At 38.9% G+C, this 82908-nt stretch carries 72 protein-coding genes and 2 tRNA genes (1 of these 74 cut by a window edge); 33 read left to right on the forward strand and 41 right to left on the reverse strand.

The features are described 5' to 3' along the window. A protein-coding gene (locus H5157_RS10400; RefSeq protein WP_149602436.1) for a nucleoside-binding protein crosses the window boundary here: on the forward strand, positions 1–397 show its 3' portion. The gene continues 392 nt to the left of window position 1, outside the view; 397 of the gene's 789 nt are visible here — the last part of the coding sequence; its start codon lies beyond the left edge, outside the window; its stop codon occupies positions 395–397. Positions 398–595: 198 nt separating this feature from the next. Then, positions 596–1612, forward strand: a complete 1017-nt coding sequence (locus tag H5157_RS10405; RefSeq protein ID WP_024597205.1) for an alpha/beta fold hydrolase — start codon at positions 596–598, stop codon at positions 1610–1612. A 111-nt stretch (positions 1613–1723) separates the two neighbouring features. Here the strand turns inward: H5157_RS10405 and H5157_RS10410 are convergent, their stop codons facing one another. Further along, positions 1724–2521 (reverse strand): M48 family metallopeptidase, encoded by a 798-nt coding sequence (locus tag H5157_RS10410; protein WP_004335391.1) that lies wholly within the window; start codon positions 2519–2521, stop codon positions 1724–1726. A 198-nt stretch (positions 2522–2719) separates the two neighbouring features. Here H5157_RS10410 and H5157_RS10415 point away from each other — a divergent pair, with 198 nt between their 5' ends. Next, entirely contained in the window at positions 2720–3922 is a 1203-nt protein-coding gene (locus H5157_RS10415) for a Bcr/CflA family efflux MFS transporter (RefSeq protein ID WP_182724652.1), read from the forward strand. Between the two features lie 26 nt (positions 3923–3948). On the opposite strand, the gene grpE is transcribed toward H5157_RS10415, so the two are convergent. Beyond that, on the reverse strand, positions 3949–4560 hold the full coding sequence (grpE, locus tag H5157_RS10420; protein ID WP_024597391.1) for a nucleotide exchange factor GrpE: 612 nt from the start codon (positions 4558–4560) through the stop codon (positions 3949–3951). Positions 4561–4618: 58 nt separating this feature from the next. Beyond that, entirely contained in the window at positions 4619–5584 is a 966-nt protein-coding gene (locus H5157_RS10425) for an HrcA family transcriptional regulator (RefSeq protein WP_004335385.1), read from the reverse strand. Positions 5585–5738: 154 nt separating this feature from the next. Between H5157_RS10425 and nadK the strand changes: the two genes are divergently transcribed. The 4 genes from nadK to H5157_RS10445 all read left to right on the forward strand — a co-directional run bounded on the left by nadK (position 5739) and on the right by H5157_RS10445 (position 9363). Further along, positions 5739–6623: an NAD(+) kinase gene (gene nadK / locus H5157_RS10430; RefSeq protein WP_004335384.1), complete on the forward strand. Its 885-nt coding sequence runs from the start codon at positions 5739–5741 to the stop codon at positions 6621–6623. A 77-nt stretch (positions 6624–6700) separates the two neighbouring features. Further along, on the forward strand, positions 6701–7258 hold the full coding sequence (locus H5157_RS10435) for a hypothetical protein (protein WP_182724653.1): 558 nt from the start codon (positions 6701–6703) through the stop codon (positions 7256–7258). Positions 7259–7333: 75 nt separating this feature from the next. Continuing rightward, positions 7334–9007: a DNA repair protein RecN gene (recN, locus tag H5157_RS10440; protein WP_039487455.1), complete on the forward strand. Its 1674-nt coding sequence runs from the start codon at positions 7334–7336 to the stop codon at positions 9005–9007. A gap of 32 nt (positions 9008–9039) precedes the next feature. Next, positions 9040–9363: a hypothetical protein gene (locus tag H5157_RS10445; protein WP_182724654.1), complete on the forward strand. Its 324-nt coding sequence runs from the start codon at positions 9040–9042 to the stop codon at positions 9361–9363. A 13-nt stretch (positions 9364–9376) separates the two neighbouring features. Here the strand turns inward: H5157_RS10445 and H5157_RS10450 are convergent, their stop codons facing one another. From H5157_RS10450 to gltB, 3 genes are all read right to left on the reverse strand, one after another. Continuing rightward, the gene (locus tag H5157_RS10450; RefSeq protein ID WP_335676254.1) at positions 9377–10399 is read right to left on the reverse strand and encodes a GGDEF domain-containing protein; all 1023 of its coding nucleotides are present in this window, start codon (positions 10397–10399) and stop codon (positions 9377–9379) included. Between the two features lie 792 nt (positions 10400–11191). Continuing rightward, positions 11192–12607, reverse strand: coding sequence for an FAD-dependent oxidoreductase (locus H5157_RS10455; protein ID WP_004335378.1), 1416 nt, complete (start codon positions 12605–12607; stop codon positions 11192–11194). 9 nt (positions 12608–12616) lie between these two features. After that, the gene (gene gltB, locus H5157_RS10460; protein ID WP_004335377.1) at positions 12617–17074 is read right to left on the reverse strand and encodes a glutamate synthase large subunit; all 4458 of its coding nucleotides are present in this window, start codon (positions 17072–17074) and stop codon (positions 12617–12619) included. A 698-nt stretch (positions 17075–17772) separates the two neighbouring features. Here gltB and H5157_RS10465 point away from each other — a divergent pair. The 6 genes from H5157_RS10465 (at position 17773) to H5157_RS10490 (ending at position 25032) form a co-directional block, all read left to right on the forward strand. Continuing rightward, on the forward strand, positions 17773–19026 hold the full coding sequence (locus tag H5157_RS10465) for an efflux RND transporter periplasmic adaptor subunit (protein WP_182724655.1): 1254 nt from the start codon (positions 17773–17775) through the stop codon (positions 19024–19026). Between the two features lie 42 nt (positions 19027–19068). Further along, positions 19069–19779: an ABC transporter ATP-binding protein gene (locus H5157_RS10470; RefSeq protein WP_182693985.1), complete on the forward strand. Its 711-nt coding sequence runs from the start codon at positions 19069–19071 to the stop codon at positions 19777–19779. 3 nt (positions 19780–19782) lie between these two features. Next, complete coding sequence (locus H5157_RS10475; RefSeq protein ID WP_182695629.1) at positions 19783–21096, forward strand: ABC transporter permease; 1314 nt, start codon at positions 19783–19785, stop codon at positions 21094–21096. Between the two features lie 11 nt (positions 21097–21107). Continuing rightward, positions 21108–22316, forward strand: a complete 1209-nt coding sequence (locus tag H5157_RS10480) for an ABC transporter permease (RefSeq protein ID WP_182724656.1) — start codon at positions 21108–21110, stop codon at positions 22314–22316. Between the two features lie 71 nt (positions 22317–22387). After that, the gene (locus H5157_RS10485) at positions 22388–23719 is read left to right on the forward strand and encodes a sigma-54 dependent transcriptional regulator (protein ID WP_182724657.1); all 1332 of its coding nucleotides are present in this window, start codon (positions 22388–22390) and stop codon (positions 23717–23719) included. Continuing rightward, complete coding sequence (locus H5157_RS10490) at positions 23719–25032, forward strand: PAS domain-containing sensor histidine kinase (RefSeq protein WP_182724658.1); 1314 nt, start codon at positions 23719–23721, stop codon at positions 25030–25032. The genes H5157_RS10485 and H5157_RS10490 overlap by 1 nt, the downstream gene beginning before the upstream one ends. A gap of 89 nt (positions 25033–25121) precedes the next feature. Here H5157_RS10490 and H5157_RS10495 read toward each other — a convergent pair whose 3' ends face one another. Next, positions 25122–25460, reverse strand: a complete 339-nt coding sequence (locus H5157_RS10495; protein WP_004335359.1) for a Grx4 family monothiol glutaredoxin — start codon at positions 25458–25460, stop codon at positions 25122–25124. A gap of 266 nt (positions 25461–25726) precedes the next feature. On the opposite strand from H5157_RS10495, the gene H5157_RS10500 reads away from it, so the two are divergent. From H5157_RS10500 to H5157_RS10515, 4 genes are all read left to right on the forward strand, one after another. Next, positions 25727–26308, forward strand: coding sequence for a superoxide dismutase (locus tag H5157_RS10500; protein ID WP_002960323.1), 582 nt, complete (start codon positions 25727–25729; stop codon positions 26306–26308). A gap of 210 nt (positions 26309–26518) precedes the next feature. Beyond that, complete coding sequence (locus tag H5157_RS10505) at positions 26519–28441, forward strand: PrkA family serine protein kinase (RefSeq protein WP_024598339.1); 1923 nt, start codon at positions 26519–26521, stop codon at positions 28439–28441. Between the two features lie 31 nt (positions 28442–28472). After that, entirely contained in the window at positions 28473–29756 is a 1284-nt protein-coding gene (locus H5157_RS10510) for a YeaH/YhbH family protein (RefSeq protein ID WP_007375849.1), read from the forward strand. A 19-nt stretch (positions 29757–29775) separates the two neighbouring features. Then, complete coding sequence (locus H5157_RS10515) at positions 29776–31290, forward strand: SpoVR family protein (RefSeq protein ID WP_182693978.1); 1515 nt, start codon at positions 29776–29778, stop codon at positions 31288–31290. A 100-nt stretch (positions 31291–31390) separates the two neighbouring features. Here the strand turns inward: H5157_RS10515 and H5157_RS10520 are convergent, their stop codons facing one another. Together H5157_RS10520 and H5157_RS10525 are read right to left on the reverse strand one after the other, a co-directional pair. Beyond that, entirely contained in the window at positions 31391–32362 is a 972-nt protein-coding gene (locus H5157_RS10520; RefSeq protein WP_182715822.1) for a diguanylate cyclase, read from the reverse strand. Positions 32363–32365: 3 nt separating this feature from the next. Then, positions 32366–33370: a response regulator gene (locus tag H5157_RS10525; RefSeq protein ID WP_024590825.1), complete on the reverse strand. Its 1005-nt coding sequence runs from the start codon at positions 33368–33370 to the stop codon at positions 32366–32368. 233 nt (positions 33371–33603) lie between these two features. Here H5157_RS10525 and tpx point away from each other — a divergent pair, with 233 nt between their 5' ends. Further along, positions 33604–34185: a thiol peroxidase gene (gene tpx / locus H5157_RS10530; RefSeq protein ID WP_182695637.1), complete on the forward strand. Its 582-nt coding sequence runs from the start codon at positions 33604–33606 to the stop codon at positions 34183–34185. An 88-nt stretch (positions 34186–34273) separates the two neighbouring features. Here tpx and adk read toward each other — a convergent pair whose 3' ends face one another. The 12 genes from adk to H5157_RS10585 form a co-directional block, all read right to left on the reverse strand. After that, a complete protein-coding gene (gene adk / locus H5157_RS10535) occupies positions 34274–34918 on the reverse strand; it encodes an adenylate kinase (protein WP_076924125.1) in 645 nt (214 codons plus the stop codon). Positions 34919–35109: 191 nt separating this feature from the next. After that, complete coding sequence (gene htpG / locus H5157_RS10540; protein ID WP_024596357.1) at positions 35110–37023, reverse strand: molecular chaperone HtpG; 1914 nt, start codon at positions 37021–37023, stop codon at positions 35110–35112. 118 nt (positions 37024–37141) lie between these two features. Continuing rightward, on the reverse strand, positions 37142–37879 hold the full coding sequence (locus tag H5157_RS10545; RefSeq protein WP_182715823.1) for an RluA family pseudouridine synthase: 738 nt from the start codon (positions 37877–37879) through the stop codon (positions 37142–37144). A 4-nt stretch (positions 37880–37883) separates the two neighbouring features. Next, positions 37884–39785 (reverse strand): MFS transporter, encoded by a 1902-nt coding sequence (locus H5157_RS10550; protein WP_182724659.1) that lies wholly within the window; start codon positions 39783–39785, stop codon positions 37884–37886. Between the two features lie 133 nt (positions 39786–39918). Beyond that, positions 39919–40527, reverse strand: coding sequence for a recombination mediator RecR (gene recR / locus H5157_RS10555; protein WP_002962308.1), 609 nt, complete (start codon positions 40525–40527; stop codon positions 39919–39921). Positions 40528–40534: 7 nt separating this feature from the next. After that, the gene (locus H5157_RS10560; protein WP_002962306.1) at positions 40535–40861 is read right to left on the reverse strand and encodes a YbaB/EbfC family nucleoid-associated protein; all 327 of its coding nucleotides are present in this window, start codon (positions 40859–40861) and stop codon (positions 40535–40537) included. A 60-nt stretch (positions 40862–40921) separates the two neighbouring features. Further along, positions 40922–43447, reverse strand: a complete 2526-nt coding sequence (gene dnaX / locus H5157_RS10565) for a DNA polymerase III subunit gamma/tau (RefSeq protein WP_182724660.1) — start codon at positions 43445–43447, stop codon at positions 40922–40924. Positions 43448–43450: 3 nt separating this feature from the next. Next, positions 43451–43996 (reverse strand): adenine phosphoribosyltransferase, encoded by a 546-nt coding sequence (gene apt, locus H5157_RS10570; protein WP_002962303.1) that lies wholly within the window; start codon positions 43994–43996, stop codon positions 43451–43453. A 171-nt stretch (positions 43997–44167) separates the two neighbouring features. Beyond that, positions 44168–44290, reverse strand: a complete 123-nt coding sequence (locus H5157_RS20925) for a hypothetical protein (RefSeq protein WP_002962301.1) — start codon at positions 44288–44290, stop codon at positions 44168–44170. Positions 44291–44362: 72 nt separating this feature from the next. Next, entirely contained in the window at positions 44363–45115 is a 753-nt protein-coding gene (locus H5157_RS10575; RefSeq protein ID WP_182724661.1) for a DUF2063 domain-containing protein, read from the reverse strand. 36 nt (positions 45116–45151) lie between these two features. Next, positions 45152–46009: a DUF692 domain-containing protein gene (locus H5157_RS10580; protein ID WP_259399356.1), complete on the reverse strand. Its 858-nt coding sequence runs from the start codon at positions 46007–46009 to the stop codon at positions 45152–45154. Between the two features lie 67 nt (positions 46010–46076). After that, positions 46077–46574 carry a hypothetical protein gene (locus H5157_RS10585; protein WP_024596351.1) on the reverse strand — a complete coding sequence of 166 codons (498 nt, stop codon included), beginning with the start codon at positions 46572–46574 and terminating at the stop codon, positions 46077–46079. A gap of 226 nt (positions 46575–46800) precedes the next feature. Between H5157_RS10585 and H5157_RS10590 the strand changes: the two genes are divergently transcribed. Together H5157_RS10590 and H5157_RS10595 are read left to right on the forward strand one after the other, a co-directional pair. Beyond that, positions 46801–47781, forward strand: a complete 981-nt coding sequence (locus H5157_RS10590; protein WP_182694152.1) for a tRNA-dihydrouridine synthase — start codon at positions 46801–46803, stop codon at positions 47779–47781. Positions 47782–47842: 61 nt separating this feature from the next. Next, positions 47843–48169 (forward strand): conjugal transfer protein TraR, encoded by a 327-nt coding sequence (locus tag H5157_RS10595; RefSeq protein ID WP_182694153.1) that lies wholly within the window; start codon positions 47843–47845, stop codon positions 48167–48169. A gap of 16 nt (positions 48170–48185) precedes the next feature. Here the strand turns inward: H5157_RS10595 and H5157_RS10600 are convergent, their stop codons facing one another. The 9 genes from H5157_RS10600 to pyrC all read right to left on the reverse strand — a co-directional run bounded on the left by H5157_RS10600 (position 48186) and on the right by pyrC (position 57027). Then, entirely contained in the window at positions 48186–49229 is a 1044-nt protein-coding gene (locus H5157_RS10600) for a hypothetical protein (protein ID WP_182694154.1), read from the reverse strand. A 61-nt stretch (positions 49230–49290) separates the two neighbouring features. Next, positions 49291–50550, reverse strand: a complete 1260-nt coding sequence (locus tag H5157_RS10605; protein WP_002961712.1) for a lipopolysaccharide assembly protein LapB — start codon at positions 50548–50550, stop codon at positions 49291–49293. 11 nt (positions 50551–50561) lie between these two features. Beyond that, on the reverse strand, positions 50562–51179 hold the full coding sequence (locus tag H5157_RS10610; protein ID WP_024603667.1) for an energy transducer TonB: 618 nt from the start codon (positions 51177–51179) through the stop codon (positions 50562–50564). Next, complete coding sequence (locus tag H5157_RS10615) at positions 51179–51583, reverse strand: biopolymer transporter ExbD (RefSeq protein ID WP_002961710.1); 405 nt, start codon at positions 51581–51583, stop codon at positions 51179–51181. Before H5157_RS10615 ends, H5157_RS10610 begins: the two co-directional genes overlap by 1 nt. A 14-nt stretch (positions 51584–51597) precedes the next feature. Then, the gene (locus H5157_RS10620; RefSeq protein WP_002961709.1) at positions 51598–52122 is read right to left on the reverse strand and encodes a MotA/TolQ/ExbB proton channel family protein; all 525 of its coding nucleotides are present in this window, start codon (positions 52120–52122) and stop codon (positions 51598–51600) included. Continuing rightward, entirely contained in the window at positions 52122–53486 is a 1365-nt protein-coding gene (locus H5157_RS10625; protein ID WP_002961707.1) for a MotA/TolQ/ExbB proton channel family protein, read from the reverse strand. The genes H5157_RS10620 and H5157_RS10625 overlap by 1 nt, the downstream gene beginning before the upstream one ends. 6 nt (positions 53487–53492) lie before the next feature. Beyond that, complete coding sequence (locus H5157_RS10630; protein WP_024590812.1) at positions 53493–54263, reverse strand: DUF3450 domain-containing protein; 771 nt, start codon at positions 54261–54263, stop codon at positions 53493–53495. Positions 54264–55332: 1069 nt separating this feature from the next. After that, positions 55333–55536, reverse strand: coding sequence for a cold-shock protein (locus H5157_RS10635; RefSeq protein ID WP_002961702.1), 204 nt, complete (start codon positions 55534–55536; stop codon positions 55333–55335). A 438-nt stretch (positions 55537–55974) separates the two neighbouring features. Then, complete coding sequence (pyrC, locus tag H5157_RS10640; protein WP_182673530.1) at positions 55975–57027, reverse strand: dihydroorotase; 1053 nt, start codon at positions 57025–57027, stop codon at positions 55975–55977. Between the two features lie 292 nt (positions 57028–57319). Here pyrC and H5157_RS10645 point away from each other — a divergent pair, with 292 nt between their 5' ends. The 3 genes from H5157_RS10645 (at position 57320) to H5157_RS10655 (ending at position 61806) form a co-directional block, all read left to right on the forward strand. Further along, positions 57320–59689: an EAL domain-containing protein gene (locus H5157_RS10645; protein ID WP_182696419.1), complete on the forward strand. Its 2370-nt coding sequence runs from the start codon at positions 57320–57322 to the stop codon at positions 59687–59689. Between the two features lie 410 nt (positions 59690–60099). Continuing rightward, a complete protein-coding gene (locus tag H5157_RS10650) occupies positions 60100–60987 on the forward strand; it encodes a LysR family transcriptional regulator (RefSeq protein WP_002961689.1) in 888 nt (295 codons plus the stop codon). Positions 60988–61041: 54 nt separating this feature from the next. Continuing rightward, positions 61042–61806, forward strand: a complete 765-nt coding sequence (locus H5157_RS10655; RefSeq protein WP_182724662.1) for a YdcF family protein — start codon at positions 61042–61044, stop codon at positions 61804–61806. Positions 61807–61820: 14 nt separating this feature from the next. Here H5157_RS10655 and H5157_RS10660 read toward each other — a convergent pair whose 3' ends face one another. Then, a complete protein-coding gene (locus tag H5157_RS10660) occupies positions 61821–62573 on the reverse strand; it encodes a Nif3-like dinuclear metal center hexameric protein (RefSeq protein ID WP_182724663.1) in 753 nt (250 codons plus the stop codon). Positions 62574–62723: 150 nt separating this feature from the next. On the opposite strand from H5157_RS10660, the gene H5157_RS10665 reads away from it, so the two are divergent. Continuing rightward, on the forward strand, positions 62724–63065 hold the full coding sequence (locus H5157_RS10665) for a hypothetical protein (protein ID WP_002961684.1): 342 nt from the start codon (positions 62724–62726) through the stop codon (positions 63063–63065). Positions 63066–63203: 138 nt separating this feature from the next. Here H5157_RS10665 and H5157_RS10670 read toward each other — a convergent pair whose 3' ends face one another. The 5 genes from H5157_RS10670 to H5157_RS10690 all read right to left on the reverse strand — a co-directional run bounded on the left by H5157_RS10670 (position 63204) and on the right by H5157_RS10690 (position 71439). Further along, positions 63204–66383 (reverse strand): amidohydrolase family protein, encoded by a 3180-nt coding sequence (locus H5157_RS10670; RefSeq protein ID WP_182724664.1) that lies wholly within the window; start codon positions 66381–66383, stop codon positions 63204–63206. A gap of 105 nt (positions 66384–66488) precedes the next feature. Next, complete coding sequence (locus tag H5157_RS10675) at positions 66489–67313, reverse strand: M90 family metallopeptidase (RefSeq protein WP_002961680.1); 825 nt, start codon at positions 67311–67313, stop codon at positions 66489–66491. Between the two features lie 353 nt (positions 67314–67666). After that, complete coding sequence (locus H5157_RS10680; RefSeq protein WP_182724667.1) at positions 67667–68305, reverse strand: CatA-like O-acetyltransferase; 639 nt, start codon at positions 68303–68305, stop codon at positions 67667–67669. Positions 68306–68441: 136 nt separating this feature from the next. Continuing rightward, complete coding sequence (locus tag H5157_RS10685) at positions 68442–69482, reverse strand: Glu/Leu/Phe/Val dehydrogenase (protein ID WP_002961676.1); 1041 nt, start codon at positions 69480–69482, stop codon at positions 68442–68444. Positions 69483–69912: 430 nt separating this feature from the next. Further along, positions 69913–71439, reverse strand: coding sequence for a fumarate hydratase (locus H5157_RS10690; RefSeq protein ID WP_007375888.1), 1527 nt, complete (start codon positions 71437–71439; stop codon positions 69913–69915). 155 nt (positions 71440–71594) lie between these two features. On the opposite strand from H5157_RS10690, the gene pabB reads away from it, so the two are divergent. The 3 genes from pabB to H5157_RS10705 all read left to right on the forward strand — a co-directional run bounded on the left by pabB (position 71595) and on the right by H5157_RS10705 (position 75015). Beyond that, positions 71595–72953 (forward strand): aminodeoxychorismate synthase component I, encoded by a 1359-nt coding sequence (gene pabB / locus H5157_RS10695; RefSeq protein WP_024594771.1) that lies wholly within the window; start codon positions 71595–71597, stop codon positions 72951–72953. 6 nt (positions 72954–72959) lie between these two features. Then, positions 72960–73535, forward strand: a complete 576-nt coding sequence (locus tag H5157_RS10700; RefSeq protein WP_008135585.1) for a CoA pyrophosphatase — start codon at positions 72960–72962, stop codon at positions 73533–73535. Positions 73536–73638: 103 nt separating this feature from the next. Further along, entirely contained in the window at positions 73639–75015 is a 1377-nt protein-coding gene (locus H5157_RS10705; RefSeq protein ID WP_182724668.1) for an L-serine ammonia-lyase, read from the forward strand. A 75-nt stretch (positions 75016–75090) separates the two neighbouring features. On the opposite strand, the gene cysB is transcribed toward H5157_RS10705, so the two are convergent. Continuing rightward, the gene (cysB, locus tag H5157_RS10710; RefSeq protein WP_002961670.1) at positions 75091–76068 is read right to left on the reverse strand and encodes an HTH-type transcriptional regulator CysB; all 978 of its coding nucleotides are present in this window, start codon (positions 76066–76068) and stop codon (positions 75091–75093) included. Between the two features lie 324 nt (positions 76069–76392). Between cysB and H5157_RS10715 the strand changes: the two genes are divergently transcribed. Continuing rightward, entirely contained in the window at positions 76393–77151 is a 759-nt protein-coding gene (locus H5157_RS10715; RefSeq protein WP_024594743.1) for a hypothetical protein, read from the forward strand. Between the two features lie 73 nt (positions 77152–77224). Here H5157_RS10715 and H5157_RS10720 read toward each other — a convergent pair whose 3' ends face one another. Further along, positions 77225–78517, reverse strand: coding sequence for an NCS2 family permease (locus H5157_RS10720; protein ID WP_002961426.1), 1293 nt, complete (start codon positions 78515–78517; stop codon positions 77225–77227). Between the two features lie 118 nt (positions 78518–78635). On the opposite strand from H5157_RS10720, the gene H5157_RS10725 reads away from it, so the two are divergent. The 3 genes from H5157_RS10725 (at position 78636) to H5157_RS10735 (ending at position 80351) form a co-directional block, all read left to right on the forward strand. Continuing rightward, positions 78636–79100, forward strand: a complete 465-nt coding sequence (locus tag H5157_RS10725) for a tetratricopeptide repeat protein (RefSeq protein ID WP_182693823.1) — start codon at positions 78636–78638, stop codon at positions 79098–79100. A 298-nt stretch (positions 79101–79398) separates the two neighbouring features. After that, on the forward strand, positions 79399–79833 hold the full coding sequence (locus H5157_RS10730; RefSeq protein ID WP_002961428.1) for a SulA-like leucine-rich domain-containing protein: 435 nt from the start codon (positions 79399–79401) through the stop codon (positions 79831–79833). Positions 79834–79871: 38 nt separating this feature from the next. After that, positions 79872–80351, forward strand: coding sequence for a YchJ family protein (locus H5157_RS10735; protein ID WP_024595938.1), 480 nt, complete (start codon positions 79872–79874; stop codon positions 80349–80351). 74 nt (positions 80352–80425) lie between these two features. Here the strand turns inward: H5157_RS10735 and H5157_RS10740 are convergent, their stop codons facing one another. The 3 genes from H5157_RS10740 to H5157_RS10750 all read right to left on the reverse strand — a co-directional run bounded on the left by H5157_RS10740 (position 80426) and on the right by H5157_RS10750 (position 82546). Then, positions 80426–81343, reverse strand: coding sequence for a diguanylate cyclase (locus tag H5157_RS10740; protein ID WP_138489334.1), 918 nt, complete (start codon positions 81341–81343; stop codon positions 80426–80428). Positions 81344–81536: 193 nt separating this feature from the next. Next, positions 81537–81839 carry a DUF6172 family protein gene (locus H5157_RS10745; protein WP_002961433.1) on the reverse strand — a complete coding sequence of 101 codons (303 nt, stop codon included), beginning with the start codon at positions 81837–81839 and terminating at the stop codon, positions 81537–81539. A gap of 179 nt (positions 81840–82018) precedes the next feature. Continuing rightward, positions 82019–82546, reverse strand: coding sequence for a VC2046/SO_2500 family protein (locus tag H5157_RS10750; RefSeq protein WP_033021584.1), 528 nt, complete (start codon positions 82544–82546; stop codon positions 82019–82021). Between the two features lie 112 nt (positions 82547–82658). On the opposite strand from H5157_RS10750, the gene H5157_RS10755 reads away from it, so the two are divergent. Both H5157_RS10755 and H5157_RS10760 read left to right on the forward strand, forming a co-directional pair. Further along, a tRNA-Tyr gene (locus tag H5157_RS10755) sits at positions 82659–82743 on the forward strand. A 49-nt stretch (positions 82744–82792) separates the two neighbouring features. After that, a tRNA-Tyr gene (locus tag H5157_RS10760) sits at positions 82793–82877 on the forward strand. Positions 82878–82908: the final 31 nt, after the last annotated feature.

The following is an 82908-nucleotide window of genomic DNA, read 5'->3' on the forward strand; positions in this document are numbered from 1 at the left end:
TGTTAAATTAAGCTGGGATGTACCTGGGTTTAACTTTTTTCAAACGCTATTCACAGCTTACATTGACGATAGTGAAGGTGTAGCAAAAGGCGGGGCTCCTATTGAAACAAATAGCTGGATGCTTGATGTTGCCTTTGAATACCCTTTTAATATTGGCTCACAAAAATTTAGCTTTAAAGGCCACGCTGAATACATTGCAGAACGTGAAGATGAATTTGGTAACGATGTAGAGGCGTGGATACTCGCACAGCCTATTTTAGTATGGGATATGGGCCACGCTCTTCAAATGAAAGAAAACACACTACTGTTGGGTATGGAATTACAATACTGGCACAATAAACTAGGTACTGAAGTCACTGAGTCAGTGCCACAAATCCATATTGAGTGGACGTTTTAAGCTTTAACGATACTCGTTTTACCCTACATTAATAAGCGAAGCTCTATTTTAGCTTCGCTTTTTTCATCTCCAAATTAAACAACGTTGAGCATGACAAAGCCTCAATTGAATAGTACTTAATGTTTGGTTACTATAATGAATTATTCTGAGTTTTATATATTAGAGCTCATATTATTTGTCCTTAATTGGAGTAACCAAATGTCGTCGATTAAAGTTATTTGCTTTTCTACTTTATTGTTATTAACAAACAATGCATTAGCGAGCACAACGCAAGATACCTCTTCACTTTCTTATGATGCACTTTTAAGCAGTTATCAGTACGACTTTAAAGTAAATTACTTTAACATTGAATCACAAAAACAGTCCCTTAAAATGGCGTATATTTACTTAAAGCCTACCAAATCCGACATGCCTACAGTGACGCTTATGCACGGCAAAAATTTTAATGCAGATTACTGGACTACCACTGCGCAATACCTGCAATCTTTAGGCTACGGCGTATTAATTCCTGATCAAATTGGTTTTGGAAAATCATCTAAACCAACTAATTACCAGTATTCATTTGCGGCTCTTGCTCATCATACTCATGCGTTAATGGACTCACTTAATATAAAAGAGTCAATTGTATTAGGGCACTCTATGGGTGGGATGCTAGCGAGTCGTTTTGCACTAATGTACCCAAACACAACTAGTAAATTAATTTTACTTAACCCTATTGGGCTTGAAAACTACCTGCAGTATGTTGATTACAAAGATACAAATTTTTTCTATAAAAACGAATTTTCAAAAACGCCAGAAGGCGTAAGAAAATACCAACAAAAAAATTACTACGATGGTAAGTGGAATACCACATATTCAGCCCTAACCGACTTTATAACAGGGCAAATACAAGGCCCAGATAAAGAACAAATGGCATGGGTAAATGCAAAAACATACGATATGATTTTCACTCAACCTGTAATAACCGAATTTAAAGATTTAGCAGTACCGGTTAAATTAATTATTGGTACACGCGATAGAACCGGCCCTGGCCGTAACTGGAAAAAAGACGGTGTTGATTACGAGCTTGGTCGATATGATAAATTAGGCAAACACGCTGCAACACTTATCCCTGACGCACAATTATTTGAACTGGATAATTTAGGGCACCTGCCGCACATTGAAGATTTCGAACGCTTTAAAAATGTATTTAAACAAGCACTTGCTGCTGAATAACCACGCTTAAAAACTAAAATAAAACCCCTGTAGGTAAAATACTTACAGGGGTTTTATTTTAATTACGCATTAATACTAAACGTACACTACTTCAGATAGTAAAGCGCTTAACTACAGTGTGCATTGTGGGTTTTTACCCTGTGCTTTAGCAGTGCTTTGCTCGCTAAGTGCTTTACTCATTTGCGCTTGTAGATTTTTAATACGGTTACTTGGCGCTGGGTGAGTAGATAAAAACTCAGGGGTTGTACCGCTGCCCGCTGCACTCATATTTTCCCAAAGTGTAACCGACTCTTGTGGATTAAACCCCGCCTGTGCCATTAAATCCAGACCTATAGTATCGGCTTCTGATTCGTGAGAGCGGCTAAATGGTAAAACAACTCCATATTGTGCGCCCAAACCTAAGCCTTGCATAATTTCGTTACGGTATTGAATATTACCCATTTCAAGTGCAGCACTACCAAGCTGCATACCGGTATCTAAAATAGAGCTTTGTGAAACACGCTCATTAGAATGCTCAGCAATTACGTGCCCTACTTCGTGCCCTAGTACTGTTGCTAGTTGGTCTTGATTGGTGGCTATTTTTAGTAAGCCCGTATGAACCCCAATGTAACCACCAGGTAGTGCAAAAGCGTTAGCAGATTCATCTTCAAATACTACTACTTCCCAATTTTGCGACGCGTATTCTTTTGGTAATACAGCGACTACTTTTTCAGCAATACAATTTACATAAGAATTTGTTTTAGCATCTTTATTAATTGGTTGGCTTTTTTTCATATCTGCAAAGCTAGCAGTACCCATTTCACTCATTTGTTGATCTGAGTAAAGCGCTATTTGAGTACGTCCTGTTGGTGACGTTTTACAACCGGCTAAAACGGCTGTCGCTAATACTGCAAGTACTAGTTTTTTCATGATAATTCTCTTAAGTAATGAATTTTTTATTGCTTGTAGAATAGCAAACACAGTACCAATTTAAAATATTTGCTTTATGTACCGTTATATTAAAAAAAAAGCAATATGACGATAAACTTAGCGGGCAAACTAAGTTTATCCAAATACAATGCCCTGTTACACTATAACCCTTGTTTTTAGTGATTGTTGAGTTTACACATGGACGCCTCAGCCTCGTCTTTTAATACCCGTATTTTATTGCCTTTATTAGCCAGTATCGTGGCGATTACGCCATTGGCGATAGATATGTACTTACCTGCCATGCTGGTAATTGCAAACGATTTACACACTAATATGCCCAATGTACAAATATCGTTGAGTATTTACTTAGCAGGCTATTCATTAGGGATGCTATTTTTTGGCCCCATTGCCGATCAAATTGGCCGCCGTAAGCTTGCACGTATCGGCTTAACCTTATTTGGTGCAAGCTCACTTGCACTGGCATTTACCACCGAAATCCATGCTTTTTGGACTCTTCGAGCAGTGCAAGCATTTACGGGAGCGGCAGCAACGGTAGTAGTACCGGGTATTATTCGCCATATTTATCAGCAAAATACAGCTAAGGGAATGTCGTATGTGTCGATGATTATGATGGTAGCGCCGTTAGTTGCCCCCTCTGTTGGCTCGTTTATTTTAGGATTTTCTGTTTGGTCAACCATATTTTTGGTTCTTGCTGGGTATAGCTTTTTAATATTGGCGTTTGTGCAAGTGTATCTAATTGATATTCCTATTCACAAAAACGAAAAAAAGGGTCTCGCTCTATTTTTTGATAGCTATAAAACAGTACTCAGTAATAAAGATGCACGTGCCGACATACTCAGTTCTATGTTTGTATCGTTTGGATTTTTTTGCTTTTTGACCTCAGTACCATTTATTTATTTAGATTTATATGAAGTGTCAGAACAGTTATTTGGTGTGTTATTTGCCTTTAACGTAATGGCGCTGATGTTTGGTAACTTTTTAAATACGCGAATTGTACCAAGGCTGGGCTCTCGAAAAATGCTCTATATTGGGCTTACATTTGGATTAGTATCGGGGCTGGCTTTGTTAACATTTAGCTTATTGCATTTATCACTTTATTATATTGTGGCTGCTATTGCGCCATTAATGATGAGCTTAGGCGTCACTGCAAGTAATGCTGACTCGCTAATATTAATGAAGTTTGAAAAAAACACAGGCACGGCAACGGCCGTAATTGGCACACTTCGTTTTGGCAGTGGCGCATTAGTTGGCCCACTACTCGCTATTATGCATGCAAAAAGCGCAGTGCCGTTTTCAAGTTTAATGTTCAGCGCTGTTTTGCTTACTATGCTCGTACAGTTAATTCACTATAAAAAAGACAAAAAAAATGCCTCAATATGAGGCATTTTTTAAAACTAATAATTCAATTAAGCATCAGCAGCTTTAGAAACCATAACCATTGCAGGGCGTAATAAACGACCATTCAATGTGTAACCTTTTTGCATAACAGCAAGTACTGTATTAGGTGTTACATCGTTACTTGGTTGAATTGACATTGCTTGATGAAAATCTGGATTAAACTGCTCACCTTGAGGGTTTACAATTTCAACACCAAACTTTGCAACAGCATCGTTAAAGCTTTTAACTGTCATATCGATACCTTCAAGCAACGGCTTTAAAGTCTCATTTTCTTTATCAGAAAACTCAATAGCACGCTCAAGATTATCAATTACAGGTAGTAATTCGTTAGCAAATTTTTCTAGTGCAAACTTATGCGCTTTTTCTACATCTTGTGCTGCACGACGACGAATGTTGTCTACGTCTGCTGCAGCACGAACAACACCATCTTTTTGATCAGCAATAGTTTGTTTAGCAGCTTCAAGCTCTGCATATAGCATAGCTATTTCTGCTTCAGGGCTTTGCTCTTCTTCTGCATGTTGATCAGCGGCTTCTACTGCTGCTTCTACATCAGCCTGCATTTTAGAAATTTCTTCGTTTAATTCTACTTCTTGCTCAGGGTTTTGTGTCTGCTCAGACATAAAATACGTGCTCCAATTCTTTACAACTGCGGTAATTATGGGGATTGAATAAAAAGATTCAAGAGTTAGATGCCTCAATTAATTTAAATTCTCGAATTATTTCTTCGATTTGCGCTGATTTAGGGCAAATTATACAAAAGCGGCTTTGGTATTCTTGATTTTGAAAGTACGGCACGCTTATTACGATCAATTCATCACACTCAGTAAAAGGCAATTTTTCGCTATTAAGTACCGATACACCGTTTTTAAAAGCGAGTTTATCTTCTACATAATTTAAAAACGAAACACCAATATTTAAACTTTGCTCACAATCGATTTGTTTATAGAGGTAATTTTCGCCAACTACAATACTATTATCTGAGCCTAATTTTTGACTTAGCTGTCGCGTCCATTGATTAAGCGAATCATGACAATTTCGAGGCGCTGTATTTGCCATCGCCTGCATACGATACAAACCCTCCATAAGAGTTTGTTGGCTAAATACGGTGTTCAACCATGTTGCAAACTGATAACGAACAGAATCTGACGAATCATGAGGTTTATCAATACAAATGTTGTGGCTCTGCCCAGCCCTGTCTATTAATAGAATAAGCCAGTCGGTAGAATCAAAATCAAGCACTTCTACTCTAAACACTTGCTGCGAGCTGGCTTGTGGTAAACCAACACAACAACATATTTGGTATTTTTGGCTCAAACCATGTGCTAGTTCAACGAGTTGTGATTGCTCTGGTTGCCAATAATTAGCAATGTCAGCGAGTGGAAAAAACTCATCAAACCAATAATCAAACCCTTCATTTGTGGGCACTCGTCCTGCAGATGTATGAGGTGAATACAATAGCCCCACTTTTTCTAAGCGAGCCATAGCATTACGAACCGTAGCCGAGCATACTGCCATGCCTTTGAGCTTGGCAATTTTTGTTGATGGAACAGGCAAGCCTTCACCATTACAGTACATGTTCATAACAGCTGAAAAAATTTGCTGATCTCGTGAGTTTAGTTTCATGGTATCTACATCTTGTTGCATGAAAGAGATATCGGGGCGTTTAGTTGTTTTTCAAGTCGTGCAGTTAACTGACTGCGAATAAAATTGAAGGTTTATAATATTGCTATAATCTGTATTTTCAAACACTTCTGTTTTGAGTTACTCTACAATTATTAAATCTTTTTGTGCGTACATTATGGACTCTCCTTTTAATACCATAGGCCTAATTGGCAAACCTAATCACCCGGGAGCCGCTGCTACCCTTCAGCGCTTACATACATTTTTACTTGCGCTTGGTTTTGAGGTAATAGTAGAAAAACGCACAGGGAGTCAATTAGACGATATCCCGCATGACAAACTTGTTAAGTTAGTCGACTTAGGAGAACAAGCCGATTTAGCTATTGTTGTAGGCGGTGACGGTAACATGCTTGGTGCTGCACGCGTGCTTGCGCGCTTTAACATTGCTGTAATTGGAGTAAATAGAGGTAACCTTGGCTTTTTAACTGATTTAAACCCTGAAGGGTTTGAAGCGAGCTTAGAGCAAGTCCTCAGTGGTGAGTACCTTGAAGAAAAACGCTTTTTATTAGAAGTAGAAGTATATCGCCACAACGAATTAAAGAGTGCAAATTCTGCCGTTAACGAGGCGGTACTTCATGCCGATAAAGTAGCGCATATGATTGAGTTTGAAGCTTTTATAAATAATGACTTTGTGTTTTCTCAGCGCTCTGACGGTTTAATAGTATCAACCCCTACTGGCTCTACGGCATATTCACTTTCAGGTGGCGGGCCAATTTTAACGCCAGAGCTAAATGCAATATCGTTAGTGCCTATGTTTCCTCATACCTTATCTAGCAGACCTTTAGTGGTCGATGCCGATAACGAAGTACGCTTAAAGCTAAGCCTAGAAAATACAGATAGCCTACAGGTAAGTTGCGACAGCCATGTTGTGCTTGCCGTATTACCCGGCGATGAGGTAGTAATTAAAAAAGCGGATAAACAATTGCGCTTAATTCATCCAAAAAATTACTCGTACTACAACGTTTTACGTACAAAACTAAATTGGGGTAGTCGTTTGTACTAATTTTATTGCCAAATTTAGTACTATAAAGCAAAATGGCGGCTTAAAATAATAATCAAATAATTTAGGAACGAGTAGCAATGACTTATGTAGTATTCTTTGCTTTACTGCTATTAATTACACTTTTATACAGTTACCTCAAAATTGAGAGTAATCGCAAAAAAGCAATCGAAGCTAGAAAAAAGCTATTTAATGAACGTGTTTCGCATGTAAATTCACGCCTTAAAGCAAAGCTTAATAATCTTCTTGATGCTAAAATAATTCGCCCAAAATACGTTCCTCGTATTCAAGCTATTGTAAATAATTTTTTTGTTGTGCAATCGCATACAGACGAGAATTTGCAACAACTTGAAGATACCGCTGACCTACTAATTAATACGTTGTCCAACGAGTTAATTAAAACTAATCAAACGAATATAATCCAGCCATTGATTGATAATATACAGTACTTTGTATCTGAGTTACCTCAGCAAGGAATTTTATACAATAAGAGTTTTTACCTAAATACTTTACCTCCACTTATCGGGCTACTTAAAACCGAAGACATCATACAAGCTACTGATATTGTTGATGATCAAATTGATACCTCTCCAAAAACTTCTGATACACAATTTACTCAAGATGTAAGCGTTGCATAAATAATAAAAAATTAATTTGCAAAAAACCAAAACACTGTATAAATTAACAGTTAATTGACTGGATGGATAAACAGTATGTTAATTGGTTTAGAAGTTAAAAATTTTGCAATTGTTAGTAATTTAAGCACAGAATGGCGCAGCGGTATGACCGCGATCACTGGCGAGACAGGTGCTGGTAAATCTATTGCTATTGATGCGCTATCATTATGTTTAGGTGAACGAGCGGAAGCATCAGCAGTGCGCCCAAGCTCTGATAAAGCAGAAGTGTGCGCTCAATTTGACCTAACAGATTTACCGCTAGCTCAATCGTTTTTAGAGCAACATATGCTAAACAATGACGATAATGAATGTTTATTACGTCGTGTTGTTTGCAAAAATGGACGCAGTAAAAGCTACATTAATGGCAGTGCCGTTACCGCATCACAATTAAAAGAACTTGGTCAATATTTAATATCCATTCATGGACAACATGCCCACCAACACTTATTAAAAGCTGAGCATCAGTTACAGCTTTTAGATGCCTACGCAGGGCATCACCACTTAGTAAATGATGTAAATAACAACTATAAACAGTTTGCTAACTTACAAAAAGAATTTAAACATTTAGAGCAACAACAGCAGCAACAAGCAGCGCAAAAACAATTGTTAGAATACCAAGTTGCAGAGCTCGATGAGTTTGCCTTACAAGAAGGTGAGTTTGATTTAATTGAGGCCGAGCATTACAAACTTAGTAACAGCCAAACAATATTAGAATCGTGCCAACGTGAATTACAATACTTATATGAAAGTGATGAACAAAATGCTTGTTCAATGCTGCAGCACAGTGCCCAACAATTCGCTGAGCTGGCTCAATACGACGAAAGCTTAGCAGGCGTAGCAGCCCTCCTTAGTGAAGCCGCAGTACAAGTTGAAGAAGCAAGCCGTGAAGTTCGAAATTATACTGAGCAAGCAGATTTAGATCCTGCTCGTTTAGGTGAAGTAGAAAATAGACTAAGCGGTGCGATGGATTTAGCGCGTAAGCATCACATAAAACCACAGCAGCTAGTTGAGTTTCATCAATCGATTGCTCAGGAGCTTGAGTCAATAAGTAATAATAGTAATCGTCTGGAGCAACTAGAGTCAGAAATAGAAAGCGCGTTACTTAGTTATAAGCAAGCTGCCGATGAACTAAGTAAAAGTCGCTATGAGTATGCGAATACACTTAACACACTAATAAGTGAAAGCATGGCTAATTTATCGATGGAAAACGGTGTATTTGAAATAGCTTTAACTCAAGAGAGTAGCCGCGCACCTAATAGCTTAGGGTACGATAATGTGTCGTTTTTAGTATCAACTAATCCGGGGCAGCCACTTCAGCCGTTAGCTAAAGTAGCCTCAGGTGGTGAGCTTTCGCGAATTAGCCTTGCTATACAGGTAATTATTGCCCAAAAAGTAACAACCCCAACGCTTATTTTTGATGAAGTTGATGTAGGTATTTCTGGCCCTACAGCATCAGCCGTAGGCAAACTATTGCGCCAGTTAGGTAAGTCTACTCAAGTGATTTGTGTTACCCATTTACCGCAGGTTGCTAGTAGCGCACACCAACAATTTTTTGTAGCTAAAGAAATAGCACAAGGCGAAACGTTCACTCATATGCTGCCTTTGAATAAAGATGGTCGTATTAATGAAATAGCTCGCTTACTTGGTGGTGATAATATCAGTAAAACAGCTAAAGCGAATGCTAAAGAACTAATAATGGCCCATGCCTAATATTGGTTAATAGAGCTTTGAAGGATTAAATAATGCACAGTACTTTAGTTAATTTTTGTATCATTTTAAGTTGGTTTTTATTAGCGCTAAGCAGCTGTTTAATTATTTTTAGTAAATATAAGCATACTTACTTTAAACAGCGTTTACTGAGGTTTTTAAATAGCTTTTTAGTTCTTCAGATAATCGCTGTAGCCTATTACTTTACTAGCGAAAAAGTAAATAACCTAAGTGACTTAGGCATAAGTTATTGGCTATTAATTACAATGCAGATTGTCTGTAATGCAATGTGTTACATGAGCGTAAAGCGCAGAAAGGCTAGAATAAAGCCATCACTTGATTCGTTTTCAATGGATTAAAGTAGATAAACTTTTAAGAAGAACACGTTCTGTTTTTACCTTGCGCTTTTGCTTTATAAAGTAGTTCATCAGCACGCTTGATATCAAGATCAATTGAGCGTTCGGCACTTGCAGAGATAACACCAATGCTTAGCGTAATATTGGTACTATCTGAAAATAAGCTCACAACTGAAGCTTTAAGGGTGTTGTGGATTTTTTCTGCAACTTGCTCCCCCTGCTCAACTGTTGCATCTGGAATAACAATTAAAAACTCCTCTCCGCCCCAACGTGATGCAATCGCATTTTTTGGAATACTTTTATCAAAGGTTTTAGCTAACTGAATAAGTGCTTCATCGCCAAAATCATGGCCGAATTGATCATTAATCTTTTTAAAATTATCTACATCAGCTAATAAAATTACAAAAGGAGTATTATTATCTTTCAGCTCACTTTTGAAAGCCACAAGCTTATTCATGGTATAGCGACGGTTTGGCAGGTTGGTGAGTGGATCTATAGTTGCTAAAAATTCATTCTTTTGACTCAAAGCAATTATTTTACTGCTGTATTTTTCTCTTGAAAACTCGTAGTAGCCACTCAGCGACGCGACAATTATAAAAGCGAGTATGATTCTGATAGGAAACTGTTCCGGACTATAGTCATATATATTGAATGTATCAGCGCAGTAAAAGCCTAAAACAATCGCTAATAAAAACAAAATTATATCAAATGTACCTCGCTTAAGTCCGCGTATTGAATAAGTAACTGGAGACACTATGAATATCCATATAGGCCCTGTTCCTTGTGCTCCACCAGTGAGGACTAGGTAAAACATTAGTGCATAAAGGTTGTATAAAATTATAGTGCCTGACTTCTCTACTCCCCTACTTATGCTAAATGCCAATAAATAAACAAACGAAGAAACAACCAAGGTACACGCTAATAAATAACTGCTATTAATAAATGCTAAGCTAGCCATAGAAAACGTTGCTATAAACCCTATTGAAGAGAAGAATCGAACAATGAGTTTCCTTTCCGACTTGTTTGAATATTCGTACATAATTTCTATTTATTTTATTAATATATAAAAGCTCACTTGTAGACAAAAAGTAAGCAAACCGTAAACAGCGTGCGATAATGGACCAACTTTATATTTAAATCAACTCTTAAGATTAGTTATTTCGGGTTGATAAAAGCGAATACTTTAACCATTACTTACCTTTGTTAGGGATAATGCGATAACATTAAGAGTTAAAAAATAAATAAGTTTACTTTTTTATTCCCACACTACCCGCACTAATAGTACTGAGTAATAGTAAAAGTAGTGGTATAACACTCGCAGTTAAAGATGGTGTTAACGGTACTGTATATATGTATTTAGACAAGCAACCAATCAATTAACTCTTCACATCAAAGTGTTTATACAACGATGCAAACAAAAGTTATAGCATATTAAGCAACAAAAGAAGCTACAGATTATGGCCAAATAACGTTAGCTAGTACTGCTGAAAATCCAAAAACTCGAGTTGCTATAAGTATATGCCTGTACCCTTGTGTTGGTTACGTAAAGCGTAAAGTTTGCATGTATAAATTAACCCTCAAGGCTGCTTAATAGATGCCCAAAGCATCCGTATTTAGCTCGAAACAAGCATACCCTCACTAAAGGAAAATAATCCCTCTTGGTAGTTACACTAAAGGTAAAAGCTCAAGGTGTCGCTAAAGCAAGCTATGCTACAGGTGATATTAATATAATACCGTTTGTTACTAACTACGTTGACATTACATTCGAATAAAACAAATAAAAAAGCAAGCCAGTTGGCTTGCTTCTTATTCATTTTATTAATACGAACAATTAGACTTTTAAATAATCCATAATACCTTCTGCAGCATTACGTCCTTCAAAAATAGCGGTTACCACTAAATCTGAACCACGCACAATATCGCCACCAGCAAATATTTTAGGGTTCGTTGTTTGATGTGTAAATTCACCTTGTTCTGGAGCATTAATGCCGCCCCAGTGGTTTATTTCTACATCGTATTTTTCTAACCAATCCATTTTATGAGGCTGGAAACCAAATGCCATAATAACTTGATCAGCTTCTATCACATGCTCTGAACCAGGTACTTCTTCAGCACGACTTCTGCCATTTGCGTCAGGTTCGCCTAATTTAGTTTTAACCATTCTAACGCCAGTTACTTTACCTTTATCGTTCAATACAATGCCTTTAGGCTGAACGTTATAGGTAAATATAACGCCTTCTTCTTTGGCGTTTTTAACTTCACGTTTAGAACCAGGCATATTTTCTTTATCACGACGATAAGCACACGTTACTTTTGCAGCATTTTGACGAATAGACGTACGCACACAGTCCATCGCTGTATCACCACCACCAAGTACAACTACTTTTTGGTTAGCCATATCAATACACGGCTGCTTAGTCTCGTCATAGCCCATTACACGGTTAGTGTTACCAATCAAGAACGGGAGTGCATCGTGAACACCTGGTGCATCTTCATTTTCAAGACCTGCACGCATACTTTGATACGTACCAACTCCTAAAAATACGGCGTCGTAATCAGCTAAAATTTGATCAAGCGTAATATCAACACCTACTTCAACATTTAACTTAAACTCCACGCCCATTTCAGTGAAAATTTCACGGCGCTTTTGCATCACTTCTTTTTCAAGTTTAAAAGAAGGAATACCAAACGTGAGTAGTCCGCCAATTTCTGGGTGACGATCAAACACTACTGGTTTTACGCCGTTACGAACTAAAATATCAGCACACCCTAAACCAGCTGGGCCTGCACCAATAATAGCTACTTTTTTGTCGGTCCAAGTTACATAAGACATATCAGGCTTCCAGCCCATTTTAAATGCCTCATCGGTAATGTATTTTTCAATATTACCAATTGTAACCGCACCAAACTCTTCATCTAATGTACACGAACCTTCACACAAGCGGTCTTGTGGGCAAACACGCCCACACACTTCTGGTAAGCTATTTGTACGATGAGAAAGCTCTGCTGCCTCTATAATACGACCTGTGCGTATTAACTTTAACCATTGTGGAATGTAGTTATGTACTGGGCACTTCCACTCACAATACGGGTTACCACAATCTAAACAACGATCAGCTTGTGAGTTAACCTGATTTTCTGAAAAGGGTTCGTAAATTTCTACGAAAGATTTTTTACGTGACGAGATTGGTTTTTTGCGTGGGTCTACACGCTGCACGTCTATAAATTGATATACATTTTCGCTCATACTGCCCCCTTATTGCGCCTGAACACGTAGTTCGGCACTACTGCGAGCGCGATGCCCGAGTAAACTTTTTACGTCGCTTGATTTTGGTTTTACTAATTTGAACATCGGTAAGTACAGTTCAAAGTTAGCTAAAATGCTTTCTGCTCTGCACGAACCCGTAAGCTCTAAATGCTCAGCAATTAAGCCGCGTAAATGTTCTTGATGCGACGTTAATTCGTCTAGTGTTACTATTTCTACAAGCTCTGGATTAATGCGTTTTTCAAAATCATTTCGCTCATCTAAAATATAAGCAAAACCACCAGTCATACCCGCGCCAAAGTTAACACCTACATTACCAAGTACACACACAACGCCACCGGTCATGTATTCACAACCGTTGTCACCTACACCTTCAACAACCGCTTGCACACCTGAGTTACGAACTGCAAAGCGCTCACCGGCACAACCCGCTGCAAACAGTTTTCCGCCTGTAGCGCCGTACAAACATGTGTTTCCAGCAATGGTTGCTTTATGGCTTTCAAAAGATGAGCCAAGTGGTGGACGAATAACTAACTTACCGCCTGCCATGCCTTTACCTACGTAATCGTTAGCATCGCCAACCAATGTCATTTCAAGACCACCGGCATTCCAAACACCAAACGATTGACCCGCCGTACCGTGTAATTCAATTGCTACGGGGTCTGCCGCCATACCTTGATTACCGTGTTTATCAGCAATATAACCCGAAAGCATTGCACCTACAGAGCGGTCAGTATTACAAATACGACTCACAAGCGAGATACCGCTTGACGTATCAATTGCCTCTTGCGCTTTAGCTAATAAACTTTCGTTTAACTTACCTAGATAATGCGAACTGTTAGGCGCACTACAATAAAGCGTTTCGCCAGTTGGGTTGTTCGGCTGAGCAATAACAGACGATAAATCAATTTTCTTCTGCTTTGCAGTTTTGCCTTCAATTTCTTCTAATAAATCTAAACGGCCAATTAAGTCAGTTAAATTTGCAACGCCTAGGCTAGCCATAATTTCACGCGCTTCTTGCGCTATAAACTTAAAGTAGTTCATCGCCATTTCTGGTAAACCGTGATAATGCTTTTGACGAAGTGTTTCGTCTTGTGTTGCAACACCGGTCGCACAGTTATTTAAGTGACAAATACGTAAGTATTTACACCCAAGGGCAACCATTGGACCAGTACCAAAACCAAAGCTTTCAGCACCTAAAATTGCCGCTTTAATAATATCTAAACCTGTTTTTAAGCCACCATCTGTTTGCAGGCGAATGCGATGACGAAGGCCATTTTCAACTAGTGCTTGCTGTGTTTCAGCAAGTCCAAGCTCCCATGGGCTACCCGCATATTTAACAGAAGTAAGTGGGCTTGCGCCTGTACCGCCATCGTAGCCAGAAATAGTAATTAAATCGGCATATGCTTTAGCAACACCTGTTGCAATGGTTCCCACACCTGGCTCTGAAACAAGTTTTACAGAAATAAGTGCTTTAGGGTTTACTTGTTTTAAATCGAAAATTAGCTGTGCTAAATCTTCAATTGAGTAAATATCGTGATGCGGTGGTGGCGAAATTAACGTAACACCTGGTACCGAATAACGAAGCTTAGCAATATACGGCGTTACTTTTTCACCCGGTAATTGTCCACCTTCGCCTGGTTTTGCACCTTGCGCTACTTTAATTTGAATAACGTCAGCACTGCGTAAGTAATGAGGCGTTACACCAAATCGACCTGAAGCGACTTGTTTAATACGCGAGTTTTTCTCTGTACCATAACGCAGTTTATCTTCACCGCCTTCACCAGAGTTTGAACAACCACCTAAGCGGTTCATTGCAATTGCTAGCGCTTCATGAGCTTCTGGTGATAACGCACCAATACTCATTGCTGCTGAGTCAAAACGCTTGTATAGGTTTTCTGCAGACTCTACTTCATCGATGCTTATACCTTGCTCAGGTAGTTTAAGCGCTAACATATCGCGCAAAGTCGCAATTGGACGATTATTAACTAAATCAGCGTACGCACTGTAGTCTTTATAATCACCTGATCGAACCGCTTTTTGCAGGGTTTGAATAACATCTGGATTATAAGCATGATACTCACCACCGTGAACGTACTTAAATAAACCACCGTGGCTTAATAATTTACGCTTACTTAAAGCAAGTTTGTGCAAACTTTGCTGATCGTCATCAAAGTCGGTAAAGCATGCACCTTGTATACGACTTGCAACGCCTTTAAAGCACATTTCAATAATCGCATCAGATAATCCCACCGCTTCAAACAACATTGAACAACGATAAGATGCAACCGTACTTATGCCCATTTTAGACATAATTTTGTACAAGCCTTTATTAATGGCTTTCCGATAAGCAAGGGTCACTTCGCAATACGACTTATCAATAATTTTGCTGTCGCTCATCGCAACTAACGATTCATACGCAAGGTATGGATAAATTGCCGTAGCACCAAAACCTAATAGCACAGCAAACTGGTGCGCATCTCGCACGCTGCCAGTTTCAATGATAATATTTGATTCACAGCGCAAGTTGTTATCAACTAAGCGTTTTTGTACCGCACCTACAGCCATAGCTGCTGGAATTGGTAAATTTATTTCATCAAAGTTACGGTCAGTTAAAATAAGCATGATACAGCCCGCAGCTGCTTTTTCTTGTGCTTGGTCACAAATACGCGTAACCGCGTTTTCTAAACCCTCTTCAACTGTATAGGTAATATCAATTTTACAGTAGCTGTAGTGCGCTTCATCAGCATTTAATAGCTGCTGCATGTCTGCGTACATTAAAATTGGTGTATCAAACTGTAGGCGCTTAGCGTGGCCCGTTGTTTCGTTAAATACGTTTTGCTCACTACCAATACAGGTTGCAAGCGACATTACATGGTTTTCACGTAGTGGATCGATAGGTGGATTTGTTACTTGCGCAAATTTTTGGCGGAAGTAATCATAAAGTGAACGATGCCCTTCACTAAGCACAGCAAATGGCGTGTCATCACCCATTGAGCCTGTCGCTTCTTGGCCGTTTTCACCCATTACACGAATAACGCTATCAAGCTCTTCGTTGGTATAACCAAACATTTTTTGATATTTAGCTAGCGTTTCGTCATCAAATGAGCGATTACCAGCGTCTTGCTCAGTAAGTTCTTCAAATGGAACTAAACGTTTAACGTTTTCTTCAAGCCATGACTTGTAAGGATGGCGAGATTTTAAATCTTGATCGATTTCATCCGAGTGCCAGATTTTGCCAAGTTTAGTATCAATAACTAATAATTCACCTGGACCAACACGGCCTTTTTCAACCACTTCATCGGCAGTGTAATCCCAAATACCCACTTCTGATGCGAGCGTAATAAAACCATCTTGTGTAATTACATAACGTGCTGGGCGAAGTCCATTACGGTCAAGGTTACACGCTGCAAAACGACCATCCGACATAACAATACCTGCCGGGCCATCCCATGGTTCCATATGCATAGAGTTAAAGTCGTAAAATGCACGTAAATCGTCGTCCATTGCACGGTTTTTCTGCCATGCAGGCGGCACAAGCATACGCATAGCGCGGAATAAATCCATGCCGCCAGCTAAAAATAGCTCAAGCATATTATCTAGGCTTGATGAATCAGAACCGGTTTCGTTTACAAACGGCGCTGCGCTTTGTAAATCAGGAATAAGCGGTGACGCAAATTTATAAGAACGTGCGCGTGCCCACTGGCGGTTACCTTCAATAGTATTAATTTCACCATTGTGTGCTAAATAGCGGAAAGGTTGAGCTAAAGGCCAACGCGGCTGAGTATTAGTAGAAAAGCGCTGATGGAAAACACAAATCGCACTCGTCATACGAATATCAGCTAAATCTAGGTAAAAATTAGGTAAATCCGCAGGCATCATTAAGCCTTTATAGATAGTTACCAAACCAGATAGACTTGCGATATAGAAAGCTTCATCATCAACAATGCGCTTTTCAGCGCGGCGGCGTGCTACATATAAGCGACGCTCTAAGTCTTTAGAACGCCAACCTTCTGGCGCGCTAACAAAAATTTGTTCAAAACCTGGTAATTGCTGTACAGCAATAGGACCCAACATAGATGGGTCGGTTGGTACAACACGCCAACCTAAAATATTTAGCGTTTCTTTTTCTAATTCTTCGCTAAGTATTTGTTTTGCAGCTTGTGCTAAAACAGGGTCTGAATTTAAAAATATCATACCCACTGCGTAGTTTTTGCCTAAGTGCCAATTATGTTCACTGGCAATTGCACGGAAAAAGCTATCTGGTTTTTGTAATAATAAACCACAGCCATCACCTGTTTTACCATCGGCAGATATACCGCCACGGTGCTGCATGCGATCAAGCCCCGTAATAGCAGTACGAATAAGCCTATGACTAGCTTGACCATTAACTTGGGCTATTAAGCCAAAGCCACAATTTTCTTTTTCTAACTTTGAGTCGTATAACATAGACCCCTCCCCTTGCTGCACTGTTAGCGTGGATGAACTGCTCGACGATTTGCTAACAGACGGACAAAACTAGCCTCTATCTTAAATAGAGTCAATAGCACTTTGAATACATATTCACATTCTTGAATATTTCTCACTTCATAGCAAGATTTCTTTTTATCATTATTTTTAACATTTAGCGTTATTTTAACCACTATTTTTTTATGACACTGGTGTCAAGTTTAACATATTGTAAAAAACACAAGCACCCAAAGGTGCAGCTTACGTAAACGTAAAGGCGAGTAAAAGTGAATAAGTATTCAACAAATGAAGGGCTATTCAGTTAACATTTAGATAGTTTTATGGTATTTCATTACTTTAATGGCTTAACATCCCCGATTATTGCTGCTCATTAGTATAGTTATGAAAGTTCATGTCCTTTTTTGTACATTAATAGTGAATTTTTATTTAAAGCGGTGTCCGATGCGGACATAAAAACTGTCCGCGGACATCATTTTCATGAACAAAAAATAAAAAGCACTTTAATATCAATGTGATAATAGTTGGCATATTAATCGTATAGCTTTACATATAATCGCTAATTGGAATTACCATGTTTACTCTAAGCTTATTTTTGCTCTCTCCTATTGCCGCCATTTGCACAGCAGCTTTATTACTGCTGTGCGAAAAATACATAAAAGCAATGTAGGGGGAATTAAATGATTAAAGATACCAGCGCACAAGACGTACAAGTAAAGGCACCTATAAGCTATAAAAAATACGCGATAATCACTGCGATTGTTTTCATTGTGGTCTCTACAGTTGCTTATATTTTTTTAACTAACCATAGCGCTAAAAGCTCTATTAGCCGCTCAAAAGTACAGGTTGCAAAAGTACATGTTAAAGCGCTCATTCGAGATATTGCCGCCAGTGGTAAAATTGTTGCTGCTAATGCTCCTAAAATCTACAGTCCAGAACGTGGATTTATAGATTTAAAAGTAAAGGCCGGCGATACAGTAAAGCAAGGGGACACACTTGCCCTGCTACAAAGCCCTGAGTTAACTAACGAATTAAAGCAACAAGAATCTGTGCTTAAACGACTACAAGGCGAGCAGCAAAGGCAGTATTTGCAAGCAAGACGCCAAACACTCACTTTAAATAAAACACTCGATATGGCACAAGTTGAGCTTAACGCCGCTGAGCGCGAAAATCGCCGCGCGCAGTTATCAATTCAAAAGCACTTAATTAGCCAAATTGATCTTGAAAAAGCAGTTGATGATTTATCCCGAGCTAAGCTCTCGTATAAACATGCACAACAAGAGGTATTGCTTGCCAAAGACACGCTCGCTTTTGAACTACAAGCTGCTAAAAGTGATGTGACCCGCCAACAACTTATCGTTGATGATTTAATCAGAAAAGTAAGCAACCTATCTATTAAGGCTACCGTTACTGGGATCGTGGGTAACCTATTAGTGCAACAAAAAGCCGCAGTGACGCAAAGCCAACCTCTTATGACTCTCGTCGACTTAAGTAATTTCGAAGCGGAACTTCAAGTACCTGAAAGTTACGCCAACGAATTAGGACTCGGTATGGAAGTAGAGCTTAAGTTAGGCAATGAAACAGTGATGGGGAATTTATCCGCCATATCACCAGAAGTTAATAATCGTGAAGTAACAGCACGCGTCCGATTTAAAGGTGTTACTAACAACATCCGTCAAAACCAACGCTTAACTGCACGTATTTTACTCGACAACCGAGAAGGTGTAATGCAAGTAAAACGCGGCGCTTTTATGCAGCAAGGCGGAATTTTTGCTTATAAGGTAGAAGGCAATATTGCAAAGCGTATACCTATTACAATCGGCGCCACCAGCATTAATGCGGTTGAACTTTTAAGCGGTGTTAAAGAAAACGATGAAATTATTATTTCAAGCTACAGCGACTTTAAGCAAGCCGATACGATTTTATTAAATTAAACAGACGTTCTCAACCAACGCTAAAAATAATTAGGAACAACCATGTTACAAATGAACAATGTAAGTAAAGTATACCAAACAGAAATGGTACAAACCCATGCGCTTCGAGACTTTAACCTGCAAGTAAACGAAGGCGAATTTATTGCTGTTACCGGTCCTAGCGGCTCAGGAAAAACAACCTTTTTAAATATTGCAGGTATGCTCGAGCCTTTTAACGAAGGTGAGTACCTGTTAGATGGCGTTAATGTTGGCAGCCTAAACGATAACCAACGTGCTGATTTACGGAATCAAAAAATTGGCTTTATATTCCAAGGCTTTAATTTGATCCCCGATTTAAATTTATATGAAAACATAGAAGTTCCTCTTCGCTATAGAGGGATTAAAGCAAATGAGCGAAAACGTCGAATTGAGCAATGCCTTGAACAAGTTGGTTTAGCATCTCGCGCTAAACACTTACCTCAGCAACTCTCCGGTGGCCAGCAACAACGTGTGGCAATAGCTCGTGCGCTTGCTGGTGAACCTCGTTTTTTACTTGCCGATGAGCCAACAGGTAACCTTGACAGCTTAATGGCTCGCCAAGTTATGGAGTTACTTGAGCAAATAAATCGCGACGGTGCCACTATAATAATGGTAACGCATGATAGCGAATTAGCCCGCCGTGCTCCGCGTAATATTCAAGTAGTTGATGGGCAACTTGCCGACTTTACACTTTATCAAGGCGCGCAAACTATAAAAACAGCATCGGGGGTTTAACTAATGTTTATTCATTATTTAGATTTAAGTTGGCGCAGCTTCAAGCGCACCCCATTGGTTAGCTTTTTAATGGTACTTGCCATTGCGATAGGTATAGGCATAACAATGACCAGCCTTAGTGTTTATCACATGATGTCGGCCGATCCTATACCAGAAAAAAGCAGCCAACTTTACAGTGTGCAATTACAAACAATGGACGATGGTAGTACGTGGTGGACAGAAGATAACATGCCACTGCAACTGACCTATCAAGATGCTGAGAACTTATTAAACGCACCCACGCCAGAGAAAAAAGTGGCTATGATGCGTACCGGTTTCTCAGTTTATCTAGACTCCGACAAAATAAAACCTTTTATAGGTAATGCTCGCATGACAACGCCTGACTTTTTTAGCATGTTTAATTTGTCATTTTTATACGGAGGGGCTTGGAGCAAAGAGCAAGAAGACTCTGCCGCACCTGTGGTTGTTATTACCCAAGAGATAAACGATAAACTATTTGCAGGACAAAACTCCGTCGGAGAACTGATTTACTTAGATGATGCAAGCTATCAAGTAGTTGGTGTTATTAACCATTGGCCTCTCAATATTAAATATTATGATTTAAATAACGGTGCATTTAATCAAGTAGAAGAGTTATTTATGCCCTTTAGCTTAATAAAGACAAAAGAGCTAGTAAGTTGGGGCAATAGCAACGGATGGAAACACGAAAACACACCAACCTTTGCAGATAAACTGCAATCTGAGCAAGTATGGATCCAGTTTTGGGCAGAGCTAAATACGCTTGAACAAAAACAAGCCTATCAAAATTACTTATTAGCCTATATGCAAGAACAACAAAAACGTGGTCGATTTAATCGTAAAGAACTTGAGTATAAACTTCGCGATGTAAACCAATGGATGCAATACAACAACGTCGTCACCGAAGACAATAAAATTTTAGTGGGCCTGAGCTTTATGTTTTTAGGTGTCTGCTTAGCCAATATTTTAGGTTTACTTTTAGCTAAGTTTTTACGCAGAGCGCCAGAAGTAGGTGTAAGACGCGCATTAGGTGCGAGTAAAAGGCAAATATTTTTACAGCACTTAGTTGAGGTCGCCATGCTTGGCTTTATAGGTGGCATGCTAGGAATTGTACTAGCACAACTTGGCTTAATGGGCGTAGGGCAAAGCTACGACTACTATGAAAACTTAGCGACAATGGATTTAACCATGCTATTGAGCGCCCCATTGATTGCAATTACAACCTGCATTTTAGCTGGTTTGTACCCAGCTTGGTTAGTGTGTAAAACCAATCCTGCTATTTATCTTAAGAGCCAATAAGGAATGTCACAATGTTAGAAATAAAACCTATATTTAACGCCTTATGCCGCTCAAAGGTGGGCGCTGTATTACTGCTAATTCAAATTGCAATTACTACAGCTATAGTTAGTAATGCTGCATTTATTATTCAAGACAGAATTAGCTATTTAAACCAAGAAACGGGCTACCCTGAACAAGATATATTCAAGTTTAATGTAATGACCTTTGGTACTGATATTAACTTAAGTCAGCAGTTTGAGCTTGATGAAAGCATGCTTAGAAAAATGCCAGGCGTGGTCGATGCCGCATTAAGCAGTAGTATTCCACTATCAGGGAGTGGCAGCGCTTCGAGCTTTAATTTAAAACCTGCCCCACAAGAAGGCCTAAGTGTCAGGACCGCTTATTTTTTTATAGACGATCATGCTATTAATACCTACGGCGTTAACTTAATTGCAGGGCGAAACTTTACCGAAGATGAAGTGCTCGTTACAAACGAAATTACACAAAAGCGCACCAACGTCACTATAGTCACTAAAGCCTTACTTGATGAGCTCTACCCTGATGGAGATGGTTTAGGGAAAATAGTTTATTTTGGCGACCTACCACTTAAAATTATTGGCGTGATCGGAAAAATGAAAGGCCCGTGGCTCAAAGACAGTAAACCCGATAATCTTGCGTTTATTCCTTATATTAAAGCAGCAAGTTATGCACAAGTTGCCGTTCGTACTAAGCCTGGTCAGCGAGCAGCTGTAATGAAAGAAATAGAAAATGCTATGCTCGAAAATTACAGCAAACGCGTTATTAACAACATTAAAGGGCTTGATGAATTAAAAAATGAGTATACCGCTCAAGATCGCCTTATGATGCGCATGCTCATAGTATTAATCACTATTTTAGTGCTTATAACCGCTCTCGGTATTTTTGGCTTAACCTTATTTAATATTAGCAAACGTACTAAGCAAATTGGTACACGCAGAGCACTTGGCGCAAGAAAGTCAGCTATTGTTAGCTACTTTTTAGTAGAAAATGCATTAATTTGTAGCCTAGGTTTAGCCTTAGGTGTAGTAACAGCAATACTACTTGGGAAAATGTTAATGCAGTATTTTTCTGTAGCCGCACTACCGCCAAGTTATATAGCCGTTACGGCCGTTGCCGTATTTTTAATGAGTTTACTTGCAGTATTAGCGCCGGCTAAACGCGCTGCCAATATTTCGCCCAGTATCGCAACTCGCACTATTTAATAATATGTAAATCACTATGCTACACTGCTTAGTAAGGCAGTGTAGCCATTAAAAAATTATAAAAATAACCTATGACTCATAAAATACTCATTGTTGATGATAACCAAGCAGTACTCGACGCACTTTCATTGTTGCTCGAGATCCACGATTTTTCGGTAGTCACTGCAACAAATCCATTTGATGCTTTGCAAATAGTTCGCTATCAGCGAATTGAGCTTGTAATTCAAGACATGAACTTTACCAGCGACACCACCTCTGGCGAAGAAGGTAAAGCGTTGTTTTATGAACTACGAGAAATAAACCCACACCTACCTATTATACTTATTACAGCCTGGACCGAACTTGCCACCGCCATTGAGCTTGTAAAAGCCGGTGCTGCTGATTACTTACCAAAACCCTGGGATGATGCAAAACTACTAGTTTGTATCGGTAACTTAATAGAGCTAGGCAGTGCTAAAAAAATAGTGGCGACACATAATCGCCATCAACAAGAACGTGAAGGTACATTTAAAAATGCAGACCTTGCTGGGCTAATATTTAAAAGTACTGCGATGGAACGACTGGTTACTATGGCGCTTCAAGTGGCTAAATCTGATATATCTGCATTAATTACAGGCCCTAATGGTAGTGGCAAAGAGTGTATTGCGCATATTATTCAAAAAAACTCCCCGCTTGTATCGCAGCCTTTTATTAAGGTAAACGCCGGTGCACTACCGCAAGAACTTATAGAAGCCGAGCTTTTTGGCGCTGAAGCCGGTGCATATACGGGGATAACCAAACAACGTATTGGTCGATTTGAAGCAGCTGATGGCGGTACGTTATTTTTAGATGAAATTGGTAATTTACCACTTTCAGGACAAATAAAATTACTACGCGTACTACAAACCGGCGAGTTTGAACGTTTAGGCTCAACACAAACACGAAAGGTAAATGTGCGGGTTGTATCGGCTACTAACGAAAACTTACTACAAGCAATTCAACAAGGTCGATTTAGGGAAGACTTATATTATCGCCTTAATGTAATTGAGCTCAATGTGCCTTCCCTAAGCGAAAGACAAGATGATGTTTTAGCACTTATTAGCCATTTTTTACCTCACCGAGAGCTGACTATAAACACAGAGCAAGCACTTCAACACTACAAATGGCCAGGTAACGTTCGAGAGCTAGAAAACGCTTGTAAGCGTGTAGCGGTACTAAAACCTACAGGTGCGCTTACAGTCGATGACTTTGCACTATCGTCACCGGTCACTGCTCAACAAGAAGCAAAAGCAGAGCCGACCAAACAGGAAATAGAACACGCAATGCGCGCTCATCAAGGTGTTATAGCCAAAGTCGCCCGTGAATTTGGTTTAAGCCGACAAGCGCTTTATCGTCGATTACAAAAAATGGGTATTGATTATTAATGCCAAACATTATTAGCAACTTTACCCTAAGCCAAAAGGTTGTATTAATTTGCGGGCTTTGTAGCGCGCTGCCTATTGTTATTATTGCCGCGCTAAGTGGCTTTGATATTTACTACACTCTGTTTTTAATATTACTAACGCTTACATTTAGCACTCTGCTTTCAAGAACTCTCACCAAGCCAATAAAGCTTGGCATGCAATCGCTTGAAACCGGATTACTTAATTTTAAAGATGGTGAGCTCTCCAGCTTACTAGCGTATAAAAGTAATGATGAACTTGGAAAACTATGCCAACTTTATAATCAAACCGCAAAACAGCTTCGCCAAGAAAAACAATGGATTTACCAGCGCGAGTTAATGCTTGATAAAGTTTTGCAAAGCTCGCCGCAAGCGTTATTGCTGGTCAATGATAATAATACGGTGGTATTTAGTAATTTAATTAGCCGTAGTTTATTTAATAGCGCAACTCGCCTTGAAGGTATGCAGCTAAGTAAATTACTCGAAAATTCGCCTCTGCAATTAGTAGCAGCTATAGAGCACGGTATTGATGGCCTCTTTAATATAGAAATAGAGAATCAAGACTCGCAAACTTGGCATTTAGCCACTGGGGAGTTTTTACTTAATAATCAAAAGCATCATTTATATATATTTAAACAGTTAACCCGTGAACTTAGTCGTCAAGAAGTTGCGGTGTGGAAAAAAGTAATACGCATTATTAGCCACGAATTAAATAATTCACTCGGCCCTATGTCATCCATGCTACACAGCGCACAATTGCTCGCAAATAAAGTTGATGAGCCTCGTCTTGCCCGTGTATTTGCAACTATTGATGAGCGAATTAGTCATTTAACTGAATTTGTACAAGGCTATGGCAAGTTTGCTAAATTACCTCAGCCACAAAAAACGCGGGTTAACTGGCAAAACACCCTCAATAATTTAAAAAACCACTGGCAATTTAGCTACGAAATAAAAAATTCACACAATGAATTACAAGCTGATCAAACACAACTCGAGCAGCTGCTCATAAACCTATTAAAAAATTCACACGAGTCAGGTTCCAATGCCAATGAAATACATATTCAGGTCGAGTTTGTACCCCAAGCTTGTGTTATAAATGTAAGCGACTGCGGCAAAGGAATGAGCGAGCAAGTAATGGCAAATGCTTTAGTGCCCTTTTATTCTACAAAAAGTACGGGGAGTGGTTTAGGGTTAGCCTTATGCAGAGAAATAGCAGAAGCGCACCAAGGGCATATAAGTTTACATAACAAAATAGAGGGCGGCTTAAACGTTCAAGTGAGCCTTCCTTATTCGTAAATTCATAAGAATTAAAAACAACAAAGCCACTTAAAAAGTGGCTTTGTGTTTAAAGAGCTTAATAACCTGAGTTCAGGTTGAGTAATAAATTACTCTGCGTCAGCTTCTTTATATTTAGCAGCAGTTTCTGTAATTAACGGCTGTAATTCACCGCGTTGAAACATTTCGATAATAATGTCACAACCACCAACTAATTCGCCATCTACCCAAAGTTGTGGGAATGTTGGCCAATTTGCGTATGCTGGAAGCTCAGCACGAATGTCTGGATTAAGTAAAATATCAACGTATGCAAATGGTTCACCACATGACATTAACGCTTGCGATGCTTGTGAAGAAAAACCACAATTTGGTAATTTTGGTGACCCTTTCATGAAAAGGATTATTGGATTTTCTGAAATTTGCTGTTTAATTTTATCAATGGTTTCCATCTACAACCTCAAAGTAACGATAGCTAAATATATTTAGGTCTTGAAAATAACTCATCGTGACCACAAATATATAACTTAAAATGGGCAAATAAAGCCGCAATTGAAATAGTCTTTCGCAATAGCATTGCTGTTTGCTTAAACTTGAGTAAAATACTCAACAATTATAGTAACACTATATTACCGCTTGGTATAGGTAACTGCTCTGTTTCAACAGGCATTACGTATTACCAAATGGACTATCAACCAAAGAAGATGGAGATAAAAAAATGGCATTTGAACTACCGTCACTACCATATGCAATCGACGCACTTGAGCCACATATTTCAAAAGAAACGCTAGAGTTTCACCATGGCAAACACCACAACACATACGTGGTTAAGCTTAATGGTTTAATCCCTGGTACTGAGTTTGAAAACAAATCTCTAGAAGAGATCGTATGTTCATCAGAAGGCGGCGTATTTAACAACGCAGCACAAATCTGGAACCATACTTTTTACTGGAACAGCTTATCTCCAAACGGCGGCGGCGAGCCTACTGGCGCAGTTGCTGATGCAATCAACGCTAAATGGGGTTCTTTTGATGCGTTTAAAGATGCATTAAATGACAAAGCAGTAAATAACTTTGGTTCAAGCTGGACGTGGTTAGTTAAGCTTGCTGATGGTTCACTAGACATCGTTAATACATCTAACGCTGCTACACCATTAACTGATGATGGCGTTACTCCAATCCTTACAGTGGATTTATGGGAACACGCTTACTACATCGATTACCGTAACGTTCGTCCAGATTACCTTAAAGGTTTTTGGTCGCTTGTTAACTGGGAATTCGCGAACGCTAACTTCGCTTAATTAGCCTTTAAACGCTAATGTAAAAAAGACGCTTAGGCGTCTTTTTTTGTTTCTTGTTTATCACACCTAAGCGCCTCATCATTTAATAAAACGCTTTTAGTAACATGATCTTTTTTCACTTAAATTTTTAATTTTATTGCACAAAAATACACATTCGTGACTAGACTTTAAAAGGTAAGCACCTTTTTACAGCGGGTTTCGGAGGTTATTATGACGATTTTTGAGCATTACCAAGCACGATACGAAGCGGCACAGGAAGAAGAATACAGTATCGCTGAATTTCTTGAGATTTGTAAAACCGATAAGTCTGCCTACGCCAGCGCACCAGAACGCCTACTCATGGCAATTGGCGAACCAAACATGGTAGATACCGCAACGGATGCACGACTAAGCCGGTTATTTTCTAATAGAGTAGTTGCACGCTACCCTGCCTTTGCTGATTTTTATGGTATGGAAGACGCCATTGAGCAAATAGTCTCTTATTTAAAACACGCCGCCCAAGGGCTTGAAGAATGCAAACAAGTGCTTTATTTACTTGGACCTGTTGGTGGGGGTAAATCATCCATTGCTGAAAAACTAAAGTATTTAATGCAACAAGTGCCTATTTATTCAATTAAAGGGTCTCCTGTAAACGACCACCCCCTCTCCTTGTTTGATCCTATCGAAGATGCAGACGTACTCAGCAAAGAATACGGTATTAAACCGCGCTACTTAAAAACCATTATGTCGCCTTGGGCTGGCAAACGCTTAAAAGAATTCAATGGTGATATTAGCCAGTTTAGAGTGGTTAAACGCTACCCTTCTATTTTAAACCAAATAGGCATTGCCAAAACCGAACCAGGAGATGAAAACAACCAAGATATTTCAGCACTGGTTGGTAAGGTCGATATTCGCCAGCTTGAGCACTTTGCCCAAAACGATCCTGATGCATACGCCTACTCTGGCTCTTTATGTTTAGCTAACCAAGGGCTGATGGAATTTGTAGAAATGTTTAAAGCGCCTATTAAAGTGCTGCATCCTTTACTTACCGCAACCCAAGAAGGTAACTATAACGGCACAGAAGGTATTAGCGCCCTGCCCTTTAATGGCATGATCCTCGCTCACTCTAATGAGTCTGAGTGGCAAACCTTTAAAAACAATAAAAACAACGAAGCATTTTTAGACCGTGTTTATATTGTAAAAGTCCCTTATTGCTTACGTGTGACTGAAGAAATTAAAATTTACGACAAATTACTTGAGCACAGCGAGCTATACAACGCGCCATGTGCACCGGGTACACTTAAAACATTGGCGCAATTTACGACGCTATCACGTTTAAAAGAGCCAGAAAATTCAAGTATCTATTCTAAAATGCGGGTATACGATGGCGAAACTCTAAAAGATACCGACCCTAAAGCAAAATCGTATCAAGAGTATCGTGATTACGCAGGGGTTGATGAAGGTATGACGGGGCTCTCTACCCGCTTTGCGTTTAAAATTTTGTCCCGTGTGTTTAACTTTGATACCACTGAGGTTGCTGCAAATCCGGTGCATTTGTTCTATGTGCTTGAGCAACAGATAGAGCGCGAGCAATTTTCAAGTGAAATAGAAGAGCGTTATTTAAGCTTTTTAAAAGGCTATTTAATTCCACAATATGTCGAGTTTATAGGTAAAGAACTGCAAACCGCTTATCTAGAATCGTACTCAGAATACGGACAAAATATTTTTGACCGTTATGTTATTTATGCAGATTTTTGGATACAAGACCAAGAATATCGCGACCCCGATACAGGGCAACTATTTGACCGCGCAGCGCTAAATGCTGAACTTGAAAAAATAGAAAAGCCAGCGGGTATTTCTAATCCTAAAGATTTTCGTAATGAAATAGTGAACTTTGTACTGCGTGCCCGTGCACACAACAACGGTAAAAATCCACTATGGACAAGCTACGAAAAACTACGCACGGTGATTGAGAAAAAAATGTTCTCTAATACCGAAGATTTACTCCCTGTTATTTCGTTTAATACTAAAACGTCTGCAGAGGATCAGCAAAAGCACGAAGACTTTGTGAACCGTATGGTCGAAAAAGGCTATACACAAAAACAAGTTCGCTTGCTTTCTGAGTGGTATTTACGGGTTAGAAAATCGCAATAACCTTCATAGTCGTAGTATATAGGAGGTCAATATGGCGCATTTTATAGATAGGCGTTTAAACGGAAAAAATAAAAGTACGCTTAATCGCCAGCGCTTTATTAGGCGCTATAAAAAACAAATTAAAGAAGCGGTTTCAGATGCGATTAACAAACGCAGCGTTACCGATTCAAGCTCTGGTGAGAGTATTTCTATTCCACAACGCGATATCAGCGAACCTACATTTCATCAAGGGCAAGGCGGGAATAGAGAACAAATTCACCCTGGTAACGATCAGTTTTCTACAGGTGATAAAATTGAGCGCCCTAAAGGCGGACAAGGCGGTGGTGCCGGTGAAGGTGACGCCAGCGATTCGGGCGAGGGACAAGATGAGTTTGTATTTTCAATATCAAAAGATGAATACCTTGATTTACTATTTGAAGATCTAGAACTTCCTAACTTACAAGAAAACCAACTTGATAAGTTAGTGCAAATGAAAACCCATCGCGCAGGATTTTGTAGCGACGGCATGCCAAGTAATATTGACATTGTACGCTCTCTTCAAGGCTCGCTTGCACGGCGTGTTGCCATGAGTGCAGGTAAAAAACGCCGTTTAAAAGAGCTCGAAGAACAACTTGCTCTGCTGCTTGCTGGTCCACATAACGATAAAGCGGCAATTGCTTTATTACAAAAAGAAATTGCAGCATTAAAAGTGCAAATTAAGTCGGTTCCGTTTATTGATAACTACGATTTACGTTTTCGTAATTACGAAAAGCGCCCTCACCCCACCAGCAAAGCCGTGATGTTTTGTATTATGGATGTGTCAGGCTCAATGGATCAGCCAACAAAAGACATGGCAAAGCGTTTTTATATTTTGCTCTATCAATTTTTAACGCGCAGTTATAAAGACATAGAAGTTGTTTATATTCGCCACCACACACAAGCTAAAGAAGTAGACGAACAAGAGTTTTTTTACTCTCAAGAAACTGGTGGCACTATTGTTTCGAGCGCACTTAAATTAATGAACGAAATAATAAAAGAGCGTTATCACGCAAACGAGTGGAATGTATACGCCGCACAAGCCTCTGATGGCGATAACTGGGCGGACGACACCCCGCAGTGTGGTGAAATATTACGTAATAAGCTCTTAAGCGCAGTACGCTATTTTGCTTATATTGAAATAACCACTCGTGCTCATCAAAGTCTATGGCGCGAATATGAATCTATAACACACAGCCATAATAATTTCGCTATACAGCATATCCAAAGCGTTGAAGATATTTACCCAATTTTTAGGGAGCTATTTAAAAAAGGTCGTCAACAGCAAAACTCTGCATAGCCTAAAGCGAGGTAACATTATGAATGATAAACGATTGAGTGATGGCCCAGATTGGACCTTTGATTTATTAGATGAGTACCAAGGTGAAATTGCCCGTGTTGCAGCTCACTACAGGTTAGACACCTACCCTAATCAAATTGAAGTGATAACCGCAGAGCAAATGATGGATGCTTATTCAAGCGTTGGTATGCCTATTGGCTACAGTCATTGGTCGTACGGTAAAAAGTTCATTCAAACAGAGCAAAATTATAAGCGCGGACAAATGGGGCTCGCTTACGAAATAGTGATAAATTCAGACCCTTGTATTGCGTACTTAATGGAAGAAAACACCCTACCTATGCAAGCGCTTGTAATGGCACATGCGTGTTACGGACATAACTCATTTTTTAAAGGTAATTACTTATTTAAAACCTGGACCGATGCAGGTTCAATTATTGATTACTTGGTATTTGCTAAAAACTACATAAGCCGCTGTGAAGAAAAGCATGGTATTACACAAGTAGAAGCCCTACTCGACTCATGTCATGCATTAATGAATTACGGGGTCGATCGCTACAAACGTCCACAACAAATATCGCTATTTGAAGAGCAAAAACGCCAACAAGAGCGCGAAGACTACCTTCAATCGCAAGTAAACGAATTATGGCGAACTATTCCTGAGCAACAGCAAGAAACCAAAAAGAAAGTTCGCCATTTCCCTTCTGAACCTCAAGAAAATATTTTGTATTTTATTGAAAAAAATGCCCCATTACTCGATTCTTGGCAACGTGAAGTGATACGTATTGTTCGTAAAATTTCGCAATACTTTTACCCACAAAAGCAAACTCAAGTAATGAACGAAGGCTGGGCAACTTTTTGGCATTACACCATCCTTAATCACTTATATGATGAGGGAAAGCTCAGCGACTCTTTCATGTTAGAGTTTTTACAAAGCCACACCAACGTAGTTTATCAGCCACCTTATAACAGTAAGTATTATTCAGGCATTAACCCATATGCTTTAGGCTTTAATATGATGGTTGATATTCGCAGAATATGTGAACACCCAACTGAAGAAGATAAACGCTGGTTTCCTGAATATGCAGGTAGTAACTGGCTAGATACACTGCATTTTGCAATGGAAAACTTTAAAGATGAAAGTTTTATTAGCCAGTTTTTATCGCCTAAGTTAATTCGTGATTTTAAATTATTTACTATTATTGACCATACTAATAATCCCCATCTAGAAATTGGCGCAATACATAACGACAACGGCTATAAGGCAGTGAGAGAAGCACTCTCAGCGCAGTACAATTTAAGTAATCATGAGCCTAACATTCAAGTGTATGATGTTGATATTAGAGGTGACCGTTCATTAACCCTACGCTATGTACCCCATAACAATATTCCTTTAGCAAACTCGCACGAGGAAGTGCTTAAGCATCTTTACAGATTATGGGGCTTTAAAGTAAAACTAGAACAAGAGTCAAATTCTGGTGAAGTTTCAATGATTGGTCAATGCCCAATAGATGACTCTCGACACACAACACAATAATGAAGGGCAATACAATTTCCATACTGATTGGGTTTGCTCAGCAGATTGTAAAAAAACACGGTATTATTTAACCCTAAATTCTGGATATAAAAAATGACGCTTAAGCGTCATTTTTTATATCTTCGTAAGCTATTACTTTATTTCGCCCTGTATTTTTAGACTGGTACAGTGCTTTATCTGCAGCCTCTATCCAGCGCTCATGATTTTTAAAATCATTACTGCTACCAGCCAGCCCTATACTTACCGTCATTGTTATTTCAAAGTGTTTATACTTAACAGGGTTACTTTCTATCAATACCCTTAAACGCTCAGCAAATACAAAAGCGCCTTCTTTGTCTGTATCAAGTAATGTCACTGCAAACTCTTCACCGCCATAGCGCCCTGCAACATCAGTCTCGCGCAGCGTCGTACGTAGTAAGTTAGATAAATGACGAAGCGATTCATCACCACAGCTATGGCCATATTCATCATTTATTTTTTTAAAGTGATCAATATCAAACATTAATAATGTACTACAGCCACCACTTCGCTTAACTCTTAAAAACTCTTGGCGTAGCGTACCTTCCCAATGTCCACGGTTTGCAAGCTGCGTTAAGCTATCTGTTTGACTTACTTGTTCTAATTTTTTGTTTAACTCTTCAAGCTCTTTTTTATTTACCGCGACATCTGTTACATCATACAAAATAATACAAATATGGCTAACTTCGCCCATCGTATTTGTAAGAGGGATAAATGTCGCATTTTGATACATGTAATCAGCTTTACCAGTAATAGGTCGATAATTTTTAAACCTAAAAATGTATGGCTGCTGCTCCCAAATCGTAAAAGAGCGGTTTTTTAAAACAAAAACCGACTCAGATTTACTTCTAAACCATTTTTCGTCTATTGCAGGAAATAAATCAAATAGATCTTTATCTTTTACTGCGCTTGGTAGAAGCCCTGAATGGTTTTCCATAAAACCATTCCATACACACACCTTATAATCCCTATCGAGTACCACAAGGCCTACATCAACGGTATTAAACATATCCATTAACCAATGGATCTCATTCATTTCTAAATCAGCGGCCATAACTTAATCTTCTAATAGGTAAGCAACTTTGTATTTCAAAGTTTTAAGTGAATCTTCAGTAAATAACAGCATGAGGTCGCAATTTATATCATGGTTTTCAATACCGTAACTAATCTCTATTGCAAGGGTGCGTTGCCAACGTGACTTGTTTGATTTAACCAACTCAGATACATCTCTGTGTTGGCCAAGTACAATCGGGTGCCCTTGACTAAATGACATATCGAGCTGTTTTGAAAGACCCGTTAAAATAGCGCCTATCAAAATATTACTAATATCCATAAGCAGCTCAAGTTCAACTTTATCGTTTAACTCGCCGTCATAGTTCATCAAAGAAGCTATTTCTTTAAAGCTTGAATCATTTAAAAGTAATAGCGCCTCGCCCGAAATACCACCGCCAATAAAGCCCTGGCACACACCCGATGTAGCTGCGTTATTATCTATAGACTGCAGCGCCATATCGAGTTCATTAACTTCCAAAATATTCACATTAGGAATTGGTAGCTCTACAAATACATTAAGAAGACGTGCAAGTAAATCCCCAGCCTGCCCCATAGCAACGTTAGTTAGCTCTTGGTATATATCCCGAACATCAGGGTCGACTTGCTCTCCTAGCGAATGAGAGAGACGCTCACGCATGGCTTTATCTTTAATCCCATGGTGTTCAATTATGCTGGCTAGTTTTTCGGGAGAACATGGTTTTTGAATAAAATCGATAGCACCAAGCTCAAGCACTCTTTGGTGTGCACTTGGTTGTATATCACCAGAGACAACAACAGTGAGAATATTAAGCCCCTGTTCTTTCATAGCGATTAAAACTTCATAACCGTCCATTTCTGGCATGTTTAAATCGAGAAAAAGTATCTCTGGTTCAATTAACTTTATTTGCTTTATACAATCAACGCCGTCAAGTGCAAATTCAACTTTAATGTCCCAATCTTCAGGTAATGAGCGAGCTAGCTGACGCCTAGCTAATTTCGAGTCATCACATATTAATACCGATGTTGACATATTATCTCTCTGTTTCTAAACCAGTAATGAGCATTAAAATCATTTTATGATGGTTTTTATTTTTATTATTGAAGATATCTTTTGTAACTTCATGTTAATCAAAGTTTAGCATAGTTACAATTTTTATATTTCAGAGCTAATACCCACTCTATTAAGCAGGTTTAATCACTTGGTAACTAAAGCCCAGTATAATACACTGACGCCCATTGCGTTAATTTAAAAGGAAATACCTTATGTTACGTTCACTTGCCTTTGCTTTGAGTTCATTTTGTTCTGTGGCTATTGCAGCCGACTATCCAGAAAACACACTTGATGCAGGAAAAGTATCCGCACAAGGCAAACCAGTCACTTTATTAGGTCAAGGTATCTCAATTGGAGATAGTGCGCCAAACTTTAAAGTTGTTGATGACAACTTTATTCCAGTGACACTTGAGGATTATAAAGGCCAAGCTGTATTAATAAGTGTAGTACCCAGCCTAGATACCGGCATTTGTAGCCTGCAAACTAAGCACTTTAATGAAAAAGTAGCCTCACAATTCCCAAGTGTAGTTATGCTAACAATTAGTGCTGATTTACCATTTGCTCAAAAGCGTTTTTGCAAAGCTGAAAATATCGATAAAATCACTACGTTATCAGATTCTGTTTGGCGTGATTTTGGTCAGAAATACGGATTGATTATTAAAGATATGGGCTTACTAACGCGAACAGTCTTTATTTTAGATGAAAGCCATAACGTCATTTATAAACAGTTAGTTAGTAGCCTTTCAACTGAACCTGAATACAACAGCGTAATTGAGAAACTTAAAACGCTGTAAAGCCGATTAATTAGCACTAATTAAGCAAGGCTAAATAGGCTTAAAATAAAAAACCGCCAATTGGCGGTTTTTTAATGTGCTTTTATAATTAACCTAAAAGCTCACCAAGTTGTGAACTTACAGCTTCAACAGCTTGTGTACCATCTAGTTTGTGGTACTGAGTGTTACCAGCAGCAGCTTCTGCTTGGTAGTAATCAACTAATGGCATAGTTTGTTCGTGGTAAATACCTAAACGTTTACGTACTGTTTCTTCAGTGTCGTCTGCGCGAACAATTAAGTCTTCCCCTGTTTCGTTGTCTTTACCTTCCACTTTTGGTGGATTGTAAACAACGTGGTAGACACGACCAGAACCAGGGTGAACGCGACGTCCGCCCATGCGCTCAACAATGACTTCATCAGCCACGTCAAATTCAATAACGTGATCAACCACTACGCCATTTTCTTTCATTGCATCCGCTTGCGGGATTGTACGCGGGAAGCCATCAAGTAAAAAACCTTTCTCACAATCCGCTTTAGTAATACGCTCTTTAACTAAACCAATAATAATATCGTCAGAAATTAGTTGACCAGCATCCATTACTTTTTTTGCTTCTAGACCCAGTGGCGTGCCTTCTTTAATTGCCGCACGTAACATATCGCCAGTAGAAATTTGTGGAATACCGTATTTGTCCATTAAAAACTGAGCTTGAGTACCTTTACCTGCACCCGGCGCGCCCAAAAGAATAATGCGCATATTATTGTCCCCTAGTATGGATATTTATTTTAAAGCCTGAATTCTTCCACAAGCGCCGCCGATACTCAAGCAACTTATACTAATTGATGAGCCGTTGGGGTGTTTACAGGGCATTAAAAAAGGGAACACACGTTCCCTTTTATTTAAAGTACATAAATTATACTTTATTAACTGAGTAAATAGCTATTTGCTTATTTACTTAGTTCAAGCATCAATTTATTTAAGCGAGTAACAAATCCTGTTGGATCTTTAAGTGTACCGCGTTCTGCAAGTAGCGCTTGATCTAGTAAAACGTGTGACCACTGCGCAAACTTATCTTCATCTTGTTCGTCATTTAAGTGCTTAACAAGTTGATGCTCTGGGTTTAGCTCAAACACAGGTTTTGCTTCAGGGGCTGCTTGACCAACAGATTCCATTAGCTTTTGCATTTGTGAGCTCATGTCGTTGTCGTCGCTTACAACACATGCTGGAGAATCTGTTAAGCGGTGCGTAAAGCGCACTTCTTTAACGTCATCACCTAGTGCTGTTTTAATACGTTCAACAAGGCCAGCCATTTCTTTTTCAGACTCTTCTTGCGCTTTTTTAGTTTCTTCGTCGTCAAGCTTACCTAAATCTAAGTCACCACGTGTGATCGACTGTAGTTGCTTATCAGCAAATTCAGTTAGGTGACTCATCATCCACTCGTCAACACGGTCACTTAGTAGTAATACTTCAATGCCTTTTTTGCGGAAAATCTCTAAATGCGGTGAGTTTTTCGCAGCGGTGAATGTATCAGCTACTACGTAGTAAATTTTGTCTTGGCCTTCGTTCATGCGTTCAACATATTGCTCAAGCGACACATCTTGTGTTTGTGAATCAGTGTGTGTCGAAGAAAAACGAAGTAGCTTACAAATAGCTTCTTTATTGGCAGCATCTTCAGCTGGGCCTTCTTTCATTACTTGACCAAACTCATTCCAAAATACTTGGTAATCGTCAGCTTTGTTTTTAGCCATACGCTCAAGCATTTTAATAATACGCGATGTACACCCTTTACGAATAGCTTGCGTTACTTTGTTGTCTTGTAGAATTTCACGAGATACGTTCAGTGGTAAATCGTTTGAATCTAGTAAGCCTTTTACAAAGCGAAGGTAGCTTGGCATGAATTGCTCAGCATCATCCATTACAAACACACGTTGTACGTAAAGTTTTAAACCACTTTGACGTTCACGGTTCCATAAGTCGAAAGGTGCTTTTTTAGGAATATATAAAAGGCTAGTGTATTCAGTTTTACCTTCAACCTTATTATGTGCCCAGCTAAGTGGCTCTTCCCAATCATGGCTTACATGCTTGTAAAACTCTTTGTATTCATCATCAGAAAGCTCTGATTTATCGCGTGTCCACAATGCAGTCGCGCGGTTAATGCTTTCCCACTCACCTGGTACTGCTGGAATTTTTTCGCCGTCTTCACCTTCAGATTCTGGCACTTCTGCTTTAAACATTTGTACTGGCGTTGAGATGTGATCAGAGTATTTAGTAACGATACTACGTAGGCGCCAGTCATCAGCAAATTCTTTTTCTTCATCGCGAAGATGTAAAATAATGTCGGTACCACGGCCTTCTTTTTCAATTTCTTGAAGTGTGTATTCGCCTTCACCTTGAGATTCCCACTCATAAGCGGTTGTTTCACCGGCTTTGCGTGTACGAACAGTGACTAAATCAGCAACAATAAATGCTGAGTAAAAACCAACACCGAATTGACCAATTAACTGTGAATCTTTACTTTGATCACCCGTTAAGTTTTTGAAAAACTCAGCAGTACCCGACTTTGCAATAGTACCTAATGAGCTAATGATTTCATCGCGCGTCATACCAATACCATTATCTGAAATGGTAATTGTATTTGCTTCTTTATCTGCACTAATACGAACACGTAAATCGGCATCACCTTGGTAAAGGTCACCTTGAGATAATGCTAAAAAGCGTAACTTGTCTGCTGCGTCTGATGCATTTGACACAAGCTCACGTAAAAATATTTCTTTATTAGAATAAAGAGAATGAATCATTAAGTTTAATAATTGTTTTACTTCTGTTTGAAAGCCTAATGTTTCTTTTTGTGCTGCAGTCATTTATATATCTCCAATTTGCAAAGTGTCTGCGTTATGCACTTAATATGGGGTGAGGTGTTAGAACTTCAAGGGAAAAATTTAAAAAAGGTGAAACGAAAACAAAGAACCATTAATTTGTTTAAAACGAATGCGGACAATTAATATGAATCTTTTCACCTGTTGTTGGATGTTCAAAATATAAATCGCTGGCATGTAATTGTAACCGCCCTGCCATATATTCACTTTGCGCACTTTTATATAAATCACAGCCTAAAATTGGGTGCCCTATAAACTGGCTGTGTATTCGTAATTGATGGGTACGCCCAGTAATAGGTGTAAATTGCACTAAGGTTCTGCACGGCTGCCTGAGCCGCTTAAGTACTTTATATTCACTCAGCGCTGTTTTACCTGTCGATTGGCAAATTTTAACACGCGGAAAAAGCAGTTTATCTTTTGCAATTGGCGCAGTAATTTGCCCTTCATCAACAGCCAAGCATCCCTCTAACATGGCTACATAACGCTTTTGAATAGTACGCGCTTGAAATTGCTTATTAAGGTGCTTTGACGCAATCGCGTTTAACCCAACAATCATAATGCCCGATGTGCCCAAATCTAGCCGATGCGGTAACTTAGCCTCTGCAAATGCAGCTGTTAAGCCCTTTTGACCATTTACTAAGCGGTGATGCACTGAGTCCCAATTAAGCGGATTTTTACCTGATAAGCTTAATAGTCCACTGGGTTTATTGATCAGTAAAATATCGTCATCTTGATATAATATTTCAATAAACCCGTCGCACTTAGGGGCTACAAAATCATCAACTATAATGGGTTGTTCTGAGGGTGTTTGCGATGTTGAGTTAGCCATTAAGTTAATCATTAAATTAGTCACTATCTTTTGAATGAAGCGCTTTTAAAACCAATACTTTTTCACGTAAATCATCTGCTACTACTTTATCAGCTGCAATCGGGCCACCCACTGCAACCGACACCAAAGACCATTTTAATCGCGGTAATTGCCACTTAGCTTTTCGGCTAAACATACTTCCCCACAAGCCCCCTAAATGCACAGGAATAACGGGCACAGGTGAGCGCTCAATAATGCGCTCTATTCCACGGCGAAAAATATCCACTGAGCCGTCACTGGTTAGTTTTCCTTCAGGGAAAATACCAACAAGTTCGCCTTTATTAAGCGCAGCAGCCACTTCATCAAAGGCTTTTTTAAACGCTTCTGGATTGGTTTTTTCACTGTTAATGGGAATAGCCTTAGCCATTTTAAATAACCAATGTAGGGCCGGCGAATAATAAATAGGGGCAAATACCATAAACCGGATAGGCCTTGGTGATGCGGCTAAAATAAACATCCAATCAACAAAGCTGACATGATTACACACGACAACCGCAGCGCCTGCATCAGGTATATTACTTTCACCTTTTGTACGCACTCTGTACATACAAATAGCTAAAATATATATAATAAATCGTAAAAAGAACTCTGGTACTTTGGTATAAATATAAACAGAGATAAGTAAGTTTAGCCCGGCAAGTAACAGTAGCAACTCTGAAATACTCCACTGAAAAACAGACAGCGTTACAATACTTAAAACAGCACTGCCCACCATAAACAGTGCATTTAATACATTGTTAGCCGCTATAACTCGTGAGCGACTCGACTCTTCAGTACGCTGTTGAATAAGCGCATACAGCGGTACAGTGTAAAAACCAGAGCCAATACCAATGCCTGCCATCCATACAAAGTGCCACACCATATCGCCTGTTTTTAATAGCTCCTGAAGCGTCAATAACTCAAGGTTTTGAGGTAAATAAGAGCTAATGGCTGGCTCTTGGCTCAGTAAGTATAAAAACAAGGTAATTAAGATCGCGCCAAAAGGCACAATTCCTAATTCTATTCGAGAGCGGGAAAGCTTTTCACACAGTAACGAACCAATAGCAATACTTAGTGAAAACACAACAAGCGCGCTAGTTACAACCAGTTCATCGCCGCCCATTGTGTGTTTTACATAATTTGGTAGGGACGTTAAAACGATGGCGCCAATTAACCAAAACCAACTGATCCCAAGTACTGATTTACCAACCGATTCTGTTTGCGAATTAAGTGCTGAAAATACGTTTTTTGTCGATGAAAATATATTATAGGTAAATTTTAAGTTAGGCTCGTTTGCTTCACTAGTGGGTATAAAGCGACTGCTCACATAACCCATCACGGCCAATACTAATACTGCAATGCTTATAAGCGTAGGCCCTACTGATTGAGTAATATAATAAGTGCCAAAAATTGTACCCATTAGTATCGCCACAAACGTGCCTGATTCAACCAAACCATTCGCTTTTGTTAATTCATTCGGTGCTACGTGCTGCGGTAAAATAGAATATTTTAATGGACCAAAAAACGTACTTTGCACGCCCATTAAAAATACGGTGGCTAACATTAGCCACACATACTGCGTTAAAATAGAAACTGCCCCTACAACCATAATAGGGATTTCACATAGTTTTACGATTCTAATCAATTTTGATTTTTCTGTTTTTTCTGCAAGCTGCCCTGCCATCCCTGAAAATAAAAAGAACGGAAGAATAAATAACCCAGCAGCAATATTTGAATAAAGTGCGCCATCTGCAAGCGTTGCAGCCTGAAATATTAATAGAATAAGCACTGATTGCTTATACACGTTATCGTTTATCGCTGAGAAAAACTGCGTAATAAAAAGCGGTAAAAAACGCTTACTACCCAGTAATGCACCTTGATAGGGTTGGTTATCTTTCATTGTATTCCTTACTAATTAGAGACATAGCCCAAAAATAAATTAGATTGTTTTTAAGCTTACCTTAAAAACGAAAAAGCCTACATGATTTAATCATGTAGGCTTTGGTAATTTGTTTTCAAATAGTGACTTAGAGCTAGTCTTGAGTAACTAGGCGCCTGCCGCTAAAGGCATGCATAAGTGTTCTACCATCTACTAAATCAAGCTCACCTCCCACAGGAATACCATGGGCAATACGTGAAGCGCCTACTTTGTATTTATGACAAAGCTGAGCAATATAATGTGCGGTAGTATCGCCTTCAACCGTAGGGTTAGTCGCTAAAATAACCTCATTAATATCGCCTTGAGCAAGCTTTTGCTCTAAAACATCTAAGCCAATCTCTTTAGGACCAATACCGTCTATTGGCGATAAGTGACCCATTAATACAAAGTATAGACCTAAATACTGACCTGTTTGCTCGATGGCAAGTACGTCAGTAGGCGATTCAACAACACATAATATACCGCTGTCTTGGCGTTTTGTACTTAAACAAATATCGCACTGAGCTTGTTCGCAAAAAGTACGACAAGACTGACAGTGCCCTATGGCGGTCATTGCTTTAGTGAGTGCATTGCCCAGCTGAGTGCCTCCCTTTCGGTCGCGCTCAAGCAGGTGAAAAGCAATACGTTGCGCTGACTTTGGACCAATGCCAGGTTGACAGCGCAGTGCTTCTATAAGCTGATTTAAACTATCTGAAAGTTGCATTATTGACTTAAAACGGCATTTTCATACCTGGTGGTAATTGCATACCGCCAGTTACTTTACCCATACGCTCTTGTGTTTCTTCTGCAACACGGCGAACAGCATCGTTACATGCTGCTGCAAGTAAGTCTTCAATCATGTCTTTGTCGTCTTCCATCAAGCTTTCATCAAGCTGAACACGACGTACATTGTGGTTACCAAGCATAGTTACTTTAACTAAACCTGCACCGGCTTCACCAACAACTTCAAGAGTTGCGATTTCGTCTTGGGCTTTTTGCATGCGATCTTGCATTTGCTGCGCTTGCTTCATCATGTTGCCCATTCCACCTTTAAACATAACTTTCTCTCTTTCTTTTAATACATTAATTAACATGAACATAAGGGCGATTGTAAGTAATTACAATGCCTGAATACTGTTTTCGTCAATTTCGGCGCTAAATACTTGCTGAAATTGTACTATGTTTTCATCCGATGTGATCACATCGATTGCTTGTTGATGACGTCCTGCATCTATTTTTTGCTGAATAAGATAAGGAGAATCAATAACTCCCTTAGCAAAATTAATACTTAACGACACGTTATGCTCATAAATACTCGACAATGCGGCATCTAATCTTTGGCGAAGCATCGGTGTATCTAAATGCTTTTGTGATTCATCAACGTCTATATGTAAGCTGTTGCCTTGCTTGGTAAATATTGAATGCAACGCAAATTGGCGCATACGACCACCCAGTCCCATACGTTTAATTAAATAAGCCCATTCATCTTGTTGATGTGCAAATCTAATTTCACTAATTGGACTTTGAAAATCATCAGGCACGGGAATGCTAATTTCCTCGGGCGCTGCTTCAGGTACTTTTTGAGGGTTTATTTGCTCAAGTAGCTCTGGCGCTAGATTTTCGGTAATTGTTTGATGCTTTTCTTTAAAATCAACTTTTCGTGCTGGTTTTGTATTAGCGTGACCATGTGCCTGGCTTTCGCTCCCTCTTGGTGGGAGCTCATGCTTTTTTTCACTTGCACCTGCACTATCATTTACCCAAGGTGGGGGATCGCTAGGTGCTACGCTTGTAACGCTGTTGAGCTCGTTTATATTTTCAGCGGTACTATCTTGGTGAACACTTTGAGCTTTAGGCATTCTTTGCTGGTGTTCAGGCTTTTTAGCGGGTGCTTGGTTTGGCTGCGCTGCTACATTATTTGCAGAGGTGCTTGTACTCTTGCTTGATAACCTACCCGCACCGGATATGTTTCTATCACGTAAAATACGAGCAATGGCAGATTGCGCCTGCGCTTCTTGTTCAGCTATTGGCGTACTTGCATTGTGATTTGTTAAGGGCTCTGATTGAGGTTCTGAGTTTGCAGTAGGTGCAGGGTTAAAACCCTGATCTACAGCGCTACTCATTATATCGTCAAATTGCGAGGCCAGCGTTTGTTCAGCATCACTATGGAGCATATAAGCTTCATCTTCACTTTGTCGCTGGGCTTGAGCATCTGAAACAACATTGGTTTGTGGTTGCTCTTTAGCTAAAGCCTGTTGCTTTGAAGCGTTTTCACTTTGTTGAACCGGTTGCTCTACTGCAACTTGGGCAGGCTCATTATTACTTTGCACGACTTCATTATTTGATGACTGAGCGGCTGCATTAGCTGAAGGCTCTATCTCGACGGCTTTAGGCTGCTCGGCATTGCTAACTGGCTTAGTATTATTTACTGGAGTACTACTTTGGCCAGCGACGGTGTTTTGCGATGTTTTATTTTTATTTAATATATCTCGCAGTGCATTTGCGCGGCCTTGTTTATTTGGGGCCGGCTCTTCGTTTGCTGTATGTACAGTTTGTTGTGCGTCTGTAGGCTTAAATGCTAATAATCTTAGCATAATCATTTCAAAACCTAAGCGAGGCTCTGGTGCCCATTGTAAATCTTTTTTACCATTTAACAGTAACTGATAATAAATTTGAATTTGTTGTGGGCTCGTATGTTGTGCAACATGAGCAATATAATCTACATTTTTTTCATCTAACCCTGCCGCTTCAGGCACTAACTGGGCTAGTTGTGTTAAATGTGTAAGTGCAATTAAATCATCAAGCAATGCCACATAATTAGGATTACGACTTGCCACCTGCGCAATCTCATCCATTAGCGCAGCGCCATCTTGTGCAAGTAATGCTGCAAGCAAGCTTTGGCTATAATGAGTATCCATTAAACCAAGCATTGTTTGTACTGCTTGATTATTAATATCACCATTTGTTTGCGCAATAGCTTGGTCGGTTAAGCTAAGTGCATCACGCATACTGCCATCAGCGGCTTTTGAAATAATGCTAAGTGCATCGTTATCAAAGCTAAGCTGCTCTTGAGTAAGTACGTGTTCAAGCTGTGTTTTAATTTCACTTTGCGACAAGGCATTTAAGTTAAATTGTAAACAGCGAGATAAAATAGTAACTGGTAGTTTTTGAGGATCGGTGGTCGCCAATAAAAATTTCACATGCTCTGGTGGCTCTTCAAGCGTTTTTAAAAGCGCATTAAAGCTGTGCTTAGAAAGCATGTGAACTTCATCGATTAGGTATACTTTATAACGTCCACGCGTTGGTGCATATTGCACGTTATCAAGTATTTCGCGAGTGTCTTCTACTTTTGTACGAGAAGCCGCATCTATTTCGAGTAGGTCAATGTAGCGCCCTGCTTCTATATCCAAACAGCTGCTACATTGTCCACACGGATTTGCAGATATACCTTCATCGCAATTTAAGCTTTTAGCAAAAATACGTGCAATGGTGGTTTTACCTACACCGCGGGTTCCAGAGAATAAATAAGCGTGATGCAGTCTATTTTGCGTAAGCGCATTTACAAGCGCTTGCTTAACATGAGACTGCCCAACCAATTCATGAAAGGTTTGAGGACGCCATTTTCTCGCTAGAACCTGATAACTCATCGATTACTCGCCTTCGAATTCAACCAATTTTAGGATTTTAATACCCATTTTTTTGATGCGCTGCTCGCCACCAAGTTCTGGTAGTGATACAACAAATGCTGCATCTGTGGCTTCGCCACCTAGTTTATTAACTAACTTAGCAGTGGCTTCAATTGTGCCACCAGTTGCTAATAAGTCATCAACTAGTAATACTTTGTCGCCAGGTACAATTGCATCTACATGCAGTTCTAGCGTGTCTTCACCGTACTCAAGTAAGTAATCTTGGCGAATAACTTCGCGTGGTAACTTACCTGGTTTACGTACTGGAATAAACGGAATGCCTAACGCATAAGACAATGGCGCACCAAAAATAAAACCACGTGATTCTGTGCCTATGATTTTAGTAAAGCCCTGATCTTTATATTCTGCGATAAACGCGTCAATAGTTGCTTTAAAGGCTTCTGGATTTGCCATTAAAGTGGTTACATCGCGAAACATAATGCCCGCTTTTGGATAATCAGCAATTGTAGTTATGCTGTTTTTGATAATTGCTGGTGTTACTTGAGTCATAATTTTAACTGCTCAATTGTTTATATTACAAAGCAGGTGATTATAACCTTAACTAACCTTTAATTGCGAGTTTGGCGTTATTATAAAAGAAGTATTAAATATGGACGGGGTAATTAAAATAAAGTGGTTCAAGGCTGAAGTTAGCAACAGCCTTAATACACGCTATACATTTTACGTTAAGCTAGTGATCCAGCCTAATATTGCATTTAAACAACCAATCCCTGCAAATACAGCTAAAAAAGCAAGAAAGTAAGTAGCGTTGAACGGATCTTTAAAGTCTTTATCATCTGACATTGGTACAACCTTTTATTAAGCACGGCAAATAAGGCTGCCATAATAGACGATGTAAAATCATCAATAAAGACCTTAGTCTTGATTTTTTGTCACAATTACCCCTCGTTCAACCATAGCATTAAGAGTAACCAGTGCACCTTGAGTAATTTGCTCTGCATTAAATTGTGGTGCATGAGCTAATACCTGTTGGCAGACGTTGTCAAATGTCGCGCCTTCGCTTGCCTCTATGATTGACAATAACAAAGCTGTCATCGCATTCGTAGCCAGAAATTGAACGTCGTCATTTTCGTCTCTATATACAACAAAATAACTAGGCTGAGGTGATGGCTCTTTTGGTTTAAAGCGATTGCTAATATTTTGAACCGGAAATTGATAACTTAAATTTCTTGCCGTTTTCGATAAATATAAAGCTGAACTAGTGAGCGCTGTTGTTTGTAATTTTTTCTCTTGCTCATCTTCGTGTGCAATGGATACATCTAGCTCTACCCATTCATAATGGGCAAGCTCAAGCATAAACACGGGATCGTATTTTTTCATTTTATAATCTCTTGATAAGTAATTAATAAACTCCCCTGCTATGTCTAAAAAGTACGGCGAATGACAATCATATTCGCTAAAAAACTGGCGTACGAGGGCTTGCCATTGCTTCTGGGTATATAACGTTTTTAATACCGGAAAACCTGATGATATAAAACCTTCAATGTTATTAAAAAATAGGTCGCGATAAATAGCCATACGCCTGTCTTCGATACCGCTGGGCTTTTTATTTTTTTGAGGCTCGCGAATATGCGCCATAAATTCGTTTTGTATTTCAATAAAGCTCATAACTAGGCACTCTTTTAATGTTGATAAAGGCTTATATTAAGCTCGTTGTTTTGAAACAGTTGAATCAAAGTGTTTAGCCTGTAGATCATGAATTATATCTAACTCTTTGGTTAAAACATTCATGGTAGGAATATTAAAATCGCGCTCAAGCAAGGTTGGAAATACGCCATGCACTTCGTATGCTTTATCGAGTAGCTCCCAAACAGGATCAATCACATCAGCGCCATGTGTATCAACAATTAAGTCATCAGCCTCATTATAATGGCCAGCAACATGCCCATAGGCTATACGATTAGAGGGTAACCCAGTTAAAAATGCTTGCGCGTTGTAGCCATGATTTATCGAATTAACATAAATGTTATTCACATCAAGTAAAAGCTTGCAGTCAGCTTGCTCTAAAATAATATTCGTAAATTCAAGCTCTGATAATTGCTGTCCAGGAGCACCATAATAGGAAACATTTTCTATCGCAATTTGCTGCTCTAGTATGTCTTGAACTTGTTTAATGCGAGGTACAACATGTGCTATGGCATCTTGTGTAAATGGAATGGGCATTAAGTCATACATATGCCCTGTACCGGAGCAGTAACTTAAGTGCTCACTAAAAATTTTTATATTGTGCTCTTCAAAAAACACTTTTAAAGACTTAACAAATTCAACATCAAGAGGTTCGGGAGAACCGATAGACAGTGATAATCCATGACACACAAAATTATTAGCATCGGTTAATGTTTTAAATTGCTTTTTAAAGCGTCCACCCAGTTTTAACCAGTTCTCTGGCGCAACTTCTAAAAAGTCTATTTGATTAGGCACATGCTCAAGCAGCTCATCAAGCATTTCTCGTCGTAGGCCAAGGCCCACCATCCCAAAATCTTTACTTTGAGTTTGTATCATAACTACCTCTAACTTAACAAAAAAGGGCCTTAGGGCCCTTTTAGCATAACTTATTTAGAATAAGATATTAACGGCCACCACATTTACCTTCGCCGCACTTACCTTCTTTTTTAGTTTTTTTAGCGTCGCCGCCACATTTACCTTCACCACATTTGCCTTCTGTTTTAGCTTTTGCGTCTTTTGCATCGCCGCCACACTTACCTTCGCCGCATTTACCTTCTTTTTTATCTTTTGCGTCGCCACCACATTTGCCTTCGCCGCATTTACCTTCTTTTTTACCTTTTGCATCGCCGCCACATTTGCCTTCGCCGCATTTGCCTTCTTTTTTATCTTTTGCGTCGCCACCACATTTGCCTTCGCCGCATTTACCTTCTTTTTTATCTTTTGCGTCACCGCCACATTTGCCTTCACCGCACTTACCTTCTGCAGCATCTAATTGGTAACCTGTTACTAGTTGTTGAAACTCAAATGGGTTAGCTTGTACATCTGCAGATACAAAACTTGCAGAGCCAACTACTACTGCACCTAAAGTTAACGCGATTGTATTTTTTTTAACTGTATTCATTTTATGACTCTCTTTAATCAAGGATTGTAAATCTCAGCAATAAAAATGTATTTTTAAATTGCTTGTATGCTTAAGTAGACCCGTACAAAAATAAAAACTTTCATTTATTTTCATAATATTTACTTTTGCAATTTATACATCAAATATGGGCGGTAATTACAGATTTATCAATGTGTGATTTACAGGTAAACTATGCCTCCAGTTTTTTATCAAAATTAATCTCTTTATGAAACTTGTTTTAGCACCTATGGAAGGTGTCGTTGATTTTAAAATGCGCCAATTACTCACAGACATTGGTGGGTTCGATTTGTGCGTTACAGAGTTTGTAAGAGTGGTTGAAACATGCTTACCTGACAAAGTTTTTCATCGATTTTGCCCTGAACTACATAATAATGGATTTACACGAGCAGGTACTCCTGTGCGTGTTCAATTACTCGGTCAAGAAGCAAATCCGTTAGCCGAAAATGCAATAAGAGCAATCGCATTAGGGTCCCATGGGGTCGACCTAAATTTTGGTTGCCCAGCCAAAACAGTTAATCGTAGCCGAGGGGGGGCTGTACTGCTTAAAGACCCTGACCATATGTATACGATTATTAAAGCAGTCCGAGATGCTGTAGATGATGAACATGAAGTAAGTGCAAAAATTCGCTTAGGCTTTGATGATGACAGTAACAGCCAAGAAATTGTTGATGCTGTGGTAAGTGCAGGTGCAAATAGTGTAGCTATTCACGCCAGAACCAAACGAGATGGTTATAACCCGCCAGCTTATTGGGAAAAAATTCCACCAATAATAAAAGGTAAGAATATTGCCGTTGTTGCCAATGGTGAAATTTGGCAAGTAGAGGACGCAATGCTTTGTCAAAAACGAAGTGGGTGCACTGATTTAATGCTTGGTCGTGGCGCCCTTTCGCACCCTGATTTAGCAAAAAAAATTAAAGCTCATGTAAATAATGAGCAATATGATAGCCTTGAGTGGGAGCATATTATTTATCACTTAATTCACTCAGCTATTCATCAAGACCCCGCGAAGGATGAAAAATACTTTGCTTCACGTACTAAACAATGGCTTGGTTATCTAAAACGCCAGTACCCGCAAGCTATCGATTTGTTTGATGAAATCAGACGTTTAAAAAGTAAAGAAGATGTGGCGAGCGTATTAAATAAATATGCCAAAGCACCTCAACTTGATTCAAATCATAACGAGTAACTTAAAGACTCTAGATAATATCAGAATAACGTAAAGCCCATTTAATAAGGTTGTACTGATAATGTATCATCAAAAAAGACTTAACGATGAAATAGCACAAGTTAAATTAAATATATTAACCATGCTTTCTAAATCAGCTTACCCTGCACATCACCATTTAATACAAATTTTAGCTGATACAGCAAATAATGAATGGTTAGACTGCGCAGCAGAGAAGTTAGGCCCTGAGTATGCACTTTTAATCAGTCGCATGACCAAACTAGAAGCCGCACTAAGTCAAATAGAAATTGGCCAGTATGGCTACTGCTGTGATTGTGAAGAAAAAATATCAGCTAAGTCACTTGAACTAGACCCCGCAACTCAACGGTGTACAAAGTGCGCACAATAAGCGCACTTTCAAATCATTATATAATGTGTTGTATAAAGCTAAATGATTGCCCTGGGTAGAGAATTATATCTTCAACCAAGTACTGGGCCTCTTCTGGACTCATTTGTAGGCGCTTTATAAGGTTTACCTTTGCTTGAGGCAAAGTCCACGCATGGTAGTGAATACCTATATCTGATTCCATCATCGCAAGCATCAATGTTTTATCTTTATGAGACATATCCATAGCGATCGCCATTGCAGGTAAGTCTTGATAGTTAGCCTGCCAATCTAAGCCTTCTATTAATTTTTCATCAGATAAATACTGAACTAAAAACGATTTTTGGTGAGAAGTTGGCAGCTTACTGTCGAATGCAACACGATCTAATACTTTTATTTTTTCGTTTAAAAGAGTAACCCATTCTAACGGTGAATGTACTTCGCCACTAAAGTAATTAAGTTTGCTCTGATACCACTGAGTACCATTTGGCAGACCTCTTAGACCCACACTTCCTCTTGGCTTATAACTAGCTAAATAATCGCTAAAAGCTCTTATATGGCTTTTAAGCGCTGGTTGAACATCGTTACTTGCTATCGCACTTAATACATAGCTTTGTAACAATGTAAGTTCAACCTTGTTCAGCTTTAAATTGCTTTGTTGAGCACTGTCTAGGGTATCTTGGGTTAACTTGAGCCAAGTAATAACATTATCCGGTGTGTTTTTTGAGCCTTCAAAAGCGAGCATGTTTTCTAAAACATTTACTTGGGCTGGCCAATTAAAGTAGCGTTCAGGGAAACGCTCTGCAATTACCAAATAGTTTACTTGCGCAATTTGATTTAGATTAAGCTCCATACCCATTAGGCTCTGATAAATAGTATGGCGTTTTGTTAAGTAAGCATCAGAGAAAACCAATTGATCTTTTTCAATGTTATTGCCTTTAGTAGCACCTGTTTGTACAAGCGCCATGTTTAAAGCTTTTAAAGCGACTTGTGCGTCCTCAAACGACTCATAAGGTTGAGGCTGCTTTGAACATGCAGCTAAAAATAGGCACAGTAGTGATGATAAAAAGAGCTTTTTATACATAGTAGTTCCAATAAAAAAAGCCCCAGAGGGGCTTTTTATAAGTTGCTTAAGCTAATTAAAATTAAATTTTAACACCGTTGCGAGCGGCTTTATCTTTAATATATGTAGACCAACCTTTTGCAAACTTACGTGTGCGAGGGTCATCCATAGCTTTAGTAATTGCAGCATATGCTTGCTTATACTTACCTTGGTAGTAATACGCTTCAGCTAAATCTGAATAAATTGTGCCTTTTTTGTCAGAGCCAAGCTCTAATGCTTTGTTCAAGCGAACAATAGCAGCACTGAATTTTTCAGATTGTAAAAGTAATGAACCTGCTTTGCGGTAAAGCTCAGCGTCGTCATCAAATTTAGCAGCATCTTCGTAGTACTTAGCAGCTTTTTCTAAATCTTTAGAACGATGGTAATTACTCGCAATCGCGCTAACATTCTGCTTTGTACGTTCTACTTTTTCACTCTTAATGGCCTTTTCTAGCGTTACAGCTGCTTTATAAGGGATCTCATTTAGAGAGTAAAAGTTAGATAAGACTTTATACTCAACTTCATTTTCAAAGTAACCATTCTTGTATGCAACTTCCATAGTTGCTAAACCTTTAGAATAATCTTCAGTTTGTAGGTAATACTTACCTAAGCTAACCCAAGCTTTTTTATCATCAGGCCATACACGAACAATTTCTTCGCCAATTTTAACCATGTTTGCATAATCTTTAAGCTCAAAGTATGCGCCAAGTTTTAATTGGTAAGGGCCTTTGTTAGGCTCTTTTTGAAGTTTTATTGCCTTATCTGCTGGTTCAAAAACATCACGGTATTGCTCTAACTGATAGTTAGCTTGAGCAATACGTGTATAAACCGTAGGGTCCTCTTCACCGGTAAAGTCCATCCAAGCTACATATGCTTTTTTAGCTTCTTGGAACTTTTCTGTACCAGCGTATAAGTCACCTAACAACTTAAGAGTTTGTTCTTGATCAGCAAAGTTTAAAACATCAGGTGCAACGGCTTGCTTAGAGTACTTGATCGCTTCGTCATACTTTTCTTTTTGAGCGTACATGCTACCTAAGTAACGATTTACGGTCGCTTTATCAAAGTCATTCGAAGGCTCGATTTCTCTAAGCAAAACAATTGCTTCATCAACTTTTTCTTCGTTGTACAAATCAAATGCTTTAATTACTTTTTTACCAGTACGCTCGCCCATGATTTTAGTTTTTGCTTTTTTACGCTCTTCAATCTTTGCGTAATCCGGCGCTGCTAAAACAGATGCACTTAAAGTAGCACCCGACACAGACATAAGAATTGCAAGAGCAGTTACTTTAGAAAAATTTCTCATTACTCGCCTCCTTAGTTGCCTTGGTTAAGTTTAAAGTCTAATTGAACTTGTAAACCTGGTTGTTTCTGTGGTTTTCCGTCAATGATCTTAGGACGGTACTTCCACTTACGCAGTGCACGTTTAGCTTCACGGTCAAAGATACGTTTCGGTTCTGCGTCAATTACTTCAACGTCAGTTACTCCACCTAGCTCATCAATTGTGAATGAAAGTTGAACCCAACCTTCTTTACCATCACGTGCTGCTTGCGTTGGATATTTTGGTTCTATACGAACGATAGGTGTCGCATCACCATCTCGTCCAAATGCACCAGGACCACTTAGTCCACCTGCCGAACTACCAACATCAATGCTTCCCATATTAAATGACATAGCACCAGGATTTGGATTATTATTTTCCGGCTGTGGCGGCTGCGGTTTAGGCGGCTGCTTTGGCGGTGGCGGAGGAGGAGGCGGTACACGCTTCCTCTCCTGCACCTTAGATTCAGGCGGATTCGTCATTATTTCGACTATGATCTGCTCTTTTTGTTCCGTATTACGGTCAGCCCCACCAGAGATGAGGAATGCCATGAAGTAGAACAAGCCGAAAGTAACTGCCCCACCTGCAATCAGTGAAAACAGAAAACGAATCATTACTGATCTCCAGCTATTGAAATTCTCAGGTTATCACCCGTCGCTTTAATCTGGTCCATAACTTTAACCACTACGCCGTGTTTTGCTTCTTTATCAGCTTGCAAAATTACAACTTCAGTAGGTTGTTCTGCTAATAAACTTTCGATTTTTGCTGAAATTCGTTCAACATCAACCTGCTGTTTATCAATCCAGATCTCGCCGTTACTACGAATAGCAATAAAAATGTTAGCATTTTTTTGCTTAGTAGCTTGAGCCGCTTTAGGTTTATTGACCTCGATACCAGCCTCTTTAACGAACGATGTAGTTACGATAAAGAAAATAAGCATGATAAATACGATGTCAAGCATTGGCGTCATATCAACCGCTGCTTCTTCTTCTTCACGAAAACGTTGTTTACGTGCCATATTTAATTCTCTCTCTAGTGATGAGGCATACTATCAATAAGTTTGGCTTTCACCATTTTAGCTTTTGTCTCAAGACGTGAGCTAAAAAATACTCCAGATAATGCCGCAACCATTCCAGCCATTGTTGGGATTGTTGCCATTGAAATACCTGATGCCATTAAACGTGCGTTACCCGTACCCTGGTTGGCCATGGTTTCAAAAACCGAGATCATACCAGTAACAGTACCAAGTAAGCCTATTAAAGGACAAACAGCTACTAATGTCTTAATCAACAACATACGCTGATCTAATTTTTCAGACGCTTCAGAAATCCATGCTTCACGGATTCTGTGTGCGTACCAAGACGTAGTGTCTTGGCGGGCATCCCACTTTGCTACAATTTCTTTCGCTGTGCGAGGAAATTCTGCAAGTAGGAACCAATAGCGCTCAATCATTAAAACCCACATAAGAAAGAGTGCTATCGCGACCACGTATAAAACCTGGCCGCCTGTGCCAACAAAATCCCTGATAGATTCCCATATCTCCATCAGGACTAGCATTAGGCTTTCTCCTTCTCCGCGTGAGTAGCAACGATACCCGCGCTTTGCTCATCAAGGATGTGTAATACCGACTTACTACGACCAGCTACAAGAGCATGAAGTAGAATTAGTGGTAATGCAGCAATTAGACCTAGCGCTGTAGTTACAAGTGCTAGAGAGATGTTACCTGCCATGATCTTCGGATCACCCGTACCGAACAATGTGATTGTTTGGAACGTTAAGATCATACCGATTACTGTACCTAGTAGACCTAGTAACGGTGCGATTGCAGCAAGAATCTTAATTATATTGATACCAGCTTCAATGCGTGGCGTTTCACGTAGAATCGCTTCATCAAGTTTAAGCTCAAGGTTTTCAACATCTTGGTTCTTGTTGTCATGGTACACTTTAAGAATACGACCCAGTGGGTTATTTGTATTCGGTGTAGCAACATTTTTAAGCTGGCTCTTAATCTTACTAGTAGTAAGTGTAAGGTCAACAAAGCGGATTAGAGTAATTAGCATACCTAGGCCAAGTAAAGCCGTGATGATATAACCAACTACGCCACCTTGATGGAAGTATTCCATAAGGGTCGCTTTTTGAGTGTTGATACGTAAGATAGCACCTCGAGTCGGATCTATGTAAACACCAGCGTAGTTATCTGGTGATGTATTTTCTAGAGCCGTGATACCGTCTAAGATATAACCGTCTGGTTGCTTACCTAGAGGCTGGATAGACTTAGTCTCTGGTGAATAAATTAAGTAACCATCGTCTGTAACTAAGTTAAAGTTACCAATACGTGTTACTTTTTTCATTGACGGGTTACCGTCAAGACCAGCAACTTCAGTTTCAAAAGTTGAAACTTTAGCTGATTCTGTCATTTCAGTTTGAAGTGAAATCCAAAGTTCTTCAAGTTCGCGAACTGTAGGAAGTTCTTTAGCTGCTGCTAACGAACGTAAGATTTCAGCACGACCTGGTTTTTCAGCACTAACTAGTGACGCTTCGATAGAACCGATAGCATCTTGAGCTGCACGACGTACAACACCAAACATCTCACCTAAAGTACCTTGGGCACTTTGAAGAGCTGCTTCTTTTTCAGCTAACGTATTTTCGTTTTGTGCATATTGCTTAGCTAAGCTTTCACCACGAGACTTCTCAGAAGCAAGTTGGCTTTTAGCTTTGTTAAGTAATGCTTGCTTGTCAGCACGTTCTGATAAGAACTCTTGCTCACGTTGCTTATTGATTTTACCTTCAGAGATACGCTCTTGCTTTACTTGCTCAAGAATTTTATCTAGAGCTCCAGTATTTGCATGTGCATTAAGCGCGGTACCTGCAGAAACAGTTAGTACTGCTGCAACAGCAAAACCTTTAAATAGTTTCTTCATTATTGATTACTCCGCGCCAAAGATAGGTAGTTTAACAAGTTCTAATGTCGCTTGCTTACGCGCCATACGAATAACTTCTTTAACAGGTTTTAGGTATTCTTCGCCTAATTCTTTCCACTGTTTAGTGTTGTTATCCCACACCCAAGCATGTTTCAAGTCAAAAGACTGAGCAACGTAAGTGATACGACCTAACTGACCGATATCAACGTTAATGCTTTTACCATCAACTTCTAGAGTACCTTGTGAAGCAGATACAAGAGAGCTGTATGCTGTTTCAATAGTGTAAGCTTCAAGTACTTGACGGAATTTTTCAGACGTCGTTACAGACGCAGAAACCATGATCTCACGTAGTCTTTCAACACGTCCTAAACGCGTTTCAAGATTAAATGGAACGTCCGCTTTGATGAATTGCTCAAGCGTATCGATCATGCGATACATCAAAGGCACAACGTTTTGTTTAGTGTTATCAATAGTCGCGATTTGACGATCAAACGATTCAATTGAAGCGTTTTGGCTATCAACCAAGCGCGACACGTGATCGTTATACACTTTCATAAGTTCAGTCTCATCAACAACGCTACGGTACTCAGCGATTAGCTCCTGAGTTTGACCATATACATTGTCAATTTTAGTTTGAGACTTAACCGCAGCCTTTTGAATTTGTTGACCTGCTTTTTGCACGTCATTCAAAGGATCTGCAATCACATTGCTGCTTGCAAATGCAAATGCGCCAACCAACGCAGTTGCTACAAGACTCTTTCTGATTTTAACAGACATAGTTCCCAACCAATTAAGTAATGTTACTTTTATAATTTAATTATCCTCCGAGGAGAACAACCCTGATATCTTTTAATAGATATCAACCTTCCAATAATGCTAAATGCAATTAGCGCTGTCAACTTGATGTTTACTAATCTCAGTAAATAAATAGCTAAGTTAATGCTTAAACGAAAGTACCAGCCCACAACAGTTAACATTATTGCAACGAAGCTTTTTCTTAATATTTCTATTAAAGCCTTTTAAGGGGTGTATTTATTCGCATTGCACTGACATAAAACAACATTATTGCAACATTTAGCTAAAGCTGAATTCGCACTGAAAAAAAACTAAAAAAAATATAAATTGATATAACAAAAGTTATTTTTTACACGATTTTATCGTGTTTTATCGCCTCAGTTACACTTCATCTGAAAAAACAAACCATTTGTCGCACAAAAAAACAACACTGGATAATATTTAATATCGGATACTCACGCTTTATATACGTTACTTTTAAAACTATTTTAAAACGTGTTTTTCCATAAATAGTAATAATAAACTCAACAATGCATTTCTTTTAGCAGCATAAAAGCTTTTGATAATTAAACAGGTTGTATTTACCGCTTTAAAGTATTCTTTAATACTATTTTAACGTTAAGGTTAATTCAGTAATTAAGTTAATCATGAAGAGTTACCCTACTTTATTAGTAATACACTATAAATGAAGCTTTACGTTCACATAATAAAGTAATAGAAGCACCTAGAAGCCCTTATCAATGAGTAGCCTTCGTCACACAGAGTAAGCTTAAAACAGAATTTGCATGGATGGATATTGAGCATCGATTTTATTTAAGCTGGTATCAGGCCCATTGAATAAATTCTTATGAATGGTTTTTAAAAGTATTAGAGGATTGTTTTGTCCGTTAGATTATTAGTTGTTTAGCTTTGCAAAGATAGAATGTTTGAGTAGTTTTTTAAGTTTAAAAAAAGGAGAATTTGAGGTATGAAATAAATAGATTTAAGGAAGGGGAATTATGGTGAAACAGAAACCTGCTTCACCAAGATGAACTAGAGTTCACATAATAAATTATGCTGCTTCTACGTTCTCAGCTTCAGGGCCTTTTTGACCTTGTTTGATGCTGAATGTCACTGCTTGACCTTCGCTAAGAGTGCGAAAACCAGAACCAGTGATTGCGCTGAAATGTACAAACACGTCAGGACCATTTTCTTGTTCAATGAAACCAAAGCCTTTAGCTTCGTTGAAAAACTTTACTTTACCAGTAACCGACATACTAAATTTTCCTGTAAGTCAATAATTAAAATTCAGCCATATTATTATGGCAATATCCTCCCTGAGTCAATGCTCAAAAATATGGAGGTACAGTACAGGAACAAGTAATAACCTAACCGGTAACCTTAAACGCAGCACAATATCCGTAAATTCAATACATAAAAACTCAAAGCAAGGTAAGATTAACACATTATATTTTTTTTCGCTCTATTAATTAGGAATTATTTCTTAAAAATATAAATTTGTTTTAAATCGCCTTTAACTGACTAATTTACAAGCAAAAAACTATAAGTATTATTGTAATATTTATTGCTGTAAGCGAGATCAAAAGCCACCTACAACCACCCTGTCGTCGAATTACGCTTCAATAATATCAAAAGCACAAACAAAAAAGCCGCATTAAAAATTAAGCGGCTTTAGATTTAAATATATTATTGGTTATTCGACAGACCAATCCATTGTATTTTCAGCCTTTATAGGCACAACTTCAGAGTCGCCCAATGTATAACTTGCAGGTACTTTCCACGGCTTTCTTTGTAATGTAATTGTATCTGTATTACGCGGCAATTCGTAAAAATCAGGGCCAAAGTGGCTTGCAAACCCTTCAAGCATGTCCAAAGCTCCTGCATCCTCAAATGCTTCAGCATATAATTCAATAGCGGCATGAGCCGTGTATGCACCAGCACACCCACAAGCTGCTTCTTTTTTATCTTTATAATGTGGTGCAGAGTCAGTTCCTAAGAAGAATTTTTTATTTCCACTTATTGCTGCAGCCATTAATGCTTGCTGGTGAATGTTACGCTTGAGAATTGGCAAACAGTAATAATGTGGGCGAATTCCACCCGCTAACATATGATTGCGGTTATAAAGCAAGTGATGCGCTGTAATTGTTGCCGCTACATTGCTAGGTGCATTAACTACAAACTCTACTGCATCTTTAGTCGTAATATGCTCGAGTACGATTTTCAGCTCAGGAAAGTCATTTACTACATCTCCTAAAATTGTATCCAGAAATACTTTTTCACGGTCAAAAATATCAATCGACGAATCTGTCACTTCCCCATGCACTAACAGCAACATGCCTACTTCTTGCATTGCTTTTAAAGCTGGATAAATATTTTTTACTGATGTAACACCCGAGTCAGAATTAGTGGTAGCGCCAGCAGGGTAAAGCTTAGCTGCTACTATTTTACCTGTCGCTTTAGCTTTTATTATTTCATCTGGTGTAGTTTTATCCGTGAGATACAAAACCATTAATGGCTCAAAGTTGCCTTGTGGATTTGCAGACATAATGCGTTCTCTGTACGACAATGCCGTATCTGTGCACGTTGCTGGCGGAACAAGGTTTGGCATAACAATAGCGCGGCCCATGTATCTGCTAATATCGCGTACAGTGTCTTTTAACTGGTCACCATCACGTAAATGTACATGCCAGTCATCAGGGCGAGTGATAGTAAGGGTTGTTACAGAGTTTGTATTATTACTTGTCATTACTTTGTTCCACGGCTGAATTTATCCGATCATAGGCATATGATGTTTTCGAGTAAAGATTTTATTAAAAATAAAGTTTTTATATGGATAAAATTACTGAGGTACTATTTAAAGCACAATGAGCAAATTTAATGTTATTAGCTTATTGTAATGATTTATGATTAATTAAAACTCGCTATATTAAAACTTTACAGTGTATTGAAACCACTCATCGCTTTAATTTGTACAAAAACCCAAGATTAGGTTAACTTAACTGCGAATTTAAAAATAAAAAGAACAATATAAATTGCCTATGTCTTATAAAACCGATGCTACTAGAGCGCTTGAGATAAAAACTGATCAACTAAGTATCATTAATCAATTTTCATCTAGCCTATTGCAACTCGATACATTAGAAGAATTGTTTGAGTATGTTACAACGCACGTTGTAAATCGCTTAGGGTTTGTTGATTGTGTCATATATCTAGCTGACAATAATGCAAATACATTAAACCAAGTTGCATCAATGGGTATTGCACACGCGCGGGACAAATATCAAGCGGAACGTAAAATAATACGTTTTAGTGAAGGTATAACGGGCGCAGTTGCAACGACCGGAAAAGCGGTAATTATTAACGATGTAACGAAAGACAGCCGTTATATCGCTGATGAACGCCCTGCTCAATCAGAACTATGTGTTCCCCTTATATATAAAGAACAAGTTTTAGGTGTTATTGATTGTGAGCACCCAATCAAAGGTTATTTTACCAATGCACACCTTGAAATTCTTACAACAGTTGCTCACTTACTCAGTGCCAAGATTAACCAGGTTAATACAGTAAACAACTTACAAAAAACAGTTGAGCAACTCAACAATGCACAAAAATTAGAAAACAGCTTATTACAAATAGCTAACCTAACTTACAAAGCGAATGACCTAGATACATTTTTTAAAGCCTTGCATTCAATCATAAATAACTTACTTCGAGCCGATAACTTTTTTATCGCTCTATACGACAAAAAAGTAGATATACTTGACCTCGTTTACATAGTCGAAGAAGGCATAAACACTAAAACTCATCAAAAAATATCTAAAGAACAACTTAAAGATACCGCTTCATATTACCTTCTAAAAACAGAGCAAACCCTATTACTTAACAAAGATGCCTTTCAAAGTCATATTAATAACGGTGATTTTAAAATGGTAGGTCGGCAATCTGAGTCTTGGTTAGGTGTTCCATTTCAAACAAGTGATCGTATAAGCGGGGTTATCGTTGTACAAAGCTACGATAAAACACTGCATTACAACGAACACGATAGTGCTCTTCTAACGTATGTAAGTCGCCAAATAAGTATGGCAATTGATAGGCAATTAGCCCGCCAAGAACTTGAGCACAAAGCATTACATGACGAGCTTACAGGCCTAGCTAACCGCTCACTACTTATTGAACGTATAAAACATGCTATTTTACGTTTAACGCGTGCTAAAAAGAGTACTAGCCATGCCCTGTTGTATCTAGACTTTGACCGTTTTAAAAGTATTAATGATTCGCTCGGGCATGAAGTTGGGGACCACTTCCTTATAAAAATATGCGACTTGATTAAAGGTACAGTACGAAGCACGGATACATTTGCACGTTTAGGCGGCGATGAATTTGCAATTTTTATGGAAAACATCACGCATAAAAACCAAGTTAATGAAGCTTTAAACCGCATTAAAAACGCATTATCAAAACCTTTAAATATAGATAACCACTTACTCCAAGCATCAACGAGTATTGGGGTTGCCTATACAGATAACGTAAACGACGAAGCTTATATATTACTGCAACAAGCCGATGCCGCTATGTATGAAGCTAAGTCAACCGGACGTGGTCAGGTAAAGTTTTTTAATAACACGATGCGTAAAAAACTTAAAACCCATGCCGATATAGAAAACGACTTACAACACGGTATTGAACACAACGAGTTTGAACTTTATTTTCAACCAATTTTCACCATTACTACCAGTGAAGTTATCGGCTTTGAAGCACTTGTTCGTTGGCATCACCCTACAAAAGGGTTTGTACCCCCTAATGACTTTATACCGATAGCTGAAACTACAGGGCAAATTATAAATCTTGATTTACATTTACTTGATTTGGCGGCCCAGCATATTTCAAATTGGCACCAACAAGGCCATCGCTTTTTAAAAGTCACCGTTAATGTATCGTCACGACACTTTGCATGCCTCGATTTTGTAGCGCAAATACATTCCATTTATAATAAGTACCAATTACCTCTTGGTTCTTTATGCTTAGAAATTACCGAATCTGGCTTAATAGAAAATCTAGAACTCGCCACTCAAATAATTGAAGGTCTTTCACCTTTAAAAGTAAAATTATGTCTTGATGATTTTGGAACAGGTTATTCAGCACTAGGCTACTTGCACCAACTGCCTATTCATATTTTAAAAATAGATAAAAGCTTTATTGACCATCTACAGGATTCTACTAACCCACTTGTTGAAGCCATTTTATCACTTGCGCAATCATTAAAACTTGAAGTTGTAGCTGAAGGAATAGAAACAGTTGAGCAATTAACTATTTTGCAATCCACCGCGTGCGACTATGGTCAAGGCTTTTTAAAATCAAAACCTGTCACTGCCAAAGAAGCCATATTACTAATTAATAAACCCTTATAAAAAGAGCCAGCGAGTAGGTCGCTGGCTTAGGTATTACGCATATACTCTCCCATTGAGCTAAACTTAAGCTATAAGGCAAAACGACTCTATTTTTTAAAGCACAATCTAAAGTAAGCATTCAACAAACCTCACCTCATACCGTTATCAGCATGGTTAAAACTCACGCTGAGCTAAAACGCACAGCAATCGTTATATTTAAAATACAACATGAAGCAAACTCATCTAAAACTCATCAAACCAGTTTTCAAATGACTTTTATCATTACTAACTCTAATATTTTCACGATTCATAGCGATAAACTGCAATAAAACGCATAATTTTAGCCATCTAGACGTTGAAACGTTTTTTATATAGGCGTAGTATGTAATTAATCTGAGCTGAACTCACTTTTCCCATGAGAATTTTTAAAGATGATTGGTATTAAACATTTAAAAACCATAGCAACCCTAAAAGAAACAGGATCTTTGGTTAATACAGCACGAGAGTTATTTTTGACACAGTCTGCTTTATCTCATCAAATCAAAGATTTAGAGAATAAATTGGATTGCCAATTATTTGAGCGTAAAACTCAACCAGTCCGCTTTACCCCTCAGGGAATGCTATTACTTGAATTAGCTCACGAAATATTGCCAAAAATGGAAGCGACTAAATGTCGTTTAAAAGAAAGCTTAAACCAGCCTATTTCTCAACTACGTTTGAGCGTGGAATGCCATGCATGTTTTCATTGGTTATTACCTACTATTAAAGAATTTAATAACTTTTGGCCTGATATAAAAATTGATTATGAACGTGGCTTTAGTTACGACGCTATTCCTGACTTACTAAGCGATGAGCTCGATTTAGTTTTAACGTCTGACATACGCGAACCCGACACATTAGAATACGCGCACTTATTTGATTTTAAATTGAAGCTTATTGTGGCACCGGATCATGAACTTGCTAAAAAAGCGTATGTAACAGCGCTTGATTTAAAAAACGAAACTATTATTTCATACCCTATCCCGCGAGAACGCCAAGATATATTTAAGCATTTCATTCAAAATGCACGTTTTGACGGTACATTAAAAACGGTTGACCAAGGATTACTTATTTTTCAACTAGTAAGTGCCGGCATGGGCGTTGCCGCTTTACCTGATTGGCTAGTTACACCTTATGAAAGCCAAGGCTTAATTAAATCAATTCCTCTGGGCGCTCTTGGCCTTACTCGTCCTATGTATTTAGCGATGAAAAAAGACATGAAAGATAACCCTGTTTATCGTCACTTTTTAAATACGTGTAAGCTAAATAACGGTCGATAATCATCAATATAATAAGTAATATCGCTGTAATTAACTCTACAGCGCTTAACTCTTATGTTTGTTATTAAAAAAATGATTGGTGGTTTACTTATGCCACTGCCTCTATTTGGTTTATTTGCGAGCCTGATGCTCCTACTGGCATTTAAAGGCCGCAAATCAGCTCTCTTCTTGTCTACTTTAAGCTTAATTGTATTACTTGCATTGAGCACACCCTTTATCGCCAATTTAATTATCCAAAATAATGAACCAGCGTCGCTTGCGTTTAATACTCTAAAGCATCCAAAAATAGACAAAATAGTTGTATTAGGTTGCGATATAAACCCAAATCCTGCACTCAGTGCTAATAATCAATTAGGTAATTGTGCGCTAACGCGCTTAGTCGAAGGTGTAAAACTGGCGAAACACTACCCTAATGCAGAGCTTATCGTTTCAGGCGGGGGTTATAAAAATACCACTAATAGCGGGCTTATGTATCAAACGGCAATTAGTTTAGGCGTTAATAAGAGCCGTATTTTCCAAAATCCAAAAGCAATGGATACAGGTGAAGAAGCTAAATTACTGGCATCAAAATTAGTCGACTTTAAAGTTGCACTAGTAACATCTGTACTGCACATGCCCCGTGCCAAAGACTTATTTAATGCTCAAGGTATTGAAGTCATAACCGCAGCCACTGATTATCATAATTTTGCTGCACTTCCATGGAGCAAGCAGTTTATTCCCAATGCTCATGCCTTACTTGTGGTTACGCAATACAGTCACGAAGTAGTAGGAAATATATGGATAAGTTTGCGCCGCTGGATAGATCCAGAGGCGCTGTAACTTATATAGCCTAATTAAACTGGGTTATCTATGTCTATAAATGTCACATCAAAACCATGCTCTTGAGCAAGTAACTCACCTAGTGCTTTTACACCATAGCGCTCTGTTGCATGATGCCCGGCTGCAAAAAAATCAATGTTTTGCTCACGAGAACTATGAATTGTCTGCTCCGATGCTTCACCCGTTAAATAAGCATCAATGCCTTGATCTGCTGCTAAGTCAATATATCCTTGCCCACCACCAGTACACAGTGCAATGGTTTCTATTTTAGCTGAACGTACTAAGCTTGTGAGCGGGGTTCGATTAAGCACTTTTGCAATTTTATCTGCAAAATCTTCACCACTTAATGGTGTTTTTAAACGCCCTTTCATTGGTACGCTATTTGAAGTTGGCTCTAGCCCTGTTTCAATTTCAATATCTAATAACTTTGCAAGTTGTGCGTTATTGCCAACTGCTGGATGAATATCGAGTGGTAAGTGATAGCCGAATAAATTAATATCGTTTGCTAGTAGCGCGCCTATGCGACGCTTTTTCATACCCGTTATTGGTTGAGATTCCCCTTTCCAAAAAAAACCATGATGAACCAAAATAGCATCTGCTTGTTGCTCAATGGCAGCTTCTATTAAAGCTTGACTTGCGGTTACACCCGTCACAATTTTTTTAATTTCGTTTGTACCTTCGACCTGTAAACCATTTGGGCAAAAATCTTTTATTAAATGAGGTTTCAAAATGTCATTTAGGAGTTGGTTAAATTCTCTACGTTGCATACAACTTACCTTACTTAGCACTGAATTTTGTGCAAATTTTGGCGTTTATAGGCCTAAAATGGAAGGAAAATCGCAAAAAATTGAAAAACTGTTTTAAAATAGGTATAAATACCTCTTCTTTATCTGTGTTCACAACGTATAGGGTCTCTGATGAGCAAACTAGACAAAACAGAAGTGTTATCTGCCTTTGAAGCAGCGTACGAAACTGCCAATGGTAAAAAACCTGAAATCACAACCAAACCTGGTTGGTACAGCATTGATGGCGGTAAAAATTTACGCCTAGCTGACGTAGCAGAGCTTACTAAAAAATTAAACTCTGGTAAAACAACTAAAACGAAAAAACCAAAAGCAGCTGCTCCTGTTAAAGCACAGAAAAAAGCGCCATTCACTGTTGTTACCGAAAATGAAGAAGGTTACACAGCGGAAGAACTTTGGATTGTAATTTTAGCTCGTAAAGATCATGACTGTCGCTTACCGCGCGGTGTTGTTTAATCAACATTTATGATTTTTAAAAGAAACCGCGTTAAGCGGTTTTTTTATATCCGTTATTTGCCAAAAACATAAAGCTTTATAAGTTGTGTAAGGCTAAAAAAAGCGGCTATGTAGCCGCTTTAAAAAGTTTAAAATAAATTACAATTCTTCAAAATAAAGTGGTTCGCGTTCTTTTTTACCCACTTCATTCATTGTCTCTGCATTGAATAGTCGACCATTGATCATGGTGTAATCTACTTTATCCGAATCTCGAATATTTTTAAGCGGATCGCCATCTATAACCATTAAATCAGCCAGTTTGCCCACTTCAAGCGAGCCTACGTTTTTATCAAGCCCTAAATACTTAGCCGGATCGAGTGTTGAAGCACGTATTGCCTCAAGCGGTGTCATTCCGCCTTGTGCGAACATCCACATCTCCCAGTGTGCACCTAAGCCTTCACGCTGACCGTGCGCACCTAAGTTAACTAATACACCTAGGTCTTGCAGCTCAGCAGCAACGCGTGCGTTATTAAAGTGATTATAGTGATGATCGGGCGCTTTAATGCGGCGCATAGAGCGTGGTAATAATTGATTTTTTGGCACAAATTTACTTAAACGCGGGTGATTCCACACATCAGTTTTATCGTACCAGTAGTTCTCTCCCCAAATGCCACCATAAGCCACTACAAGTGTTGGTGTGTAACCAACATCACTTTGCGACCATAACTGCTTTATATCGTCGTATATGTTCTCTACAGGGATTGAATGCTCAATACCTGTGTGTCCATCTACAATCATACTTAAGTTATGTTGTAATAATGAGCCACCTTCAGGGACAACCATCATTTCAAGTTCACGGCCTGCTTCAATAACTTGTTGGCGCTGCTCTCGGCGTGGCTGGTTATACGATTTAACACTAAACGCCCCTACTTTTTTAAGGCGCTCTAAATGAAATTTAGCATCGTCTAACGAGTCAATATGCGACGTATAACCTGGCATATTTGCGCCATATAAAATAGTACCGGTTGAGAAAATACGCGGGCCAACAATCATGCCTGCCTTTTGCATTTCGCTTGCGGTAAATATTTCAGAGGTATCGTTTGATGGATCGTGAATTGTAGTTACACCCAGCGCTAAACCTGCAAAGTTTTTCCAGTTTTGCTCAGGTATAATTTCACCGCTTGCTTGCGAGCCATGTGCATGAGCATCAACAATACCAGGCATAATTGTTTTGCCTGTTACATCAATAACCTCAGCACCTTTAGGGATGCTTATCTCGCTGGCTGTACCAATTGCTTTGATATGCTTGCCATCGGTGATAATAACACCATTTTCAATAACCTTTTCGCCGTCCATAGTAATAATTTTTGCACCAGTGAGCGCAATCATGCCTTTAGGCTCTGCCATTTTTTTACTGAAACCGATATTATCGCCACTTTTCACTTTAAAGTCGGCATCTTCGGCTTTGTTAATGGCAAACATCCCCTCAAGGCTTGCATGATAAAGCTCAGGCCCTAATGTCCAATAAAGTTTGTTGCTCTTAGCACTCCAGCTAATGTTTTCACCAGCACGTACCGATAACTGCTCTATTGGAAATTGACTGTCTTTAGGCCCAATATTAATTGTTTTACCACTTTGAACAAACGGCGTTACAAATACTTTAAATCGCTCAGCAAAAGCGAGGTATTGCCCATCTGGTGATACTCTAAATTCTGTCGCATGTTCTGACTCGTACAGTTTGCGAACTTTTTTACTTTCAAGCTCAACTACGCTAAGCGTTGGTTTTGGCCAAGGACTCATTATAAAAACGCGATCGTTTGCATCTCCAAATTGTGGTTGATAACCACTTTTTGAAATAAGCTCACTTTTACCGCCTTTTTCGCTTACGCTATAAACCCCCGGATTAAGTGACCACTTAGGGTTTAAAATACTGCCGCCAGTGGCTTTTCGATAAACAACCGTTTTACCATCTGGGCTAAACGTTGGCTCTACGTACTTGCCAGGCTCTTTAGTAACTGTATCACCACGACCACTGCGCGCAGACACAACTCTCACTGACCCTTGTTTGTTATCATCCCATGTGGTGTAAACTATTTTTTTACCATCGCGAGAGTACTGTGGAAATAATTCGTAATGATCAATTTGCTTTGTTAAACGCTTAATTTTACCCGACTCTAAATCACGTTTATAAATATGTCCTAGCGCTTCAAAAATTGCCGTTTCGCCATCTGGGCTTACTTGCACATTACGCAGCATTTTTACATCAAACTCATCAGTATCTAAGTTTTGTGTAAAGCGCACCGCTTTTTGAATTTTTTTACTTGTTTGCACTTTAAAAGGAATGGTTTTTATAGATTTCTCTGCAACATCTAGCTTGTGAATTGTGCCACCAGCCCAAAATACCAACTCTTCGTTATCTGGTGTCCATGCAATGGTTGGGTATACACCATGAATAGCCCATGTTTCTTGCATATCTCGCTCAAGCTTATCGTAAAGCTTAGTGTGCTCACCGCTGGTTAAGTCATATAAATAAAGACTAGTTTGAAAATCATCACGCTTTATATACGCCAGTTTTTTTCCATCAGGTGACGGTGTAGGCCTAATAGCACCGCCCATCGTATCGATTATGGTTTCAATTTCACCCGTTTCACGGTCGTAGCGCTTAATTTTATAAATGCCCGCTACAGAATCCTTTGAATAATGAAAGGTTTTACCGGGTGTTGCATCATGCGAAAAGTATACATAACGACCATCAGGTGAAAACATTGGCTCACCTAAATCTTTTTGATCGTTCTCGCGTTTTGTAAGCTGTACGCCCTTGCCACCCGCTTTGTGATACAACCACACTTCACCTGCTCCCAATGAGCGGCTAGCTGTAAAGTGTTTACGCGCAACTAAGTAGTCGCCATCAGGACTCCATGCAGGGCTATTTAGTAATCTAAAGGTTTCATCGGTAACAGCGTGTTGGTTTTCGCCATTTAAGTCCATTATCCAAATGTTATCGCCACCACCTTGATCGGAGGTAAACGCAATACTTTTGCCGCTAGGACTAAAACGAGGTTGCATTTGCCATGCAATATCAGAGGTGAGCTTTGTAGCTGTACCACCACTCATTGGCATAGTGTAAATATCGCCAAGTAAGTCAAACACCACGGTTTTACCATCAGGGCTAACATCTATATTCATCCATGTGCCTTGCTCAACGCTAATTGCAGCGTCAACAAATTGCCCCTTAGGTGAATCTACTTGCCATTTTTGTTCGTCTTTTTCGGCGGCATGTACCTGCCCTATCGCTAATGACACCGACAATGCTAATACTGTATGAAGCATTTTTTTCATGCGTTTCTCGCTTGTTATTGTTGCAGTAAAAACTATTTCACATGATTGCAACAAAAACAAACGCAACTTGCCAGCGTTATATGATAAAGCGCGGTTTATGTAGGTTTAATGCCAAACAATAGGGTCAAATTGATAGTAATTAACTAACATACTGTAAATTTCAGGATCGTATCGGCGAAGCTCTGCGGGTTTTTCGAGGAAGGTTTCGGTGAGTACAGCAAAAAACTCAGCTTCGTTAGTCGCACCATAGCTGTGAATAACATGCGGCATGCTATAAGCAACATGACTTTTTAACTGGGTGAAAGCACGGCTAAATACTCGGCCCCACTCTTTGTAATCTGCTGAGCTTTTTAAAATGGGTGTGCCCGTTGTTTTACCTGTTTCTTGATCGAGTTGATGCGCAAACTCATGAAAAACTAAATTATGTCCATCACTTGGCAAGCGGTTACCCTCAAGCACATCATGCCAACTGAGCACAAGCGTGCCGCCAGGCCATGACTCGCCTAGTCTTACCGTATTGTGGTAACTCACAAGTCCTGCACTATCGCGAGTTGATTGTGGGGCGTAATAAGCACTGGGGTATAATAAAATTTCTTTTACATTTCTATATAACGGCCACGGTTTATTAAGCACTAATACACACGCATCGGCGGCAACAATTAACTTCATTGCAGACGTTAGCCTTAAGCCATCACAACCGACAAAGCGTTTTTCGTTTAAAAACCACGTAATATGTCGCTCTAACTTTTCTCTGTCAGCGTCGGTCATTTTTTTATAGATGGGCATGCAACGCAGTAAAATATCTTTTTGCTGTGAATTTAAAGCAAAGTCTTTATATTTACTGCGCCATAATCGGTTTTGAATTGATGGCCAACGCCAGAAAATCACCACAAAAAGAATTAAAACAACAATTAACAGTCCATTTATCATGGGGATTTCCTGAGCTAAGGTATGGTATATAAATATGTCCAGCACACGTGCTTTTCAAGCATATAAGGTTATGTATTTGAATATAAAGTAATTCACATAGCATTGCTTATAGATTACTTAACCTGAACTTTGGTTAAGAGATTTACTAATGTATTGGATCATGGTGATATTTAAATTTATTTTCTCTAGCCAGAGATTTTTAGTGAAAACAAGGCGAATTTACGCGTCAATAGCGGGCCTATTGCAAGTAAATTCAACGCAGTTAGCGCTAAAAATAGCTACTTGAGATAGATTTATTATCCAGAGTTCAGGTTAATTATTGCTTGCACTGCCGTTAAATGACGTGTTTAAAGTTAACCTTTGCAAAAGGAGTCAAATGTACCCTGCAATGTGTTTATAAATTTCGCTACGTGCAAACCATCCATTAATGAGTGGTGTACATCGATAGCTAAAGGTATTGTACCTGTGTGTTTATCAAACTGACCAAATACAAATTTAGGAATGCCTAAACTCTCCCCTTCACTAAATGCATGCGAAAACGCACTAAAATTCAGCCACGGCAAAACAGATATATGAATTAAATCCGCCTGCCCTTCTGTTTGAGCAAATGCATCAGAAAATAACGGCTGTAATTTCGCTTTTTTGCTTACGTCACTTGCATGATTTGCAAACTCTTTAAAATCGCTTGCGCTGTTAAAATAACTAAAAACAAACGTATCGTTTTCAGACAACTCAACCACACTTGCGCGAACACTGTTAAGTAGCCATGGCTTACTATCTATTATACGTAGCATTATTGAATCGTACTCATGGCACGCTTTTAAGGTGCAATATACATACGCTTGAAAAAAAGAAAATTGATTGGTTTTGCAATAGTCGTAAAGTGCTTGAGCATCTAAACGCACACACACATTAAAATAAGGCTGAGAAAAGTGTTTAAATAATTCAAAGTGTTGCTTTCTAGGCCAATTATCTAAATCGATGAGCTGCATGAGAGAAGTTGAGGGAGTCATAATTTGCCGCACAAAATTAAAAATAAAGTGTACCGCTGTTCAGTAACAATTGCATTAACTTACAGATAAACAAAAGGTGTGCAATTGCACACCCTTATATAAATTAGAACTTAGATCACAGACCGTTTTTAATGATCTCTTGCGCTAATTCGTCAGCAATTAAATGCGTTGATTTTTGCTCTTTTTCGCTACGGGCAAAGATTTCAGTTAACGTATTAAAAATACCTTCAACATGTTTATTAGACGCTGCTGCACTGTAACCATCTGGCGCTGTTTCGTAATAAACATTAATAATACCACCGGCGTTAATTACGTAATCTGGTGCATATAAAATGCCTTTTTCACGAATAACTTCACCATGGCGAGATTCTGCCAGCTGATTATTAGCACAGCCTGCAATAATAGTCGCTTTTAAACGCGGTATAGTTAAATCGTTAATAGTTGCGCCTAGTGCACACGGTGCATAAACATCAACATCTAAGTCGTAAATGTCATCAATGCCAACCGCAGTTGCGCCAAAATCACTTACTACACGATCAATGGCGGCTTGGTTAATATCAGTTACAAACAACTCAGCGCCCGCATCATGTAAATGTTTACATAAACCATAAGCAACAGCACCTAAACCTTGAACAGCCACTTTCACACCTGCAAAATTTTGATGGCCACGTTGATGCTGTAGCGCTGCTTTAATTCCTAAAAAAGTACCGTATGCTGTAAATGGCGATGGGTTACCGCTTTTACCTTCAAGACCCAGTACGTAATTAGTTTCTTTATTCATGATAGCTACATCAGCACATGTGATGTTTACATCTTCTGCTGAGTAATAGCTGCCATTTAATCGCTCTAACTGGCGGCCAAATGCACGGAATAATTGCTCAGATTTAATTTCTTTCGCGTTACCTATAATTACAGATTTACCACCACCAAAGGGTAAGCGCGCAACTGCATTTTTATAAGTCATGCCCTTTGATAAACGTAGCACGTCATAAACAGCATCTTCGTCGTTCGCATAATCCCACATTCTACATCCGCCAACTGCAGGACCTAGGTTGGTATTATGTACAGCAATAATTGCTTTTAAACCCGACTCTTCATCAGAACAAAAAACCACTTGTTCATGGTTATCAAATTCAACTCGATTAAACACAGCCACTTAAAATACTCCGAAATAGTTAACCCGTGAGAGGGTATGCGCGCTGGAAATTGCCGAGACTTTATCACTTCATATACGTGTTCGCCATACTCACAGATGATAAAACCAATGAAAACATTAAACTTAAATTAAATAACCTAATTAAAACTTTTATACAGATAAAAAATTCACAAAACCATCATTTGTAAGTTTTAATTACTATGAATATAAGAATCTCACTAACTTACGTTTACGTACACGTAACACAGCGATTGCATGTAAAGTTTAATATACAAGTGCTACTTGCCCGACACGTACTGCTGCCTATAGGTTTTCAGTAAAAAGTGAGCTTTTTCGCAAACTGGTCAGAGCTGTAAACTTACTAATAACCCTATTTAAAAAAACAAAAAAGCGAGCACTAGGCTCGCTTTTTAAAAACACAAAACGTACGTTATTTTAGCTTGCTATCAAGCTCTTCAATTTTAGCTTTCCAGATAGCAGGGCCTTGTGTATGCGCATTGGCGCCTTCACTGTCTACTGCAACAGTCACTGGCATATCTTCTACTTCAAATTCGTAAATAGCTTCCATACCTAAATCTTCAAAAGCTACAACACGCGCTTTTTTAATCGCTTTAGATACTAAGTAAGCTGCGCCGCCTACAGCCATCAAATAAACAGATTTATGCTCTTTAATAGACTCAACAGTCGCAGGGCCACGTTCAGCTTTACCAATCATGCCTACAATGCCTGTTTTTTCTAGCATCATATCGGTAAATTTATCCATGCGAGTGGCTGTTGTAGGGCCAGCAGGACCTACTGCTTCATCGCGTACCGCATCCACAGGGCCTACGTAATAAATAAATTTATTATCAAAGTCTACGCCCTCAGGTAAACCTTCACCTGAGTTGATCATATCTTGCAAACGTTTATGCGCTGCATCACGACCTGTTAAAATAGTGCCCGAAAGTAAAACGGTTTCACCCATTTTCCATTCTTGAACATCTTTTTTAGTCAGTGTATTTAAGTCAACGCGACGTGTGCCTTCGCCCACTTCAAATGTTACTTGTGGCCAATCTTCTAGCTTAGGTGCTTTTAAATTAGCAGGGCCAGAACCGTCAAGTGTAAAATGTACATGGCGAGTTGCCGCACAATTTGGGATCATTACTACAGGTTTTGAAGCTGCATGCGTTGGTGCTGTTTTAATTTTAACATCAACAACCGTTGTTAAACCGCCTAAGCCTTGTGCGCCAATACCTAATTTATTAGCACGATCAAAAATTTCTAAACGCAGTTTTTCTTCAGTTGTCTCTGCGCCGCGTTCCATTAATTCATGGATATCAACCGGATCCATTAACGACTCTTTAGCCATTACTGCTGCTTTTTCAGCCGTACCACCAATACCTATACCTAACATGCCTGGCGGACACCAACCAGCACCCATTGTTGGTAGTGTTTTTTCTACCCATGCAGCAACATCATCTGACGGGTTTAACATAACCATTTTACTTTTGTTTTCAGAGCCGCCGCCTTTAGCCGCAACCATTACTTCTACTTTTCCACCCGCTACTAAATCAATATGCACAACCGAAGGCGTATTATCTTTAGTATTTTTACGCGTACCAGCAGGGTCTGCAACAATAGATGCACGTAAAGGGTTATCTGGATTCAAATATGCACGACGAGTACCTTCATCAACCATTTGTTGAACGGTTAAATCTGTTTTATCCCACTTAACATCCATACCTACTTTAACAAAACAGGTAATAATACCGGTGTCTTGGCAAAGTGGACGCTTGCCTTCAGCCGACATGCGTGAGTTAATTAAAATTTGTGCAATGGCGTCTTTAGCCGCTTTACTTTGTTCTTTGTTGTACGCTTTTTCGAGTGCTTGAACAAAATCAAGTGGGTGATAGAACGAAATATATTGCAATGCATCTTCAATGCTATCAATAAAGTCTTGCTGACAAATTGTACTCATAGTGGTTCCTTAAGTTACCGTTACGCGTTGTCGCGTAATCTAAATCAAACCGGTGACGGTGGTTTGCACTGTTTTTTGCAGCTTAGTGCTGCCAAAAAATTTGACTTATGATACCCTCCCAGCCCGTTTCGAGCCAGTTCTTAAAGGGGCAGTAAATGCTAAACAATAAAAAAAATTGTATTAAATTAGGCATAACACAAAACTGCATTGACGTTTTTGCGCATTTTTCACATTTGCCTTATGCAATTCTATTAGATTCTGCAAATAGTAATCATATAAACAGCCGTTTTGATATTGTTGCTATTGAGCCGCAAAGTACCCTTGAAGTAAAAAATAATAAAAGCTTTTTAAATAATATAGAAAGTAGTGATAACTGCTTTGAAATTATGAATAATGAGCTTTCGCATCTTGCTAAAACAAAAGCCGATTACGATTTACCCTTTAACGGCGGCTGGCTTGGCTACTTTGGCTACGACTTAGGGCGTACAATTGAAAACATCCCCACTCGTGCTATTGAAGATATTAATCTTCCCCAAATGGCTATTGGCCTTTACTTAGATGCCCTTATTTACGACAAGCAGCAACAAAGCTGGTTTTATGTATCGCAGCCAAACACCGATCGATTAGCGCTTTATGAGCAATACTTAAATACACACGCTAACTCCCAAGTTAATACGCAGTCCTTTGCCCTAAACAGCGACTGGCAATCAAATATGAGCGAAACGGAATACGCTGCAAAGTTTGCCCAAATTGAGGAGTATCTAAAAAGTGGCGATTGTTACCAAATTAATTTAGCGCAGCGCTTTAACGCTCAGTTTGAAGGCTCCCCTTGGGCGGCTTATATTAAACTGCGTGAGGCAAATAAAGCGCCATTTTCGAGCTTTATAAATCACCCTCAAGGGGCAATTTTATCAATTTCCCCTGAGCGCTTTATATCTGTAAATAATAACGTTGTAGAAACCAAACCTATTAAAGGCACTCTGCCGCGAAAAGCGGATGCGCTGGAGGATCAACGCCAAGCCCAAATACTCGCAGCATCAGCTAAAGATCGCGCTGAAAATGTCATGATTGTTGATTTACTGCGTAACGACTTAGGCAAAGTGGCAAAACCTGGCAGCGTCCACGTCCCTTCCCTTTTTGCTATTGAAAGCTTTCCGGCAGTGCATCATTTAGTAAGCACGGTAACCTCAGAACTTGATGAAGGCAAAACAGCGGTCGATCAGTTAAAAGCGGCTTTTCCGGGTGGCTCAATCACCGGTGCGCCCAAAATTAGAGCGATGGAAATAATTGAAGAACTAGAACCACATCGCCGCAGCATTTATTGTGGTTCAATTGGTTATTTAAGTGCATGTGGAAATATGGATACGAGTATCACTATTCGTACCTTGGTGTGCCACAAAGCGCAAATTTACTGCTGGGCAGGTGGCGGAATAGTAGCTGATTCTAAAGTCGAATTGGAATATCAAGAAACTTACGATAAAGTAAATAAAATCCTCCCTTTATTAAAACAGTAGGTCGCTTTGAATAGTGAACACATTATGGCGCGGTTTCTGTTAAGCCCTACAGCTGCGCCAAACCAGTTAAAAGACACGCGTAAAAAACGTGCTAGCGCTGTTATGCTGCCAATTATTGATATAGATAATCATGCACATATCTTACTGTGTAAACGCCCTACTTATTTACACCATCACCCTGGGGAGATTTGTTTGCCCGGAGGTAAGTTTGAAGTAAGCGACATTACCCTTCGCACCACAGCCCTTCGCGAACTAAAAGAAGAGCTAAATATTGCCCAAAACAACGTTAATGTAATAGGTCACTTACCTGAGTATTCAACATTAACGGGTTTTAGTATTAGCCCCTATGTGGGTTTACTTAATAAAGGCACCACCTGGGAAAATGACTATAATGAAGTACAAGCGAGCTTTTTACTCTCGGTCACTGAGTTAAATAACGAAGCTAATTGGCAACCCTTACCTTTTCAACGATTTGGGAAAACGGTTATTTTGCAAGGTTTTAAAACGCCACATGGTTTACTTTGGGGTGCGACAGCAAGCATTATAAAAAACTTTACAAAACAACTCGCCTTACCAGTTTAAATCTTCGTTATTAGTAGTTACACAATCACAATTCCACGTTATCATGCTCGACCGTTCAAAGAGCAGCTTCGTGCTGATAAAACAAAGTAGAGACACACACATTATGATCAGTGCATTTGATATGTTTAGCATTGGTATTGGCCCTTCGTCATCACACACCGTTGGCCCAATGCGCGCATCACGCTTATTTGTTAATGACCTACAAGAACAACAATTATTAGCAAATGTGACCGATATTAAAGTAGAGCTTTATGGCTCTTTGGGTCAAACAGGTGTTGGCCATGGCTCGGGTAAAGCCGTAATTCTTGGTTTAGCCGGTTATGACCCTGAAACTATAGATGCCGATTTAGTCGACGACATTTTAGCCACCATCGAACAAGAACAGGTTATTTATTTAAACAAAACACACAAAGCTAAGTTTCCAAAACAAGGTGCTATTGTTTTTCATCGTCGAAAAACGCTGCCTAAACACTCTAATGCAATGGAAATTATCGCCTCAAACAACGGCGAAAAAGTTTACAGCAAAGTATATTACTCTATTGGCGGTGGCTTTATTGTTACTGATGAAGAGTTTGAAAACGAAAAACAAGCAGCCCTTGATATTAGAGAAGAAAACCCAGCTCCTTTCCCTTTCAGTAGCGCAAAAGAGCTACTAGAGATGTGTAAAGAGTCAGGGCTTAGTGTTTCAAGCTTAATGATGAAGAACGAAAAAACACTGCGCACTGAAGATGAAATAAAAGACACGCTGTTTCATATTTGGAAAGTAATGATGGCCTGTATTGACCGTGGTATGCGTACCGAAGGCATCCTACCTGGCGGCTTAAAAGTAAAACGCCGTGCGCCCAGCTTATACTTAAAACTAAATATAGAAGTCAGTAACGACCCACTTCGTGCAATGGACTGGGTTGATTTATTTGCCCTTGCCGTAAACGAAGAAAATGCGGCAGGTGGCCGTGTAGTTACCGCACCAACTAATGGTGCTGCGGGTATTTTACCGGCTGTACTTATGTACTATCACACATTTGTGAAAGAAGTAGACCGCGATATAGCCACACGTTATTTATTAACGGCTGCTGCTATTGGTATTTTATATAAAAAGAATGCCTCTATATCGGGTGCTGAAGTAGGTTGCCAAGGTGAAGTTGGCGTTGCGTGCTCTATGGCTGCAGGCGCATTAACAGAAATTGTTGGTGGCAATGTTGTGCAAGTAGAAAACGCAGCAGAAATTGGTATGGAACATAATCTAGGCCTCACGTGCGACCCTGTTGGTGGCTTAGTACAAGTGCCGTGTATTGAACGCAATGCAATGGGCGCGATTAAAGCAATTAATGCCTCACGTTTAGCTATTCGTGGCAGTGGCGAGCAAAAGGTATCACTTGATAAAGTGATTAAAACCATGCTTGAAACCGGCAACGATATGAAAACCAAATACAAAGAAACCGCTCGCGGTGGATTAGCAGTTAATATTATCGAATGTTAATCAGCTCGCTATAAAAAGAAAAAGCTGTCTATTTAAAATAGGCAGCTTTTTTATTTTTCGTTCAATGCAATCACCTTATTTAACGGGTAACTCTATATCTGCAAATAACTTATCTACGTCATCTTGGTTACGTAACAAGCTTGCTCGCTCTACTCGCTCTTTAGTTAAGTGCGGTGCAAAACGCTCAATAAAATCATACATGTAAGTACGTAAAAAGCTGCCCTTTCTAAAACCAATTTTGGTCGTGCTAGCTTCAAATAAGTGGCTTGCATCAATACACACTAAATCAGTGTCACTCACTTGATCTATCGCCATTGACGCAACAACTCCTACTCCTAGCCCTAAACGTACATATGTTTTTATAACGTCAGCATCGGTTGCTGTAAATACAATGTGTGGTTCAAGCCCGTGTGCGCTAAACGCTTTATCTAACTCTGAGCGGCCCGTAAAACCAAATACATATGTAATGAGTGGATATTGGGCAATGTCAGCAACAGTTAAACTATTTGCCTTTTTAGCGAGAGGATGGTCTTTAGCAACAACAATACTGCGGTTCCAATGGTAGCAAGGCAGCATAACTAAATCTGAATACAAATGCAGTGCTTCTGTTGCAATAGCAAAGTCGGCATCACCGCGTGCTGCAGCATCTGATATTTGCTGTGGAGTACCTTGGTGCATATGAAGCGATACCGCAGGGTATTTTTTCATAAACCCTTGAATAACGTTAGGCAAAGCATAACGGGCTTGGGTATGTGTTGTGGCAATATTTAACTTACCTTGATCAGGTAACGTATGCTCATTAGCAACGGCTTTAATACCTTCTACTTTGGAGAGTATTTCACGAGAAATATTAATTATATCTTCGCCAGCACCGGTTACATGCGTTAAATGTTTACCACTGCGACCAAAAATTTGTACACCCAACTCATCTTCTAACATGCGTACTTGTTTAGAAATTCCTGGCTGCGAGGTAAATAAACTCTCAGCAGTCGCTGAAACATTTAATTTATGATTTTGTACTTCTACGATGTATCTGAGTTGTTGTAATTTCATGGCTGCAAATTTTAACGTTATTATTCATATTATTTATAAAGGCAATACCGCTTAAAACCAAGTGTTATTTACGTAAAATATCACTTTAGGTCTTTAGGTGTGCAATTATCTGATTAGAGCTCAAGGCTAGCATAATAAATATGCTTGAGGTAGCGATGTTTATTCAGCTTTAGTTTATAAGCCCTTAGGGTGACTACGGTTTATAAAGAGCTCAACCTATCAATTTTTTGGTGTATTTTTTAAGTTAATCGGCGCAAAGCTACCCTGTTAACGTATATTTAATGTAAGATTAAATAATTAGGTTATATATCCGAGAATTACACCATGATCGTTTCTATTATAATAGTGCTTATAGTTGCATTGATTGTGATTGCACTTTGGGTAAGTGCTGTACAACAACACAAAGAAAAACAAGAAGCGGAACGCCGCAAAGAGCTAACAAAACAAAAAGCTATAATAGAAGAAACAGAAGAAGCACTAATGAATAGTGCCAATATACCTCTTTCTGAAAATATAATCCGTGTATTGCAACGCCGTATTTACGAAGCATTAAACACGATGGTTACTAGTTCGCCAACATCTAAAGCACTCAAAAGCCGCTTAGGTGAGGCTAAAACGCACCTCACCAATGCAGTTCTAGACAACAGCAGTGAAGCCCTAACGCTACCGAGTAATGACAAGCAGCTTGTTGGCCTAATTCAAGGTATTAAAAAATTACGCTCAATTTTACGCTCTGAACATAATAAAGGTCGTATTGATAGCCAAGTTTTTGTTTTAGAAGATAAACGTCTTGAAAAACTACAACTGCGTATTAATATCGAAAGCCAAATAAAACGTGGCTTATCTGCCCGCTCAGCGAGTATGGTTGGCTCTGCAAGGCAGTATTTTGAAAAAGCACAGGCAACGCTCAATGCAGTTACATACACCGATGAATATGTAACAACAAAACGCCAAGAAGTTGAAGGTTACTTAGAAGCAATTAGTGTTGAACTGCGGGCTTCTAATGCAAGCGCACTTAAAAAGAAAACAGAAGAAGAGCAAGACGACTTAGATATATTGTTTGCTCCTAAAAAGAAATGGTAATTCTTTTATAAAAGCGTTAAAAAAGCCTGCACAAATTAAATTTATGCAGGCTTTTTTGTCTATTTGTTAGTCATTAAGACAAAAATGCAAACTTGAAAACAAACAAGGCTGTTAATATCCAAACACTAATACTGATTTGATCTTGCTTACCACACAATACTTTTACCGCCGTATAAGATATAAAACCAAGTGCAATACCGTGCGCAATCGAAAACGTTAATGGTGTCATTAGTAATACCACAGTAACAGGAATTGCATCGGTCATATCATCCCAATTTACAAACTTTAAATTTTGTAACATCAGTACAGCGACATATAAAATAGCACCTGCCGTAGCATAAGCCGGTACCATTTGTGCAAGCGGTGCAAAAAACATCATTAGTAAAAAGCAAATACCTACAACTACAGCCGTTAAGCCAGTACGTCCGCCAACTGAAACACCAGCAACCGATTCTATATACGATGTAGTCGTAGACGTGCCTAGCATCGCACCTGCAATTGTTGCAGAGCTGTCAGCACTTAGTGCGCGCCCTAAACGAGGCATGTTACCTTTTTCATCAGCTAAACCAGCTTTTTGAGTGACCGCAACTAATGTACCCGAAGTATCAAAAAGATCGACAAACAAGAATGCAAAAATAACACTCATCATTGATATATCAAAAGCGGCGGCAAAATCTAGTTGCATAAAAGTAGGCATTATTGATGGTGGCATAGCCATAACACCGTGATATTCAACTAGCCCTAAACTTAGTGCAATGCCAGTCACTAATAAAATACTAATAAGTACACCGCTTTTAAAATCGCGGTATAAAAGCGCTGCAATTACAAAAAAGCTTAATATAGCCAATAATGGGCCTGGGGAAGTAATGTCGCCCAATTGCACTAATGTTGCTGGGCTTGAGACAATAATGCCTGCATTTTTAAGGGCAATTAAGGCTAAAAAAGCACCTATACCTGTTGCGATAGCTCGCTTGAGCACCAGAGGTATGGCATTAATAATCCATTCTCTGACTTTAAATAAGCTTAAAAATAAAAATATACAACCCGACATAAAAACAGCCCCTAATGCGGCTTGCCAGGTATAACCCATTCCTAATACGACGCCATACGTAAAAAAGGCATTTAGTCCCATGCCAGGCGCTAATGCTAATGGATAATTAGCCCACAAACCCATTATAAAACAGCCTATCGCAGCTGCTATACAGGTAGCTACAAATGCAGCCCCTTGGTCCATCCCTGCCTCAGCAAGCATAGCCGGGTTTACAAATACAATGTATACCATAGTGATAAAGGTCGTTAGGCCAGCAACGCATTCGCGTTTAACTGTTGAGTTATTTTCGCTGAGTTTAAATAAGGCTTCAAACATAATAAACTTGTGATAGTAAAAAGTGACGAGATTTTAACATAAAAATTATCTTTTACAGGACATTTTACCTTGCTATATACTAAACTGTTAAAGTAGTTAAAATAATAAATGAACCAATATGCTTAAAACAACACCTTGTGAGCAAGACTTAGAGCAACAGCTAGACAACATTTTAGGTTTTGTTACTCAACCAGAAAGCAGCCCCGCGCCCATTGATAATAAAAAAGATGAGCAAAGTACTATTAATAAAGCCCTATATTATTTAAAAAATAATCAAGCTCCATTGGCTGCAAAATGGATGCGCCTTGCTGCAATGGCAGGGAACCATAGAGCACAGTTTTATTTAGGTTTATTTTTTGTAAAAGGTGAAGGCGTGCCACAAAGTGTATTTCATGCTGTAGCTTGGTTGAGCTTAGCGAGTAGCCAAGGATACGCACCTGCCACTGCAGCGGTTACAGATATACGCAAACATATCGAAACTAAGCGATTTAAAGATGCTCAATGTTATGCAGCAAGTTTGTACGAACAAATTCACCAACTCCAGTTTTCTCATATGATCCCTCGCACGAGTGAAGACACATAAACCAACTAAGTTATAAGTACTGTATACAGTGTTGAAAAATACTGTATATAGTTACAAAGATACTCCTACTCAGTATAAAACCCACAAATTAAAACATTACTCAAAAATTTATTTTTGAAATACCTTCTCAAAAACAAACCTATAACAAGTTGATTAATAAAGAATTATAGATTTAAAAATAAAAAACAATGATCAAAGGCTGAATAACTGTACAAATAAATAGCATAAAATGCTTGCACGAAAGCACTGTATAAACTACTGTATATGAATACTGTATAAAAACCCAGTGAGTGAAATTATGTTACAGCCTATTACCGTAAGAACAGTTAAAAGTTACCAACAAGACGAGCAAAGCGATTGCGTAAATTTGATCCAAATTGAAGATGAAATTTCAGCGACCTTTGAGCTTTTAAAAGTATTACACCAATACAATAGCTCTAATGCATGGACGTTACTAATTGCGCCAGATCATGTACCTAGCAAAGCTTTACTTGACTCATGCTCTATTGATACAAGCAAATTACTTGTTATTAGACAGAAGCACCTAGTAAATTTAGAGTATGTATTAAATTCTGCGTTACATAATGGAAACTTTGCAGCGGTAATTACCTGGACCGATATAGTTAATAACCAACTACTTACAAATCTATCGTTCGATTTAAGTAAAACGAATACAAAACTATACTGTTTTACTAAAAACGCTCAAACAACAGAGATACCACTCGCTCAATAAGCTTGTTAAACTAATGTTTTAGATTCTGTATTATTATTATGACTTCACTCAATACCACATTATGTTTTTGCAGCAGTGGGCACAATTATGCCGATTGCTGCGAGCCGCTTCACTTATCTGTAAAGCAAGCTGACACTCCTGAACAACTTATGCGGTCACGATTCAGCGCTTATGTTATTAAAAATGCAAAATATGTTTATCAAACCTACGCAAAAGAAAAACAAGCTGAGAATCCGGTTAAAGAAATCAATGATTTTGCTAACAGCTGTCGATTTATAAATCTTGATTTAATTGACTCAAGCCATGATGGCGATACTGGAACTGTAGAATTTAAAGCCCAATATTTTTATCAAAACTTATTTTGTGAGCTTCATGAAAAATCGCAGTTTATTAAAGAAAACACTCAATGGCGTTATTTAGATGGCACTATATATCCTGTTGAAGATATTAAAGTAGGCAGAAATGATAACTGCCCATGCGGTAGCAATAAAAAGTACAAAAAATGTCATAGCATGTAATAAATAATCTTATTTAATATTTATCACCTAAAAGGTGTTTTTAAGTGGCAGAGTGATTTATTAGCTAACTAAACTTAAAAACACACTTTGTTACGCCCTTGCATTTTAGACTCATACATTTTTTCATCTGCGATCTGCAACGTGTTTTTGTTATTTACGTATGGTTGTAGGGTTGCACCGCCAATACTAATAGTCACAAAATCATATTCTGAATATTTGTGTAATATTCCTAAATCGGCCACATTCTGTTTAATTTTATCAGCAACACAAATTGCACCTTCAGTGCTTGTATGCGGTAGAACAACTACAAACTCTTCGCCGCCATAACGCGCAACAAAATCGGTTGGCCTTTGCAAACTATTAGTAATAGTTTGTGCTACTAGGTTTAACACCGTATCCCCCTGCACATGACCATAGATATCATTGTATTGCTTAAAATAATCTATATCGATGAGTAATAATGCATAGTCAACTTTTTCTCGTAAGGCGCTTCGTTCCATTTTAGAAAAATGTGCATCAAAATAACGGCGATTGAATACTTTAGTTAAATCATCTAAAAATACTTTTTGATTGAGTAAGTCGTGTTGTAATTTTAACGTTATATGGGCACGAACCCTTCTAAATAGTGTTTCTTTTACAATCGGCTTTTTAATAAAATCAACAGCTCCGGCTTCCCAACACTCTTCTTCTTCGTTTTCAAAGGATGTAACAAAAATAACTGGGATATCCTGTGTTTCAGTATTATTTTTTAATTTTAAACATGTATCAATACCACTCATTCCACCCATACTAATATCGAGTAGGACTATATCGGGTACATTTACATTACAAATTTCAATTGCTTCTTCACCACTTCCAGCTGTTGTCACATTAAAATGCTCAGATAATATTTTTTTTAATACGATTAAGCTTAATAACTGATCGTCAACTATAAGTACTTTAGAATTCTTTAAACTTAGTTTTAATTGATGGTCAGAGTAATTTATTGGCATAGTAAAAATGTTTTGTTTTTTTAATTAAAAACAGCCTATAGCATCATATTTTGTTATGCAAATGTTAATTAAGAGGGATTCTACTTATTGGTTATTAATAAAAATGCTTTTTAGTAAATCTTTATTGCATAAAAACAAAAAATGAGCCACTTGGGCTCATTTTATAACTTTGAATACTTAATTTAGTTAAGTATTATTCGTCATCATCTAAATCTAATTGCTGACGTTGAGCAGGTCGAGCTAAAATCTCTACATAGAAAGAGGTCAAACCTTGCTTTTCAATTTCGCCAATTTGGTTACTTAATTCAGCAACGTGCACAACTTGCGCATCTTCAGCTGTGTTACCAAACTTACAGTCAAATGCCCAATAGTCAGCATCTTCAGGTAGCGTTTTATTACGCTCTCTTTTCAAATATTTTTTCACTTCGTGCTTTGCAGCATCAACCATACGAGGGTATTTGATTTTCTCGTGATTTAGCGTGAATGTTTTCTTCATTACGTTCCTAATTACCTTGGTTTAATGATAATGGCATTTCATGTCATACCATTTGACGCCATTATAGCAATTGCATTTAATTTTTGGATGCTTTTTTTTCATTAAATCAATTATTAGCAAATATATAAAGCAGACCCGTTATAAAGCATATATTAACTGATGATTATTACAATCATATATCACACCGCAATAAGCTGAAGTGGTTGATGTATTGCATCACTATTAAGGCTGTCGTAAAAAGCAGCTGCATTTATAGGGGGATTCGCTAGTTGTGTTTGTTCGCTTTTAATTCTTCTTCTGACAGCAAGCTCACAGTTATCTATTATATTAAGTGGAATATGCTTATCATCATTTCTAATCGCAAGTGGTTCAGGGCTTAAGCACTGTCTTAGCTTAATACTTGTCATACCGCAGCGCTCCCCTTCTTGAGATATTAATGATGCATTAAACTGTCCAACCAACATATTGTATTCATCAGGGGCTAAAAGTTGCTTTGGACCTGCGCCAAATTGCTTTCTTAATGCCTCTTCTTCTATAACTAAATTATCTATTTCAGTTTTTGGTAAATGAAATTGGCTAAAGTCGAGTGCGTCATGTGACAGCATCGCTAATAATAGAGAAAATTCGCCACGGCGATTTTCATGCACACTATTATTGAGCCTGCTGTTTAACTGACTCTCTGTGATTAACAAATCATCTATTTGCATAGTCTTTAGTCGATTGTGGTAACTGATGGATATTTATCGGCTTTATTTCAATTTTCTTTAGCTTTTTTCTTTACTTAAATACGCAATTTGCTATTATCAGCGCCGTTGCATTGGAGGGGTTCCCGAGCGGCCAAAGGGATCAGACTGTAAATCTGACGGCTCAGCCTTCGCTGGTTCGAATCCAGCTCCCTCCACCACTTTTCTTACCGCTAAGTTAAGTGGGGCCAAATGCAATAAAATTAGTGTGGAGGGGTTCCCGAGCGGCCAAAGGGATCAGACTGTAAATCTGACGGCTCAGCCTTCGCTGGTTCGAATCCAGCTCCCTCCACCACTTCTCTACTATTCCTATATTCCTATATTCC

Origin of the sequence: Pseudoalteromonas sp. SG43-3 (assembly GCF_014164385.1) — a bacterium.
In the GTDB taxonomy this organism is placed as follows: domain Bacteria; phylum Pseudomonadota; class Gammaproteobacteria; order Enterobacterales; family Alteromonadaceae; genus Pseudoalteromonas; species Pseudoalteromonas distincta.

Coding starts and splice junctions, on each gene's coding strand:
- H5157_RS10645 (WP_182696419.1), top strand. CDS start 57,320: ATGTCTTATAAAACCGATGCTACTAGAGCGCTTGAGATAAAAACTGAT.
- H5157_RS10730 (WP_002961428.1), top strand. CDS start 79,399: ATGTTACAGCCTATTACCGTAAGAACAGTTAAAAGTTACCAACAAGAC.
- H5157_RS10525 (WP_024590825.1), bottom strand. CDS start 33,370: ATGTCAACATCGGTATTAATATGTGATGACTCGAAATTAGCTAGGCGT.
- H5157_RS10720 (WP_002961426.1), bottom strand. CDS start 78,517: ATGTTTGAAGCCTTATTTAAACTCAGCGAAAATAACTCAACAGTTAAA.
- H5157_RS10410 (WP_004335391.1), bottom strand. CDS start 2,521: ATGAAAAAACTAGTACTTGCAGTATTAGCGACAGCCGTTTTAGCCGGT.
- recN (WP_039487455.1), top strand. CDS start 7,334: ATGTTAATTGGTTTAGAAGTTAAAAATTTTGCAATTGTTAGTAATTTA.
- H5157_RS10590 (WP_182694152.1), top strand. CDS start 46,801: ATGAAACTTGTTTTAGCACCTATGGAAGGTGTCGTTGATTTTAAAATG.
- H5157_RS10490 (WP_182724658.1), top strand. CDS start 23,719: ATGCCAAACATTATTAGCAACTTTACCCTAAGCCAAAAGGTTGTATTA.
- H5157_RS10515 (WP_182693978.1), top strand. CDS start 29,776: ATGAATGATAAACGATTGAGTGATGGCCCAGATTGGACCTTTGATTTA.
- H5157_RS10470 (WP_182693985.1), top strand. CDS start 19,069: ATGTTACAAATGAACAATGTAAGTAAAGTATACCAAACAGAAATGGTA.
- H5157_RS10675 (WP_002961680.1), bottom strand. CDS start 67,313: ATGATAAATGGACTGTTAATTGTTGTTTTAATTCTTTTTGTGGTGATT.
- H5157_RS10615 (WP_002961710.1), bottom strand. CDS start 51,583: ATGGCACGTAAACAACGTTTTCGTGAAGAAGAAGAAGCAGCGGTTGAT.
- H5157_RS10560 (WP_002962306.1), bottom strand. CDS start 40,861: ATGTTTAAAGGTGGAATGGGCAACATGATGAAGCAAGCGCAGCAAATG.
- H5157_RS10520 (WP_182715822.1), bottom strand. CDS start 32,362: ATGGCCGCTGATTTAGAAATGAATGAGATCCATTGGTTAATGGATATG.
- H5157_RS10690 (WP_007375888.1), bottom strand. CDS start 71,439: ATGAGTACAATTTGTCAGCAAGACTTTATTGATAGCATTGAAGATGCA.
- H5157_RS10415 (WP_182724652.1), top strand. CDS start 2,720: ATGGACGCCTCAGCCTCGTCTTTTAATACCCGTATTTTATTGCCTTTA.
- H5157_RS10585 (WP_024596351.1), bottom strand. CDS start 46,574: ATGAATACAGTTAAAAAAAATACAATCGCGTTAACTTTAGGTGCAGTA.
- pyrC (WP_182673530.1), bottom strand. CDS start 57,027: ATGACAAGTAATAATACAAACTCTGTAACAACCCTTACTATCACTCGC.
- H5157_RS10665 (WP_002961684.1), top strand. CDS start 62,724: ATGAGCAAACTAGACAAAACAGAAGTGTTATCTGCCTTTGAAGCAGCG.
- H5157_RS10680 (WP_182724667.1), bottom strand. CDS start 68,305: ATGCAGCTCATCGATTTAGATAATTGGCCTAGAAAGCAACACTTTGAA.
- H5157_RS10630 (WP_024590812.1), bottom strand. CDS start 54,263: ATGTCTGTTAAAATCAGAAAGAGTCTTGTAGCAACTGCGTTGGTTGGC.
- H5157_RS10610 (WP_024603667.1), bottom strand. CDS start 51,179: ATGATTCGTTTTCTGTTTTCACTGATTGCAGGTGGGGCAGTTACTTTC.
- H5157_RS10450 (WP_335676254.1), bottom strand. CDS start 10,399: ATGTACGAATATTCAAACAAGTCGGAAAGGAAACTCATTGTTCGATTC.
- H5157_RS10750 (WP_033021584.1), bottom strand. CDS start 82,546: ATGCAAATAGATGATTTGTTAATCACAGAGAGTCAGTTAAACAGCAGG.
- H5157_RS10580 (WP_259399356.1), bottom strand. CDS start 46,009: ATGATACAAACTCAAAGTAAAGATTTTGGGATGGTGGGCCTTGGCCTA.
- H5157_RS10425 (WP_004335385.1), bottom strand. CDS start 5,584: ATGCAACAAGATGTAGATACCATGAAACTAAACTCACGAGATCAGCAA.
- H5157_RS10485 (WP_182724657.1), top strand. CDS start 22,388: ATGACTCATAAAATACTCATTGTTGATGATAACCAAGCAGTACTCGAC.
- H5157_RS10550 (WP_182724659.1), bottom strand. CDS start 39,785: ATGAAAGATAACCAACCCTATCAAGGTGCATTACTGGGTAGTAAGCGT.
- H5157_RS10725 (WP_182693823.1), top strand. CDS start 78,636: ATGCTTAAAACAACACCTTGTGAGCAAGACTTAGAGCAACAGCTAGAC.
- tpx (WP_182695637.1), top strand. CDS start 33,604: ATGTTACGTTCACTTGCCTTTGCTTTGAGTTCATTTTGTTCTGTGGCT.
- H5157_RS10465 (WP_182724655.1), top strand. CDS start 17,773: ATGATTAAAGATACCAGCGCACAAGACGTACAAGTAAAGGCACCTATA.
- H5157_RS10745 (WP_002961433.1), bottom strand. CDS start 81,839: ATGAAGAAAACATTCACGCTAAATCACGAGAAAATCAAATACCCTCGT.
- H5157_RS10480 (WP_182724656.1), top strand. CDS start 21,108: ATGTTAGAAATAAAACCTATATTTAACGCCTTATGCCGCTCAAAGGTG.
- H5157_RS10740 (WP_138489334.1), bottom strand. CDS start 81,343: ATGCCAATAAATTACTCTGACCATCAATTAAAACTAAGTTTAAAGAAT.
- H5157_RS10510 (WP_007375849.1), top strand. CDS start 28,473: ATGGCGCATTTTATAGATAGGCGTTTAAACGGAAAAAATAAAAGTACG.
- nadK (WP_004335384.1), top strand. CDS start 5,739: ATGGACTCTCCTTTTAATACCATAGGCCTAATTGGCAAACCTAATCAC.
- H5157_RS10625 (WP_002961707.1), bottom strand. CDS start 53,486: ATGAAGAAACTATTTAAAGGTTTTGCTGTTGCAGCAGTACTAACTGTT.
- H5157_RS10715 (WP_024594743.1), top strand. CDS start 76,393: ATGATCGTTTCTATTATAATAGTGCTTATAGTTGCATTGATTGTGATT.
- H5157_RS10455 (WP_004335378.1), bottom strand. CDS start 12,607: ATGAGCGAAAATGTATATCAATTTATAGACGTGCAGCGTGTAGACCCA.
- cysB (WP_002961670.1), bottom strand. CDS start 76,068: ATGAAATTACAACAACTCAGATACATCGTAGAAGTACAAAATCATAAA.
- htpG (WP_024596357.1), bottom strand. CDS start 37,023: ATGACTGCAGCACAAAAAGAAACATTAGGCTTTCAAACAGAAGTAAAA.
- H5157_RS10500 (WP_002960323.1), top strand. CDS start 25,727: ATGGCATTTGAACTACCGTCACTACCATATGCAATCGACGCACTTGAG.
- adk (WP_076924125.1), bottom strand. CDS start 34,918: ATGCGCATTATTCTTTTGGGCGCGCCGGGTGCAGGTAAAGGTACTCAA.
- H5157_RS10635 (WP_002961702.1), bottom strand. CDS start 55,536: ATGTCGGTTACTGGTAAAGTAAAGTTTTTCAACGAAGCTAAAGGCTTT.
- H5157_RS10595 (WP_182694153.1), top strand. CDS start 47,843: ATGTATCATCAAAAAAGACTTAACGATGAAATAGCACAAGTTAAATTA.
- grpE (WP_024597391.1), bottom strand. CDS start 4,560: ATGTCTGAGCAGACACAAAACCCTGAGCAAGAAGTAGAATTAAACGAA.
- H5157_RS10660 (WP_182724663.1), bottom strand. CDS start 62,573: ATGCAACGTAGAGAATTTAACCAACTCCTAAATGACATTTTGAAACCT.
- H5157_RS20925 (WP_002962301.1), bottom strand. CDS start 44,290: ATGTCAGATGATAAAGACTTTAAAGATCCGTTCAACGCTACTTACTTT.
- H5157_RS10495 (WP_004335359.1), bottom strand. CDS start 25,460: ATGGAAACCATTGATAAAATTAAACAGCAAATTTCAGAAAATCCAATA.
- H5157_RS10650 (WP_002961689.1), top strand. CDS start 60,100: ATGATTGGTATTAAACATTTAAAAACCATAGCAACCCTAAAAGAAACA.
- H5157_RS10575 (WP_182724661.1), bottom strand. CDS start 45,115: ATGAGCTTTATTGAAATACAAAACGAATTTATGGCGCATATTCGCGAG.
- H5157_RS10435 (WP_182724653.1), top strand. CDS start 6,701: ATGACTTATGTAGTATTCTTTGCTTTACTGCTATTAATTACACTTTTA.
- recR (WP_002962308.1), bottom strand. CDS start 40,527: ATGCAACTTTCAGATAGTTTAAATCAGCTTATAGAAGCACTGCGCTGT.
- H5157_RS10605 (WP_002961712.1), bottom strand. CDS start 50,550: ATGAGAAATTTTTCTAAAGTAACTGCTCTTGCAATTCTTATGTCTGTG.
- H5157_RS10445 (WP_182724654.1), top strand. CDS start 9,040: ATGCACAGTACTTTAGTTAATTTTTGTATCATTTTAAGTTGGTTTTTA.
- apt (WP_002962303.1), bottom strand. CDS start 43,996: ATGACTCAAGTAACACCAGCAATTATCAAAAACAGCATAACTACAATT.
- H5157_RS10620 (WP_002961709.1), bottom strand. CDS start 52,122: ATGCTAGTCCTGATGGAGATATGGGAATCTATCAGGGATTTTGTTGGC.
- gltB (WP_004335377.1), bottom strand. CDS start 17,074: ATGTTATACGACTCAAAGTTAGAAAAAGAAAATTGTGGCTTTGGCTTA.
- H5157_RS10545 (WP_182715823.1), bottom strand. CDS start 37,879: ATGATTAACTTAATGGCTAACTCAACATCGCAAACACCCTCAGAACAA.
- H5157_RS10705 (WP_182724668.1), top strand. CDS start 73,639: ATGATCAGTGCATTTGATATGTTTAGCATTGGTATTGGCCCTTCGTCA.
- H5157_RS10475 (WP_182695629.1), top strand. CDS start 19,783: ATGTTTATTCATTATTTAGATTTAAGTTGGCGCAGCTTCAAGCGCACC.
- H5157_RS10505 (WP_024598339.1), top strand. CDS start 26,519: ATGACGATTTTTGAGCATTACCAAGCACGATACGAAGCGGCACAGGAA.
- H5157_RS10655 (WP_182724662.1), top strand. CDS start 61,042: ATGTTTGTTATTAAAAAAATGATTGGTGGTTTACTTATGCCACTGCCT.
- dnaX (WP_182724660.1), bottom strand. CDS start 43,447: ATGAGTTATCAGGTTCTAGCGAGAAAATGGCGTCCTCAAACCTTTCAT.
- H5157_RS10670 (WP_182724664.1), bottom strand. CDS start 66,383: ATGAAAAAAATGCTTCATACAGTATTAGCATTGTCGGTGTCATTAGCG.
- H5157_RS10405 (WP_024597205.1), top strand. CDS start 596: ATGTCGTCGATTAAAGTTATTTGCTTTTCTACTTTATTGTTATTAACA.
- H5157_RS10600 (WP_182694154.1), bottom strand. CDS start 49,229: ATGTATAAAAAGCTCTTTTTATCATCACTACTGTGCCTATTTTTAGCT.
- H5157_RS10735 (WP_024595938.1), top strand. CDS start 79,872: ATGACTTCACTCAATACCACATTATGTTTTTGCAGCAGTGGGCACAAT.
- pabB (WP_024594771.1), top strand. CDS start 71,595: ATGCTAAACAATAAAAAAAATTGTATTAAATTAGGCATAACACAAAAC.